Here is a 115,343-nt window from a genome sequence, read left to right as displayed (position 1 = left end):
CGCGGGCATCTGTGAGAAAAAAGTTTTTGATCCACCTCTTTTGTGTGACAATCTATTTCAGTTTGTCATTATCTCATTGAAAAATAAGTAAAAAATATCTTTTTCTTTTCTCTTGAAATTTCTAAACCCTACCCCATATAGGAGTTAGAAAGATTGTTTTGCCAGTTCTGGAAACGGGCAAAGCAGAAGGAAAGAAAACAATGAGACAAGATAAATTAACGACAAAATTCCAACAAGCTTTGGCTGACGCACAAACAATTGCGCTTGGCAACGACAACCAAATCATGGAAGACGTGCATCTTCTCGCAGCTTTCTTGCGTGACGAAGACGGATCCACGAAGTCGTTGCTACAGAGAGCCGGTGTATCGGTTCAAAGGCTTGTTCAAGAGGTTGAAGACACGGTTCGCCATTTGCCGAAGGTAAGCGGTACGGGGGGCGATATTCAGCCCGGCCGCGATCTGATCAATTGGTTGAACCTCACTGAAAAGGAAGCCATGGCTCACGGTGATGAATACATTTCCGTGGATATGGCACTCTTGGCTTTGACGCAAGCGCAAGGGGAAGCGTCTCGTATTGCCAAACGCTGCGGCTTAACCCGTAAGGCGCTTGAGGCTTCCATTGCAGAAGTGCGGGGCGGAGACTCGGCTGATAATCCGGATGCGGAAAATCAGCGCGAAGCCCTCAAAAAGTACACCATTGATTTAACCGCCAAGGCGCGTGAAGGCAAGCTTGACCCGGTTATCGGCCGTGATGATGAAATTCGTCGTGCCATGCAGATTCTGCAGCGCAGAACGAAAAATAACCCTGTGTTGATCGGTGAACCCGGTGTCGGTAAGACAGCCGTGGTGGAAGGCTTGGCCCAGCGTATTGTCAATGGCGAAGTGCCTGATACGTTGAAAAACAAACGGATTTTAAGTTTGGATATGGCAGGCTTGATTGCCGGAGCCAAGTACCGTGGTGAATTTGAGGAACGCTTAAAGAAGTTACTCAAAGAAGTCACGCGTGCCAACGGTCAGATCATTTTGTTTATCGATGAACTGCACACCGTGGTCGGAGCCGGTAAGACCGAGGGCTCGATGGATGCGGGCAATATGCTAAAGCCGGCTCTTGCCCGTGGAGAATTGCACGTAATCGGGGCGACCACGCTTGACGAGTACCGCAAGTACGTTGAAAAGGACGCCGCGCTTGAACGTCGTTTCCAAAAAGTGATGGTCGATGAACCAAGCGTTGAGGATACGATCGCTATTTTGCGTGGACTGCAGGAAAAGTACGAAGCTCACCACGGCGTTGAAATTACTGACCCGGCTATCGTGACTGCGGCTGAGTTGTCGCACCGTTACATCACCGACCGTTTCTTGCCCGATAAGGCAATTGACTTGATCGATGAAGCGGCGGCACGCGTGAAGATGGAAATCGACTCCAAGCCGGAAGCCCTTGATAAGCTTGATCGCCGAATCATTCAATTAAAGATTGAACGCGAGGCGATGAAGAAAGAAACCGATGATGCCAGTAAAAAACGGTTGGCCGCGATTGAAGACGAAATCACGGATCTGACCAAGCAGTACGGTGATTTGGAAGAGGTCTGGAAGAAAGAAAAGATCGAGGCGCTTGAAGCGAAGAAAGCGCGTGACGATATTGATAAGACCCGTCACCAAATGGAAGAGTACCGCCGCCAGGGACAATTCGAAAAGCTTGCCGAGTTGCAATACGGCGTGTTGCCTAAACTTGAGGAAAAGCTGAGAAAAGAAGAGTCTAAGAAAGGCGAGATGAAGCCCAAGCTCTTGCGTACAAGCGTCGGAGCAGAGGAAATCGCCGAGGTGGTTTCCCGTGCAACGGGTATTCCGGTTTCCAAGATGATGGAAGGCGAGCGTCAAAAGCTTCTTCACATGGGTGAAGCGCTCGAACGCCGTGTCGTGGGACAACCCGAAGCCGTCAAGGCCGTTGTTGAAACGATTTTGCGCTCAAGGGCCGGTCTATCAGATCCGAATCGCCCCTACGGTTCGTTCCTCTTCCTAGGACCGACAGGTGTCGGTAAGACGGAACTGACAAAGGCTTTAGCAGAGTTTCTCTTTGATACGGAAGACGCCATGATCCGTATCGATATGAGCGAATTCATGGAAAAGCACTCGGTGGCTCGTTTGATCGGTGCGCCTCCGGGATATGTGGGTTATGAAGAGGGCGGCTATTTGACCGAGGCCGTTCGCCGTAAACCCTATAGCGTCATTTTGCTCGATGAAGTGGAAAAGGCGCACCCGGATGTCTTTAACGTCTTGCTGCAGGTCTTGGATGACGGTCGTATGACCGATGGTCAAGGTCGGACGGTGGACTTTAAGAACACGGTCATCATCATGACAAGTAACTTGGGTTCTCATGAAATTCAGTCGCTTGTCGGAGCCGGCAAGGATGAAATCCGGACCGCTGTGATGGCGCAGGTGCGTGAGCACTTCCGTCCGGAATTCATCAACCGTATTGATGAGATTGTGGTCTTTAATGCTTTGGGTGAATCGGTGATTAAGGATATTGCCAAGATTCAACTGAAGAAATTGGCCGCCCGTGTCGAGGCTCAGGACATTAAGTTGGTTGTGACCGATGAAGCCTTAACGGAAATTGCCAAGGTTGGTTTTGATCCGCTTTACGGTGCTCGTCCATTGAAGCGCGCAATCCAAGATCATATCGAAAACGGTTTGTCTCGTCTGCTTTTGGCTGGCAACGTTAAACCGGGTGATACCGTGACGGTTGGTGCCAAAGGCGATGACTTCACCTTTGATGTGAAGTCAGTTGACGCATAAATTTAGAAACTTCTAATCTAAATTGCTTAAAAAAAGGCCCGAAATAAAAAAATCGGGCCTTTTTTGTTTTTTCTTTCTATTTACAAACGTTAATTTTTGGCGTTTAATTTAATCCAAAGTTGATAGAGGCGCGACGCGAAAGAGTATCAAGCCTGAGGGGACACCCGAAGACAGCTCGAGAAAGGTCAAGTCGCCGAAACGATGATTCCGGTAGGAATCACCAGTTGGGCATGGGAAGAATATTTCCATGACTCCCGCTTTCGACAGGAAGTGGAGGAGCTATCGATCGCAAACGGCTGTCATCGCCTTATTTGAATGACATAAGCAAGGTTGCATCGATGGATGCAACTTTTTTTTTGTAGCTTTTGTTTAATTCAATAACAATAAGGACTAGATGATGACGACAAGCTCTGTTGCCAATCAACTGCAAAGCGAAAAGACTGAAATGCGTCGTGATGTAACGCTTTTCGGTGGCATTTCCGTTTTGGCAGGTATCATGATCGGCTCCGGTATTTTCTACATCGGTGCCATCGTTCTCCAACGCGCGGGCATGAGTCCCGGTCTCTCCCTTTTGGTTTGGTTAATCGGCGGTCTGGTGACGCTTTTGAGCGGTATCTGCTTTGCTGAATTAGGTGCCATGATCCCGAAGGCGGGCGGCTACTACGTTTATTTGCGTGAAGCTTATGGCGAACGCATTGCCTTTATGTGCGGGTTTGGTAATTTCTGCCTGTCCAACCCGGGCTCCATCGCTGCATTGGCTGTCGCCTTTGCCGCGGCGCTCAATTCCATTTGGACAATTGACCCGATCAGTCAAAAGGTTATTGCCATTTCCACCGTTTTGCTCCTGACGCTCATTAATATCCGCGGGGTGGGTATCGGCAGCCGTTTGGGTAATGTCTTTATGGTTTTAAAGATGTTGCCGATTCTTTTGATTCTCTTTGCGGGTCTGCTTTTGGGCGAAGAATCCCCCGACCTCTTCATGTACCCGGGTGAAATGCCCTCCATCTCGACTTTGCTTTCGATGATCGGTTTCGCCGTTATCGCCACGTTGTGGGCCTATGAAGGATGGACCAACCTCAATAACATTGCAGAAGAAATCAAGAATCCGAAGAGAAACATTCCGCTTGCTTTGATTTTGGCTATCGTTGGCGTGGCGCTTTTGTACGTGCTCTTTAACTACGCCATTTTCCGTGTCGTGCCTTACGGCAAGATTGTTGAAATGGTTAATTCCGGCAACTACTACTTGGGTACGGAAGCCGCCAACATGCTCTTTGGCAGCGCCGGTCTCTACATCGTGGGCGCTGCCATGATTTTGGCAATCTTCAGTTCCTTAAACGGTTGCGTTCTTGCCTTTCCGCGTATGACTTACGCCATGGCTCGTGACGGTGCGTTCTTTAAGCCCTTTGCCAAGCTTCACCCGACGTATCGCACGCCGGTCAACGCCCAACTTGCCTCGGCTGTTCTCGCCATTGTTTTGATTCTGTCGAGAACCTTGGGTGAATTGACGAGTTTGGTTGCCTTGTGCGGTATGATTTTCCACGGTATGACTTTCTTTGCCGTGATTGTCTTGCGCCGCAAGTATCCAGATTTGGAACGCCCGTATCGCGTTTGGTTCTATCCGATCCCGATTTTGATCATCTGCGCTGTGATGATCGGTTTGATCATCAACACGATCAGCAACGATCCGATCACCGTTGTTTTAGGTTTCATTGTGCCGTTGCTTGGTTTGGTTATCTATGAAGTAATGTTCCGCAAGCAGCACGACGCTCAAGTGGCCGCTCAAGCTAAGGAAAATGGAGAGTAACACCATGTCGACATTGATTTATAACGCCAATATTTATGTCCAACGAGGCGTATTTGCCCAGGCCCTTTTAGTGGGTGATGATGGTAAGATCGCAGCGGTCGGTACAGAGGAAGAGGTGCGCGCTGCCTGCACGGGCAACGAAAATTTGTACGATGCTCAAGGCCGCACGATTGTTCCGGGTTTTAATGACTCGCACCAACACCTCTTTAACACGGGTATCGCGTTGGCTGCCGTTCGACTTCAAGGTGTTACTTCCATCGCAGAAGTGATTGAACGCGGTCGTCGCTATATTGAAGAAAATCAACCGCAGCCCGGTGAAGTGATTCACGGGATGGGGTGGAATCAGGACTACTTTACAGACGAGCATCGTCTTTTAACTCGTCACGACTTGGATAAGATTTCGACGGATTACCCGATCATTTTCGATCGCGCTTGCGGTCACATTCTGACTTGCAACACCAAGGCGCTTGAAATGGCCGGTGTCACGGTTGACACGGTTCCAAACGCAGGCGGCGCCATTGACCAAGAAAATGGAGAATTGACCGGTGTTGTGCGTGAAAACGCACGCGCTCAGGTTCGCTGCTTGATGAGTGAACGCTCTGTTGAAACGAAAAAGCGTTTAATCCGTACAGCCATGAAGCACGCCAATGAAACGGGGGTGACCTCTGTTCAAACGTGTGACGTGCGCATGGGAGACTGGGAATCGACGCTTGAAGCTTACAATCAAGTGTTGGCTGAAACGCCGACTGTCCGTGTCTACCACCAATTCAGCTTCATGGAGCCCAATGCTTTCCAAGAATTTTTGGATAAAGGCTATCGCACGGGTGTGGGTAACGACTTCAACCGCTTCGGTCCCTTGAAGCTCTTTGTTGACGGCAGCCTCGGCGCCCGTACGGCCTACATGCGTGAACCCTATGCTGATGATCCGTCCACTCGTGGTATTGCCACCTTAACGCCTGAAGAAATCGATACGTTGGTCGGCATGGCTGTTAAGAATAATTGTGGCGTGGCTGTGCACGCCATTGGGGACGCGGCGATTGAAAACGTTTTGAACGCCTATGACAAGGTTTGTGAAAATGGTGAAAATCCGTTGCGTTTGGGCATTATTCACGTTCAGATCACGGATCGTCCGTTGCTTGAACGCTTCACAAAGAATGACATCCTAGCTTTGGTTCAGCCGATCTTCCTGCACTACGACACGGCCATTGTGGAAGATCGTGTGGGTAAGGACTTGGCGGCAACAAGCTATGCCTTCAAGACCTTGATGGATTTGGGCGTTCACACGAGCTACGGTACGGATAGCCCCGTAGAAGATATGGATCCGATTGCCAACCTTTACTGTGCGGTGACTCGCAAGAATTTGCGTGGCGAACCTGCCGGCGGTTGGCATCCTGAGGAATGTGTGGATATTTATTCGGCCGTTGATGCCTACACCATTGAAAGCGCCTACGCTTCCTTTGATGAAAAGGTGAAGGGGCGTTTGATGAAGGGGTATCTCGCGGACCTTGTTGTTTTAAGCGACAACATCTTCACCATTAATCCTGACGACATCCTCAAGGTTAAGGTCGATGCCACGATGGTTAACGGTAATTTCGTTTTTCAACGCAACTAATTTAATCCATTAAATAAGAAACGGCTCTGTCAGCAAAAATACGCGACAGAGCCGTTCATTTATTGGTTAAGACAAAAGATCAATTGAGCTGATAAAGAGTCGGTGTCAGGTAAGAAATCTCTTCACGTAAGAATGGTTCATAGAGCTTACCGTCAAAGGCCGGGTAACGAACTTCCTCATCATCGTCTTCGAGCATAAACGTCCCTTCACTCACAAATCGCACTTGCTCATGCTCAAATTTGTGCAGCATTAAAGTGGCTTCGAGACTATCGAGAAGCTCGGCGGGATCATCAAAAAAGACAGGCCACCCCAATCCTTGATAAACCTTTGAATTCTCGCCCTTAAGACTGATGCCAAGACGAAATTCTGCCATCTTTGCCTCTCCGGGTCCCGCCGGTTCGTAAAAAGGAGCGACGGCAATTTGCAGATCTTTAATGGCGTAGCCGTCAGTTTGCTGAAGCTTGGCAAGTGCTTCTCTTAAAGAGAAATGGCGGAAGAGACGGCCGGCTTCCATCATGGAGGCAATGCACGGCAACATGAGACTTGTGTTGTAGTTCTTCGGATCATCGACTTTTTGCAAGTACGTCTGAAGCTCTTCAGAAGGATGCTGCAAAAATTCCATGTGCGTTGCCGGGTAATGCTCATCAAAAATGCGCTTGAGTGCGAAAACAAGATTTTTCTGCATTTTCTGCAAACTGACTTCCGGCACAAAAGTGGTGAGCGGAAGCTTTTTGATGGGGGTGCTGACAATGAAAGGAATTAAACGAATATCAGCAACAAGCTCGGTCATCTCCTCACGGGTCTCTTCAGAAGTGATAAAGCGCGAGATACCAGGTTTACTCGAGGCCACCCATTGTCTGACATGGCTTTGCATTTCAAAAGGCCGTAGGGCAAATGTATCAGTACTGACCATATCGCTATTGATGCGGATTTGATAGTCAGGTGTAAAGAGACCTTTTAAGAAAACCTCGATTTTCTTTAACGCTTCTTGCGGAATTTCTCCGAACGGCAAACCGTAGGCGCTTGAGGCCATAAACGGCATGACCATCAAGGCATGAGTGTATTTGTCATCTGTGATGTTGCACGATAAGCATTCAAAGAAAAATGTCCAGCGCATTAAATCGCTGTATTCGTAATTGTTTTCTTCTAGCTTTTGAATGACCGGTGTTATGAAGTCTGACTCTAATTTGGCGTACGCTGAAGCAGCGGCCAGCTGCAACTTGGTGTAGATCGGATATTTTTGATCAATATCGGTTGCTGCGTCGGCTTTCTTGATGAGTTTTACGAGTTCATCAATTGTCTTATTAAGAAGTTTGCTGTCAGTCACGATACTTTGTTTAGAAAAAGAGGAGGGCGAGCCATTTGGCTTCGCCCTCCGAGTCAGTAATCAGTAATATCAGAGGGTCTTTGTGTGAATCTGAATGAGCGGCGTGTCATCCAAAGGCGGCAAAACCTTTCTGGGGCGTCCCGGATAGATGACAGGTGAGTAATCAACTGGGTGGACCAATTCAGGATTGGTGTGCACAACGGTCAAACCACTCTTAGCCAAGGCTTCATCAAGACCGGCTGTCAAACGCGCCATGGCGTCTTCTGCTGTCGCAACTTCAGCGGTTTCAGAAACAGTTTCTTCAACTGCTAAAGTGGCTTCGGCAACAGGAACCTCCACCGTTACCTCGTTTTTTTGAACGTCTTCAACCTTTTCTTCGAGAGGTTGCTCTTCGGCGCGGGGACGCTGTGCCAACGGTTCGCGTTTTTGATTAGCGATTTGACTTTCAACGTTCACGTGACGCGGTTCAACCGTATTTCCCTTCACTTCGCTATGAAGCACGGATTCGTTCAAAGGTTCAGTGCGCACCGGGGCTTCCTCGATATATTCTTCAGGCAACACAATCGGAGCACGGTTCATTTCTTCGGCTTCGATTTCAGGCGGAATTCGATCACGGCGAACCATTAAATCGTCTGTTGTGCGACGACGACGGCGCGGGCGACGTTCAATATTCGGCGTTTCAGCCTGAGGTTGGGCTTCAACAGAAACTTCGACACGTTCTTCAGAAACCTTTGCTTCAGGAATGGTATCGGTAGCAAAGTTGAAGTCTTCGTCATTGGCAACCGTTTGAGGAGCCGGTGCGGCTTCTTCCACAACGGGTTTGGGCAAAGCAACCTTGGTTTCAGGCGCGGGTAGCAATTCCGGAGCGTCTTCACTCTTGACACGGCGGCGCGGACGGCGACGGGTTTGCGTATCACGAACCGCTTCCTTGTCTTGAGTCTTTACTCTTTCCGTTGTTTCCGGTTTATCAACCGTTGCACTCTTGTCTTCATCTTTTTCAACACGGGTGCGTTCTCTGCGTTGACGACGCGACGTAGAGTCCTTCTCGCGACGATCGCGGGGATTGCGGCGAGAGCGACGATCAGAGCGTCCCTTCTTCTCTTCGTCCTTCTTTTCTTCAGCCGGTTTTTGACCGGAACCAAAGAGGAAGTTAATCAGACGTCGGATAAGACTCGGCTCCTGGGCGGCTTGGGCACGCTTGGCCGCTTCTTCGCGGGCGGCCCGTTGCTCGGCCTTCTTATTGATTAAGCGGTCAGCTTCATTGTGTTCAGGAGCTACTTCGGGCATGAAGTTGCGAAGAACCGGTTCTTGGCGTTTGGCCGCCGGCTTTTCTTCCGGTTTCTTCACGCGATAAGGATCGATAGCCTCCTCATCGGGTTGAATTTCTTCAGCTCGCTTGTAGCTAGCCACTTCATCATCCAAGCGTTCATCGTCGTAACGCAGACGTTCGATATGGTAGTGCGGCGTTTCGAGGAACTTGTTAGGAATCAAAACGATAGGCAGACGGTGACGTTGTTCAATCTTGGCAATATCACGACGCTTTTCGTTCAAAAGGAAGCTTGCGACATCCACAGGCACTTGAGCGTGGACGGCTCCTGTGCCTTCCTTCATGGCTTCTTCTTCAAGAATTCTCAAAATCTGCAATGCGCAGCTTTCAGTATCACGAATGACGCCAACGCCGTTGCAACGCGGGCAGGTGATGTGATTGCCTTCGGCTAAGGCCGGACGCAGGCGCTGACGGGACAATTCCATCAAACCGAAGCGGCTGATTTTTGCCATTTGAACACGGGCTCGGTCATACTTGAGCGCGTCTTTGAGGCGTTGTTCAACTGCGCGTTGGTTCTTCGGATCGTTCATATCGATAAAGTCGATCACGATCAAACCGCCCAAGTCGCGAAGACGCATTTGGCGAGCTACTTCGTCGGCTGCTTCGCAGTTTGTTCTGAAGGCGGTTTCTTCAATATCAGAGCCTCTGGTTGCGCGTGCAGAGTTCACGTCAACGGCCACCAGGGCTTCCGTGTGGTCAATCACAATAGCGCCGCCGGAGGGCAGGGGGACCGTACGCGAGTAAGCGGTTTCAATTTGATGCTCAATTTGAAAGCGCGAGAAAAGCGGCGTTTCTTCACGGTAGCGCTTGACCCGGCCCACCATGTCAGGCATCACATGGGCCATGAACTGACGGGCTTGATCGTAAATTTCATCGGTATCAACGAGGATTTCACCGATTTCCGGTTGGAAGTAGTCGCGAATAGCGCGAATGACCAGGTTGCTTTCTTCAACGATCAAAAACGGTGCGGGGTTGGCTCGCTTAAGTGCCTCACCCTTGGGACCGACGGATTCCGTCACGTATTTGGTAACAACGCGGTTGCCTTCACGGCTTTGTAATTCGTATTGCGGTTGAGCGGCTTCGCAGATCGCTTCCCAAAGTTTGAGCAGGTAATTGAGGTCCCACTGGAATTCGTCAACCGTGCGGCCAATCCCAGCGGTGCGGGCAATGATGCTCATGCCGGCAGGCAACTTCAAACGATCCATCGTTTCGCGCAGTTCCTGACGCTCTTCACCTTCAATACGACGGGAAACACCGCCACCGCGAGGATTGTTAGGCATTAAGACCAAATAGCGGCCGGCAAGCGAAATAAAGGTGGTTAGTGCAGCACCCTTATTGCCGCGTTCTTCTTTTTCAACTTGAACAATCAGTTCCTGTCCTTCAACGAGGGCATCACGGATGGTCGCCGTGCGAACATCGACGCCTTCTTTGAAATATTGACGGGAAACTTCTTTAAAAGGGAGAAAACCGTGGCGATCTTCACCGTAATTGACGAAACAAGCTTCAAGGCTCGGTTCGATACGGGTAATGATGCCTTTGTAGATATTGGATTTACGTTGTTCACGGCCGGCTGTTTCGATATCAATATCGATGAGCTTTTGGCCATCAACAATACCGACGCGCGTCTCTTCGGCGTGCGTGGCGTTAAATAACATGCGTTTCATTGAACACTCCGGGCTGACAACCACTGTCGCAGGTCGTCAAAGTCTGGCGTGCCGTGTCAGAAACAAATCCGTGGCGCAAGCATAGCCGGGAAAAACATCCGGCCGCTTAATCTTTTCTCAAATAACCAGACCCCCGGTGAATAGCTCTAACCGAGGTCGTGCGAGAAAACAAATTGTTAGACATGTGTCGCGTCACTATCAAAGCCGCGGTAGGGAGAGCACCGAAACGAACGAATTCAAAATAGTGACCCTATTTTGCATCTATGAGCTCAATCCCTCACATGAGGTCTAATAAACATTATCGTCTTAATATTGACAAGTCTGATTCACCGAAAATGTTCAACGGTGATCCCAGTGGGGCTTGTCCAACCACAGATTTCTTCATCACGGCAATTAACAAACGCCTCTGATCAACCGATTGGGTCCGAAAAGAGGACTTAACAAATACCGTTTGCTGCTTTTCGTGTATTAAACACTTAGGCTTCACAGTCTGCAGACAAACTGCAGCTCCGCCACAACAACCTGAAAGGCAGCTCTTTCAGGCACACAAAAAACTTCGTTGGACACACGGTTCAACAAAGAGAAATTTTTAATCAAAACATGGCTAAAATGCACATGTTGATTTTCGATCAAAGTTGATCGCAACAAACTACATTTTTTGTTCCGATTCAACAAGTTCCCCATTATATAGAGTTATGGCAAATTTAGTTGGGAAAACCCCTATATTTATTCCATCATCGCAAGCGAGTGCTAAAGCTGATGCCGTTGTCTGGATTCGCATCGGCGCGGATGCGGATGGACAAAGGCTTGATAATTACTTATTTCGTATAGCTAAAGGCGTCCCCAAGAGCCATCTGTACCGAATTGTGCGAGGCGGGGAGGTCCGTGTTAATAAAAAAAGAGCGACGGTTGATACCCGCTTGCAGTTGGGCGATGAGTTGAGAGTGCCGCCTATTCGTGTATCGACGATCGCTAAAAAAGAATCAGCCCGTCCGATTGACGATATTGAATTGCCGATTTTGTACGAAGATGAGCACATTTTAGTGGTAGATAAGCCTGCGGGATTAGCTGCACACGGTGGTTCAGGCGTTAGTTTCGGTTTGATTGAACGGCTGCGAGCCACCCGCCCTAACCAACCTTACTTGGAACTTGTGCACCGGCTCGACCGTGACACAAGCGGCGTGATGATGTTGGCTAAAAGCAGAAAGGCTTTGGTCAGACTTCACGAGATGATCCGAAACGGTGAATTACATAAATCGTATAAAACCCTTGTTTTGGGTGACTGGGTCAATGACCGTCAGCACATTAAAGCCCCGCTTTATAAATTTGTAACGTCATCCGGTGAACGGCGTGTCTGTGTGGACGAAGAAAAGGGGTTGCCAAGTCATAGTATTTTTCAGCTCATTGAGCGTTTCGGGGCAGTTTCTTATCTCAATGTTGATTTGAAAACTGGACGCACTCACCAAATTCGAGTCCATGCTCAATGGGCGGGTCACCCTTTGGTCGGTGATGATAAATACGGTGATTTTGAAGAAAATAAGAAAATCGCTAAAGGCAGTCTCGGCATTCCCTTTAAGCGAATGTTTCTGCATGCTTATCGCTTAGAATTCAAGCACCCGATTTCCGGACAGTCAATGTCTGTGACCGCTCAATTGCCTAAAGATTGTGCAGAGTTAATTACTGCTTTAATGCAGAGAAAGGAACAATAACGATGTTGGTACCCAAATTTGATCTGTTTGTTTTTGATTGGGACGGTACGGTCATGGATACAACCGAACCGATCGCCGCGGGTATTTGCCATGCTTTTGTCGCCTTGGGTTATAAAGATCCCGGCATGCAGATCGCCAGAAGTGTGATTGGACTGGATTGGAGAAGTGCGATTTTAACCATTGAGCCTGAATTCCGTTTTGATCACTACGATCAGTTTGAACAAGCTTACCGTGAGTACTATCTCGTTAAAGAAAAGGAAATCGGAATCTTCCCCGGACTTGAAGATCTAATGCGCAAAATGAAAGCGGCCGGTCTGCGTCTTGCCGTTGCAACCGGAAAGAGTCGTCGGGGATTGGATCGGGTTTTTGCACAAACCGGGGTGGGTGATATTTTTGAAGCAACGGTTACGGCTGATGAAAGCGCCGGCAAACCCAATCCGCTGATGCTGCAAATGTTGGCTGAAGAGACTGGTGTGGACATTCATCAAATGGTGATGATCGGTGACACCGAGCACGATCTGTGGTTGGCGAAAAATGCCGGCTGCGCGGCTGTGGCTGTCAGCTACGGAGCATTTCCCAAGAGTGAATTGGTGAAGTGGAAGGTGCCTGTTGTGGACGATGTGCCCCAGTTAGCGAGCGCTCTGGGTGTTGACGAGTTGCTTTAATTTTCTAGTCGAAGTTTTAATGAAGGATATGGGCGGGAAAACCGCCCATGTCTTTTTAAGCTTGACGCCAAAAGCTGCCTTGCTTTTTACGTGCGAAATGCTTGAAGTCTTTCTTCACCTTCCGTTCATTGTTTTTTCGGCTTTTAACAGCCAGGATGGCGAAAATAGTTGGCAATTTCGGTAAATCAATATTCTCTTCAGACCACTCTAAGGCTGTTTTGGTTCTGATGAATTCAGCTTCCCCCGTGACATCGCAGGCAATCGTAATTTTTGTATCGGCTTGAAGTGTTTGACAGAGAAACTCTAAAAAAGCCTGATTGCGGTAGGGTGTTTCAATAAAAATTTGAGTTTCACCCTTGGCACTTTGATGTTCGGCATCGCGCAATGCCTGAGTTCTGCTCGGTTCCTTAATCGGAAGGTAGCCCAAAAAGCGGAAATGCTGACCGTCTAAACCGCTTGCCATTAAAGCGAGCAAAATAGAACTGGGGCCCACCAGAGGCTTAACCTTTAGTCCCTTTTCTTGAGCGCGGGCGACGATCGTTGCGCCTGGGTCCGCTACACCGGGGCAGCCTGATTCGCTGACAATTGCAATGTCATGGCCTTCCAAAAGCGGGGTAAGCCACTCATCAATTTTTTCACTCTGCGGTTCATGACCGATTTCCTCTATGTGAAGTTCGGCAATTGGTTGAGGATGGGAGGCGGCTTTTAAATAAGCGCGGGCGCTTTTGGCATTTTCAGCTAGAAAAAACTGAGTTCTTCGCAATACCTCAAGCGTGTAGGCAGGGATTGTTTCCTCTACCGGACGTTCGGCTATTCGATTGGGTAATAAATACAGCGTTGCAGTCATACTTAATTAGGCCTCACCAATTCCTTCAATAATTTCCAGGCCTGCTTTAGCTAAAAGGTTTACGGTTTCAATAAGAGGCAGCCCGATGAGCGCAGTAGGATCGGTTGAGCGGACTTCCTTCATTAAGGCGATACCCAACTTCTCGATCTTGGCAGAGCCAGCACAATTGAAAGGTTGTTCGCGATCGAGATAATTTTCAATAGTTTTGACGGAAAGTTTTTTCATCGTAACAATAGTCGGAACCATTGTTTCAAAGATTTCGCCTTTTTCACCAATGATGCAAAGGGCTGTCAGAAAATAAACTGTATGTCCTTGCATGCTGGAAAGCTGTTCAATCGCTCGTTCGCGAGTGTGGGGTTTGCCCAAAATTCTTTCTCCCAGAACGGCAACTTGATCGCTGCCGATCACAATTGCTTCGCCCACCATGGATTTGACTTTAAGGGCTTTTTCGCGAGCCAGTCTGACACAAAGGGCTTCAGGTGTTTCACCTTCGTGGCGGCTTTCATCAATATCGGCAGAAACACATTCAAACGGAACACCCAAACGTTCCAATAACTCTTTTCGATAGGGGGAACTTGACCCCAGAACCAATTTCTTCTGTAACATACGCCTCGTAACCTTTTTGGGAGTAAAGGATGTCGAAAAGCAATCAAAACTTTTCCACTGTCGACATTTTTTCAGTGGCAACAAATCGTCAGAAGATTAACACAACGGTGAACATTTCGGAGATGCCCGAACTCGCCAGCCTAATTATTAATAGTGAAACAGTAAAACCCTTTGCAATTGAAATTGAAGGAACGGAAGGCGTCCGCGGTTTGCCGGCGGCCATACTGACTATCGAGGGAAAAGTGCAAATGCGCTGTACCCGCTGCACTCAACCGATAGATATTGACATTGAGCGTGAAGTGCCGTTTCTTTTTGTTAAAAGCGAAGCAGAAGCCAATCGCATTCCTGTTGAAGAAGATGAGGAGTGGGAAGTGGTTGTCGGTTCAGAACATATGGATGTGGCGGCTTGGGTTCAGGAAGAAATCATTCTGTCACTGCCTAATTTCCCCCGTCATGATGATTGTGAAGCTCCGCTTAAACATAGCGACATAGCTTCCGAAGACGAAGAAGTGATCGAAAGACCGAAACCTTTTGCTAACTTACGAGACTTATTGAAGAAAAACTGATATAATCGCAAAACTTTTTTCCAAGCTTTAGGTAATGGCATTGGCAAGATGCGCATATCTAGGGTATAATCGCGTGTTTTCTTAAAGTGGGGTATTGCTATGGCAGTCCAACAAAATAAAAAATCGACCAACAAGCGCGGCAATCACCGTGCTCATGACTTCTTGACGAACCCGGCTACGGCTGTTGAACCGAAGACCGGTGAAGTTCACCTCCGTCACCACATCAGCCCGAACGGCTTCTACCGTGGTAAGAAGGTGATCGACGTTAAGGGTGAATAATTCACTGGATTGAGAAAAGCGCTCTGGAGCTAATCTCGACTTTAGCCTTCGCCGGCAACGCCGAAAACCCCACAGCCAATGTGCAAAACGTTGCGGTGGGAGACAAAACGGGAAAGCTTCATCAGTGATTTTCAATCTGTCGATTAAAAAAGGGAATCCGATATTTGGGTTCCCTTTTTCATTCAATGTGATTAGAATGCCTGCATGCTGAAAAGTTCATCAATTACAACCTACGAAATTTTTCTTCACTTCCGTTCCTTGCCCAGACAGGCAAGGCAATTCCTAGCCCCTTCCGTAACCGGTTGCCGTTTGCATTAGATACATCTTTTCAAGGTTATTTTGTTTGTATTCCTTGTTAGGTGTAAAGATGTCTGAAAAAATATTTGCTAGTGCATTTTTTATGGTGATTTTTTTGGCTGCATTGACAGCGTTCGGTCCCTTTGTAACCGATTTTTATTTGCCGGCCATGCCCGCTCAAGCAAAAGACCTGAACGCCTCAGCGGCTCTGACCCAAGCAGGTCTTTCCGCTTCTATGTGGGGGCTTGCTATGGGTCAACTTATTGTGGGGCCATTATCGGATCGAAAAGGCAGGAAAGTGCCTCTTTTGTGTTCATTGGCTGTTTTTTGTGCGGCGACCGTTGCTTGTGTTTTTTCGCCGACAATGGAATTTTTTGTAATAGCGCGTTTTGTACAAGGACTGGGCGGTGCGGGTGGTATTGTCCTGGCCAAGTCTATTGCAACTGATCTGTATAGCGGTCGGGATTTAGCCAAGTTTTTGTCTATTATCGGAGCAGTTCAGGGATTGGCGCCGGTGTTGGCACCGCTTTGCGGAGCGCTGGTGAACGAATACCTCAACTGGCGAGATATTTTTGTAGTTTTGTTCGTTATTGGTTTAGTGCTCTTGATATCTACTTTATTTTTTAAGGAAACTCTTAAGAGTTATCGTCCCAATACGGCTAAGTTTCCCTTTTTCAGTCTGTTTGCCTTATTAAAAAATGACAAAACTTTTGTCCTGCTTCTCGTGCAGCAGTGTGCGGGTTTTGGTTTGTTATTTGCTTATATCTCAGCCAGTCCCTTTATTTATCAAGAACTTTTCGGTTTGACACCTTTGACCTATTCGGTTGTATTCGGTTGCAACGCTATTGTTATCACCATTGGAACCTTTGTTTGTCAGAGGTTCAAATCTGCTCTGATTTCTCTGAAATTTGGCTCCATTGGAATGCTATTGGGAGCGAGCCTCATTGCAGCCTCATTGTATTGGCAAGCATCGGTTTGGATTCTTGAGGCATCGATCGCTTTTTCGTTGTTGAATTTAGGTCTCACCATTCCATCCGGAACGTCTTTGGCATTGGATCGGCAACGTGAGCGCGCAGGTAGTGCAGCGGCGCTTCTCGGAGCTTTGGGTTTTGTCGCCGGCGGTATCGTTGCTCCGTTATCAGGCTTGGGTACGGGCGGAGCCGGTTTTGCTGCTGTCACTGTGATTTCTACAGCAATTGGTATTGTTGCCGCCTTTTATGCGGCTCGCAGTCTTAGTTTTGAAGAGCAAACGGTTACGGGCGATTAGTTTCAATTTAAGCTAAAAATGCCAGGACTTTTTCTAAGAAAACTGACGGACACTCTTCTTCGGGACTGTGTCCGCAGTCTAATGCTTCGCCGCTGACTGTCACCGCTTTTTCTTTCCATGTACCAATAACATCATAGAGTTTGCCGACTGTGCCGCGGGCACCCCATAAAAGGTATAAAGGACACTGAATTTTTTTATCGGCATCCTCCTTATCGTCCTCAAGGTCAATGCTGGCAGCTGCACGGTAATCTTCGCAAATGGCGTGAATGGTTCTGGGATCTTTGTAGCAGCGAAGATATTCGTTAAAGGCTTTGTCTTCAACACAACCCTTAATTTTGATTTGCCCATTAATGTGATGATGCAGGAAATAGTCAGGATCAAAACCGATCAGTTTTTCAGGAAATGGTTCCGGTTGGATGAGAAAGAACCACCAAAAGTACTTTGTCGCAAATTCCTTGTTGGTTAATGCGTACATCGTTGCGGTCGGCGCAATATCGACAAAAACCGCCTTTGTAACGCTTTCCGGATAGGCAAGAGCCAATCGATGCCCCACTCGGGCGCCTCGGTCATGGCCTATGAAGGCAAAGGTTGGCATGCTTAACAGTCGCATTAACGAGATGAGGTCTTTGGCCATTTCTTTTTTGCTGTAAACGCGATGATCCGGTGTGCTCTCAGGCTTATCCGTGTCGCCGTAGCCTCGCAGATCGGGTAGGACCACCGTGTATTTTTGAGCCAGAAGCGGTGCAACTTTTCTCCAAATAATATGAGTATGGGGATGCCCATGAACCAGCAGGAGAGCGGGGCCTGCGCCACCGATTGCAAAGCGCATCTGGATTCCAGTCTCGAGGTTTGCATCCATCAGGTTGAAGCCATCAATAAACCCGCTAGGACCAATATTAGCTAAAGAACTTTCGGTTTTAATCATCGTTGACCTCAAAAAAGCGAATTGTTTTCTTTCAGCGCATCAGCTCTTTTTTGATGTTTTCTGCTTTTTCACTGTATTCGTCTGTTTTTTCGCCAATAAAAGATTTAGCGGCTTCGTAGTGATCCATTAAAATATCGCCGGCTTCTTTTACTTGTTTTTCAATATCATCGTAGCCAGCTGCAATACAGCTTTGTGCGAGTGCCTGAGCTTTTTCCAGTCCTTCTTTTTGTGCCACTTCATTGATATAACCGACCGTACAGGTAACATCCGTAATGTCCATGTCGCTGCTCGCGGCCGAGAATTGAGCGGCTAATGCGAAGGGAAGGGCAAGCAATAAATGGTGCAGACGCATGGCAGAGACCTTTTAAATTCAATTGTTGTGAGTCCAAGATTAACATGAGTCTGTTTCAAACTCTGTCAAATTTTGTTTCAAATCTTGATTTTTGGCCTTCATAAACGGCCAGGCATTGGCTTTACAATTAGAGCAATTTTTTTGAGAAAGGCTTTTGTTCATGCCTCAGATTTATTCGAAAATCACAGGGACGGGTTCGGCGTTGCCGGAGCGTTCCACCTCCAATCAGGCTCTGGCCGATGAATTGGCTCTGCGCAATATCGAAACGAGTGACGAGTGGATCCGCACACGTACCGGAATTGAGAAGCGCTATTTGGCCGAAAGGGGATTGACAACTACGCAGTTGGCTGAACGCGCAGCTAAATCGGCTCTTTGGGATGCCGGTGTTGATCCTTCTGAAATCGATTTGATCATTGTCGCAACAACGACACCCGATATGGTGTTTCCGAGCACCGCTTGCCAATTGCAAAAGCTTTTGGGCTGTGCCAAAGGGGCGGCATTTGATTTACAAGCTGTCTGCGCCGGTTTCATTTATGCATTAACCAACGCGGATGCGCTCATTCGTACCGGAGTTTATAAAAAAGCGATTGTAGTCGGCGTAGATATCATGAGTCGCATTGTGGACTGGGATGATCGTTCGACTTGTGTGCTCTTTGGTGACGGTGCGGGCGCCGTTGTGTTGGAAGCGTCTGATGAGCCAGGGATTCTAGCCGCAAGGTTAAGCGCGGACGGCACGCTTGATGAAAAAGTGTTGGGTTGCAACGCTTTTGTTAACGGCGGCGAAATTCATGGTGATCCTTTTGTCCGCATGGACGGTCAGCAGGTGTTCCGTATGGCAGTGGGTTCCATGAGTGAGAGCGCTCAGGCAGTTTTAAAAGATGCCGGTCTTACTGTTGACGATATCAATCGATATGTTCCGCATCAGGCAAATTTGCGCATCATGCAAAAGGTAGCCCAAAAGATTGGCATATCGGAAGACAAAATGGTCGTGACGGTTAATCGCCACGGCAATACCTCCGCGGCCTCTGTTCCGTTGGCATTGGATAACGCCGCGCGTCATAATGACATTCAAAAAGGTGATGTGGTTTTAATGCAAGCTGTCGGTGCAGGCATGGCTTGGGGCAGCGTTTTAGTCAAATGGACTAAGGAGAATATTTCATGAAATTAGCTTTTGTATTCCCGGGTCAAGGCAGTCAGACTGTCGGCATGTTGGATAGTTTCGCAGATAACGCTGTTGTGCAGGCTGCTTTAAAGACTGCTAACGATGCATTGGGAGAGAATTTAGCCGAAATGATTCACAGTGGTCCGGCTGAAAGCCTGAATATGACGGTCAACACTCAGCCTGCCATGCTCACCTCAAGCGTTGCCCTTTATCAGGCTTGGCTGGCTTTGGGCGGTAAAAAGCCTGAAGTGATGGCTGGACACAGCTTGGGGGAATATTCAGCGTTGACGGCTGCCGGTGTATTTGATTTGGCTGATGCGGTGCGTCTTGTTCGCTTCCGCGCTAAGGCCATGCAGGAAGCTGTTCCTGTGGGGCAAGGAGGAATGGCAGCCATTATCGGTTTAAGTGATGAAGTGGTGGCCCAAGTCTGCCAGGAAGCTTCTGCTCAAGGCGTGGTTGAAGCAGTAAATTTCAACTCGCCCGGTCAGGTTGTGATCGCTGGCGAAAAGGCTGCTGTTGAAAAGGCTTGTGAATTGGCTAAGGCCCAGGGCGCCAAGCGCGCACTCGTTTTGCCGGTGTCGGCTCCTTTCCATTCTTCTTTGATGAAGCCTGCAAGCGTTGCCCTTCGCGCCAAGCTTGAAGAAACTCCGATGAAGGCTCCAGAAATTGACGTTGTCGCCAACGTGGATGTGAAGGTCCATAAGGATAAGGAAGCGATCATTGAGGCATTGGCCTCTCAGGCAGCGGGCGCCGTTCAATGGGTAAAGACTATTCAAGCTTTTAAAGAAATGGGGGTTACGCATATCGTTGAATGTGGTCCGGGGCGTGTGTTAGCCGGACTTATTAAACGTATCGACAGCTCCATTGTTGTCAAAAATATTAATTCTCAAGACTCGCTTGTGGCCGTGCTTGAAGAAATTAACGCTGCTCAATAACTTAAGCAATAGGAAATAAAAATGACGAATGTGTTTACTGCTGACGCATTGAAAGATCAAGTGGTATTTGTGACCGGTGCTTCGCGCGGAATCGGGGCGGGGATTTTGGATGCTTGCCTGGCTGCCGGCGCAACGGTTATCGGCACAGCCACGAGCGAATCCGGCGCAGCCCGCATTACCGAAAAGATTTCTCAGGCTGGCGGCAAGGGTGAAGGCGTTGTTCTCAATGTCACCGATGCCGAACAAAGCGAAAAAGTATTGGCTGATGTAGCGGCTAAGTACGGTGCCGTGACGGTGTTGGTAAATAATGCCGGCATCACGCGTGATGGTTTGGCCATGCGTATGAAGGATGAACAATGGCAAGAGGTGATTGACACGAACCTGACGCCTGCCTTCCGTTTAAGCCGTATTGTCATGCGCGGCATGATGAAAGCTCGCAGTGGTCGCATCATCAATATCGTGAGTGTTGTGGGTTCCATGGGTAATGCGGGCCAAGCCAATTACGCAGCTGCCAAGGCCGGGGTTGCCGGTTTGACACGCGCTTTGGCTCGTGAATTGGCCTCACGCAATATCACGGTCAATGCTGTGGCTCCCGGCTTTATTGAAACAGACATGACCCGCGCGTTGCCTGAAGATCACCGCCAAGCCCTTTTGGCTCAAATTCCGCTTGCGCGCTTGGGTCAAACGGATGATATCGCCAATGCGGTGCTTTTCTTGGCTTCGCCTGCCGCTTCCTACATTACCGGTGTGACGCTTCACGTCAACGGTGGCATGTATATGGTATAGTCCGAAAGGATGAGGGTTTTCACTCTCATCTTTTTTATTTGCTCTGATAAAATACTAAGAAGTTAATTTTTCGGCGCACCTAATGGCTGCGTCGGTTTGAATTGTCATCAAGGAGACTTATCAAATGAACGACATCGAACAACGTGTCAAGAAGGTTATCGCCGAACAATTGAGCATTAATGAAGCAGACATCAAGAATGAATCTGCTTTCATCGAAGACCTCGGCGCTGATTCTTTGGATACGGTCGAATTGGTTATGGCTTTGGAAGACGCTTTCAAGATTGAAATCCCGGACGATCAACAAGAAAAGTTGCGTACGGTTCAACAAGCGATTGACTACATCCAAGCCAACGCTAAGTAATATTTGCCATCTCTAAGATGGATGCCCCGCCTTAAACACCAAGTAATTGGTTAAGTTTGGGCGGGGTTTTGTTAATGAATTGAATATTTAAGGGAGAATGTCCATGCGTCGTGTAGTTGTAACCGGGCTTGGCATGGTTTGTCCGATCGGCAATGATGTAAAGACAAGTTGGGAAAATGCTTTGGCGGGGAAAAACGGTATTGGTCCGATTACCCGTTTTGATGCGAGCGGCATGGGCTGCCAAATCGCCGGTGAAGTCAAGGACTTCAATGTTGAAGAGTATTTGCCTGCTAAAGAAGCCCGTCGTTATGACCGCTATGTGCATTATGGCGTTGCCGCAGGTACGCAAGCTATTCGTGACGCAGGTCTTGATTTAGAAAAAGAAGATCTCACGCGTATCGGCTGCTCTATCGGTTCCGGTATCGGCGGTTTAGGCATGATTTGCGACAACTACCTCGCTCTTCATGAACGCGGAGCCCGTCGTGTTTCTCCCTTCATGATTCCCGGCACAATCATCAACATGATTTCCGGTCAATTGTCAATCATGTTTGGCTTAAAAGGTCCGAATATCGCTCATGTGACGGCTTGCACAACCGGTCTTCACGGAATCGGTGAAGCCAGTTGGATCATTCGCCGCGGTGATGCCGACGTGATGGTGGCTGGTGGCGCTGATGCGAGCATCTGCCCGGTTGGTGTGGCAGGTTTTGACAACATGCATGCCTTGAGTCGTCGCAACGATGACCCGGCTCATGCCTCACGTCCTTTTGATAAAGACCGTGATGGTTTTGTGATGGGTGAAGGCGCCGGTGTGGTGGTGATTGAAGAACTTGAACACGCCTTGGCTCGCGGCGCTCACATTTATGCTGAAATCGTGGGTTACGGTTTAACGAGTGACGCAGGCCACATCACGACTCCGAACACGGATGGTCCGAGACGCTGCATGGAAATGGCTATGGCTCGCGCCGGTATCAAACCGGAAGATATTGACTACCTAAATGCCCATGGAACTTCGACGAGCGTCGGTGATATCAATGAAACCAAGGCGATCAAGGAAGCTTTTGTTGAAGCCGCGAAGAAACTTGTGGTCAACTCCACGAAGTCCATGACTGGTCACTTGTTAGGTGGTGCCGGCGGCATTGAATCCGTCTTCACAATCTTGGCGGTGAAGAATCAAGTTTCTCCTCCGACGATTAATATCGTTGAACAAGACCCGGAATGCGATTTGGACTACTGCGCCAATGCCGCTCGCCCGATGAAGATTCGTTACGCCATGAAGAATTCTTTCGGTTTCGGCGGCACGAACGGTACATTGATCTTTAAGCACTGGGAAGAATAATTTCTAGCTTGTGATTAATATATGGCCCGAAGAATCTAAATTAGGCTCTTCGGGCTTTGTTCTTTCTGTTTAGGAGTAATGATGGATATTCAAAAAGACAATCAGATGTATATGCAAGTGGCTATGCTTGCCGCGCAAAGAAGCTATGCTAAGCGCCTTAAAGTCGGTTGTGTGATTGTGAAAAACAATTCCATCATTTCAATCGGTTGGAACGGTATGCCGACAGGCTACGACAATTGCTGTGAGATGGAAGTGGACGGTAAGTTAGTCACGCGGCCCGAGGTGCAGCATGCGGAACTTAATGCCATTGCGAAGTTGGCGTATAACGGTTACTGCAGTAAAGATGCAGCGATTTTTATTACGCATAGTCCCTGCATTCACTGTTCACTGTTAATTCAGAAGTGCGGCATTTCCCATGTTTACTATCACGAGATGTATCGTGATGATGCCGGTATTAAATTTTTGAAAAGTGCGGGAATTGTCGTAGAACAGCTTTAGTTGAAGATAATTGTTGTTGCATCGAGCCCACGTTTTGTGGGCTTTTTTGTTGCCTGTTGATATGTATCAAGATGATTTTCTGGGGGGGGGCAGAATGAAGTTGATTTTTTATCTTTACAAAGGATTTGAATATGCAAAACCTTGGAAACTTAACACGTACTGCCTGCGCAACTGCAGTTATGGCTTGTTGGTTGTCGCCCGTATTTGCTTCGGCTCCTTCATATCAATGGACGAGTGGTGATATTCCAGAATTTCAAGAAACAAAAGTCAACACGTACCAAGATCAATTACCAAGCAAGTACTACACATATTTGATTGCTAAAGGATCTGCTTCAGGGGTTTTAGAAAATTTTCGAAGTGATATCGTAGTTAACAAAACATCTGATACATCTTCAGAACCACAACTTTCAGTTATTGATATTACTGGAAACGCTAATATTGATTTAGGTGGTTCTACTTTAGATTTGTCAATTGAGACAGACATGCTTGGTGGCGGCAATAACATGATTGACGCCATTTATGTTAATAATGGTTCTGGTGTAGCTACTATTTCAGCAGACAAAACTACTATTGACGTTAAGTCTACGAATAAAAATGGTAAGAGTGTTTACGGTATAGCTGTAAGCGGAGGTTCTCTACATCTGACAGGATCTGAAGTTAATATAAATTTGGAGACCAACACAGACAGAGACAACACTAACTACAGCGAAGCTTTGGGTCTTGATGTGGCAGGCGGCGAGACTTATGGTTCATCTCAAACGACTTTAAATATCGTCATCAACTCTACAGGTGAAACTGAAACTGGAAAGTTTGAAGATACAGGTAAAAGTGGATTTGATGGTAACTGGTGGGGAGCCTCTCCCGCTACAGCTGTTAAACTGGAGGGAGGTAATTTAAATTTTGAAGGTATTATCAATGCAGACATCACAACTAATGCGGCTAATGCAACAGGTGTTTCTGTTTTGAATTATTTTGCGAACACGAGTCATGGAGAAGTTTGGAATGATGCTGCCGGTGAAATCAATGAATTAAATGTAAAGGTTAAGAGTCAATCAGGTCGTGCTGCTGGCATTAGTGTTGAAAATGTTCCTGATGAAAGTTCCGAGAGAACGGATGTGATTTTGTCAATTAATGGCGAGTCAAATATTACAGCTGAAACAGATAGTGGTAATGCTTACGGGATACTCATCGATGGTAAAACCACTGTAAATATTAATGAAAATACTCAGATAGTAGCCACAAGTAATACTGATGGGAAAGCTTATTCGGCGTCAGTAACCGAAGGATCATTGAGTTTTAAGGGGAGCAATAATTCATTTTTAGGGGATTTTCTTTTAACAAATGAGGCAGATGTAACCTTTGCAGATGGAGTTTCAGAAATTGATGGCAATATTTCATCAGAAGGTGGATCGAAAATTAATTTATTTAACAGTACGATTAATTTAGTTGGTAGTCATACCATTACAGCTGAAAACGTAAATAGTAATAATGGTTCCATTATTTTGAATACTGTAGGTGTTGATACTGTTAGCATTAATTCTCTAGTGGGTGATCAATTGAATGTAATTGCTTCTGCAGGATTAGGTAATAATTTTTCCTCTGTAGAAGAAGCTGCAGAAGCATTACAGAATAGTTTGAATATTGGAAATTCTGATCAAACTGAGACTGAACTTAGTTTCAGTGGTGAAGAAAGTGATGTTCTTGGAGCTTGGTCTGTTGATAAAGATGGCAAAGTTATAGCTAAAGAGAACACTAAATTAGCCTCTATGAAGGGACTAAATGCTGCAGCACTCGTTGCTTGGCGTGACGAAGTGGCCTACACCAACCAACGTATGGAATTCCTGCGTGATAATAGATATGCTTACGGTGCTTGGGCTCAAGTCTATGGTGGCGAAAGCAAGTATGAAGATAAGGCTGAACTCACGACAACAACTGTTCAAGTTGGCGCTGATATGACAATCGGTGATTGGGTTGCCGGTGCCGCTTTCTCTTATATGACTGGTGAAGCGGACTTGTTGCGCGGTGATGCTGATACGGATGCTTACACTTTGTCCTTGTATGCTGAACGTAACTTTGACTCCGGTCTCTTCGTTAACGGTTTAGCACGTTATGGTCGTTTGTCTACTGATGCGACCGCCGGCAATATGGATGCGTCTTATGACAACAATGCGTTCAGCTTAGGCGGTAATGTTGGTTATCGTTTCACTTTTGCCGAACAAGCTTTTGTTGAACCGAACTTCGGGCTTCAATACGCCTATGTGATGGGCGATGACTACAAGGCAAGCAACGGTGTTAAGGTCGAACAAGATGACTTTGACGCTTTGATTGCAAGCTTAGGCGCTCGCGTTGGTTTCAACTTCCCGAATAATGCCGGTAAGCTCTTTGCCCGCGCATCCGTCAATCATGATTTCTTAGGTGAAATCGATGGTACGGCAGGCAATGGTAAGGCTGTTCAAGACATGTATGTCGACCTTGGTGGTACTTGGGTAACCTACGGTGTTGGCACCCAATTTAACATTACGGATAACTTGTCTGTTTGGGGTAATGTTGATCGCACGACCGGTGGTGAAGTTTCTACCAATTACATGATGAATGCCGGTTTGAGATACGTTTTCTAAGATCTCGTAAAACTTGATTTCATTTCTTCAAATGTGTCAGGAATATGAATTTTTCCTGGCACATTTTGTTTTATTGATAAGAATCAAAACGAATTTCTGGGGGGGGGGCAGAATAGCTTTGTCACAACATGGAGAATATTATGTCATTCAAACTCTCTTCCCTATCTTTAGCAATATTATCGTCTATAAGTCTATTCCAGTTGGCATATGCATCAACTATTCGAGCTAATAAAGAAGATATCACGATTGAAGATGGGCTGATTGATCATCCTAAGGACTCAATTGCTGTTTTAGCTCGTGATGGGTACAAACTTACTGTTGATGATAGTGAAATTCAAATAAATGCTAAATATCAAGGTTCTCAAGCAACTGCTAATGGTTTCATTTTTATTGGTTCCAGCGATACAGAAATAGTGACAATATCAACTTCTAATACAACTAGAAATTCGCCGAATATAACAAGAGCAACAGTTTATAGTGACAAGGGTGGTTCATCGATAATTAATGGGAAACAAATTTTTTTAAATGCCTTAGCCTCTTCTGAATTAGCGGCAAATGGTGCTTTTGCCCAAGGTGGTAGCATACAACTCGGTAGTGATTCGTTTACAGAAACAGTCTATATCAATAACCAAGGCAATTCTGAGCCTGACGATGGAGGAGGATTCGAATCTTCTGGTTTGATTGCATACAACAAAGGAAGCTCTATTACAGTGCACACAAAGAACTTGGTAATAGACTCAAGTGGAGTGGGTTTGTTTGTACTTAGTGGAACGCAAGAAACTCAGCCACCGAGCAACAGTGCAAGTATTCAAATAAATGCTGACCATACAGAAATTAATGCGCAAGACACTGGAATAAGAGCTTTTTCAAATGGTCAAATCAGTATTACTGGGGGTGTAACAATCAATGCCCCAACCGCATTCGATGTTAGAGGTAATTCGACAGTAAAAATCAACACGAGTCAAGAAGGCACTGTTCAAATTAATGGAGACATTGCTTTTGAAACGCCTGGACCAGCTGGAAATAGTGGTGACATTATAGATGCGAATGTTGATATTTATTTAACTGGGAGCGATTCTTATTGGAATGGTAACGCGTATCAGCATTATGCTAGAGACATTGAAGATGATGAAGAAAATCCAAAGGTCACGGGACTGCATGTAACTTTAGCTGACAGCGCTCAATGGACTCCGACAATCATTACTGATAGTACTGAAGGTGACACAATATTGAAGGGGCAGGCCCTTAATGATCTGACTTTGAATGGTGGTGTTATTAATTTAACCCAAGGTTCGGATCAAAAGGTTCTTATTGAAGAAACAAGGGGGACAGGTGGCACGGTTAACTTGTCGACAACAACTGCTCCAGATGGTACCTTGACTGCAGCAATTATCGATTTCGGCGATATTGAGGGTACGCCTGCTTTAGCTGTAAATTACACTGGCATTACTGCGGACGATGTCAAGAGCGGAAATCTTGCTGATATAAAGGGAGGAATTAAATCTACAGAAGGTTCTTCTTTTACTCAAACTAAATTTGTTGAACAAGGTGCCGTCAAGGGCGCAATTACTGAGACTTACAATGAAAAGGGTGAATTTGTTTCTCGTACCGTGGCCGAAAACACTCGCCTAGACGCATACGGATCTGTTGCCGCTTTGAGCATCATGCAGTGGCGCCATGAAATGAACGATCTCACTAAACGTATGGGTGATTTGCGCACAAGTCCTCAAGGCGTTGGTTCTTGGGCTCGTATCTATGGTTCTGAACAAGAATACGGTTCTCAAAACCTTACGGCTAAGAATACGTCCGTTCAAATTGGTGCGGATACCGATATTGGTAACGGTTGGAAAGTGGGTGCTGCTTTCACGTATACCGATGGTTCCGCGGATTATGACTTAGGTGACGCCGACAACAAAGCTTATGGTTTAGGTGTCTACGGTACTTGGATGGCTGACAATGGTCAGTTTGTGGATTTGATTGCTAAATACAGTCGTTTAGATACAGACTTCAAGCTTGAGGGCATGAACGGCAGTTCTGACAACAATGCCTTTAGTGTCAGCGCCGAATACGGTTGGCACTTAAGACTTGGTGAATTCGGATTCTTTGAGCCGCAAGCTGAAGTGACTTATGGCTATATCCAAGGTGATAAATTCCACACGAGTAATGGTGTTGAAATTGATCAAGACGATTTTGAATCGCTGATCGGTCGCATCGGTTTCAGAACCGGCTTCCACTTCCCGAAAGACAAAGGTTTAATCTACGCCCGTGTCTCTGGTTTGCATGATTTCAAAGGAGACTTTGACTCAACGGCCACATTGATGTCTGATCGCAGTATTTACGACAACATCGGTGAAGATTTGGGTGATATGTGGGTTGAATTCGGTATCGGAGCCAACTTTAATTGGACACCGAACACATACACCTATGTCGACCTTGAACGCACCAATGGCGGAGACGTCAAGGAAAACTGGCGTTGGAACATCGGTCTTCGCCACGTCTTTTAATTAGACGTTAAGTTTTAATTTCAAATGTGCCAGGAATGCGAAATATTTCTGGCACTTTTTTTAAATACTGAAAAATAGCTCAAGCATTGATTAGATCAGCAATAAAAACTTTTAGAGTCTATTCCTTTAAAACATCATTTAACGATATCTGGATAAAAATGACTTACAGATAAAAAACATTGAGAATAACAAAGACTTCTATGTCTCTCAGATCAAATTTGTGGTGCTCATCAAGAGTATTTTTCATTTGTTTTAAATGATTAGTGTAGCATGAACGATAACGTTATTTGTCAGTTAAATAGGAGGGTGCGATGACGATGAAAGAATTTGATCAAGACTTGGTTGAGACCATTCAGAAGTTAAAGACCGAGCCGGATGTGATCAAGGCGCTCACTCTTGTAAAAGAGCAATTGCCAGAAATGATAGAGTTGCAAAAAGAACTCGTTTTAATTGAAGCTCCTTCTTTCCACGAAAAGAAGAAAGCTGACCGTTACGCAGAACTCTTAAAAGAAGCCGGATTAGAAAATGTCACCATTGATGATCATTTCAATGTGATAGGGCGTATCTCAGGTATTGGGCACACAGGAAAGTCCGTCTTGTTAGAAGGGCACTTGGATACGGTTTTCTCGTTTGGTGATGTAAAAGGAGTTACCGTGGATGAGCAGGGCCGTATTCATTGCCCAGGTATCTGTGACGACACACGAGCGCTCGTGGCAAACCTTTCTGTTTTAAAGGCTCTTAAGTCAGTCGGCATTTGTCCCTACCATGACATCATTATCGCAGGGACTGTTTGTGAAGAAGGTTTAGGCGGTATGTTGGGAATGCGCACGGTCCTGGATTCCCTTGAAAAGAAAACGGAGATCCTCGCCTCGATTTCTATTGATGGAGCAACGAATGACCGCTTCTATGCCAATGCGACAGGCATGGTGGATTGGTCTGTGACGTTTACAGGCCCCGGTGGTCACGCGTGGACTGCTTTTGGTATTCCAAGTGCGGTGCATGCGGCTAGTAGGGCGGCCACATTGGTGGCGGATATTGAATTGCCTACGAACCCCAAAACAATCACGACAGTGAGTTTGATTGAAGGGGGACAAGCCATACATGGTATCGCTCAAAAATGCACCTTTAAGATTAATGCGAGGTCTGATTCTCAGGAGGCTCTGGAAGAACTTAATTGCCAGATGATTAAAGCTTTTGAGTTGGGAGCCAAGTTGGAAAATGAACGCTGGGGTAAAGCGGATGTTGTCAAAGTGACGTACGAAAAACTCTTAAACATCCCGGCGGGTAATCAGGATGATAACTGTCGCATTATTCAGGCCGCTAAACTGGTGACCGAAGCTATTGGCATCAAACCGACTTTTATGCCTGGCGGAAGCACCAATGCAAACATAGCGATTGGCAAAGGAATTCCGGCGGTCTGTTTCGGACGCGGAGGAGAGGAATACGGTCAACACACTTTGGATGAGTGGTTTAATCCTGAAGGAGTGGAAGCCTGTGAGCAAAAATCCATTTTGATGCTGCTGACACTGGCAGGGCTTGATGAGCGAATCAAACCGTTGGCAGAGACGCTTAAGTAGGTAATTTCTCGCTTGCTTTTGTAAGATCAGTGTAAGAATCTTTTCAGCGCATAAAAATGCCGAAAGTTCTAAGAATTCTCGGCATTTTCATCATTAAAAGAACATGTTGGCGTGTTACAATGGCCTCGTTTCGGAATAAAGGGAAAGGCAGTTTTTCTAGCCGGTTTTCCCATTGGTCCGAATACGTGTTTTTAACGTTATTAAATTCGACTGATGCAAAATATTCGCAATTTTTCCATTATTGCCCACATCGACCATGGTAAATCCACACTCGCTGACCGTTTGATTCAGCGTTGCGGCGGGTTGTCTGACCGCGAGATGGAATCTCAGGTATTGGACTCCATGGACCTTGAAAAAGAGCGCGGCATTACGATTAAAGCGCAGACCGCGGCTTTGAAGTACAAAGCTAAAGACGGACAAGTCTATGAACTTAACCTTATTGACACGCCGGGGCACGTGGACTTTTCTTACGAAGTCTCCCGATCACTGAGCGCTTGCGAAGGGGCGCTTTTGGTGGTTGATGCCACGCAAGGTGTAGAGGCTCAAACGGTTGCCAACTGCTATACGGCCATTGATTTGGGTGTGGAAGTGATTCCGGTACTCAATAAGATGGACCTTAACTCCGCTAATCCCGATGAAGCTAAAGAAGAAATTGAAGATGTGATCGGAATTGACGCGACGGATGCGATTCCATGCTCGGCCAAAACGGGAATGGGGGTTGAAGATATCCTTGAGCGCATCGTTCGCGATGTGCCGGCTCCGAAGGGAAGCGACACGGAGCCGTTGCAAGCGTTAATTATTGACAGCTGGTTTGATAACTACGTAGGCGTTGTGATGCTTGTGCGCGTTGTCAATGGCACGATTAAGCCTAAAGACAAGATTTACTTGATGGCCACAGGCGCCACCCACTTAGTTGAACAGGTAGGTAAATTCACGCCGAAATCTACTCAGTGTGAAAAACTTTCCGCCGGAGAAGTGGGTTTTGTCATTGCGGGTGTCAAAGAACTTCGGGATGCCAAGGTCGGTGATACGATTACGTTGGCCAATAAGATGGCCAAAGAGCCGTTGCCCGGCTTCAAACAAGTTAAGCCTCAGGTCTTTGCCGGACTTTATCCGGTTGAATCGAACCAATACGAAGCCCTTAGAGATGCTTTAACGAAGTTGCAGTTAAACGACGCGGCTTTGCAATTTGAGCCTGAAGTTTCGCAAGCGTTGGGCTTTGGTTTCCGCGCGGGCTTTTTAGGTCTTTTGCATATGGACATTGTGCAGGAGCGCCTGGAGCGCGAATTCAACATGGACCTGATTACCACGGCTCCCTCGGTTGTCTATGAAGTGCTCAAGACAGACGGTGAAGTGATCCAGGTTGAAAATCCTTCCAAGCTGCCCACGCCTGACAAAATTGCTGAGATTCGTGAGCCGATTGACACGGTGACAATCTTCGTTCCTAGTGATTATGTCGGCCCCGTGATGAAGCTTTGTAATGAAAAACGCGGTGTTCAGACCAACTTGGCCTATCATGGCCGTCAGGTGCACTTGACGTACGATTTGCCGTTGGCAGAAATTGTGCTCGACTTCTTTGATCGCTTAAAGTCATTGACTCGTGGCTACGCGTCTATGGACTACGAATTCAAAGAGTACCGTGCGGCTGACGTCGTAAAGGTTGACATGCTTATTAACGGCGATCGCGTGGATGCGCTTTCATCCATTATCCATCGCGCCAATTCTGTCGCCCGCGGCCGTGAAATCGTTACGCGTCTTCGCTCGCTCATCCCGCGCCAGATGTATGACGTTGCCATTCAGGCAGCCATCGGCGCCAACATTATTGCCCGTGAAAACGTGAAGGCGCTCAGAAAGAATGTGCTCGCCAAGTGTTATGGCGGCGACATTACTCGTAAGAGAAAGCTTTTGGAAAAACAAAAGGCGGGTAAGAAGCGCATGAAACAAGTGGGTACGGTTGAAATTCCTCAGGAAGCATTCCTTGCCATTTTGCAAGTGGATGACAAATAATCGGGGGCTGAAATGAATTTTTCTTTAATTTTGATGTTATTGACGGTGGGCACCGGCATTATTTGGTGTTTGGACCGTTTCTTGTGGCGCCCGAAACGTTTGCTTCGTGCCAAGGAAGAGGCTGACCGCTTCTCTGAGCTGAATCGCCAAGCCATTGATCAAGGTGAGATGAGCGTTATCGGTGAGGCTCAGAGCATTTATCAAAAACTCAGCGCCCAACCCAAATGGATTGAATATACGGGCGGTTTTTTCCCGGTTATTCTGTTTGTTTTTATTTTGCGCTCTTTCCTTGCGGAACCTTTCCGTATTCCTTCCGGATCAATGCTGCCGACTTTGCACGCGGGGGACTTTATTCTCGTCAACAAGTACGAGTACGGTTTACGCTTCCCGGTCTTCAATTTTGCCATTACCGAAGGCACGGCTCCCAAGCGCGGTGACATTGTTGTCTTTAAATATCCGTTGGATAAAAACGTTGACTTTATTAAGCGCGTAATCGGTTTGCCCGGTGATGAAATCCGTTATGTTGACAAGCAGCTTTATATCAACGGAGAACTTCAGCAAATCACGCCTGACGGCACTTTCTTTGATAAAGAGACCTATACGGATTTAGACCAATTTGACGAAAACTTGGATGGTGTCAAACACAAGATCCTTGAAAATGACAAAGTGCCATCCATGGCTCGCCCGGTCCAAGGCCACAATGGTTTGAATCAATGCCTCTACAACATGGGGGATGTGGTTTGCAAAGTCCCCGAAGGTCATTACTTCATGATGGGTGACAATCGAGACAATTCCGCTGATAGCCGCTTCTGGGGTTTTGTGCCGCGTGAAGATATTGTTGGTCGAGCCTTTTTCATTTGGTTAAATATCAGTGACATGGGCCGCATCGGCTCCATTCAATAGGAGATCGGAGATGTTGCCCTTAGAAAGCCTTGAAGAAAAAATTGGTTACCGCTTCACAAACCGCAAACTTCTGCAGCGTGCCGTCACACATCGCTCATTCGGCGCAGAAAATAACGAGAGACTCGAATTTTTAGGCGATTCTGTTTTAAATTGCGTGATTGGTCAAGCTCTCTTTTTACGCGATGCCCACTTTAATGAGGGGTCTCTTTCACGCGTTCGCGCGAACTTGGTATGCCAGGATGCTTTGGCTGAAATTGCCAATCGTTTGGTTTTATCCGATTATCTTCGCCTAGGTGAAGGTGAAATGAAGACGGGCGGAGCCCACCGCCCGTCCATTCAGTCAGATGCGATGGAAGCCATTTTCGGCGCTATCATGACTGAAAGCGGTTTTGATACGGCTAAAGCCGTGATTCTGAAACTTTATGAGCCGGTTTTAAGTAAGCTCACGCCGGAGCGCATGGGTAAAGACGCTAAAACGCTATTGCAGGAATTCTTGCAGGCTCACCATTTAGGATTGCCCGAATACACTGTGGTTGATATCCGCGGTGCCGCGCATGATCAAACATTTGATTGTCAGTGTGAAGTCAAAAAGTTGGATATTTGTGTGAAGGGGACTGGCAAGAGTCGCCGCTCAGCCGAGCAGGCGGCAGCCAAAATCGCCTACGAATTGGCTGAACAGCATTTCCATAACAAGAAAAAGGGGGATCACTAAGATGCCTCAAGTACCGGAAAATTTCCGTTGCGGCTACATTGCCGTTGTGGGCCGCCCGAATGTTGGCAAAAGCACGCTTATCAATACCATCATCGGCGAGAAGGTGAGTATTACGTCCAAAAAGCCACAAACAACGCGCAACCGTGTTTTGGGCGTCGTGACGAATGAGCGGGCACAGTTCGTTTTTGTGGATACGCCGGGCTTTCAGACCAAGTACGGCAATGCCCTTATTCGCGGTATGAATCGCTCTGTCAGAAGCACCTTGGGTGAAACCGATGCCGTGGTGCTTGTGATTGAAAGCGGCGGCTGGAAACCAGCGGATGAGAAGGTCTTGGAACTGATTAATCCTGAAGCTAAAAACGTCATTTTGGCTATCAATAAAGTGGATTTGATGAAGGAGCGCGATGCGCTCTTACCTTTGATGGCCCAATCAATGCAAAAGTTCCCCTTTGCTGCGATTGTTCCAGTTTGTGCTGAAAAAGGAAAACAGGTTTCTGAACTAATGGCAGAGATTGAAAAGCTTTTGCCTGAAAATCCGCCTTTCTTTGATCCGGATATTTATACCGATAAATCACCGCGCTTTTTAGCCGCGGAAATCATTCGTGAGAAAGCCTTCCGACTTTTAGGCGATGAGTTGCCTTATGGAATCGCGGTAACGATTGATAAGTGGGTTGAAGACGACAAGCGGGCAGAAATTATTGCAACGCTTATCGTTGAGCGCGAAGCTCATAAGGGAATTGTGATCGGAGCGCAGGGTGAAAAATTGCGTGAGATCTCGCGCCTGGCTCGCGCGGATATCGGTGATATGCTCGGTAAAAACGTTTACCTTGAAGTCTGGGTCCGCGTGAGAAAGGGTTGGAATGATGATGCCCGGGCACTTAAGAGCTTGGGATACGAGTAATGTCTGAAGTACCATCCAAGGAAAACAAAGAGCGCCGCGTCAACAGTGATGACGCGGCCTTTGTGCTTCAGAGCTGGAATTGGAAGGAGACAAGCCTACTTGTCGAATTTTTCACTTTGCATCATGGCAAAGTGGTGGCCGTTGCTCGCGGGGCCAAACGACCGGGCAGTCACTTCCGAGGGCTTCTTACCCCCTTTTCCCCGTTGAAAATTGGCTTTTCCGGGCAAAATGAAGTCAAAAATCTGCTAAGGGCCCAGTGGTTGGGTGGCTTTTTTCCGATTGAGGGCGATGCCCTTTTCTCAGCTTTTTATGTCAATGAGCTACTTGTGAGACTTTTGGCCAGAGAAGATGAGATGAGCGAATTATTCGGCTCTTATGTGCGAGTCTTGGAAAAGTTGGCCGATGCCGATTGCAATCATGAAGTCGCTCTCAGAACTTTTGAGTTGGAACTGATGGAGAGTTTAGGCTACGGTCTACCCGTAACCGGCGAGCCTTGGTATTGGGACGGAGAGGAATTAAAGCCTTGGAATGAAGAAGTGATTGAAACGAATCGTCATCTTGTCATCCCCTCTGAGATGATTCGCAAACTTCATGACCGGGACTTTCGTTCCAAGGAAACACTAACTTTTGCCAAACAACTCATGAGACGGATGATTACCCATTACGCGGGTGATAAGCCCCTTAATACCCGTCGGATATTTGAAGAATTAAAAAGGCTCTAAAGGAAATAACGTGATTAGAGGAATCGGTTGTGATGTGGTAGAAGTAAGCCGTGTGGCCGATGTGTTAAGTAAGCACGGTGAGCGCTTTGTTGAGCGGCTTCTTACCGAAAATGAACGTCCGCTATACAGAAAACGTAAAGCGCTCAGTGACTCGCATGCCTTGGCTTTTGTTGCTTCCCGTTGGGCAGTAAAGGAAGCGGTTTCAAAGGCGCTCGGAACCGGTATTGCCGAAGATGTGACCTTTCAGTCCATGGAAGTCATGCATAACGCTAAGGGGGCGCCTCTTATGCTCTTTAAGGATCCGCTTAAGGAGCGTTTGATGCAGGAAGGCCTTTTTGTTCACGTTTCAATTACCGATGAAAAAAGTGTCGTGGCAGCTTTTGCCGTGGCTGAGCAGAGATCTTAGAGGAGTTCGTGATGGGACCGCTTGTATTGGATATCGAAGGAACAGCACTTACAAAAGATGATGTTCGAAGGATTGCAGATCCTTTGGTCGGAATGGTGATTTTGTTTACAAGAAACTACCGAGATCGTGATCAGCTCACAGAACTCTGCTCGGCTATTCATGCGGTAAAGCCTGGGTTGCTGATTGCCGTTGATCATGAAGGCGGGCGTGTGCAGCGCTTCCAAGAGGGGTTTACCAAAATTCCTGCCATGGCGAAATTGGGCGAAAAGTGGATTGATGAACCGGAAAACACGTTGTTGTCAGCGATGGCCTGCGGTTATGTGATGGCTGCAGAACTTCGTGCCTGCGGAGTGGATTTCACCTTTGCTCCTTGCTTGGATATTAATTTTGGTCGTTCACAGATTATCGGTGAACGCGCCTTTTCAAATAATCCCAATGTTGTGACGCAATTGGCTCTGGCAGTTATTCAAGGCTTGCGTTTAGCCGGTATGAGCAATTGCGGTAAACATTTCCCGGGTCACGGTTGGGTGATTGCAGACAGTCACCTGGAATTGCCCGTTGATGACCGACCGTATGACCGACTACTTTTTGCTGATCTTAAGCCTTATCGGTGGATGGGACAGGCATTGGACTCTGTGATGGCAGCTCACGTGCTCTATCCGAAGGTTGATTCAAACCCTGCCGGTTTTTCTGAACATTGGCTCAAAAAGGTTTTAAGGGAAGAGTTGCACTTTACCGGTGTGGTCTTTTCTGATGATCTTTCCATGAAAGGAGCTGTGGGCGTGGGTGACGTAACGCAAAGAGCCCAGGCGGCGCTTCAAGCTGGCTGTGACATGCTGATTCAATGCAATGACTTTGAAGCCTCTGATCAGCTCTTGGGCTCGCTTAAGTTTGAAGACACGGCAGAAAGAGCGGAAAGAGTTAAGCGATTGTCTCCGAAGGGGGAGGCTCCTACTTGGAAAGAACTCGTAGAAACGTCTTTATATAAACGCTCAAAGGACCTGATTCCTGCGGTGTAATAGAGGTGCAGGGTTGTCTAAAAGAAAAAATTTTCAAAAAAGTGACAAAAAGACTTGCATTTCGAAAAAGGTTCATTAAAATACTCAACCTGTCGCGGGAATAGCTCAGTTGGTAGAGCGCAACCTTGCCAAGGTTGAGGTCGCGAGTTCGAGACTCGTTTCCCGCTCCAAGTTTCTTAAAGTAGCCTAGGTTGATGCCTAGGCTATTTTGCTATTTGGAATCGATTTTGCCAAAGAGGAATGGCTTGATTGTAAAAATCAGTCGGATTCTTGGCTGAAATCGGTGCAAAGCCAAGATGATGCCAGGCATGGTTGAGTTCTTCTAATAGATTTTCGCTAAGGGGCCGCGCTCCACCTTGTTTACTGAGTTTTTCGTGACGATCATTCAGAACCAAAGGAATGTGCATATATGTTGGCTCTTCCCAGCCCAAAGCGCGGTAAATCGCTAATTGACGCGGAGTATTGTCAATGAGATCAGCTCCGCGCACGATATCGGTGACACCGCTGTCGTGGTCATCAATAACAACGGCTAATTGGTAAGCAAATAAACCGTCAGCTCTTTTTACCACAAAGTCGCCCACCGCTTTTTCAACATTTTGACTGTAGTGGCCGCTCCAGCGATCGGTAAAGGTGATGGGGGTGTCATTGGTTAAAAATCGCCATGAGCGAATCGCTCCGTGAGGGCCTTGGCGACAGGTTCCCGGATAGTGATTAAGGGGGGCGCCTAAACGCACGTTCTCTTTTTCAATCGTGTGACGGGTACAGGAGCAGCCATAGACTTTTTTCTGAGCAATCAGCTGATCAATGACTTCCAAATAGCGATCAGTTCTTTGACTTTGCCACAGAATGGGGCCGTCGCTTTTCATTTCAAGTCGATCGAGGACTGACAAAATGCCCTCTGCCCATTCTTTTTTGCAACGTGTTTGATCAACGTCTTCAATACGGATGAGCCATTTTCCATAATGGGCTTTAGCGTCAATGAAACTTGCGAGAGCCGCAACAAGGCTGCCCGCATGCAATAAGCCGGTAGGGGAAGGCGCAAAGCGTCCGATATAGTTTTCAGTCATAGAAGCCGAATTTTAAAGCAAAACAAAACCCCGATCATTTCTGACCGGGGTTAATCGAAGCTACTCGAAACTCTTAGAGAGTTTCAACCGTCGATCTTAGTACTTGTCGAAGTATTCTTGAATCTTCTTCGGATCGCTGGTCTTCGTCAAAGCCAATTGCAACAACACGCGAGCCTTTTGCGGGTTGAGGTATTGACCGGCAACGAAACCGTACTTAGCGTCGTTGATTTCAGCATCCTTCGTGGCAGAGCCTGTCGGGACACGAGAAGAACGAACGACGACTACGCCGTCCTTAGCAGCCTTTTCAAGGATCGGGAACAAGTTCTTGTGGATGTTACCGTTACCGACACCAGCGGTCACGATACCCTTGTAGCCGGCCTTCAACAAAGCTTGAAGCGGTTCAGCAGGAACGTTGGAGTAGTTGTAAACGATACCAACCTTCGGCAAAGACGTCAGCTTGGAAACGTCAAACGGGGTCTTCGTGGTATGGGGCGTTGCGGGCGTATTGCCGAAATGCACCTTGGAGTTGAAGACATAGCCCATCGTACCGAAGTTAGCGCCCTGGAAGGTTTCCACAGCGGTCGTGTTGGTCTTGATCACGTCGCGAGCACCGATGATCTTGTCGTCCATGGCAACCATGGCACCGCGGTTAGCGGCTTCCTTGGAAGCGGCAACCACAACGGCGTTGTACAAGTTCTTCGGACCGTCAGCAGACAAACCGGTGGAGGGCAACATGGCGCCGACGAAAACGATCGGCTTCGTGCACTTGGCAGTCAAGTGAACAAAATAGGCCGTTTCTTCCATCGTGTCCGTACCGTGCGTGACAACGAAACCATCAACCTTGTTGCAGTCTTCATTGATCGTCTTCACGAGCTTGAGCCACACATCATCGGTCATATCTTGAGAACCGATTTGAACGACTTGCTTCGGAATGACATTTGCCACTTCAGCCAAAGCGGGGACTGCAGCGACCAAATGGTTCACGGAGACTTTACCGGCGGTATAAGCCGTACCCGTGGCCGATTGGCCGGCACCAGCGATCGTACCGCCCGTAGCCAAAACTTCAACGTTCGGCAAAGCCATGGCGGTGGCGCTGGCAGCCACTAAGGCAGTGGCCAACAAAGTATGTTTCAATTGCATATACAACTCCTCATATGTAAAACGATTGCTTCCCATGTGTCCTTACAGACAACACACAAGCAGGGGGAGCATTTGCTCTCAGCCTTCTATCATAGGTGAAATTGACTAGATGGGCGCATATTTTTTAATCAGCTTTTGCCATTACACAATATTTTGTTATTTTTTAATAGATAACCTCTTAACTAGTTGATTTTAAAAGAGACTTTTGGTTTGATAAATTTAGAATCTTCTAATTTATTGATTATTTTGGAAATTTTATCCTTTAGTAGTATTATCCCCATATTGATTTTTTCAAATTATTGATTAAAATACACCCCCTCAAGTGCGCCGGTAGCTCAGTTGGATAGAGTACCTGGCTACGAACCAGGGGGTCGCGGGTTCGAATCCTACCCGGCGCACCAAGTTTTCTGCAGGGAACCTTCGGGTTCCTTTTTTGTTGCCTTTTTTCCTTCCTCCTAGTCTATTTTCTATGACATTCATAGAATGTTGATTTATTGTCAAGAAAAAAATATCTAAACCCTTTACTATTGGTTCAGGAACAAAAAGTCCTCTTTTCATTAAGGAGAAAGAAATGGATTTAAAAGGCACCAAGACCGAAAAGAATTTGATGGAAGCTTTTGCCGGTGAATCTCAAGCCCGCAATAAGTACACGTACTACGCAAGCCAAGCTAAGAAAGACGGCTATGTTCAAATCGCTCAGATTTTTGAAGAAACCGCTAAGAACGAACAAGAACACGCCAAGCTTTGGTTTAAGCTCTTGCACGGTGGTGCAGTCCCCACAACAGAAGTGAACCTTCAAGATGCCGCTAACGGTGAAAACTTCGAATGGACCGATATGTATGACCGTATGGCCCGCGAAGCTCGTGAAGAAGGTTTCGAAGAAATCGCCTTCTTGTTTGAAGGGGTCGGTGCCATCGAAAAAGAACACGAAGCTCGCTATTTGAAGCTTCTTGAACGTGTTAAGGGTGGTATGGTCTTCTCGTCTGAAGGCGATACGATGTGGCAATGCTCTAACTGCGGTCACATTGTGATCGGCAAGCAAGCACCTGAAGTTTGCCCGGTCTGCGCTCACGCTAAAGCTTACTTCCAACGTAAGGCTGAAAACTACTAATCTCTGGCTTATAGCCCAATGAGAAAACCCGCTGTTTATGGTTTTGTACCAACAGCGGGTTTAATTTTGAAAAGACAAAGTTCTATTACTTTTGAGCGCAGCAGTATGTCGGCATTGACGCATCAAAGCCGATGTCTTCAATGGCTTCTTTAACCTTTTCGATCTCCACACCCATTTCTTCCCAAGTGACTTCTCCTTTTTCAAGGCTCACTTGAACGCCTTTGGCGCCGGGCAGGGCACTGACCGCTTCTGTGACGGCTTTTACACAGTTTTGGCAATGCATCCCATCAACTTTTAACTTGTTCATCATTCGACTCCTTTAGAAGTGTTACCATAATGAGAGATGTTCTCATTATAGGGTCTATTGATATCTTGCACCCTATAGTAGCTATAGGGTATAGAGTGTGACCATCTGATTTGGAGAAATTATGTCTAAGATCAAATTTGAATTGGCGATAACGGGTATGCACTGTGCTGCCTGCTCGTCAAGAATCGAACGGGTGGTCTCAAAAATGGCAGAAGTTGACTCGGTGAGTGTCAGTTTGCCGACTAACCGCGCGCAAGTCGTTTTAAAGGATGGTATCGGTAAAACTGAAGGAGTAAAGGCCGTTATTGCCAGAATTGAAAAAATTAATTTTGGAGCCAAGCTCACTGAAGGGGAGGACTTGGTTCAAGAATGGCAAAAAGAAAATGAGCTATCTGCTCAGAGTCTGCGTAATCAGTTCAAATCTCTTCCCCCGATGATTATCTTGGCACTTTTGCTCTTGTATGTCTCGATGGGCCACATGATCGGTTTGCCTTTGCCGACTTTTTTGACTCCTGAAGTTTCTCCCATCGCTTTTGCCATTATTCAGCTCCTATTGGTTATGCCCATTATGTATTTGGGCAAGCATTTCTATAAAGATGGTTTCAGTAATCTCATCCAAGGTGCCCCCAATATGGATAGCTTAGTTGCGGTGGGCACCGGTGCTGCTTTTGTTTACTCGTTGTTTTCTTTCATCATGATTTTGGTCGGAGACTCGACCTATGCGATGAACCTTTACTTTGAGTCGTGCGGCGTGCTCATTGCCATGATTTCAATCGGTCAATACATGGAGGCCAAGTCAAAGCGTAAAGCGGGTGACGCGATCGGTTCTTTGATGAAGCTTGTTCCACAGACGGCAAGAAAGTACGAAAACGGAGACTCCAGAGTCGTCAAACTCTCTGAACTTGAAATTGGTGACAAAGTATTGGTTCAACCCGGAGAAAGAATCCCAGTTGATGGCGTTGTCATTGAAGGCACAAGTGAGGTTGATCAATCGCTTCTCACAGGAGAATCTATCCCTGTTGCGGTGAAAGAGAAGTCTGAAGTTATTGCTGGCAGTCTTAATGGAACGCATCCACTCGTAATCGAAATCACCCATTTGGGTAATGATACGACGTTGGCTCAAATTATTCGATTAGTTAGAAGCGCGCAAAGTTCAAAAGCGCCTGTTGCCGCCTTAGCCGATCGGGTCAGTTTTTATTTTGTCCCCACAGTCATGGTTTTATCGGTGCTGACTTTTTGCGCCTGGGCAATTTTTTCTGATGAACCGATCTCGCTTGCGATCAAAGCCATGATATCGGTATTGGTGATTGCTTGCCCCTGTGCCATGGGCCTTGCGACTCCGACCTCAATTATGGTTGCCACAGCCAGAGGCGCTCAATTAGGTGTGCTGATTAAAAATGCTGTCGCATTAGAGTTGGCCGGAAAAGTCGATGTCATTGCTTTTGATAAAACAGGAACACTTACCTTAGGGCAACCGAAGGTCGTGGATACGATTACGTTTGATGGGTACGAGAAAGAACAGGTTTTAGCGTTGGCAGCCAATTTAGAAGCCAGATCTGAACATCCTATTGCCAAGGCCATAATGGCTGCCAATCATTCGGACATCATGGCGATTCAGCCTGTGGTCCTGCCGGGTTTAGGCTTGACAGGAAACATTAATGGGAAAAACGTTGCGTTGGGTAATGCCAGTTTGATGCTTCAGCAATCCGTTGATATCACGGTGGCAAAAGAGGCGTTGGCACGTATGAGCTCGCTTGCGAGGACACCGCTGCTTTTGTCCGTTGATGGAAAACTTGCTGCTGTAATCGGTGTGGCTGACACCGTGAGACCAGAATCAAACAAAGTTCTTAAGGCTTTGAGACAGTTAGGTGTTCGGACATTGATGATTAGCGGCGACAATAAAAGGACTGCTCGCAAAATCGCCGATGAATTGGGAATTGATGAGGTCTATGGTGAGGCTCTTCCTCAGGATAAGGCGAGGATTATCCGTGAATTACAGGATAAGGGGCTTAAAGTGGCGATGGTCGGAGACGGTTTAAATGATGCCCCTGCATTGGCTCAAGCTGATGTCGGTTTTGCTGTAGCCGATGGGGTAGATGTAAGTGCTCAGGCGGGTGATGTCATTTTGATGCGCCATGGATTGCAATCGGTGCTGACAGCTTTGCGCCTATCAAAGGCGGCTTTGAGAAATATTTATCAGAATTTAGGCTGGGCCTTTGGGTACAACATCCTTGGAATCCCGGTGGCGATGGGGGTACTTCACGCATTGTGGGGTGGCCCGATGCTCTCGCCGATGATTGGCGGTACAGCAATGGCACTTTCTTCAACGTCAGTCGTTTTAAATGCTCTGAGGTTGCGTTTTTTCCGCTAGTCAGTGCAGCAAAGGCTCAATGAATCGGTAGATGAAATAACAAGTAACACCGATAGCTAAGGCTCTGAGCAAAAGCATCATCATGGCCAGCATTCGGCCGATGCCTTCTGCAAAAGACATCGGCTCTTTTGTTTCGGGTTCTTTTTTATCGTTCTTTTCGGTCATGAGTGTTTAATTGAAGGACTGCGGGTAGCGTGCCAACAAATAAGTGAACCTGTCACGACCAATGCTACACCTTGCCAGAAGGCTGCTGTCAATTCGGCACCAATCCAAACGGAAGCGAAAAGGCAGGAAAGGACCGGCGTGAAATACGATGCGATGGCTAAAACAGTGATGTTGCCGTAACTCATCCCATGAGTCCAAGAGGCATAGGCAACTCCCATCGCTAATCCTCCCAAAATGACGCTTAAGATACCGAACCCGGTGATGACCGGACTGCCGCCAACGCCCATCGCCCAGAATGCACCGAAGATAATAATGTCAAAAATAAAAATCACGGTACTCATGTTTTCTCCCTTTGACCAGGCGCGAGTCATGGAAGAAAAACCGGCCCATGTTACGGCAGCCATTAGGGCGAGAAAATAGCTGATAGGGTTGATTTTGATGTGTTCGATAAAGGCGTCAACAGCGATATGACCGTTGCCTAAAATCCAGTAAATGCCGCAAAAGCTCAAAAGCGCCCCCGGTGCAATCCACCATCGGGCTTTTTGTCCGTTAAAAAGGATAGCAAACACGATGGTGAGCGTTGGCCAAAGGTAATTGACCATGCCAACTTCCATCGTTTGTGTGCCGCCGTTGGAAAAATAAAGCGATAAGCAAAAAGTGATGCTTGAGAGGTTAGCGGTTGCTAAGCCAATTGTTTTGTATTGCCAAGGAATACGGTCAAATTTGGGGAAACCGATGAGAAAGAATAGGGCAGTGGCGGCCACAATATATAACAGGCACTGACCTTGAGCAATGCCGAAATTTTCTGCGATGGTTCTTACAAGTGATACGCTTGCTCCCCACATGAATGGGGCAATAAGGCCGATGAGAGTCGCGCCGGTAACGGATTTAGGGCTGATCATTTTAACCTCAGTTTTTCATTCAGCTCTTTTGTGCAAATGCTAAGGTGAGGCCATCTTATACTTTGCTAAGAGGGGATTCAAGCGAAAAATGAAGAGAAGTAAGCAGCAGATAGCAAAAATCCCAAACTACCGAAGTCTGGGATCTGTACAACTGGCGGAAGGGGAGGGATTCGAACCCTCGGTACGGATAACCGTACGCCGCCTTTCCAGGGCGGTACATTCAACCACTCTGCCACCCTTCCGTGGTGATGTGTCGTAAGCCCGAAATTATACTGTGACTTCTGTAAATTTCAAGCCCCGACACTAAAAAATTTTTAAGCTTTGCAACGTTCAATAAATTTCTTCAATTCACTCGGCGTCTGAACTTCTACAATACGGTCCACTTCTGTTCCGTTTTTGTAGAAGATCATTGTCGGAATATGACCGACACCGTATTGGCCGCGAAGCTGTTCTCGCAGTTCTCCATCACGATCACCGACATCAACATGAGTGAAATAGACATCAGTGAATTCTTCAGAGAATTTTTTATAAAAAGGTGCTGCACGCCGGCAATCAATACACCAAGGGGCTCCGAAATTCACAATACAGAAATCGTGAGATTGGATGATTTCTTGGACTTGATCATGAGTGATTTCGTTGACCATTTTTCTCTCCATTCAAATAACAGGACAATATTAATGATTTTCTCATCTAAGGGGGCATCTGAATGTTATTTCTCTTGTTTCAAAACGCAATTTTCTATACAATAGCGCTCTCACCTCTTGGAAGGGTGGCAGAGTGGTTGAATGCAGCAGTCTTGAAAACTGCCGACGCGCAAGCGTTCGTGGGTTCGAATCCCACCCCTTCCGCCAATCACATCGAACCAAACGTTTTTGCGTTTGGCTTTTTTTTATCTTTTTTTATTTCTTCTCGGTAATACTCCTTAGTATTTCTATAGAGTTGCCAAAAAGTCAAGTAAGTTTTGTTTTATTTGCCTTTATTTCCTTATTTCTAATTCTGATAATCCCTAATGCTGGCTTTTAATTGAAATGTTCTTATTAGAAGAAATTAAATTAATCAATTAATTTGGTCATTTGTTGAAAATTCATCAAATTAAATACCTCAGAGGTTAAATAAATGGCACGTATGGATGTCTCCACTAAGCGTTGGATCATTTTGATTCTGATTTGTTGTATCAACTTGTGTGCGGGTTCGATTTATGCATGGAGTGTTCTTTCTGCGGCAGCGGCTCAGGAGCTCACTGTCATCACAGGTCATTTGATTTCCGCAGCTGATTTAGCGATAGCTTTTGGTGTGGCCAACAGTGTCGGTCCTATCCCTATGATTCTGGGCGGAGCTTTTAATGATCGTTATGGACCTCGATTGGTCATCATTACCGGCGGACTTTTGATTGGTTTAGGGCTGTGTTTTTGCGGTTGGGCAACGTCGGTGACACAGATTGTTATCGGATACGGCTTGTTATTCGGTTTAGGGCTCGGACTGGCCTACGGGGCAGGAATTAGCACAGCCATCAAATATTTCCCTGATAAGCGGGGATTTGCCGGTGGTTTAGTAACGGCTGTTTATGGATTTAGCTCTGTGATTGTTCCACCGATTGCCCAAGTTTTGACCCAACACTACGGCATTATGAATACGTTTGTCATATTAGGGACGGTTTTTGCCTTAGTGATTATGTTCTGCGGTTACTTTTGTGAACGTTGCCCAGAGGATTTCAATCCGCTCAAAAAACATGGTGATGAGAAAACGTGTATTGCTGTAACCGGGTTGACGTGGCGACAGATGTTGGCCAGCCCGATTTTCTGGCCGATGATTGCATTATTAATGTGCGGGGCCGTCAGTGCGATGATGATTTTGTCGCAAGCAGCCAGTATTGCTCAAAACGAAATCGGCATGAATGCGACAAGCGCGGCGGCAGCTGTCTCAACCATCGCTTTTTTCAATATGGCTGGACGCTTGGTTGCCGGAACTTTGTCCGACAAATTGGGGCGAATCGGCGTGTTAATGTTTGGACTTATTTTTGCTGCACTGGGTTTAATCGTTTTAATGAACTCGGGACAAGGAGACTACATCTTATTTTATTGCGGCTGTATATTGATTGGCATTTCGTTTGGCACTTTTATGTCCATCTATCCGGGTTTTACCGCTGACCGTTTCGGTGCCAAGCACGCCGGTGTTAACTATGGGATTATGTTTAGCGGCTTTTCCGTCGCTGGTCTTATGGGGCCCATTATCATGCAACAAATGATTGCTAATGGCATGGACTTTGCCGCTTGTTGTCAGGTTGGCATTACCTTTTGCGTTCTAGGTTTCGTCTTTGCTCTGGTCTATAAAAGTATGATTGAACATAAGAAAGTCCAGTAGAGCAATTCTGACGTTTTTTCTGTACCATCAGCTTGTTGACAGGAAACGAGGTTATTCAATGAGTACCCACAAAAAATTTAAAAGTCGATTGTTGATGCTGACAGCCAGCGTCGCCATTGCGACCTCTATTTCTGGTTGTGTCTCCTTTGAGCCTCGTGCAGATCGCGATGTGATGCCCTTAGGACAACAGTCCTTTAATCAGTATGTGCAGGAAACGACTCACTGGATGAGTACCCATAGGCGTTATGTAACCGATCAACATGAAGTCGAACTTTCCCATCAATTGCCGTTTGAAATTAGACCCGCTAAGCCCAACGGTAAAGGCGTGTTGATGATTCATGGGTTTACGGACTCTCCTTACAACTTTGTCGATATTGCCCATTACTTAGCCGATAAAGGCTTTTTGGTGAGAGCTCTTGTCTTACCGGGGCATGGTACGAAGCCAGAAGACATGCTTGAGGTAACTTTTGATGACTGGAATCGCTTAATTGATGAGCAAACCCGCATCATGAGCCGAGATGTCAAGGAGGTTTATCTGGCAGGCTTTTCAACCGGTGCCAACTTAGCCATTCATGAGGCTTACGAAAACCCCAATGTTGATGGCTTGGTACTGATTTCTCCGGCTTTAAGCGTCAGAACGAATTTGGTTAATTTTGTTCCCTTCGTCAGTCTCTTTATTGATTGGCTGAAGACTCCCGAAGAAGCCGCTGGTGGTGTGACTCCATTTCGTTATCGTACAGTCCCGATGCAGGCTTTAAATACTTTTAAAGCGTCTATGGACTCGGCCATGGGCCGTGTTTCAGGCTATCCCTACGATAAACCGGTTTTGGTTTTCATGGCCCAAAACGATAGCATCGTTAATACACAGGAACTGTTGCCGTTGATGCAAAAACAGTTCACGAACTCTCGTTCTCAGTTTGTTTGGTACGGTGATAATTTGCCCGATGGAACGATTGCGAGCGACAAGCGCTTAACGGTATTAACAGACTTTTTACCTAAATATAAAATCAGAAGTTTTTCTCACCTGGGACTGGTTTATTCTCCAAAGAACCCGTACTACGGGATTAACGGCAAGGAGCGCTTCTGCCTGCGGGGCCAGGACGAAAAGTTGCTTCAATACTGTCACGAAGGCAAATATGTTTGGTATGGTTCATGGACTGAAAACCGTGATGCTCATCCTTATGCTCGCCTGACTTTTAATCCATATTTTGACCAACAGGTTCAGATGATTGTTGAAACATTCGGAACATCTGATCGATAACTTCAAATCCTGAAGTTAAGATCGTTATACTAGGGCTCATTGTTAACAGTGAGCCTTTTTAACATGCAAGCCATTATTCAGTCAATGTCACAATCTCCCCTCGGTTTTTGGGGGTGTGTTTTCGCCATATTGAGTGTTTTTCTCTTGGTTCTTCTATGGATCTCCCTTTCGGGAAAAAAACAGGATAAAGAAATATTGGAAGTGATTGCCAAGAGACTTGAAGAAAATAGTGAAGAAGATCAGCTCAGGATACTTCAATCCGTCAATGACTCGATTCAGAAATCAAATGCCCAGCTTCGTATGGAAGTAAACGATTCACTAAGTCGGCTTACGCAAACACAAAACCAAAATATGGTTGGCTTCACTGACCTCATTCAAAAGATGAATCAGGGTAACGCATCGGTTCAGCTGCAAGCCAGGGAGGCATTAAAAACGCAGGTTAGCCAGTTGTCTTCAGGAATTAATCAAGAACTGTCGGCCATTCGGGATACATTAAATCGACAGCTTCAAACCTTGCAGAACAACAATGATTCTAAATTGGAGATGATGCGTCAAACCGTTGAAACAAAACTGCAAACGACATTGGAATCAAGGTTGTCCGAGAGTTTTAAACAAGTGGCGGCCCATCTGAAAGACGTGGAGACTGGTTTAGGAGAAATGCGTTCCATAGCCGGACAGGTAGGTGAACTCAAACGAGTTCTCACAAATGTTAAAACTCGAGGAACCTTCGGAGAAGTCCAACTGGGTGCAATTCTTGCCAATGTTATTCCGAATCATTACGAAGAGAACGTCGTGACACGTCCCAAGAGCAATGATCGGGTGGAGTTCGCGATAAAAATGCCTGGAGCTAATGACGGGGAATTTGTATGGCTGCCGATTGACTCCAAATTTCCGATTGAGGACTATCAGAAAATCGAAGATGCACGTGAAATTGGTGATGCGGAGGCTGCTGAAAAGCATGCTAAAGCTTTTGAGGCAAGAATTAAGTCAGAAGCTAAAAAAATCCACGATAAATACGTTGAAGTTCCCTTTACAACGGAATTTGCTCTGATGTTTTTACCCAGTGAATCACTTTATGCAGAATGTCTGAGACGCCCGGGCATGATTGAAGATTTGCAGAATAATTATCGCGTAACAGTTGCCGGTCCTACGGTTTTGAGTGCTTTGCTCAACAGCCTTCAGATGGGATTTAGAACGTTGGCGATTCAAAAGCGAAGCGCCGAAGTCTGGACGGTTTTAGGACAAGTTAAAACCGAATTTATGAAGTTTGCCGATGCCCTCGATACGATGGAAAAGCGAGTCGATGGTGTTAAGAGCGCCATTGCAGGCGTGAGAACCAGAACGAATGTGATGGGGCGCAAATTGCGTGATGTGGAAGAGTTGCCCGGCGATAAAAAAATCGATACAGTATTGCCTTCAAACGAAAGCGAGGACTAAATGTTCAAACGCATAATGCAAATCGGAATCGCTCTGGCCGTCGTTGTGATGGTGGCTTGCGTAGCCGTTCAATTTTTAGGTGCTTTAGCAAAGCTATAGCTCACAGACGAAACGCCGCTTAATGCGGCGTTTCAATTATCAAAGTTCCTTAATTACTTTTTCAAGGCGAGCTGCAATATCAAGCGCCTTTCTGTCTTCAAGCCTTCTGCAGCCTACAGTGATGCCGATCATCGCGTGATTGTGCCGCTGTGCAAGCGGCAAGGCAACATAGGGCGCCCTGGCCACGGCCCACCAAGGGACAAAGCCGACAGCAATGATGGCTTGAGCATTCGTTTCCTTGAGGGTTTCATCAATAGCTCGTGTTGTATTACCGATACCGCGCTGCAAAGCGTTTCGATAAGTCGGATTATTCAAATCGCTCGAAAACTTAAGCGCATCCGTTAGCCGATCCATGCCATAGGGGTGGTGTTGAGCACGCATTTCATACATCTTGACGAGATCTTTGAACGTGCCGGGCGTTTTGCCATTGCCGTATTTTTGCAGATAACGATCAAAATCGCCTTGAATTTCGGTCGATGAAATAACCTTGTAATACGTTTCAACGTCTTTCGTTTGAATTTCAGTGATAACAATATTTTGTTTTTTAGCGGCTTGAATCAATTGAGTGAGAATACTTTTTTCTTCCGCATCAAATGCTCTGTGAGCTGGCACTAAAAGGGCTACGCGAATAAGACTCTTATCTTCACCGAGATCGGTTTGAAAGTCTATTTTTTCCGGGCAATCTTCAGTCGCTACATCATTGGGATCCGTGCCACAAATAGCCTCAAGGAGTTTAGCGGCTTGAGAAACGCTTTGAGCGATGGCTCCTGGTGTGTCCAAGGAGTGCGAGATAGGAATGACACCATCACGGGAAACCAAGCCGACGCTGGGTTTGATTCCGACAACTCCACACGCAATAGCCGGCATCACAATACTGCCGTGAGTTTCTGTACCAATGGCTGCGTGGCAAAAACCGGCAGCAACCGATATGCACGAACCCGAACTTGAGCCGCCCGGTGTAAGAGAAGGATCGATGGGATTGATCCCTTGGCCGCCTAACTCTGAATAGCCAGGTGGCATCTTTGTACTTAGGAAACCGGCCAACTCTGACATTGAAGTTTTGCCGAACGGAAGCCCACCGTGCTCACGAAGCTTTTTAATGCAAAAGGCGTCTTCGGCTTTAAGTTCCTTTAATGCGTAGCTGCCCGCTGTTGCTCGAAGGCCGGAAACATCGATATTGTCTTTGACCAAGATCGGCCACTGGGTATCCAAAGGAGGTTCGCGCCATTGGCTCACGCCGTGGATGATGTGATTGAACTGGCGGATTCGTTCGTTGATTACAGCAGGATTAGGCAACTTGTCGCGATATAAAAACTCCATGGCCAACTCCCAACGTTTAAGTTTCATAGACAGTTTGGCACGAAGAGGAGAGGCTCGCAATAGAGAAAAGACCTAGAGATTTAAATTTTCAGGCTTGATGACGATGCAGCCGAATCGTTTTGCTTTGCCTTTGGCTTTTAGCACCTTTTTGTCTTTAGAAATCAAGTACCGAGCTGAGCATAAACGAGCCAAATTGAAAAACTTATCATCATCGTGATCTTTGCAATAACCTTCAGTTGGCAAGGGCTCATTAATAAGCCAATGCAGCTTAATCCACGCATGAAGTTTTTCTTTAATTTGACTTTCTGTTAGCTTAAATTGAGAGCGGGAAATGACATCGGCAAACTCATAAAGGGTATCGTAATGACCGAGTGCAAGAAGTTGGCCTGAAGCGAGTAACTGTTGGATTGACTCCGCATTTTTATCAGCAAAGAGCAATATGTCTAGGACGACATTGGTGTCCAAAACGCAGCTCGGAACACTTAAAGGGCGCTCGATAAAACGGGCGCCCTCCAAATAATTGATCAGATCAATTTTTTGCGGTGACATTTAAGGAAGTAAATCGGCCACAGCATTAGCCTCAGCCAAAAGTTCATCACGGGTTATATCCAAGCGATGACGAACTTCTTGAGTGATCGGCATATTGCTGATGATCTGATAACGACCTTCGCCGGGACACAGGCAGGGGAAGCCAAAAACCAGACCTTCCGGAATGCCGTAACTGCCGTCAGAGGGAACGGCCATTGTGCAACACTTGCCTTGGCTGCCCAAAATCCAGTCACGCATATGATCTAAAGCGGCGCTTGCGGCAGACGCAGCAGAGGATGCACCGCGAGCTTTGATAATTTGTCCGCCACGGGTTGCTACGTTTTTAATAAATTCTTCTTGCCATTGCGCATCGAATTGATCGGCCAAGCGGTGTCCTTTATAACGCAAGAAACGGATGTCCGGATACATCGTGTTGCTGTGGTTGCCCCAAACAAAAACTTGCTCAACACCGGAAACAGGTGCCTGAAGCTTTTCGGCAACGCGGGCCATTGCGCGGTTTTGGTCCAAACGCATCATGGCTGAGAAGCATTCGCGTTTAAGATCCGGTGCATTGCGCATGGCAATATAAGCATTCGTATTACAGGGGTTGCCGACGACCAAAACGCGCACATCACGAGAGGCTCGTTCGTTTAAGGCTTGGCCCTGGCGTTTGAAAATTTCCCCATTGGCTCGAAGAAGATCGGAGCGGTCCATACCGTCTTTACGAGGCTGCGCGCCGATTAAGAAGACGCATTGAGCACCGTCGAAAAGTTCCTTTTCGTCCGTATGAGCGCTCATTTCAGCTAAAAGCGGAAAGGCACAGTCGGACAGTTCCATCATCGTGCCCTTCAGACGAGCCTGACTTTCAGGCGTATTGCGAGCGAGAAGTCTTAATTCAACGGGTTGTTGATGACCGAAGAGGTCACCGGATGCAATACGAAACAAAATGGAGTAACCGATGGAGCCGCAGGGGCCCGTCACTGCAATACGGATAGGACGCGTCATTTTTTCTTCCTGATAGGCAATACAAACGGGAATATTATAAAAAAATGAGGGCCGATCGTTAAAAATTTGATCGGCCTATCTAATTATTGAGGCTTAGATTATTTATTTCTTTTCAGGCTTTTTGCCGAACCATTTTTCGTAAATCTTGTCGTATTCACCATTTTCTTTGATGGTCTTTAACCCCGTATTGATGATTTTATGCATCTTTTCATTGCCCTTAGCCATGGCAAAACCATTTTGCTTATGGGTATAGAGGTGGGGGACCAAAACGATATCTTTTTCAGCTTTATGAGCGAGATAAAATTCCGTGACGATCTTATCGACTAAGACGGCTTCACAGCCGCCCATTTTCAATTCCATAAAGGCTTCGCCTGTTTGGTCAAAGGCAACGAGCTTTGCATCTTTGATTTCCTTTGCGAGCAAGGCGCCGGTGGAACCGATTTGAGCACATACGCGTTTACCTTCCAGGTCATTCATGTGCTTATATTTATCAACATTTTTGGCATGAACCGCCATAATCAGACCGCCGACATCATAGTAAGGGTCTGAGAAGGTGACTTGTTTTTGACGTTCAGGGGTTATTGTCATGCCGGCTGCCGCCACATCAATCATGTTGCTTTGCAAGGCGGGGATAATGCCTGCAAATTGCATATTTTGAATCTTGGCTTCATTGCCGGTTGCTTTGGCGATGGCTTTGATCAAATCAATATCAAAACCCACAATTTCGTTAGTCTGTGGGTCTTTGTATTCATAGGGTGCGTAGCCCGCATCGGTTCCTACCAAAATAGTGGCAGCGTTAACACTGGTGGCCGCTAAGGCAGTCATGGCAATGGCTGCGAGAAACTTTTTCATCATTTTTCCTTAAATGGTTCAATCGATTTCTCGCAGTTTACGCAAAGCCAGTTTAATCTTTAATCATGTCTAAAAAAACGATCTGAAAACAAAGGTCGACAAAATTAAAATCCAATGCGAGATAGAAAAAGATGCGATAAATCAATAAATTATCCTTCTAAGTAAAAATTATTAGATATAAATAGAAGAAATTAGTGGTTTTAAAATTGAAATTCATGGCGAAAATTTGGGATAGATTAACCCATTTCTTGAATAGATCTATAAATCAAGTAGTTAGTAAATATCACATTATTTTTGTCGACATTATTAACAACAAAATCAACAATCTTTAAATTTGATGAATGTCAAATTAAACAAATCTATTTCATGATTTTCAAAAAGTGTTTTTGGTGAGCATCTGTTCAAATTAAAGAAAATCCAATTAGTCTTGATTAAAATTTCTGCGATAACGGTAGATAGGTATTTTTATGCGTAAAAAAATTACAGTCGGGTTAGTCATGATGGCCTTGGCGACTTCTGTTTTCGCAGCCGCCAATGAGGATGCGGAATTCGTAACCCCCGAAGAGCTCGGTTGGGAAGCCGGTGTTGTAGCACCTAGTCCTCTGGATCCGGATTATGTTGATCCGGAATTTAAAACCCTAGAGGAAGCAGAAAAGGCAAAGGCGATCGGTGAAGCGGAACTCAAGCGCATTCAAAGACTTCGCGAGGGACATACCTATCTTTGTCAGAAAAAGGTCTTTGTCAACGATTGCATAGAACGGGCTGAAAGTGTCCTTTATAAACGTACACGTATTGCCAATCAATTGATTCGTAAGGCAGATCATCAAATTCGGATTTTCAAGTCCAAGGAGCGTCGTTCTCAGGCCGCTCAGGAACCTTCCATGCCGGCACAACGGGGAAGCGTTAAAAGTAACGATGAAAAAATTGCCAAGCAATCGGCTCGTCAGCAACAAGAGCAGGCCAATGTGGCAGCTTATGAGGCAAAACTTAAAGCACAGGATGAACGCATAGCGCAGTTGCAAAAGGAAGCGGCTGAACGAAAGGCCAAGCGTGAAGCACGAAAGGCCGCTTATGAAGCTGAACGTCAAAAACGCGAACAAGCTCAGAAGCTTCAGAAAGAAAACAGTCAAAAAGAGGGCCTCTTTTAGTTCATGGATTCCCGCTTAGAAAAAGCCATTGTCGAAGCGTTTGATGCCAACGGTCCATTGTGTCGCCAAATTGAGGGATTCAAGCGCCGTGACAGCCAATTGCAATTTGCTCAAGCAGTGGGGCAAGCTATTCAAACGCAGGGTGTTGCTGTCGTGGAAGCCGGCACCGGCACAGGGAAAACATTTGCTTATTTAGTGCCCGCGATTCTTTCTCGCTCTAAAACGATTGTCTCCACGGCCAGTAAAACACTTCAGGATCAGTTATTCGAAAAAGATGTCGGTCGAATTTGTTCAGCGCTTGCCGTCGATGCCGATGTGGCTGTGCTTAAAGGCCGGGGAAACTATATCTGCAAAGAACGTTTAGAAAGGCTTGTGGATCGAGGTCTTTTGCCTGAAGCAGACAGTTATAAGCGTTTGAAAAAAATCATTGACTTTGCCAGGCGGGACGCAACCGGTGATAAAAACGATATTCCCGGGATACCGGAAAAAGATCCGCTGTGGCCCTGGGTGACGAGTACAAAAGACAATTGTTTGGGTAAATCAAAGTGTCCGCACTATGACGATTGTTTTGTCAATCGTGCCCGAGCTCGCGCTCATGAAGCCGATATTGTCATTGTCAATCATCATCTCTTCATGGCCGATCTCAGTCTCAAAGATGACACCATGGCCGAGTTATTACCCGACGCCGACTTGGTGATTCTTGATGAAGCGCACAAGCTGCCCGATATTGGAATCGATTATTTTTCAGACATCTTCTCGCTTTGGGAATTACAGGATTTTTCTGAGGAAGGCCGCTTGATCGGAAAAGCTCATGCGGCAGGCGTTGTCCGATGGGATGATGTCTTTCTTGATGTAAAAAAAGCTGCCCTTAATCTTCACCAGATTATTCACCGGGGTCTGGGGGTGGAAATTGATACAGAAATTGAAATCAATTCCATCGAAGGTTTCGCCCAGAGTATTAAAGAGCCTTTTGAAAAACTGATTGAGTCCGTTCTCACCATTGCCAAGACTTTTAAATCTCTTGAAGGCTCAAACGAGGAGTGCGATCTTTTTTCAGACAGAGTTGCTGATCTTTTAAAACGGATGCAGGACTGGCAAGTCACGCTCACGAATCCTTCGGCGGTTAAGACGGTCGGTGGAATCCCCTCCGTACTTTGGCTTCGTTTAACAGAGCAAAATGTCTTTTTCTCCAATACGCCGCTCTCGCTTGCACAACCTTTTGCGAAAGCCCGCGAGAAAATGCATAACGCTTGGATATTAACAAGCGCCACCATTTCAACTCGAAAAGATGACGGCAGTGTTGATTTTTCCTATTTCTTAGGCGAATTGGGTCTTTCAAAAAAAACCCAGACCTACACGTGGGACAGTCCCTTTAATTTTGCCTATCAGGCTCGTTTTTATCTGCCTAAAAATTTACCGGGAGTTTTTGAAGACAATTTTGCGCATGAATTGGTTGAAGCAACCTGGCCTTTATTGCAGAAGACGCAAGGCAGAGCTTTTTTCCTTTGCACGAGTTTCCGTTCAATGGAAGCCATTGCCAATGAATTGCGCTTGAGGATGGGAGCAAACTTCACTTTATGTGTTCAGGGCGAAGCGCCGAAGTCGGAATTGCTCGATCGCTTTAAGTCCATGCCCAATGCGGTGTTGGTGGGTTCAATGAGTTTTTGGGAAGGCGTTGATATGAAGGGTGACGCGCTTCAGCTTGTCGTGATTGATAAGATGCCTTTCGCTCAGTTTGATACCCCGGTGGCTCGAGCAAAGAAAGATTGGTTTGCCGATCAGGGCAAAAATCCTTTCATGAGCTATCAGTTACCGGAAATGATTACGACTTTGCGTCAGGGTGTTGGTCGTCTTATTCGCAGTGAAAATGATTTCGGTGTCATTGTTTTCGGCGATAATCGCCTGCTGCAAAAGCGTTATGGGCGTGTCGTTCTTGAAAGCCTGCCGGCCATGATTCGAACGCAGGAATTTGCTCGGGTTTATTCATTTTTAGATAACCCGGATGAGGCATATTGATGGCTCGTCGTGAACAATATGGATTGACTTGGTGGGGAAAGGAGTGGTTAAAAGCGCTCTTAGCCTGTGACCACGACAATCGCTTGCCCCGTGGCAAGACCTATTGCAATAAGGGAAACGTCCTTCAAGTTGATATTAATCCCGAAACTTTTGCCATTGAAGCCGTTGTTCAGGGCAGCGTTATGGCTTATGAGGTTCGTATCCAGCTTGAACGCTTCAGTTCCGACAAAGTGGAAAAACTCATAGACAGTCTGCGAACTCGAAGCGATCTTGTTGCTAGGCTTCTCGATAATGAACTTCCCAGCCAATTGGCAAGTATTTGCAGTGACTTAGGACTAAAACTTTTTCCTTCTACTAGTCATGATCTTCAATGTTCGTGCAGCTGTCCCGATTCGGCAAGACTTTGTAAACACATCGCCGCGGTTATTTATTGGCTCTCACGAGCCATCGACTCGGATCCATTTTTAATTTTCACCCTTCACGGTGTTCAACTCGTGGAGAAACTCAAGCAGGCCGGACTGAATGCGTCCGAGGCGGTTGAAGATCGAGCGGTAACGCTTCAAGAGGTTGCCTCATTTGTTGATGATTTGGAATTCACACGCAGGCCATCGCCTTTCAATTTACGCAACTTTCCCTTGAAGTCCCTTGAGTATACGGGTGAGAAAATATTTCCCCTTTTGCCGTCGGTTTTCACTTTAGGCAATTCAAAAAATTTTCCTCAAGATCTCATGGAGGCTCTTCGCTTCAATGCCAATAAGTCACGGGCACTTTTAGTGTTCGATAACGAAGACTCACTCTCTTCTCGTTACCAGGCTCAACTTCAAAAAGACTTGCAAAGGTATTTACGGCATCACTACCGTATCGCTCTGGATCGATCCAACGGTCGTGATATACGGTTGGTCGATGAAAAAGGCAGGGGAATTGATAACGATGAAGTTTTGCGGTTAATCAGTACTCTTTTGTCGTTGCCGGAAACTTTATGCAGTCAGACACTTTCTGAGCCCCTGTATGCATTGAGAGTTTTATTTCGTCTGGTTGACCGCATTTATGAATCGGCCGCGCTTATTCCGGTTGTGGTCGTTTCAGGTGACAAAGAGGATTGTTGGCCCCAAATTTATTGGATGCCAGCGGTCCGTTACTCTTATGTGGGATCGGTTTTTGCTGATTTCTTGCAAACTTTCGTATCGTACTTTGATTCGCTTTTCGATTTCGCAGATTTAGAGTGCCGATCCGTTAAGCAAAAGGCCTACTTGGGATTAACCTTTGCGATCACGCTTTGGCATCGAGTTTTATCTTCAGATTTTAAACTCAGTGCGGGTGGTCTGTTTTTTGCTTCGCCTTCGAGCACCGATGTTTATTTTGATTGCAACAGCGCGCTTTCTCACACACTCGCGCAATATCTCAGAGTGCTGAATCTGAGTTTTAATTTCCCATGGCATCCGATTTTTGTACTGACTCGATCAAGAGACAAAACGATCAATCTTCACTACCGCATTAAGGCTAAAGAAGGAAAATCGAAAGCTATTGATTTAAAAACGCTCATGCGCGGCAAAGAGTACGAGCAGGTACGATTTGCGGCCTTTAATGTCCTAACAACCCTCAAAGGGCATTACCCTTTGTTGGGGGAATTGCTCGAAGCAAAAAATAATACAGTTAAGTTAGATCCCGAAACACTAAAAGCGTTTCTTTTTGAGATTGCGCCAAGTCTGACTTTACTGGGAATATCGCTCTCGATGCCGCAGTCGCTCAAAAATCTTCTTAAGCCAAAGATCACGGCTTCGGTTTCAAGCGCAAGCACAGGTAAGAGTTTTTTCTCCAAAGATGCGCTTACAGACTTCAATTACCATTTGGCAATTGGCGAGCATGTTCTGACCGAAGAAGAATTTGCCGACTTGGTGGCTCACGTCGGAGAGGTGGTTGAGTGGGCAGACGAATACATTTATGTCGATCCAGAAGAGATAGAAAAATATCGACAGAAAATTCAAAAAGCTGAGGAGATTTCTCCGCTTGAGAAGTTGCGCGCGGCTCTGATCGGAGAAATCGACGGCGTGCCGGTTTCGCTGGATAAAAATCTTAAAGAGCAAATTAACGCTATTCATCAAGTTCCAACCATAAATCTGCCGAAGCATTTAAGAGCCAAGCTTCGTCCCTACCAAAAGCGCGGCTATGAATGGCTTATGAAGAACATTCATTTAGGTTTAGGGTCCCTGATTGCCGACGATATGGGGCTTGGAAAAACGCTTCAGGTGATTGCTGTTCTTACCGCTCTCAAAGAAGCCGGGCAATTTTCGACTAAAAAAGCGCTTATTGTGGTTCCCACGACACTTTTGACGAATTGGGAGCGAGAGATCAGTAAATTTTCACCCCATTTAAAGGCTGTTATTTACCATGGGGATAAACGTAAGCTTCCTGACCAAGATGACTATGACGTACTTCTGACGACTTACGGCGTTATTCGTCGGGATGTTGAAATTTTGAGGACACTGCCCCTCAGACTTTTAGTTATTGATGAGGCGCAAGCTGTCAAAAATCATTTGACTACGCTGGCACAGTCACTTTCGTTATTAAACGCTCAAAGCGTGATCGCTATGAGTGGGACACCGGTTGAAAACCACTTAAGTGAGTACTGGTCGATTTTTTCGCTTGTGCAGCCCGGTCTATTGGGAACGCAAAAAGATTTCAAACGTACCTTTGCCAAACCGATTGAAAGTGATCGGGATCCGCAGGCCTTAGACGCTTTTAAATCTCTGACAGCGCCTTTTATGCTCAGACGCTTAAAAACTGATAAAGCGATCATCAGTGACTTGCCGGATCGGTTGGTTAATGACCGGTTTGCAACATTGACCGTCGAGCAAGCCGCTCTTTACCAAAAGACACTGACAGAGATGATGCAAAGGCTAATAACCCTTGAATCCAAAGCCAAGGAAGAGGGAATTGATGCTAAAGCAATCAGACGGGCTCTTGTACTAAAGCTCATCACCTCATTAAAACAGATTTGCAATTCACCGTCTCAGTACCTGAAGACAGAAACAGATGTTCCGGATTCCGGTAAAGGCACAATGCTTTTGGATTTATTGAGTCAAAATTTTGAAGTGTCACGCAAAGTTTTGATCTTCACACAGTACCGTGAAATGGGAAAACGGCTGCAAGGTTGGATCGATAACTGCCTTAACGAGAAAGCACTCTTTTTACATGGAGCGGTCAGCGTTAAAGAACGCATGAAAATGGTTGATCGTTTCCAAAATGATCCGACCGCTCGGGTGATGATCCTGTCACTTAAAGCCGGTGGAACGGGGTTGAATTTGACAGCCGCCTCAAGCGTGATTCATTATGATCTGTGGTGGAATCCCGCCGCTGAGTCTCAAGCGACTGACAGAGCCTATCGAATCGGTCAGAAGCGAGATGTTTTAGTCTACCGTTTTGTGACGGCAGGCACCTTTGAGGAAAAGATCAACGAGATGTTGGCGAGTAAAAAGGAACTCGCGGATTTAACCGTTAATGTTGGAGAGAAGTGGATTGGAGATTTGTCCTCGGAAGAACTCGACCGTGTATTAAAGTTGTCTGTCTGATACAACCGGATGAAAAAGCAGAGAAAAATTAAGGGGTGATTAGTCGACTTGACGAATCACCCCTGATAATCAGAAGGTCGGATAAATTAACGTTCGCGATTTTGGTTGAGTTCAATAACGCGGTTGACGTCAGACTCTAAATCCTTAACCCCGAGTTGTTCATAGCAATCACGGATGAGCTTTAAAGCGTCATCGGAATAGGGCGTTTGTTGGAAAGTGCGCACGACATTTTGAGCGCGTTCAATGGCGGCCACGTAGGCGTGACGGTCGTAGTAGAACTTGGCAATGTTGTATTCAGAGTGGGCCTGAGACAGAACCAGTTCGTGCATACGGCGACGAGCTTCGTGAGCGTAGCGAGATTGCGGGAAGCGTTCCACCAATTCCTTAAACGTATCAAAAGCTGTACGAGCGGCATCAGAATCGCGCTCATAAATATCCTGCGTGAGCAGCGCCGTAAAGATCGTGTCACGTTGGTTAAGCGTTGCCAACGCCTTCAGATAGAGTACATAGTCACTATTGGCGTGGTTGGGATATTGACGCAGGAATCGGTCACAGGCTTGGACGCATTGAGCGGCGTCACCGTCACGCCAATAGGCGTAAGCACTTTCAATTTGTGCCTGTTGGGCGTAGCGGCCAAACGGATAACGGCTTTCCAATTTTGTGTAATAATCTTGCGCCCGAGTCCAGTCGCTGTCTTCAGCGGCTGCGCGAGCTTCTTCGTAGAGACGGTCAGCGTCCCAGCCTTGGGTAACGTCGGTTTCGATTTGCGAGCAGCCGGCGCTCATAGCGGCGATTGCGGCGGCCAATGCAAAAGTTGCCGCACGCTTGCGCAATTGATGTAAAGTTAATGCCATTGATGTGACTCTGATAAATGCGGTCAATTGATTCACGGATTATAGCGATCAGACCGCCTTTGGCTCAAGTAAATAATAAGGATATATATGTCGGCCTCATCCGAAGAAGCTCTGTATTTTGTTGTCGGTGATGAATATTCCGGTGACCGTTTAGATAAAGTGCTCGCACAGCTGATGCCTTCTGTGTCGCGCGCACGACTTCAGACCTGGATTGAACAGGGGGCGGTTACCGTCAACGGTGAGGTTACGGAGAAAATCCGCACTAAAGTGGCCGCCGGCGATGAAATTGAGGTTTTGGAGCAGCCAAGCCCCGAAGAGCTGGCTTTCAAACCGGTTCAAATGCCGCTTGATGTTATTTATGAAGATGACGATATTCTTGTTGTCAATAAACCTGCGGGTTTGGTTGTTCATCCGGCTGCAGGCCATTGGGATGACACGCTTTTAAATGGTCTTCTTGCCAGAAATCCTGAATTAAAGACTTTGCCCAGAGCCGGTATCGTTCACCGGTTGGATCGTGATACAACCGGTTTAATGGTTGTCGCCAAGACGCTTGAGGCGCAAACCGATCTTATTCGACAGCTCCAGGCTCGAACGGTTAAGCGTGAATACTGGGCCATTGTTCATGGTCAGGCTCCGCAAGCCGGTTTTATTGATGAGCCGATTATGCGGGATCCGCGTTCACCGATTCGTTTCTGCGTGGGACAAGGTCCAAGAGCTAAAGAAGCTAAAACCCATGTACGGTTGGTCGATTTTGCTTATGTTCCCGGAGTCGGTCAGACACCATTGTCGGTTTCGTGGGTAGCCTGCCGTTTGGATACAGGACGCACGCATCAGATTCGCGTACATATGCAGTGGGCAGGATTTCCGCTGGTGGGCGATCCGCTCTATAAAGGTAAAATGAGCAAGTTGCCGGAAGGTTGTCCGCTTTCACTCATAAAACGGCAGGCCCTTCATGCCTCTCGTTTGGGGCTTGAGCACCCGAGAACAAAGGAGCTTATGCAATGGTTTGTACCCGCTCCCGACGATTTAGCTCAATTGATGACAGAAATCGGTTTTGCTCCGACTGATGAACCGGTCAGTGTTTTTGAAAATAGGTGAAAAATGATTGACGATACGACAAAACCTGCATTAGCCATTTTGCAGCCGGATTGGGATTCTATTCGGCCGGCCAATGTGGATGCTTTGATGACGCTTCGCGCAGGCGGTGTTTCTTCTGGTCCTTTTGGTGACAAGGACGGTATCGGTGGTTTTAATGTCGGTATTTACACAGGCGATGTGCCGGTATGCGTCAATATGAATCGTAATTTGGCCGCACAACTGGTGCCCACGGATCCCAAGTGGCTCAAGCAGGTTCATGGAGATCGCGTGGTCGATGCCGAGACAGCTGCACCGGAAGAAGAAGCCGATGCAAGCACAAGCATTACGCCCAATGTTGTCTGCGTGGTCCAAGTGGCTGACTGCTTGCCTGTTTTGATTGCAGAGAAAAACGGCAAGGGGGTTGCGGCTGTACATTGCGGTTGGCGCAGTCTGGCGGCGGGAATTCTTCAAAAAACCATTGAGCGGCTTCGCGAGCGAATCGGCGATCCCGATGCCCAATTTATCGCATGGTTGGGTCCCAGAATCGGTGATGATGATTTTGAGACGGGCAGTGATGTCCTTGAAGCCATGCAAACAAGTATTGACGGGGCAGAGGTTGCCTTTAAGGCCAACGAAGATGGCAAATACCTTTGCTCATTGACGACTTTAGCGCGAATGGCTTTACTGCAAGTCAAGGTCGAAGAGGTCGTTGAAGCCCGTCACAGCACTTATGCCAATCCCGAACTCTTTTATAGCTTCCGCCGTGACGGTAAAACGGGACGTCATGCGGCGATGATTTGGATTAAAGGCTAAACATGCAAAGAATTCCTCGAATCGGCGTTGTTTCCATGGGCTGTCCTAAAGCGCTCGTGGATTCCGAAAGGATCATGACCCAGCTTCGTGCCGAAGGATATGACATTGTCGGCTCCTACACGGATGCGGATTTGGTGATCGTCAATACCTGTGGCTTTTTAAATGAAGCCGTTGCAGAAAGTGTCGATGCCATCAATGAAGCAATGCACGAAAATGGACGAGTTATTGTCACGGGGTGCTTGGGGGCTAAAAAGCATTTGGACGGTACGCCCTATTTGGATGATGTCTGTCCTGATGTTTTGGGAGTGACCGGTCCGGGCGAATTCGATAAGGTCTATGAGTTGGTGCACAGGCATTTGCCTCAGCCGCATAGTCCCTACTGGGATTTGGTTCCGAAAGCCGGTTTAAAGCTAACGCCATCGCACTACGCGTACTTGAAGATTAGCGAAGGCTGTAATCACCGGTGCGCTTTTTGCATCATTCCGCAGTTAAGAGGAAAACTCGTCAGCCGACCGATAGGTGAAGTGTTGCGTGAAGCTGAATTACTGCGCGAAGCGGGCGTTAAAGAGCTGATGGTGATCAGTCAGGATACGTCTGCATATGGAGCCGATTGCCGTTATCGGATTGATTTTAATGATCAAGGGAAGGCGCTTCAGACAAAACTCTACGATCTAGCCCGAGAGTTAGGGGATATGGGCATGTGGATTCGTCTGCACTATGTTTATCCTTACCCGGCAGTTGATCAAGTGGTCGAATTGATGGCCGATGGAAAGATTCTTCCTTATCTGGACATCCCGTTTCAACATGCTCATCCCCGTGTGCTCAAGGCAATGAAGCGGCCCGCTGCAACGGAAAAAACATTGGAACGCATCCAAGCCTGGCGCAAGATTTGTCCGGATTTGACGATTCGATCAACATTCATTGCCGGTTTCCCCGGGGAAACGGAAGAAGAATTCCAATACTTGCTGGATTTCCTTCAGGAAGCACAATTGGATCGCGTGGGTTGCTTTGCTTATTCACCGATTGAAGGGGCGGCTGCCAATGAATTGCCCGGTGCTTTGCCCGATGAAGTCCGTGAAGAGCGTCGGGATCGCTTCATGCAGGTGCAATCAAAGATTTCAGAAGAAAGAATGGCCCGAAAGATCGGTTCTATTCAAAAGGTCATTATTGATGAACCTGAAGATGAAGATGGTGTGGCAATCGGACGTACAACGGCTGATGCCCCTGAAATTGACGGCATTATCTATGTGACGACCGATGCTCACCTCAATCCCGGCGATATTGTTGACGTGAAGGTGACGGCTAACCAAGAATACGACCTTATCGGCCGTCATATTCCGTAGGTTGCAGGCATTTGGCAATGCGTATCAGAAAACTTTTGAAATCGCTCTTTTTGGCAATCCTTGCGATTGTTCTTGTTATTGAGGGCTATTACATCGCACAAGTCCTCTGGTACAGCATTGCCCCTGTAGAGACCTCCGCTTATATTGAAAGCGAAAAGGAACGTCTGGGACGCGTTCAATTTAAGCCTGTTTTATTGAGAAATGTCGCCAATGACATGGTTCGCGCCACGGTGGCGGCTGAGGATGCAAGGTTTACCGAGCATTTCGGCATCGAATGGGAAGCGACAGGCGAAGCTTTTGTCAGTAACGTGATTGAGGGCGACCGTGCTCCGGGCGGCTCCACAATTACACAGCAAACGGTTAAAAATCTTTTCCTCACTCATGAAAAGAGTTACTTGAGAAAAGTTCAAGAAATGATTTTGGCCTTGGTTATGGAAGCGACTTGGTCAAAAGGCAGAATTCTTCAGACCTATTTGAATATTGCCGAATTTGGAGAAGGAATTTTCGGTGTCGAGGCTGCTTCGCGCCATTATTACGGTATCAGCGCCAGACGATTGTCTCATTGGCAAAGCGTTTGGCTTGCGGCCATTCTCTCAAACCCCAGGTATTACGAAACGCATGGTTCGACGGACTGGCTTCGTCATCGAATTGATGTGATTGAGGGGTCAATGAAAGAGCCCCAATTTGCGAAAATCAACAACAGGATGCCTTAGCGTGGCGTTCGGCGACGCGTTTGATTAAAAGCAGATAGGCTAGCGCTGAATAAATAATCCCTTGCGCTAAGCTCACACTTAATAAAGAAGCGATTTCAGAAAGTCCAGCGCCTTCTTGACTGGCCAAAACAATTGCCTGACAACCGGGTGTTGTCGGAATGATCCAAGCAAAAGGCAGCGCCCAAGCGGCGAAATTTTCCATCGGAAAAACAAGACCGGATAAAAACACGCTGGGAGCAGAAGCTAATACAAGTCCAGCTGCGTATCGATTAGTATTCATCCAAAGCGTCAGAAATACAGCCAAGCTTGTCAAAGAGAACGTAAAAGCCAAAACAGCTGCAATTGTTGAGAGAGGATTGACGAGTGTTGGCATTGTCAACAGATGCAGCCCCATTGATTCAATAAAGAAGGCCCAGAAAAGAGAGATAACCCAAAAACCTAAAAAGACCGGGAAAAAGGTACGCGTCTTTTGCATCGCCTCAGAGAAAAAGGCAGGAGGTTGCGCCGAAGAAAGCCAGCCGCCCAAAGCGATGCCGACACCAAAGAGCATAACGGCTTGGACAATAACGATAGCAACCATGGGTACGGTGTAGTAACCGTAACCGGCCACGTTGTTAAAAAGGTCTTGCGAAGTAAATGGAGCAGGAGTCATAGCCATTTGCTTAACAAGAATGGGGTTGAGACCTTGGCCAACTAAGCGTGTTGCCGCTTGTGTGATATTTTCGTCTGTCACAATCGTCAATACCGAAGCACTGACAGCTCGCCCCTTGACAGGCAGTGCGCCGTTACTGAAAACCGTAACGACCGTTTGATCTCCACGCTGTATGTCTCTAGCGTAATTTTCAGCAATAACGACAATCACATCAGCCTTGGATTGTGAGAAAGCTTTTTTTGCCTGCTCGAAATCCGCAGTCTGCAAAACTGTGTTGATGGACGGAGCCGATTGGAGTTTCTCAACTAATTCGTGAGAAGCGCGGCTTTGATCCATGTCGACAATCGCGGTGGGAATTTTCACAATGATTTGATTGTCGTAGGGCATCCCGTAAAAGACCAGGTAAAAAAGCGAAGCGATGGCAAAAACCATGAAGCTTTCGCTGGACAAAACGGCCGTACGGATTGTTTCAATGAAAATACGCCAGGCACTCATGATCGCACCTCGCTTTCAGCGGCAACTTCATGAGCAATGCGCTTTTTAAATAATGCGAATCCAACCCCGAACCAGAGTAGGGCAAAGATCGCTAATTTCCCCAATGTGTAAAGCGAACTCGTCAATGGTGCATTGAGAATCCATTCTTGGCCCTGAAAATGGAAATAATGTGTAAGGGGGAAAGTCATGGCTAACCATTGAACCGGTTCGGCCATCGAGTCCAAAGGGTAAGAAAAGCCCGTGTAGGGGAAAATCGGAGCGATATAACCGACTGTGCAGCTTAAAACAATAACCCAACCCAACGGCATGAATACCCCAATCAGGAATAAGGGCAAAAGCGTCATTACCGCCATGAAAAAGGCAAGTCCAATGAGCCACAAGAGGAGGCTGCCCTGTACCCACCAACCGAGATAACCGGTCATGACGGCGATGTAGACAAAGCCATAGAATGTGTAAAGAATCCACCAGGGAATGGCTTTCCCAAGAAAAGCAATGAGTGGACTGCCTTTGGCAACATCAAGCCAAAGTTTAACTTTTTTGTCGTGCCACTCGGCAAGCAATCGGCTCGCCAATGCCAAGGCAAGCCCTAAATGCAAAATCCCAGGAATTAACGTGGGCAGAATATAAGCTTGGAAGTTAAAGGCGATGTTGCCCAAAGTAATCGAATGCACACTGATCAACTCGGTTGCTCTTTTGGCTTGCTTTTCGTTTAACCCTGCCGTTTGAGCCAACTTCACTAAATTTTCTTTTTGAAAAGCAAGCAGCGCCTGTTTGATATCCAACTCTAGAGTTGTGGCTATTGCATAAAGAGATTTGGGGAAATAAAGCTCAAGCGAGGAAGCATCAGGCTTACCGCTTCGATCGAGCCACCGGTCAGGAATAGTGAGGTAGGCGTAGATATCAGAACGCCTCAAGGCTTTTTGCGCTTCAAGCGGGGAATCGTAGGAGACTAATTTAACCGAAGGAAGCGCATCCAGTTTCGCCTCTAATTCGATGGATTCGGGTTGATGGTCAAGATTGACCACGCCGACCGGTACATCACGGATCATCCCTTGGCCAAAGAGCCCTGCAATTAAAAGACACCAGATGACAGGCATAACGATAAACATCGCTATGTCCCACGGACTTCTGAGAACAGTCCGCACTTCTCGACAGATGCTTTCAATCAGCGCAACTCTGACACTCATGGTCATTGCCGTTTTTTAGCGGTTGACGATTACGCTCATGCCGGGACGTAAATCGGATACGGGCTGAACAGGCCGTGCGCGAACTTCAAAAGTTCTTAAGTCATAGCCGCTGGATTGTCGGGTTGCACGCCAGGTTGCGTAATCGCCTCTTGGGTTAATAAAGTAAACCTTAAATTGGACGTTTTTGGCATTTAACGCGGGAATCTCAGCTGACAGCACTGCCCCCTTAGTGATTTTCGGCAAGTCGTCTTCACGGATGTTAAAGACCGCCCATTGATCTGAAAGGTCAACAAGGGTAGCCAATGGCAGCCCTGCAGCAGCGACCTCACCGATTTCCACATAGATTCGAGAGATTTCACTGGCAATGGGGGAGGTTACATTTTTTTCTTTAACTAAACTTTCCACCTGTTCAACACCGCCTGTGGCTTGTGCCGTTAAAGCGGTGGCTGCCTGCTTTTCCTGCGTTCTTGCTCCGGTAAGGGCAATGTCATACTGCTCTTTAGCAGCGGCAAGCAATTCGTCAGCGCTTTTCTTCTGTGCAAGCGCCTCGTCGTGCTTTTGTTTAGAAATTAAGCCTTCGCGATAAAGAGCATGAACACGATTAAATGTTTTTTGTGCCAATTCCTGACCGGCTTGAGCCCTTTGCATTTGGGCTTTGGCGGCACGAATTTCCTGAGGTCTTGCACCTTCATCCACGAGACTTTGTCGGGCGGTTGCCGCAGACTTTAAGGCTTCAACTTCTTTGAGTTTAGCCTCAACTTCGGGAATATCCAGCGTCATAAGCAGTTGGCCGGCGCTTACCGTGTCACCTTCATGGACGGGAAGAGTTTCAACACGGCCTGTCACTTTGGCTGCTACATCAACGGTTTTAGCCTGCATGACGCCGTACAAAGGTTCTTCGGACGGATGAGTTCCCATCCAGAAACCAACCCCCAAGACAAGCAAGCAGGCCACTGCTGCCGCGCTCAGTAATACCGGTTTATTTACTTTTTTCGTGTTCGATTCTGTCATTGTTCTACAACCGTTATATCGGGACGCTTAAAGGTGTCCATGAAATCCAACATCGTACCGCTTGCTGCGTGCAACAAACTATAGGCTACAACGAATCGGTAGGCTGCTACGCGTTGAGCAACCTGAGCGGCAATCAATTTATTGCGAGCATCATTGACATCATCAATGGTTGATAACCCTTCTTTAAATGATCGTTCGCGAAGTTTTACATTTTCTTTAGCCAGATCAATGGAACTCGTGCTCAAACGATATTGTTCCAAAGCTTGGTTGCTCTTAAGCCAAGCGACTTCAACCACTTTGTTGATCTCATTTCTGGCTTGACTTTGAGCTGCTTGAGCTTTATTGACCAGCGCCTGAGCGCTGCCGACGCGTGCCGAGCGGTCGCGGTTGTCCCAAAGAGTAAAACTGATGCCGATTCCGGCAATCCAATCCGGTTCGGGCAAAGTCAGGTAATGCTTGATCATGTTGTAATGACCGAAGAGGTATACCTGCGGGTGATAGCTGCCTTTGGCGGCTTGTACACCCATGCGTGCCTGTTCATGCTGCGCTTCAAGTGCTTTGAGCGTCGGGTTGTTGGCGAGAGCCAGGTCTTGCCAGTAAGAAAGTGTTTTAAGGTTTTTCGTGACAAACATCGGCGTATCGAGCTTACCGATGGTCTCTTCACGGAGTAAATCCGCAAGTTCTGTTTCGGCCACTTTTCGATCCGTTTGAGAACCGATAAAGTCTCTTTCGGCCGCATCACGGTTGACTTGAGCGCTCATGCGTTCAATTTTGGCAATCATGCCGGCTTTCTCAAAGCGTTTGGCGCGGTTCAAGTCACGTTCTTGCTGCTTGAGTAAATCGGCACGAAGTTTTTCAACACTGCGGGCCAACTGCACACCAAAATACTTCTGAACCAAAAGCGAATCGAGTTCATCCTTGGTTTTATCGTGACCGGCTCGGGCCTGTCTTAATGCAGCCTGCGTTGCATTTTGTTTTGCACTGATAGCGCCGCCCGTGTAAATCGGCCAAATCATGTCAACGGAAGCTCGTGGGCCGGAAATATCTTCTTCAAAATCAATCTTGAATTTATTTTGACCGAGAACATTTGAAATGGAACCCATTCCTGGGAGAGCAGCCAATCCTCCAAGTTGCCCTGCAAATGGATTATCAAAAGACATATTGATGTCTTTTCGTCCCTCAACCTGCTGAGCGTTCAAACTGATTTTGGGCCCGCTTAAAGAACGGGATTCCTTGACTTGCTGTTGCCTTTGCTCAATGTCTGCCTGACTCATTTTGAGCATATCGGCTCTTTCTTGCATGAGAGCCCGTGCATGCTCAAAGCTCACTCCCGCGCCATAGGCGGGAAATGCACTGACCAGAGTGCAAATTGTGGCTGCCAAAAAAAGTTTTTTCATAAATTAATAAGACCTTATTTGGCTTCATTGTAGCCGCAAATATCAGTAATTTTCATTACCATTTCGGGTATGATCGAGCGCTTTGACAAAACCTCTTAGATAAGCCAGGCGTGACTCAATGGTCGGCGTCGATGTTTCAATTTTGAGTTTTGTTGCGCCCATCATGCGCATATTTTTGCTCTTTTGCATGAGTTCAATTAAACGCATGGGCTCAAAATGCGGTTTAGCAATGAAAGTGACAATAATGACCGATTCCGTCGCTTCGATACGTTCGATTCCCAGGTGTTGACAATACAGGCGCAAACGATGGGTTTCAATGAGCGTATTGGCTTCGGTGGGCAGTTTCCCGTACCGATCACCAAGTGCCTCTCGTACGGTTTCAATAGCGTTAAAGCTTTCACAGCTAGCTAATTCTTTGTAGAAAGATAAGCGTTGATGGACGTCTTCAACATAGTCTGAGGGTAAAAGCGCCGGTGCATGAAGGTTGATTTCCGCCATGGCTTGAAACGGCGCGTCCAGGTCAAAAGACTCATTGTTGCGCATGCTCTTAACCGCGCGTCTGAGCATTTGGTTATAGAGATCGTAACCAACAGCGGCAATTTCACCTGACTGATGTTCACCGAGTACTTCACCGGCGCCGCGAATTTCCAAGTCATGCATCGACAGATAAAAACCGCTACCCAAGTCTTGCAGATTTTGTATGGCTTCCAAACGCTTTTGAGCATTTTGCGTCATCGCCTCTTTACCAGGTGTGAGTAAATAGGCATAGGCCTGATGGTGACTTCTACCGACACGACCACGCAGTTGGTGCAATTGGGCCAAACCGAATTTGTCGGCACGGTGCATGATAATCGTGTTTGCAGTCGGAACATCAATACCGGTTTCGATAATCGTTGTGCATAACAGCACGTTGTAGCGCTGTTGGTAGAAATCACGCATGACCGATTCAAGTTCTCGCTCATTCATCTGCCCGTGACCGACAACGATGCGGGCTTCGGGAATGAGCTGTGTGAGCTGCTCTCGTCTGTTTTCAATCGTTGAGACGTCGTTATGAAGAAAATAAACTTGTCCGCCACGCTTTAATTCACGCATGACAGCCTCACGAATGACTTCCGGTGTCTCCTTTCTGACAATGGTTTTAATGGCCAAGCGCTTTTCGGGTGCCGTAGCGATAACAGAGAAAGATCGGATACCTTCCAGGCTCATGGCAAGTGTGCGCGGAATCGGGGTGGCGGTCAGTGTCAAAACATCGACTTCAGCACGAAGTTTTTTAAGTACTTCTTTTTGTCTGACGCCGAAACGGTGTTCTTCATCAATGACAACCAATCCTAAGCGGGCAAAATTTACTTTTTCGGATAAAAGCTTGTGTGTCCCGACAACAATATCAATCGTGCCGTTCTCAAGGCCCTCAAGAACTTGTGTGCTTTGTTTAGCGCTTCTAAAGCGCGAGAGTTCAGCTACGCGAACGGGCCAGGCTGAGAATCGGTCTTTAAAGGTATGAGCGTGCTGCTCGGCCAATAGAGTGGTTGGGCAGAGAATAGCAACTTGCTTTCCGCCCATGACCGCGGCAAATGCAGCCCGAAGAGCCACTTCTGTTTTGCCGAACCCGACGTCCCCGCAGACAAGCCTATCCATTGGCTTATCCGCCTTCATGTCATCGAGCACCGCTTCAATGGCAGCTTGCTGATCGGCCGTTTCTTCAAAGGGGAAACTTTCAGCAAAAGCCTCATAATCGGCTCGGGAAAAGCGGAAAGCGTGTCCCTGACTTTTTTCACGCATTGCGTAAAGATTTAAAAGTTCCGCTGCCGTATCGCGAACCTTTTCCGCCGCTTTTTTCTTAGCTTTTTCCCAATCATTCTTTCCCAAATGGTGAAGGGGAGCATGTTCGGCGTCACTGCCGCTGTAACGGGAAATAAGCTGAAGCTGCGCAACCGGAACGAAAAGCTTTGCATCATTGGCATAGTCAAGCCGTAGAAACTCTTCCTTTCCATTGGCCGTGTCAATCGTTTGAAGCCCCGCGTAGCGACCGATACCATGTGTGATATGAACAACAGGATCGCCGATTTTTAATTCTGCGAGATCGCGAATCATCATATCGACGTTGGTGGTGTGAGCCTGACGTCTTAAAGTGCGACGGGGCGCTGTGGCGTAAAGTTCCGTTTCTGTAAGAAGCGTTATGCCTTCAGTACTTAGTCCTTGATATAAAGGTCCTACTGTCAGCATCACCGGTTCAGTGTCGCTTACGAACTCGTTAAAACTATCAGCGTAAGGAACTTTGAGACCGTTTCGGTCAAAAAGCTGACTGATTGTTTCGCGGCGACCGACACTGGGGGCCATGATTAAAACGCGATGCTTCCGAGTTTTTTCTTCATCAATGAGTCTTTCCAGATTTTCAAGAGGCCTATCGGCTTTTCGGTCAACGAGAACGCGTGTGCTGATTGGGCTGTCTTCCGTTTTACCTTGAAAGCGAACAAAGCGCTTGAGCTCCGTGAAAAAGCCCTCGCTTGTCTCATAGAGCATTTCAACGGGTAAAACCGGTCTTTCCGGATCTGCTTTTAAAAATTTGTACCGGCCTTGAGTCTCTTCGATAAAACGGTTAAGTGCGGTTTCCACATCGCCCAGCATTCCGATTAACGTGCACTCTTCATTGAGATACGAGAAAAACGTTGCCTTTTCTTCGAAAAATAGGGGGAGGTAGTACTCAATGCCGGCGTTGATAATGCCGTGAGTGAGGTCTTTATAAAGAATGGCCTTAGAGGGGTCGCCAGTGAAAAATTCCCGCCATTTTGCTCGGAAATCAACTAACGCTTGAGCATCGGTGGGAAATTCTCTACCCGGCAACACTCGGATTTCATCCACCGTTTCCAGCGATCGTTGTGAATCCGGATCAAAGGAGCGAATAGAATCAATTTCCGTGTCAAAAAGGTCTAAACGAAATGGTGTTTTAGCTCCCATGGGGAAAATATCAATCAAACTTCCGCGAACACTGAATTCACCGGGAGCGACGACTTGACTGACATTTTGGTAGCCGGCGCTCACCAGTCTTTCCCGAAGAGTAGCCGCATTAATTTCTTCGCCTTTTTTAAAGAAAAAGACTCGTCCGGATAGATAAGCGGGGGGCGCGATGGTTTGCGCCGCAGTGGTCCCCGTCAGTAAAACAACATCAATTTGAGAACGCGATTCATTGGGATTGGCTAGTTTGTAGAGAATTTCCAATCGCTCGCTGACCAAATCCTGATGAGGACTAACCAAATCGTAAGGTAGGGTTTCCCAATCCGGAAAATAAACAACATTGAGTTGCGGGGCAAAGTAGCTGATTTCATCTTTGAGTCGAAGACACTGAGAGGCATTATCGGCAATAAGAACAAAGAGTTTCCCCTCTTCCTGCGTCTGCAGTGCAGCCTGAGACAACCAAAGTGAATCGGCACCGCTTGCACCTAATGTGAGTGTTCTTTTAGCTTTATTGCTAAGGTGGGAGATGTCCCTTCTGATTCTGTCGCGAAGATTATCAAACATGTTTGCCCCTTATTTATTCAGAGCGTAATTATGGCTACTTTTTTCTTTTTTCGTTTGTTGGCTTCTGTAGTGTTCGATTCTTTGAATCTTCTATACAATCGGTGCCCATAAGGAGAGTTTCCATGGCTTTAAGTGGCGACGCAAAACTTTGGCGTGGCATTGTTTGTACACTCGTTGGTGGTATCGGCTGGGGTTTTTCAGGCGCCTGCGGACAATACTTGTTTACTCATCAAGATGTTCGTCCCGATTGGTTGACTGTTGTTCGAATGGTGATCGCGGGCATCTTGCTTTGCGTGGCTTTTATTCCAACGCATTATCGAGCGATGCGTCCGATTTTTAAACTGGGTTTACACTGGCTATGGTTATTGATTTATGCCTTAGGCGGTTTAATGATCAGCCAGTTTGGTTACTTAACAGCGGTTGAGTACACCAATTCCGGCACAGCTACGATGCTGGTTTATTTCAATCCGGTTTTCATTTTGGCTGCCGTATGTTTGATCCAGTCCAGGCTTCCGATGCCTCGTGAGATTTTAGCGATCATTTGTGCCTTAGTGGGAACCTTTTTTGTGGCTACTCACGGTGACCTTAGCCATTTAGCTATTTCTGCTGAAGGTTTGTTTTGGGGGCTAACCAGTGCATTTGGTATCGCAGTCTATACGATTTTACCGGCCCGCTTTCTTTCAAAATACCCCACTCAGGCTCTAATGGGTATAGGGATGTTGGTAGGTGGACTGATTACTGGTTTCATTATCGATTTCCCTTCAATCAGTTTTCAATTGGATACATACGGCATTGTTGCTCTGATTCTGATTATTCTGTTAGGGACAATTGTCGCTTTTATGCTTTATATGCAAGGTGTATCGGATTTAGGCAGCGTCAAAGCGAGCATGATCGCCTGTGTTGAGCCTATATCCGCAGCTGTCTTTTCAGTCGTCTTTTTCGGTACGCATTTTGCAACGATGGATTACTTGGGCTTTGCCTGCATCCTTGCTACCATATTCATTCTTGGCAGGCGCTAGAAAGGTTTATCGGTATGTCCAAACGTATTTTGTTGATCCCGGCCGCAGGGGTTGGGGAACGGATGAAAATCGGTTATCCGAAGCAATATTATCCCTTGCTTGATAACACATCCATGCTTGAAGTGACCGTGAATCGGCTACAGGATATGCATCTTTTTGATCAGATTGCGGTAGTGGTGTCCAAGAACGATTCCTACATTGAACAGTGTCATTTTCACGGAGATGTTTGTATTTTCCCCTGTGGGGGAGAAACTCGGGCGGAATCTGTTTTAAATGGTTTGGTGGCATTAAATCCGACAGATGATGATTGGGTCTTTGTACACGATGCAGCTCGTCCTTGTCTGGATCGTGAATCTGTTGAAAGACTGATGGAGGCGATTGAGTCGGAAGCGATTGACGGAGCAATTTTGGCTATGCCCGTTACCGATACGATTAAGTGGGTCGGCTCTTGCGGTCTCATCGAAAAAACCATCGACCGCTCGCATTGCTATCGGGCGCAAACTCCTCAGGTATTTCAAGCGGGCGCTTTACGCGCCGCATTAGTTGAGGCAAAAGGGGCTGTAACGGATGAAGCAAGCGCGATGGAAGCGCAAAATGCAAAAATCCGAATTGTGGAGGGCTCCGCTTTTAATATTAAGGTCACTTATCCTGACGATATAGAAATTGTCAGAAACTATTTGTTGAATTCAGAACAGAAGAAGGATTGAAAATGAGTTTTCGTATTGGACAAGGCTATGATATTCACCGCCTGGTTGAGGGCCGTCCTTTGATTTTGGGCGGTATTACGATTGATTACGAAAAAGGACTTTTGGGTCATTCTGATGCCGATGCGCTTTTGCATGCTATCACCGATGCTCTGTTAGGCGCAGCCGGATTGGGGGATATCGGTCGCCATTTTCCGGATACTGATCCTGCTTACAAGGATGCGGACAGCAAAATTTTATTGTCCGATGCGGTCGGTCTTGTGGTTAAAGCCGGTTGGGCAATCGTCAATGTGGATGCTACGGTCATTGCACAAGCGCCTAAACTTGCTCCCCATATGGAAGCCATTCGAGAATCCGTTGCCAAGGCAATCGGCATTGATCTTCAACGCGTGAACATTAAGGCCAAGACCAAGGAAGGGTGCGATGCCGTCGGCCAAAAAGAAGCCATTGAAGTTCACGCCATCGCACTGCTTGAAGCTTTTTAGTATTCAGGCGTGATGATTATTTATTTCTAGGCAAAAGCGTATCGGTTGGTGCTGTTTGTTCTTCGAGAACCGGTTTTTCGTTTCGTTTATTGGCAAGCGGCATCACCAATTCAACGATTAAGCCGTGCGGGTGGTTCGAAGACAGCTTGATGTGACCGCCTGAACGTTTAACCACACGAACAACGATGGCGAGCCCCAGACCGGCCCCTTTCGCACCGCCGCGAGCCGTGTCTCCGCGTTCAAACGGACGGACAATTCGAGCCATTTCTTCAGCAGGAACTCCAACACCTTTATCACAGATGCGAAGCATTGCTTCATCGCCTTGACGCAGAACCTGAATGTTCAATTCCAAAAGTCCTGACTCAGGCGTTCTGCCGTAGCGGTCAGCATTGACGAGCAGATTTTGGATCGCACGGACAAGTTCAGTCGGATGAGCCATCACGAAGAGGTTACCCATTAGGCTCGTTTCAATCTTCACATCGTCTTTGGTGCGCAGGCGCATGTCACCAATCGTTTCATACACCATTGCCCCAAGGTCAACCCGTTCAAGCGGTTGCTTACTGCGTTTGGCATAGGCCATGAATTGGTTGACGATGCTTTCCATTTGCTCAAGGTCGCTCACCATCGCGTCGCGAGAATCGTCCGGCAAATCAGCTAATTCGATTTCAAGGCGCATGCGGGTTAAGGGCGTGCGTAAGTCATGGGAGACACCGGCTAATAGCAGTTCTCGGTCATCTTCCATGCGCTCGAGTTCTCGCACCATATGGTTAAAGCTGTGATTGACGGCTTCAATTTCGGCAGTTCGAGTGTTTTCCGGCAGGAGATCGGGTTTTTCCCCTCGTCCTAATTTTTTAGCCGCTTCACTTAATTGAGCCAACGGTTTAACTGTGCGTTGTGTGAGAACCGTCGCACCAAGGGTGCCAACTAAAAAGGCCACAAATGCCCAGAAAACCCAAGTCGTGCCGAACGGGGGATCCAATAGGTCGTTACGGATCAATAGCCAATAGTCATCGCCTTCAATAACCATGGATACCCAAACGCCTGTTTCGCCGTTGACTTCACCGGCGACGATCGTGCTGTTGCCTAAGACCTCTTTTGTTTGACTGTCAATGAGTTCAGCGATATTGCCTTGAGCATGTAAGGGTTTCCAAGTATCGGAACTTTCTTTCGGGATAATTCGCACGCCCTCACGATAAGCGAGCACATGCAGCAAATCGGGACGCGCATTGGGATCAGAAGAAATCAAGGCGTAACGCGTCAGATTAACGGTTGAAATAATCTGCTGCGATACACCTTTCGAAAAAGGAACCTCGGATAAAACACGAAAGCTTTGAAGCCACGCGAGAGCGGTGATGATCAATAAGAGCATCAAAAGGGTAAAGGTCCGCCAAAATAAACTCGGTGACTTCAAAGGCATATTGAGTTCCTATTATTGTTGATTCGATTGTCCACCGTCTGGGATGAACACGTAACCGACACCCCAAACCGTTTGCAGGAATCTGGGTTTAGAAGGATCGGGTTCAATCATTTTACGCAGACGAGACACCTGCACGTCAAGCGAGCGGTCAAAAGCTTCATATTCGCGGCCGCGGGCAATCTCCATCAATTTGTCGCGAGACAAAGGTTGTTTGGGATGGCGAGCAAACGCTTTTAAGACAGCAAATTCACCGGTTGTAAGGGGAACGGGTTCGCCGTTTTTACGCAAAACGCGCGTGCCGAGATCCAATTCAAATTCGCCGAATTTAACCACTTCGTCGGTCATCGAAGGTGCACCCGGAGCATCCGCAGCCGGACGACGGCGAAGTACGGCATGAATACGGGCCAAAAGTTCTCTCGGGTTAAAGGGCTTCGGAATGTAGTCATCGGCCCCCATTTCCAAACCAACGATACGATCAACGTCTTCACCGCGGGCGGTGAGCATAATGATTGGGGTCGTGTCTTTTTGTTCGCGCAGACGACGCAGAATCTGCAATCCGTCTTCGCCGGGCATCATGAGGTCCAAAATCAAAGCATCAAAGCGTTCACGAAGCCACAAACGGTTCATCGTCACACCGTTATCGGCCACAAACACTTGGAATCCGTTTTCGCCTAAGTAGCGGCGTAAAAGATCACGGAGACGGGGATCGTCGTCAACGACTAATAATTTGGGTGTACGTTCTGACATGATATTTGTAACTCACTTTAAAATGTAATTGAAGAAAAAATCGTTTTTGTTACATTTATATTTTGATCAAATTTTTGAGTTTGTAAAGGGGGTAAATGGCTTTTTTACACTCAATTACACAAAAGAAATGACATTAAAAATTCGTTTCACCTTTTTGAGTTATTTATCCTTACTATCTGCCTTGTATAGAAGATCGGCCTTTGGGCAAAGGAAATTTTGATGCAAAGACCCTGTCATTTGAAAATGATTACGTTCGCATTGTGTGCAGGTGTTTTTACCTGTGCTTCTGCGCACCCATTTTTGACTCCGATAGCCGAACATCATAATTCCTCAACCCCTTATTATGCGGGTGAACCCATTGATCAGATGCTCTTTTCAATGCCGCAATCCGATGGCAATCCCAAGCTCTGGACGGAGATGAGTGCTAAGGAAAGAGCGGAGATATGGCCGTTTCTTTCTCCAAAGATGCAGCGTTACTATTGGCGAAGCATGACAGAACCCGAACGTCGTGCGATGCGTGCTGAATTTAGCCCCTCTATTAATGAAAAGTTCCGCAAACGTTACGTTTCGCCGTCCGAGTGCGATGGGCACGTTGTCCGACACCGCCTTTCACCTGAAGAAAGAGCACAAATGCGTCGGCAAATTCGGGAAATGCATATTGAATACTATCGATTCCGTCATCAAAGAGCACCGATGCCGGGCGCTGAATCTCAATCAGCACAATCAACTCAACCGGCCACTCCGGCTGAGTAAATCAACCTTCTGAGACTTCTCGTGCTAAGATAGCCCATCATTTTTATATTAGTGTGAAGATGGGTAAACCAGTCTTATTGGCTTTTGATACAGCCACCGAATATTGCTCTGTTGCCTTAGCTTATAAAGCGCAGGTTTATTGTCGTACCGAAAAACTCGGTAATTCTCATTCTGAATGCCTGTTACCTTGGATCGACGAGCTGATTAAAAATGCCGGTATTTCTTTAAAGGACCTTGACGGTATCCTATTTAGTAGCGGTCCCGGTTCCTTTACCGGTTTGCGTATCGCCTGTGGTGTTGCTCAGGGATTAGCGTATGGTCTGGATAAAAAATTGTTGCCGACCTCAACACTCACCGCTCTGGGTTATCACTATCGTGATCGTGGCAAACGTATTGCCGTCCTAAATGATGCTCGGATGAACGAGTGTTATGCCGCTATTTATGAAAATAGCGACGGTCGCTTTAAGGTTCTTCAACCTGAACGATTGGTAAAACCGGAAGAAGTGCAACTGTGGCTCGAGCAAAATGAAGTAACCTTTGTGGTTGGAACCGCTATTGGCGTCTATGACATGAATCTCAAAGTCGAGCATCTTTATGCCCACCCCGATGCCTCTTATATGATTGAGTGGTTTAATGGTTGCCGAGATACAGCCGATCAACTTTGGGTAGATCCTGATAAGGCAGCTCCCATGTATATTCGTGATCATGTCGCGCTCACTATTAACGAACGATTGCAAGGAGCAAAACTTTGACGTTGCGTTTTTGCTCGGCTGCTGAGACAGATTTGGAAGCCATCAGTCAATTAGATGCCAGTGCTTTCGAGTTTCCCTGGAGTTTCGCTGATTTTGAAGGTTCTTTAAAAGCCGGACATCAATTTTTGTTATTAAAAGACGATGACAGGCTTTTGGGTTTTGCTGTTTACATGCAGATTTTTGAGCAATCGGAGCTTTTGACCATCGCCGTTACGCCGTCTGAACAGGGAATGGGGTACGGTAAATTGATCTTAAATGAGGTTCTTGCTCGCTTAGCGGCCAATCAAGCGGAGAGCTTATTTTTAGAAGTTCGTGTCAGCAACACGCGTGCTCGCGCTTTGTACCATTCGGTCGGTTTTCAAGAAATTTCTTCTCGAAAAGGTTACTATCCGAGTCGTGACGGTCGGGAAGATGCGATTGTCATGCAAAAATTATTGGGGAACTAATGGCTGGCTATTCAAAAGAGACTGCGCGCCTATGGATGGCGATGGACATCGGACCGCTGTGGATCGGACGGGACGAGGATGACCCATTGTCTCCGCAGTCTATTGCAAAAGACAGCACCGCAAAAGAAATTACTACTGCCCCAAAGTCGGTTGCGGAACAAAATTCCACCCATTCAGACGCCTTTAAACCCGCTTCAACAGTTAATAAGACGCCGCCTCACGAGCACTCAGTGCTGACGAGTCCGGAATCGCATAAACCAAAGACATATGAACTCAAACCGATTCGTCGAAGTTCCGCTGAGCCTGGCATTGTAGAAGTTGATTCCGAATTGTTGACTCGGGCACAAAACGCTGACTGGAAGACGCTGCAGACGTTGGTTTCTCAGTGTACAGCCTGTAAAGCCTTGAGTCAGAGCCGGCTTTCAACGGTTTTTGGAACGGCAGAAAAGACTGCCAAGATGGTGATTGTCGGGGAAGCTCCTGGGCGCGATGAAGATCTCCAGGGCAAACCGTTTGTTGGTAAAAGCGGTGAATTGCTCGAAAACATCCTTCGCTCTTTGGGCTTAAGGCGTGGAGCTGATGTGGCTATTATTAATGTCTTAAAGTGCCGTCCGCCCAATAATCGTGATCCTCATGACAATGAGATCGCCGCTTGCGCGACATTTTTAACTCGTCAATTGGAATTGTTGGATCCGAAAGTGATCGTTTTGTCAGGCAGAATTGCTTCCCATGCTTTGCTGAAGACGGAAATGTCTACCGGCAGACTTCGCGGTCAAACCCATCATATTGAAGTTAATGGTAAACCGATCCCAACGGTTGTCACCTACCATCCGTCCTATTTATTGCGTTCGCCTACAGAGAAAATTTGCGCTTGGCGTGACTTCAATCTCGCAAAAAAGCTTCTGCTTGAGCTTTCCTGAATAGAAACTGATTTTTAGTGACGTTTTTCTTCACCGATCAGGTGAGTGGAGTCGTATTCGCGTTGATTACGGAAGTGTTTATAGATAACCAAAAGCATGGAAATCAGAACAAATAGTCCGAACGTTACCATGGTGGCCGGTGCGCTCATGCCGAAATGAATCAAAAGTGAATAGATCCCAAGCATGATGAGAATCGAGAGGTTTTCATTGAAGTTTTGCACTGCAATGGATTTACCGGCACTCATCAGAACATACCCACGATGTTGCAGTAAAGCATTCATCGGGACAACGAAAAAGCCCGCGCAGATACCGACAGCAATCATGATGCAAACCGCAACCGACACAGCCCAGGTTACGTGAACGCCAAAACAGTCAAAGCCACCGACCGGAACCATTGATTGGTTGAAATAGGCTGAGCACGTAACGAGTGCCCCCATGATGACACCCATCCACAGAACCTTGAGAGAATTTTTCAGACTGATCAGTTGGGCCGCGAGAACCGCGCCAATGGCGATGCCGATACTAACAACAGCCTGAAGAATAGCGCCTTCGGATAAATTCATGCCGAGGGCATATTCGGCCCACTTTAAAACAAGGAACTGTAATACGGCGCCTGCGCCCCAAAAGAGGGTTGTGACGGAAAGCGAAATTTGTCCCAGACGGTCTTTCCACAAAATGGCGCAGCTTTTATAGAAATTCTTAAGAGTTTCGATCGGTGTAAAGTCAGCTTTGGGATAACGGGCTCCGGTATCTGGAATTAATAAGTTGACGGCAGCGGCAGCTAAATAGATTAGAACAATAATAGAAATGGCCGCTTGTGCCGGGGTGGCGATACCTAAAGCCACAAAAGGAAAGCCCGAGTGCAAAATGGCGTAGCTCACAGCGTCATTAATCAAAACGCCGCCCATTACAACCCCTAAAATAATCGAGGCAACGGTCAGACCTTCGATCCAACTGTTAGCTAACACTAATTTAACCGGAGGGAGAAGTTCGGTAAGAATGCCGTACTTGGCAGGGGAGTAGGCTGCCGCACCAATACCGACGACAGCGTAAGCCAAAAGCGGATGCGAGCCAAAAAGCATCAACAGACAGCCGCCGACTTTGAGCATGTTGGTCAGAAACATCACTCGGCCTTTTGGCATTGAGTCGGCAAAAATTCCGACATAGGCCGCCAAACAAATGTAACTGACAACAAAAAAGAGTTTCAGAAGCGGGGTCATCCAGTCAGGCGCATTCATTTGCGTCAGGAGCGCAATGGCGGCAATCAGCAGGGCATTGTCGGCCAGGCTCGAGAGAAACTGAGCGCACATAATGGAATAAAAACCGCGATTCATGAATAATCCCAAATTTCTTAAGCTGAACGATTCTAGCAGATCAACGAAAGAGTGTAGCTGATTGGGTATTAGGGAGAAGTCCCATTGAATTCAAGAAAAAGTTGAATTAAGCAGAAAAAATTAGGCCCGCTGCGCTAAGATTAGACGAATCTTTTTGTGAAGCTTTTAGATATTAGAGAAGAGTTATGCCACGTCCTATTGCAGCCACCATTCACATGGGGGCACTCAGACACAATCTCCAACGCATGCGTGAGGCAGCCAACGGTCGCACACTTTGGGCAGTTGTCAAAGCAAACGCCTATGGTCACGGTTTATTGCGGGCAGCCCGTGCTTTCGAGGCCGCTGACGGCTTGGCCATGATTGATCTTTGCGATGCTCAAAAGGTTAGGGAACAGGGGTGGAAAAAACGGATTTTGCTTTTGGAAGGTTTTTTTGACGCCACGGATATCCCTTTATTGGAAAAATGTGACATTGAAACCATCGTTCATAATCGTCATATGATTGAGCTTTTAAAGGCTCAGGCTCCTTATGCGTCTTTAAAAGTTCATATCAAAATTAATTCCGGTATGAACCGCTTGGGGTTCCTGCCTCAAGAGGAAGAAGAAATTCGGGCGCAACTTCAAACAGTTGAAGGCGTTCAAGTGATGGGCGTTGTTACCCACTTTGCCAATGCTGAACCTACCTACGGTCATGAACGACCGGCGACTGTTTCGATTCAATTAAATCGGATGGACAAAATTCAACCGATGCCGAAGAACCTGTGTATGGCTAATTCTGCCGCTACGCTTTGGCAATCCGATGTAAAGGGTGATGCTGTTCGTGCCGGGGTGGCACTTTATGGTGTAAGCCCCGACAGCCACTACAGTTCTGCTGATCTTAATATCCGACCGGCGATGACCTTATCGGCCAAGATTTTGGCTATTCAAAATGTTCCGGCGGGCGAAGCAATCGGTTACGGTTCTCGTTTCGTTACCCATCGTGATTCGCGTATAGCCGTTGTTGCTTGCGGTTATGCTGACGGCTATCCTCGTTCAACCCCTGATGGCACGCCTACCTTTGTTGAAGGCAAAATTGCTCCGATTGCGGGAGCTATTTCCATGGATATGCTCACGATTGATGTTACGGATATTCCCGAAGCTCAATTAGGTAGCGAAGTGGAACTTTGGGGAGCGAATATCTCGGTTAATGATGTCGCAAAGCGGTGCGGTACGATCGGCTACGAACTCATGTGTGCGATAGCCCTGCGTGTTCCGATGCTCGAAGATGAAAATTAGTCCATATGGCAACAAAAAAGAAAAAAATTGAATGGGTTTGTTCCGAGTGCGGCGGAACCACGGTCAAGTGGGCTGGTCGCTGTCCCCATTGCGGTGAATGGAACACGTTAAAAGAATTTGTTGTTGAAACAGGGGCTGCCGCGCGATTTGGTGATTCGCGTCATAAAGGTTTGGTCAGCGCTTCAGAAGTGTTGGACTTGAACGATGTTCAGGCTCAAGAGGTTCCCCGTATTGTTACGGGCTTTCAAGAGTTTGATCGAGTTATGGGCGGCGGTCTTGTTTGTGGAGGCGTCTCCCTTATCGGCGGAGATCCCGGGATCGGTAAGTCCACTCTTTTACTTCAGGTGATGCATCGGCTTGTTCATCAGGATGTGCGTTGCTTGTATGTGAGCGGAGAAGAAAGCCCGGGGCAGATTGCTTTACGTGCTAAACGTTTAGGTCTTGAGCCTCAAGGTTTGAGGTTGATGAGCGAAATTCAGTTGGAAAAGATTGAGGCGACACTTTTGGAAGAAAAACCCCAATTTGTCGTTATTGACTCTATTCAAACGCTCTTTTCAGATCAGCTTGAATCTGCGCCCGGTTCCGTGACGCAGGTCCGTGAATGTTCAGCAAGACTGACTCGTATAGCTAAGAGTTCAGGCATTACTTTAATCTTTGTCGGTCACGTGACAAAAGACGGCTCTTTGGCCGGTCCCCGTGTTTTAGAGCATATTGTCGATACGGTTCTTTATTTTGAAGGGGATACCCATTCCAATTTCAGATTGATCCGCGCTTTTAAAAATCGCTTTGGTGCGGTCAACGAATTAGGCGTTTTTGCCATGACCGATAGGGGACTGAAAGGCGTCAATAATCCGAGCGCTATCTTTTTGTCAGAACACAAGGCCAATGTTCCCGGTTCTGTCGTTATGGTTACGCAGGAAGGAACCCGCCCATTGCTCGTAGAAGTGCAGGCGTTGGTGGACACAACCCATCTTCCCTCACCTAAACGTTTGTCTGTTGGTATAGATCAACAGCGCCTTTCGATGCTATTGGCTGTACTTCACCGGCATGCAGGATTGGCCTGCTTTGACCAGGATGTATTTGTCAATGCAGTCGGCGGGGTTAAAATTACCGAACCTGCTGCCGACTTGGCGGTATTAATGGCGATATATTCTTCACTGAGAAATCGTTCTTTGCCTGAAGGATTGGTTGTGTTTGGCGAAGTGGGGTTGGCAGGAGAAATCCGACCGGCGCCCAGAGGCCAAGAGCGTCTGAAAGAGGCGGCTAAATTAGGTTTTTCCCGGGCCATTATTCCTCGAGCAAACGCTCCGAAACAGCCGATTGAAGGACTTGAAATTATTGCGGTTGATCGATTGAGTAACGCAATAGATGCCATTCGTTAAGATTTTTAAGCGAGAAGAAAATGAAAATTACGAAAATTTTGGCTTCTGAGGCAACCCCGGCAAAAGCCATTTTAAATCGTGCTCAGCATGTGGCTTTAACTAGCCTCGAACGTGATAATCTGCCCGCTCAGGTTATTGTGAACGGGGTGACTGTAGAAACAGAAGTAAGCGACAAGCGTCCTTTGGAAGTTGGTGATGTTCTCTTGGACGATGCCGGTCATTTCTATGTTGTTGATGCTGCTCCCGAATCCGTTCTGATGATCAAGGGCGATGAAGAATTCGCCGCGGAAGCTGCCGTGGCTCTCCTAAACCGAGGCATTCGTGTCGCTCAGGTTGAAAATGGTTTTGCGATTGCTAAAGACGAAGCCTTGCAGCAATTGTTGACTGATGCAGGCTTGGAATTTGAAGAAGTGATGATGCCTTTTGACCCGATTAAGTTGCCCAAACGTCATCATGGAGGTGGTTGTTGCTGTGGCGGGCACCACCATCATGAGCACGGTGAAGGCTGTGGTTGCCATGGCGGACATCACCACCACGATGAGGGTGAGGGATGCTGCTGCGGTCATCATGATCACGAACACTCTGAAGGCTGCGCCTGCGGTGGGGAGCATCATCACCATCATCATGAAGACGGTGAGTGCTGCTGTGGCCGCCATGATCATGAAGAGGGAAGTGAGTGCGGCGGCGAACATCATCACCATCATGAGGATGGATGCTGTTGTGGTCATCATCATGACCATGATGAGGAACATCACCATCATTCTCATCAACGTCATTACCATCACGAAGAAAAGAATAAAGCCGAATAACAATGAAGATCAGGGCGTGAAGTTAAAGCTTCTCGCCCTTTTTTGCTATGAGTATTGAAAACGTAAAAGCCTATCTGAACGAAAAAGGAATCGGAGACTCTTATATTGAATTTCCGGGTTCAAGTGCTACCGTCACCTTAGCGGCGGAACAATTGGGATGTGAGCCTGATCGAATTGCGAAGTCCCTGGCTATCAAATTAAAAAGCGGACGGCTGCTCGTTATTGTTGTCTCCGGTGAATCGAAATTAGACAATTCAAAATTCAAAAAGCTTTTTAAAGAAACTTCACACTTTTGTCCTGCTGAACTTCTTCCTGAGCTTTTCGGTCATCCGATGGGAGGAGTTTGTCCCTTTGCACTTAAGGACAATGTTGAAATCTTTTTGGATGAAAGCTTAAAAAAATACGATATTGTCTATCCGGCCGCAGGAGCCCCTAACAACGCTGTAAAAATTACGCCTGAACGATTGGCTGAGATTTTATCGGCAGGTTGGGTGGCCGTTACGAAGTGATTTCAAATTTTTGAGGGCGCGTTTCTGCCAGCAGTGTTTCCGCTAGCCTTACAAGTTAACAGGCTTTCATGTACAATCTTAGCCTCGTGTGCGGGGATGGCGAAATTGGTAGACGCACCAGGTTTAGGTCCTGACGCCATTTAAACGGCGTGTCGGTTCGAGTCCGATTCCCCGCACCATTACTTCTCTATACCTTCTTAAGTGACTTTCCTTGATAGAATTCTCCTGTTTTATCAAGGAACACATCATGTTTAATTTCGTTTTTCAAAATACGACTAAGTTAGTTTTTGGTCGTGGTCAAATCGCACAACTGTCCTCTTTGATTCCGACGGATAAAAAGGTACTGATTACTTTTGGCGGCGGCAGTGTAAAAAGAAACGGTGTGTATGATCAGGTCAAGAAAGCTTTGGCCGGCCACAATGTTGTTGAATTTTGGGGCATTGAACCCAATCCGGCCGTAGAAACTTTGCGTAAGGCGGTTAAGCTTGGGTTAGAAGAAAAAGTTGACATGCTTTTGGCCGTTGGCGGTGGTTCGGTTTTAGATGGTACAAAGCTTATCGCGGCCGCCATTGCCCAACCTAATTTAGATGCTTGGGATATCGTTAAATCGGGCAGCGCTATCAAGCAAATTCCTTTTGCCAGTGTGATGACTCTTCCTGCAACGGGATCTGAAATGAACAACGGAGCAGTGATTTCCTGTCATGAAACGAAGGAAAAATTCTCATTTAGGGGTGATTATCCAGAGTTTTCCATTTTAGATCCAGAAACCACTTATTCGTTGCCTGCGCATCAGATCGCCTGCAGTCTCGCTGACATTGTTGTTCATTGCTTTGAACAATATATGACAACAACAGGGCAAAGTCGTGTTCTTGACCGCTGGGCTGAAGGCGTTATCGCGACGGCTATGGAGATTGCTCCGAAGATTCAGGCTGACCAACATAATTATGACCTCATGTGTGATTACATGTATAGCGCCACCATGGCCTTAAATAACTTTATTCGCATGGGAGTCACTCAAGATTGGAGCACGCACCAAATCGGTCATGAATTGACGGCACTTTGCGGAGTGACCCATGGTGAAAGTTTGGCTATTGTTTATCCGGGAACGATTGATGTGCTTCGTGAGCAAAAGAAAGGCAAACTCCTTCAATTTGGTTCACGCGTCTTAGGTATTAACGAAGGCACAGAAGAAGAACGTATTGATAAGGTTATCGAAAAAATTGAAGCCTTCTTCAAGTCTCTTGGCTTAGCAACGAGATTATCTGAAAAGAAGATTGGGGTTGATGTTGTTGAAGAAATCACCAGACGATTCAACGAACGCAATGTTCACTTGGGTGAAGCACAGAACGTGACGGGAGATGTTGCTCGAGAAATTTTAATGAAGAGGCTTTAATTCTTTTTTCACTTTAAAATATTTCACAACCAATTGATATTTAAAGTGAAAATAAGATCTTTTAAAGTTTCACATTAAAAGAGGATTGAGTCAAAATAATTAAAAATAAGTGGCTTACAAGTGAAGAGTTCACCAAATTAATGGTTGGTAATCACAATTTTGTTGCTACTGTGGCTATAATCAAGCGTTTTTGTGCGAAAAGTAAGATACTTCGTACTGATGACAAATTTTTAATTGGGCGGGGACTAGGTTCCCTGACTATTGAACCGTTCGATGTGACTTTGTTCATGCCGAACACTTTAATTAGTAATAGAAAATGACTGAAAAAGAAACCACGAAGAGTTCTTTGGAACGTACCCTTGATTTGACGATTTCGGCTCAACAATTGCAAGCCGACACCGAAACGATCCTTAAGCGTCGTGCTAAGACGGCTAAGGCTCACGGTTTCCGCCCGGGTAAGGTTCCGATGAAGATGGTCCGCGAAATGTACGGTGCTCAAGCCTACATGGACGCTATGAATCACTTGATCGGCCAAGCTTATGAAAAGGCTGTTGAGGAAGCCGGTTTGAAGGTTGCTGGTGCTCCTGAAATCACCCCGAAGGGCGAAATCAAGGACGGTGAAGATCCGAAATTTACGGCTACGGTTGAAGTTTTCCCGGAAGTTGAAGTGCCGGATTTGAAGGACGTGGAACTCAAGCGTTTCGTCTGTGAAGTCACTGACACCGAAGTTGAAAAGACGCTCGAAATCATGCGTAAGCAACGTGCAACCTATGAAGTGGAAGAAAACGGTGTTGCCGCTGAAGAAAAGCGCGTGACGATTAACTTTGTCGGTAAACTCGACGGCACGCCTTTTGAAGGCGGTACGGCCAACGGTTTCGCTTTTGTGATCGGCGCCGGTCAAATGCTCCCTGACTTTGAAAAGGGTGTGACCGGAATGAAGACCGGTGAAAAGAAGACCTTTGAAATGACGTTCCCGGCTGACTATGTTGAAAAGCTTGCCGGTAAGACCGTTGAATTCGAAGTCGAACTTACCAAGGTTGAAGTAGCCAAGTTGCCTGAAATTGACGATGAATTCGCCAAGAAACTTGGCATCAATGACGGTGTTGCCAAGATGCGCGAAGAAATCGCCGCTAACTTGAAGCGCGAAGTCAAGGCTCGTATCACCCAACAAACCAAAGACGGTGTTATGAATGCTTTGAATGACGCTTGCCACTTTGACCTCCCGAAGGCTTTGGTTGCTGAAGAACAACAAGCCTTGGCCCGTGGCTTTGAACAAAATATGACCGCTCGCGGTATGGATCCGAAGCAACACAAGATCCCGCTTGAAATGTTCAAGGAACAAGCTGAACGTCGCGTTCGTTTGGGCTTGTTGGTGAACGCCTTGGTTGAAAAAGAAAAGTTGACGCCGACCAAGGAAGAAGTGGAAGCTCACGTTGCCGATTTGGCCGCCAGCTACGAAGATCCGGAAGAAGTCAAGAAGTGGTTCACGAGCGACGCTCGCCGCATGTCCGATGCACAAGCCTATGTCTTGGAAAACAAGATCACCGAATGGGCTTTGAGCAAGGGCAAGACCACTGAAGAAAAGGTCGAATTCGACAAGTTGATGGGTGGTCTCTAATCAGATCTCCGATAAAAGGATGAATGCTATGGCGATGACTTATGCAGACATGAATCTCGTGCCCACTGTTGTTGAACAAAGTGGACGTGGGGAACGTGCTTTTGACATTTTTTCCCGTTTGTTGCGCGACCGTGTGGTGTTTCTTACCGGTCCGGTGACAACCGAGAGTGCCAATTTAGTCATCGCTCAGCTTTTATTCTTAGAAAGTGAAGATCCGGAAAAAGATATTTCGCTTTACATCAACAGTCCCGGTGGCAGTGTCTACGCCGGTATGGGTATTTACGACACAATGCAATTCATCAAACCTGATGTGAGCACGATTTGTGTCGGGATGGCGGCCAGTATGGGAGCGTTCCTCTTGGCTGCCGGTGCCAAAGGCAAGCGTTTTGCTTTGCCCAATTCCCGTATCATGATTCACCAACCTTCCGGCGGTTCTCAGGGTATGGCCAGTGATATTGAAATTCAAGCCAAAGAAATTTTGGATTTGAAACTCACCCTCAATACCATTTTGGCTGAACGCACCGGTCAGTCTATTGAGACCATTGCTCGAGACACTGATCGTGATAATTACATGAATCCGATTCAAGCCAAACAATACGGTATCATTGATGAGATTTATGTCAAACGCGGACAAATGTTGAAGTAAACGAAACTTCGTACCGTTTCAACAGGGGAGGCGTTGTCCTCCCTTTTCTTAATTAGGGATATCAATGTCGGACAAACAAAATCGTTGCGCTTTTTGTGGTCGTGGTGAAAGTGAAGTCGAACACATGGTAACTGCCAATGGCGTTAGCATTTGTTCGGATTGTGCTCGTATGGCGCTCGAGTCGATGACGGGAGAGACAGCCTCTGCCGTTGCCGCTTCAGACACGGAGCCGCAAGAAAGTTTTCTCAATAAACCGCTGCCTAAGCCCAAGGAAATTTTTGATCGTTTAGACCAATACGTTATTGGACAAGATCGTGCTAAACGAATTCTTTCTGTCGCGGTTTATAACCACTACAAACGATTGAGACACTTGAGCGATAAAACAACGGACGTTGAATTAGCCAAGAGTAATATCTTGCTCATTGGTCCGACCGGCTCCGGTAAAACGCTTTTTGCGCAAACCCTCGCAAAAATGCTTGATGTCCCCTTTGCTATTGCCGATGCAACAACTTTGACAGAAGCCGGTTATGTCGGCGAAGACGTCGAAAATGTTGTACTTAAGCTTCTTCAGGCAGCTGACGGAGATATTGAAAAAGCCCAACGAGGCATTATTTATCTCGATGAATTGGATAAGATTGCCCGTAAAAGTGAAAATCCTTCAATTACCCGTGATGTTTCCGGTGAAGGTGTTCAGCAGGCTTTATTGAAACTCATTGAAGGCACTCAAGCCAATCTGCCTCAGCAAGGTGGCAGAAAGAACCCCGGCAAAGCCATGGTGACCGTGGATACGACTAATATCCTTTTCATTTGCGGTGGTGCTTTTGACGGACTCGATAAGATTATTCAACGTCGAGGTGAACGTGCCGGAATTGGCTTTGCCGCTCAATTAAAGAGCAAGAACGAAAAGTCGCTCACTGAGCTTTTTGCTCAAGTCGAGCCGACGGATTTGGTCAAGTATGGTCTGATTCCGGAACTGGTGGGCCGTTTGCCAGTGATTGCTTCTTTAGAGGAACTCACGGAAGAAGCTTTGATCAGCATTCTCGTTAAACCCAAGAATGCGCTGATCAAGCAATTTGAAGCGTTATTTGCAATGGAAGGCGTCAAGCTTACTGTAACGGAAGAAGCTCTTGTAGCCATTGCTAAGAAAGCAATCAAACGTAAAACAGGCGCTCGCGGCTTAAGAAGCATTGTCGAAGGTGTCCTCACGGATGTGATGTATGAAGTCCCGAGTTTAGGGGATGTCAAAGAAGTGGTCGTTGATGAGCGCGTGATCAATGAATCTGCTAAACCGACTTATATCCGCTGATGACAGAACTTTTATACCTTTTTGAAGATTCAACAGAATGTACGGCAAGTGTTTTGTCCTGTCTGCCGACCGGTGATGGTCTGTATGCTGTAGCACTTGACCGTACAATTTTTCATCCACAAGGTGGCGGTCAGCCTTCCGATATCGGAACAATTAATAACGTTTCAGTTGTTAAAGTTGTGCACACACCTGAAGCTGTTTTGCATATAACTGACCGTGAAGTTGCCGGAGAAGTTGTTCTCAAAGTTAATTCAGAGAAACGCCATTTGCACTCAAGATTGCATTCAGCAGGGCATATTGTCGGCCTGGTCGGCGATCAATTAGGTTGGCACGCAACCCGCGGCAATCATTTCCCGGGTGAAGCTCGGGTGATATTCGAACCGCACGTCCCGGCATCCGTGGAATTGGTTGATTGTGTTCAGTTTCAGGCACAGGTTAATCAAATTATCACTCAAGCCTTTGTGAGAGTTTTAAACGAAAATAACGGAATCCGCACTGTGACTTGGGGCGATCTGCCTGCCTATCCCTGTGGTGGAACCCATGTCAAAACTTTAAACGAAATTGGTCAAGTTGAAATCAAGAAAATTAAGTTGAAAAAAGGTCAAATCACGGTTTCGTATGCGTTAATCTGAAAATATTGCTCAAACGAACCTAATTTGTATCTGTTTGTCTTTGTCTGATTACAAACCTAATTAAAACTGTTACTCTCGCTTTTATAAATAATGTTGTACAGGGCCGTCTGGGGTTGAAATTTTGATTTTCGTCCCCATATACGCCCTGTAATAGTCTCTATGGTATAGAAATCGATGACAACTAAATCTAAAAAGAAACAAGCAGTTTTGCCTGTTCTTCCTCTGCGCGATATGGTGATTTTCCCCGGATGCATCCAACCGGTTTATGCCGGTCGTGCAATGAGTCTGGCGGCCATTCAAGCCATGGGTGAAGGGGATCAGATTGTTATTTTGACTCAGAAAAAGCCCGACGTGAATGAGCCGAAAGCGGAGGATCTGTTTGATGTGGGTGTGGTTGCTCGTGTTTTGCAACGCATCACGCTTCAAGACGGTTCCGTAAAGCTTTTGATTAATGCGTTATATCGTGTGAAGGTTCAATGGCTTGATTTTTCACAAGCCTACATTAGCGCCATGGTCGAACCGATGGTCACTGTTCGTCCAGAGCAGCCTCTTGAAGAGGAAGCCTGGCTGAAGGCGTTGATGACGGCCTTTACTAACTTTACGCAGGTCAATACGGCTTTACCCAAAGATCTGATTAATCTTCTGAAGAATAAGAACTCTTTGGAAGAAACGCTTGATGTTGCCAGCCATTATTTGGATATTTCTGCTTCGCAACGTCAGGAATTGCTTGAAGAGCCAGACTTGATTCATCGTGTTGAAAAGGTTTTGGCTCGTGTGAGCGAACTCATTGACAAAGTACAGATTGAAGAGAAGATTCAACGTCAAGTCAAGCGTCAAATGGATCGCAATCAACGTGAGTATTACCTCAACGAACAGATGAAAGCGATTCAGAAAGAATTGGGTCGCGGCGAAGAAGATATGGTCGATATCGACCAATATGCAGAAAAAATCGCTAAAAGCGGCATGAGTGATGAAGCTCGGGAAAAATGCGAAAGTGAGTTAAAGAAACTTCGTATGATGCCGGCCATGTCCGCAGAAGCTACGGTTGTTCGTGGTTATTTGGATACGCTTTTGGCCTTGCCTTGGACCAAAAAGAGTCGCGTCAGCAAGAATATCAAGGAAGCTAGTGATATTCTCGAGGCTGATCACTATGGTTTAGAGAAAGTCAAAGAGCGCATTCTTGAGTATCTGGCTGTTCAGTCTCGAGTTGATAAGGTCAAAGCGCCTATTCTTTGCTTAGTCGGTGCTCCCGGTGTTGGTAAAACCAGTTTAGGTCAGTCCATCGCTAGGGCAACGAATCGTAAGTTCGTCCGTATGGCTTTGGGCGGTGTTCGTGATGAAGCTGAAATTCGTGGTCATAGACGCACTTATATCGGCTCTATGCCCGGGAAAATTATTCAAAGCATCACGAAAGCCGGTGTTCGCAATCCGCTCTTTTTGCTCGATGAAGTAGACAAAATGGGGATGGATAGCCGTGGGGATCCCGCCAGTGCTCTGTTGGAGGTTTTGGATCCTGAACAAAACAATACCTTCCAGGATCACTATGTCGAGGTTGATTACGATCTTTCCGATGTAATGTTTGTCGCAACGAGCAACTCGCTCAATATTCCTCAAGCGTTGCTCGATCGTATGGAAGTGATTTACCTGTCCGGCTACACGGAAGATGAAAAACTCAACATTGCCAAGCGTCATCTGATACCAAAACAGATGAAGTTAAATGGTCTGAAAGATAAAGAACTTCAGATTGAAGATGAGGCGATTTTAGACATTATCCGTTATTACACGCGTGAAGCGGGGGTACGTGGTCTTGAACGTGAAATCAGCAAGATTTGTCGTAAGACGGTTAAAAATGCATTGATTGCACAGGCAGCTACGCCCAAAAAACGTGGAGCGAAGAAAAAGACAATCGATACGGTGGTCGTTAATTCTTCGAATATCGGCGACTATCTGGGTGTTAAACGCTTCAGTATCGGTTTGGCTCAGAAAGAGCCGCAGATTGGTCAGGTTAACGGGTTGGCTTGGACTGAAGTCGGAGGGGACTTGCTTCAAATTGAAGCGGCTGTGTTCCCCGGTAAGGGGCAGGTGCAACGTACGGGCAGCCTTGGTGATGTCATGAAAGAGTCAGTTGAAGCTGCGCGCAGTGTGGTGCGAGCCCGTGCCGATAGTCTTGGACTTGATTCGGACATTTTCGGCAAGACCGATTGGCATTTACACTTCCCGGAAGGTGCAACACCGAAGGATGGACCGAGTGCCGGTGGGGCAATTACGACAGCCATGGTTTCTGCCTTGACTAAGATTCCGGTGCGTCCCGACGTGGCCATGACCGGTGAAATCACGCTTCATGGTGAGATTTTGGAAATCGGCGGCTTGAAAGAAAAGCTTTTGGCAGCGCTCAGAGCCGGTGTAAAGACCGTTTTGATTCCTAAAGACAATGTGAAGGATCTGCAAGAGATTCCAGATAATGTCAAGAACGGTCTGGAAATTATTCCGGTGAAGTGGATTGATGAGATTTTGCCGATTGCGTTGGTGAAAAATCCGATGAAACGCTTTGATGAATTAACCAGCGAAGTGAAAACGGATGTCATCAAACACTCTGTTTTAGGTAGTCAAACGGGATCTGCCGCATCATAACGGAAGCTAGTTTGGTTGGGTGCAAAAGGAGTTCAAATCGGACTCCTTTTGTATCTTTGGCCTGTATATGTGAAAAAAGTTTGTTTGGCCCTTGAATTAAGGACTTTTGTAGTGTAATATGCGGGTTTCTGTTTGAGAGTTGTGGGTGCTTAGCTCAGCTGGTAGAGCGGCGCCCTTACAAGGCGTAGGTCAGGAGTTCGAACCTCTTAGCACCCACCACAACTTCAAGCGATTGTAGGTCGACGGAGTGGTAGTTCAGTTGGTTAGAATATCGGCCTGTCACGCCGAGGGTCGCGGGTTCGAGTCCCGTCCACTCCGCCAAGCTTTCTGAAAGCGAGTAGACTTCTCAATTGCACGAAATCAAACAGGTGGAACAATCCGTCCGATAGTGGAGTGGTAGTTCAGTTGGTTAGAATATCGGCCTGTCACGCCGAGGGTCGCGGGTTCGAGTCCCGTCCACTCCGCCAACGCTGATTGTTCATTGATGCCTCTTCGGTTTTGGAGTGGTAGTTCAGTTGGTTAGAATATCGGCCTGTCACGCCGAGGGTCGCGGGTTCGAGTCCCGTCCACTCCGCCAACGATCACCGAAGTTCGCATCGAGCCTCTACGGTTCGGAGTGGTAGTTCAGTTGGTTAGAATATCGGCCTGTCACGCCGAGGGTCGCGGGTTCGAGTCCCGTCCACTCCGCCAGTCTTCTTTCTCTTACCCACATCCTTCTTTCCTGCTGTTTTTCGTAAACTTTTGTTCTTTCTTCGAGCGGTTGCGCCTTGTAATTGCTAGAATTAACGCATTTTTGCGATTCTGTGATCGCATTCCAATTTTTATTTCATTTAGGGATTGAGAAATGCTTCAGGCTTTTCGTACACACAAGCGCTGGATGATGTTTATCGCCATGATTTTCATTATTCCTTCGTTCGTTGTCACGGGTATTTATAGTTATAACCGTATGTCAGATTCTGAAAACGATTTGGCAACCGTTGGTGACACTTCTATCACGATGATGGATTTTGATAACGCCAAACGTCAGTATTTGGATAATTTCCGTCGTCAAATGGGGCAAAGTTTCAAGCCCAATATGCTTGATACGGCTGAGGCACGTGCTTCTATCTTGGCCGCCTTGATCAGCGATCGAGCGATCTCTCTTGAAATCGCCAGTGAATATATGAATGTTGGCGAAGCCGATGCCATTAATTTGGTTAAACAGGCTCCCGCCTTCCAACGCGACGGTAAATTCTCCACCGAAGCCTATCAACAATTTTTAAACAGCATGGGTAAGTCCGATGAACAGTTCGTGCTTGAGCTTCGTCGCGACCTCACGCGTCAAATGCTCTTGTCAGCTGTTTCCCAGACAACTCAGGCAAGCAATACGGTTGCTCAACGCATTCATGATCTTTTAACAGAAGAACGAACCATCCGTACTTTTGAAATTAAGCCGACCGCTTTCTTAAAGAGTGTTTCGGTAACCGATGCTGAAGCACAGAGCTACTACGATCAGAATAAGTCACTCTTTGCTGTTCCTGAAAGTGTGGATATCGAATACGTTGTCTTGTCTCCGGAGAGCTATAAAAACATTAAAGCCAGTGAAGATGACATCAAAACGTTCTACGAACAAAATCTTCAACGCTTCTCGACCCCCGAAGAGCGTCGTGCCAGCCATATCTTAATTGCTGTCAATAACGAAAAAACGGATGCTGACGCCAAAAAAGAAGCCGATGAAATCTATAAGCAATTGCAAGCCGATCCTTCCAAATTTGCTCAACTTGCCAAGTCCAAGTCGGCTGACCCCGGCAGCGCTCGTCAAGGCGGTGATTTAGGCTTTTTCCAAAAAGGCATGATGGTTCCCGAATTTGATAATGCCGTCTTTAGCGGCAAGAAGGGGGATTTGGTTGCTCCGGTTAAGACCCAATTTGGCTATCACATCATCAAGATTGTCGATGTCAAGCCTGCTCAAGCGAAGCCTTTGAAGGAAGTTCGTGGTGAAATTGAAGCACTCTATCAGCAACAGGCTGCTATTCGCGCCTTTGCTGAAGACGCTGAAAACTTCTCCAATATGGTCTATGAACAAAGTGAATCGCTTCAACCTGTGGCAGAACGTTTTGGTTTAAAGATTCAAACGGTTAAGAATGTCACGCGAGATTTTGAAGACCAACTCATCAACCCGAATGTCATTGAAGCCCTTTACGGCTTTGATGTGTTGGAAGATAAACGCAATTCAAATGCTATTGAAGTGGCTTCCAATACCTTATTGTCTGCACGCGTGACGGCGCATCACAAGCAGACCGTGAAGACTTTTGATGAAGTCAAGGGTGACATTGTCGCCACGTTGAAGAATCAGAAGGCAACGGAAGCCGCTCGTGCTCAAGGATCGGCTGATATTGCAAAGCTTTTGGATAAAAAGTCCGCCAGCGGCAAGTTTGGCGACAAGACGGTTATCTCTCGTGAGCGTCCGGGTGCTTACGCTTATGAAGTGGTGACAGCGGCCTTGCGACCTGATGCCAATAAGCTTCCGACCTACACCGGCGTTCAAACGCAGGACGGTTCTTACTTCGTCATCGAAGTTCAAAGCTCTAAGAAGATTGAGGCTTCTCCTGAACAATTGGCAATGCGTAAAGCTGAATTGGCTCAGCTTTACAGTAACCCTGAACAGGCTGCCTTTATCAGCGGCTTAGAAACGAAGTTCGGTACACAAATCCTTAAGGACGAATATAAGCCCGGTTATCAACCCACGGATGAAGATGTCGCTCCTTAACTTTTAATGGTCAGTCTGCCTTAGGCGGCAGACTGACAAATAAGGTAAAAATAATCCCCAAATCCTTTTAGGAAATGGGGATTTTTAATGGGTTTTAAATTGCTTTATTAAGCTTCTTCTGAACCCATCGTGCGGGCGATGGCTTCACCCGGGCCGTCTTCATCTAAGATGAACTCACTTTCGTCGTAAGGATCAACCAGATCATCCGGATTGCCGCCCCAACGCAGAATTTCAAGAGCGCGTGCAGCGCGATCACAAATATCCATCGCAACAATACCGGTATTTCTTGCTCGAACGGCTTCGCCATGTAACCAAACGGCACCTAAAGTGGCACTGACCAAATCAAACTTTTGAGCAAAGAAAGAACCGATCATGCCGGCCAATACATCGCCGGAACCGGCCGTGGCAAGGCAGGCGTTGCCGGTCGGATTGATCCACGAGCGCGAACTTCTGAGTGTTACCACCGTGCCGGTTCCCTTCAGAACGGTAATCGCTCCGGTTTGTAACGATAATTCTCGAGCGCTCGTTACGCGATCGGCTTGAATGCTCTTAACATCACGATGCAGCATTCGGGCCGCTTCACCCGGGTGAGGCGTGATGACAGTGTGTGCCTTTCGAGCAAGCACTTCATCTTCAAGTGACTGATCTTCAGAGATCATCGTAAGAGCGTCGGCGTCAATGATTAAAGGAACATTAGAGCGAACGGCAGCAATTAAACGATCTTTGGCTTTTTGACTGAATCCCATTCCACAGCCGACAACAATGGCGTCGGCATTGGAAAAATCGACGGGTTCATCGGTGATCATTAATTCCGGTTGCATCGGATCGTAAAGCGGTGCGTTAGGTGCCATTAATTCGACGGTAACGCTGCCTGCGCCAAGCTTCAAGGCTGAACGAGCGGCTAAAAGTGCGGCGCCGACTTTACCTTTGTCTCCGCCGATTACCACACAGTGACCGTATGTTCCCTTATGAGAGTGATATTTACGTAACTCCAGAATGTGTTTGAAGTCATCCGTATCGATCAGACTTAAAGAAGAAAGGGGAACGGATACATCCAATTCGGATAACGTGACCATGCCGCTTGCGTCTTTACCGTCATTCATAAAGCAACCAGCTTTGGCACTGATCAGATTAAGGGTCATATCGGCCACACATCCTTTGATGCCCCCGACCCAATTGCCTTTTTCTGCATCAATGCCAGTTGGAACGTCAATGGCCATATGAAGCGCTTGTCTTTCATTAAACCAAAGCGCAGCATCAATGTAGTCACCCGAAATTGCCTTGGTGATACCGACACCCAACATAGCATCGACCACTACGTCAGCCTTGGGAGCCATATAAGGATCATCAATGACTTCGCCGCCTTTTTCTAACCAATGGTTATAGGCTCGTAAGGCATCTTGGGTTTTTGGCTTCTTGCCGCCGACAGCGACACAAATGACATGATGGCCGCGGCTCTTTAAATGTACTGCTGCCGTGTAACCGTCACCGCCGTTGTTGCCTTGACCGCAAAGAATAACAATGGTGCTTGCTGCATCGCATTGATCATCAATCCAGTTGGCAGCCACGAATCCGGCGCGATCCATCAAAGTGCCTTCCGGCAACACATGACTTAAACGGGTTTCTAATTCACCCAATTCTTCTAAATTTAAAAGCGTGGTCGACATTGTCTGAGCCGCTCCCTATTTTCCACCAAATAAACGATGACATTTTAATCAATAGAGGGGAAAATTTTCGAAGATTAACCGCGTTGTGACAAGCAATTTGATAATTAGCTTTCAGTAAAGTTAAAAAAGTCAGGCGAAATGCTCGGTAAGCGTTAATTTAATTGGGTTGATTCTTATAATAATTCGATTAAGTCTTTTTTCCTTTTCTTCATCAAGAAGATTTTTCAGGGGATTTTATTCGCCATGTCTAACACCGCATCGATGTTTACTTTGATGGCCAGCAGTGCGCTGTCTGATTTTCGTGCCGCACGACTTTTGAAGCGAATTCGTGAAGTCGCTCCGGCTGCTCAAGGTGTATCAGCCCGTTTTGTACACTTTGTGCATGCACAAAAAGCATTATCAGAAGATGAAAGCGCCCGTTTACAGGCGCTTTTGCATTATGGGTTTGATAGCGAGGATGTCAAAGCGGATGCGACCTTCATGGTTATCCCACGCTTGGGTACGATCAGTCCCTGGGCCAGTAAAGCTACCGATATCGCCCACAATTGCGGTTTAGATGTCATTGCGCGCATCGAACGCGGTACGCTCTATAACATTGACTTCAACGGTCAAATCCCTGAAGAGTCTATTTTGGCTCAAGTCGCAGGTGTCTTACACGACCGCATGACCGAAAGTGTGGTTCAGGCCGATTTTGATGCATCCAAACTCTTTTTGGAATTACCCGGCAAACCGATGGTGACGGTCGACCTGTTAAAAGAAGGCAGACAGGCCCTTGCCGACGCCAACCTTTCCATGGGTTTGGCGATGAGTGAAGATGAAATTGATTACCTGACCGAAGCATTTACGAAAGCCAAACGCAATCCCACGGATGTGGAATTGATGATGTTTGCCCAGGCCAATTCAGAACACTGCCGCCATAAGATTTTTAACGCGAAGTGGACAATTGACGGAAAGGATCAAGACACCACCTTGTTTGGCATGATTCGCGAAACGCACAAGGCGCATCCCCAAGGAACCATTGTGGCGTATTCAGACAATGCCGCTATTTTTGAAGGCGCCAAAGTGCCGCGTCTCTACCCGAGAACACCGGAAGGTGAAGCTTTCGGTCGTGTGTTTACTGAAGAAGAGGAACTGACTCATACGGTCTTTAAGGTTGAAACCCACAACCACCCGACAGCTATTTCTCCGTTCCCTGGAGCCTCTACCGGTTCCGGCGGTGAAATCCGTGACGAAGGTGCAACCGGTCGCGGTGCTCGTCCCAAAGCCGGTCTTTGCGGTTTTACCGTTTCTTCTTTGCAGTTACCTGAAGCTCCTCAAGGTTGGGAAAACGACAAGGACGTGACAAATGCAGCCGATCATACGGACAAAAAGTATGGTAAACCGGGTCGCATCGCCAGTCCGTTGTCGATTATGATCGATGGGCCATTGGGTGGAGCTGCTTTTAATAACGAATTCGGTCGCCCCAATGTTTTAGGCTACTTCCGTGTTTTTGAAAATAACACAGGAGGAACACGCTACGGTTACCACAAGCCCATCATGTTAGCGGGTGGCATCGGCAACATCCGCAATGACCAAACACATAAAACAAGTTTGCCCCCGGGAACGCTTTTGATCAGTCTCGGCGGTCCGGGCATGCGAATTGGTTTGGGCGGCGGCGCTGCGAGTTCCATGACCACCGGTTCTAACTCTGAAGCCTTGGATTTTGACAGCGTTCAGCGCGGCAACCCCGAAATGGAACGTCGTGCTCAGGAAGTTATTGACCGTTGTTGGGCTAGTGGTGATAAGAATCCGATTTTGGCCATTCACGATGTGGGCGCAGGCGGTCTTTCCAATGCCATGCCCGAATTGGCTGATTTGTCTGGCCATGGTGCCAAGCTTGACTTGACCAAGGTACCCGTTGAGGAAAGCGGTATGAGTCCGCTTGAAATCTGGTGTAACGAAAGTCAGGAACGTTATTCCATCGCGATTGCTCCTGAATCGCTTGAAGTCTTTGATGCAATTTGTAAGCGTGAGCGCTGCCCGTATGCGGTATTGGGTGCCATCAGTGAAGACAACACCTTGGTTGTCGCCCGTGGTGAAACGGAGACACCGGCAGTTGATATGCCGATGGAAGTGCTCTTAGGTAAAGCTCCCCGAATGCATCGCACGGTTGAACACGTTGAACAACACTTGCCTGAGTTTGAAGCCAAAGGTATTGATTTGGCAACTGCCGTTAAGGATGTTTTGCGTCATCCGACTGTCGGTAGCAAGAGTTTCCTGATCACAATTGGTGACCGTACGGTTGGCGGTCTCGTTCATCGTGACCAAATGGTTGGACCATGGCAGGTTCCGGTTGCTGACGCGGCCGTAACAAACATCAGTTTTGTCGGTCATCGCGGCGAGGCGATGAGTATGGGTGAAAGAACCCCGTTGGCCATTGCTGATGCCGCGGCAGCAAGCCGTATGGCTATTGGTGAAGCGGTCACTAACATTGCCAGTGCCGATATTGAATTAGGGTTGGTGAAGCTTTCTGCCAACTGGATGGCTGCCTGTGGCACGAAGGGCGAAGATGCCAAGCTCTTTGATGCAGTTCGTGCGGCCAGTGTCGTTTGCCAAGAAATGGGATTGGCTATTCCTGTGGGTAAAGACAGCCTTTCCATGAAAACAACATGGGAAGATGACGGTGAAAAGAAGACGGTTACTTCACCGGTTTCTTTAATTGTCTCTGCAGCAGCACCTGTTCGTGATGTTCGCTTGAGTTTGACGCCACAGCTTCGTACTGATATCGGTTCTGTTTTAGTGGCCATTGATTTGGGCTGTGGTAAGAACCGCATGGCCGGCTCCATTTTGTCTCAGGTTACTCAGCAATTCGGTTCACAGACGCCTGACTTAGATGATCCGAAGAAGCTGCAAGCCTTTGTGAAGCTGGTTCGTAAGTTAACGCTGGCCGGTTGTGTATTGGCTTATCACGATCGTGCTGACGGTGGTTTGCTGGCTACGGTTGCTGAAATGATGTTTGCCGGTCATACGGGTGTTCGACTTGATCTGACCTCGATGGCTAAGACTTCTCAGGTTGAAGACATTATTCCTGCGCTCTTTAATGAAGAATTGGGAGCGGTGCTTCAGATCCGTGCTGACCGCATCGATGAGGTTCATGCGGCGGTTAAAGATGCAGACTTGGCAGACTGCACGCACTTTGTTGGTGAAGTGACGGATGGAGATGCCCTGGAAATCCATGCCCACGGAGAAAAACTCTTTGAAGAGTCTCGTGGCGAATTGCAAAAAGCATGGACGGAAGTGTCGTGGCAAATTGCCCGCATGCGTGACAATCCTGCCTGCGCGGATCAGGAATACGCCCGCTGCACGATGGAAGATGATACGGGACTTTTTGTACGCACAACATTTGATACCGAAGAAGATGTTGCGGCTCCGTTCATTGCCTCCGGTGCTCGTCCGCGTATTGCGATTTTGCGTGAACAGGGAGTCAACAGTCAGACGGAAATGGCCGCTGCATTTACAAGAGCAGGTTTTGAAGCCATCGATGTTCATATGACCGATCTTTTGTCCGGAAGAAGTGATCTGAAGGATTTTGCCGGTTTGGCCGCTTGCGGCGGATTCTCCTACGGTGATGTTTTAGGCGCCGGTGGCGGTTGGGCAACGACCATTTTGCGTAATCCCAAGATGGTAGAAATGTTCTCAACCTTCTTTAACCGTCCTGATACATTTGCCTTAGGTATTTGTAACGGTTGTCAGATGATGAGTCATCTGCGTAACATTATTCCTGGCGCGAACCATTGGCCGCGGTTTGTTCGCAATGTCAGCGAGCAATTTGAGGCTCGTTTGGTTGAGGTTGAAATCATGAAGAGCCCGTCTATTTTCTTTGACGGAATGGCGGGCAGTATGATGCCGATCGTTAACTCTCACGGTGAAGGTCACGTTCAATGGCTATCGGCTGAGGATGCTAAATTGGCTACTTTGGCTGCTCGCTACGTGGATCCGGCTGGTCGTCCGACGGAACTTTATCCGTTTAATCCAAACGGTTCGCCTGACGGTATTACCGGTGTTACGACACCCGATGGCCGCTTTACGATCATGATGCCGCACCCTGAGCGTACGCACCGTACGGTTCAAATGAGTTGGGCTCCTGATACATTGGGTGAATTCAGTCCGTGGATGAGAATGTTCAGAAACGCAAGAAAGTTTGTCGGTTAAAGTCCGATAACTTCTTAGAGCTTTTCTGAGATCAAGCCTCCGCAACCTCATGGAAACGGAGGCTTTAGTTTTTGAAAGGGTGAAAATGCCATTTGATTTGTGGGTCAGTTTTACAATCGCCGCCGCGGTTTTAGCGGTTGCTCCCGGTCCGGATAATTTATTTGTTTTACTTCAATCGGCCATGTACGGTTCGCGTGCCGGCATTTTTGTCACACTGGGGCTTTGTGTAGGGGTATTTATTCAAACTTTATTGGCAGCTTTCGGAGTTGCTGCCGTTGTGGCCGCTTCGCCCACGCTTTTGATGATTATTCAATTTGCGGGTGCAGCGTATCTGCTTTATCTTGCCTGGGGCGCTTGGAATGCACCGGTTGGCGGTGAAAGCGGAGAGTCCAGTAAAAAATATCCTCGTCTGACCAGTTTCCAGCTTTGGCGTCGTGGTATTTTGATGAATATCACCAATCCTAAGGTGCTGATCTTTTTCTTAGCGTTTTTCCCGCAGTTCATTATTAAAGGATCAACGGAATCTCAAGTAATGGTTCAGATGCTGATTATGGGAATGACATTTTTAGTTTGTACTTTGGTTGTGTTTAGCGCCATTGCCTGGTGCGCCGGAACGTTAGCGGATCGCTTGCGCAGCCCAAAGGTTCAGACTATCCTTAACAAGGTCAGTGCGGTCATTTTTACTGTATTGGCTATCTCGACACTTCTTTGGAAAGCTAATTAAGAGAGGTGAGTCCTATGAACGAAGCCCGAAAGCAAGACTTTATCCTGATCACGCTTTTGGGCGTGGCGCATGGGTTGTCTCACTATTTTCATTTAATCATTCCGCCGCTTTTCCCGTGGATCATGCCTGAATTTGGCACGAGCTTTGCCCAGATGGGGGCGGTGATGACCGTCTTTTTCATCTGCAGTTCGTTGGGGCAGGCCACAAGCGGAGTTCTTGTCGATAAATTCGGCGCTAAAGTGTGTCTGTACGGCGGTGTCACCTTATTGATGATTGCCGGTTTTCTTTTCAGCATCGCTCAAAGCTATTGGTGGTTTTATCCAGTGGCTGCCTGCGCGGGTCTTGGCAATAGTGTTTTCCATCCGACGGATTACTCCATCATGAACCGTTGCATTACCAATGAGCGTTTGCCGTTTGCCTTTTCAATTCACTCCGTTGTTGGCAACATTGGTTGGGCATTGGCGCCGATATTTATGGTGGCGGTCGCAACCTATACGGGAAGTTGGCGTTTAGCCGCGGCGACTGCCGGCATTATGGCTTTGGTTGTGTTGGTGGTTCTTCTTTTTCATAATGCTCTTTTTGACCGGGCATTGGCTCAAGGCAATGGCTTAACACAGGAAGAAAAGCAAAATGATGCCAAAGGGGATGCGGGATTTGCTTTTCTTAAACTTCTGGTTGTTTGGCTCTGCTTTCTCTTCTTTTTCTGCAATTCGTTTGCTCTGGGTATTTTGCAGAATTTCGCTCCGTCCATTTTCAACGCCACCTATCATGTGGGGCTTGAGATCGCGACAGGAGGTTTGACAGCGTACATGATCGGTTCAATCATTGGGGTACTGTCCGGCGCTTACATAGCCAAGGCTTTTAAACGAAGCGATCATGTCATTGCAGCAAGCATGTCGGTTTCGGCTGTGATGGCTATTTTGCTTGCTTGGCAAGGTTTAGGTCCCTGGTGCGTTTTACCCTTAATGGGAATCATGGGCTTAGGGGTCGGTGTTGCCACTCCGTCACGAGACTTGTTGATCCGTGGCGCCTGCATGAAGTTTTTAGGCAGCCACAGTTTTGGTCGCGTTTACGGTTTCACGTATTGCGGAATGGATGTGGGGCAGACACTGGCTCCGCTTGTTGCCGGGCCTTTGCTTGATGCCGGATTTTTCTCGTTGGCGCTTGTGCTTGTGGGCCTATTCCAAACGGGTGCGCTTTTAACGGCACTGGGCGTGGGACAGCAAAAAGAGAAACCCGCCTAAAAAGTGCTGACACAAAAAATGCCCCGAGAAAACGGGGCATTTTTCTGAGAAGTGTTGTCGATTACTTACCGACCTTAATGTTGGCCTTTTGGAACAACTCTTGAATGTTTTGTTGAACCTTCGTTTGAACCAACATGTTCTTGTAGTGATCCTTGCTCTTGCTGTATTCAGGGAAGAGCTGAGCCTTACGAGAATCATCCACACGGATAATGTAATAGCCGCCGTTGGCACGGATAGGCACTTCGGTATAGTCACCGTCATCGAGTGAACGGATCGCCAAACCGATCATTTGCGGGAAATTGGCAGAAGACGTCCAGTTGTCGATCTTGCCACCCTTATCCTTGGTGCTCTTATCCATGGAATACTTCTTAGCCACATCGGCAAACTTATCACCGTCCTTCAAAGCTTCCGTTACCTTCTTGGCGTCTGCTTCGGTCTTAACCGTAATGACGCTGACCTTGTATTCCTTGTCGCCGTATGCCTTCTTTTGTTCTTCGTAGAACTTCTTCACATCAGCGTCTTTAACCGGATTCTTCTTGGCGAAATCCGCGATAAGAGCGTTAATGAGCACGCTGTCACGGGCGTTATTGATTGCATCACGAACTTCGGCACGGTTGGCGAGCTTCTTGCGGTTGGCTTCCTGCAAAAGAACTTCCTTTTGGATGAGCTGGTTGCGAACTTGCATTTCCAATTCAGGCGTTCTCTTTTGACCATTTTTAACGATTTGTTGAATGATCTTTTCTTGAGCTTGAGCAGAAATCGTCTTGCCGTTGACGGTAACAGCGGTCGGTGCCGCCAAAGCCATTGTGGAGGCCAGGGCCAAGGACAAACCGATGACTAAAGCTTTGTGTTGCATAAATATCCTCAATAACAAAAAGAATAATTAATTATGATGGCCTGTATTTTGCGCTTCTTCAGCGTATTTGGCGACATAAAATCCAAGCCCAATTGTAAAAAGAAGTGTCAGACCCAAAAGGCCGAAGAGCTTGAAGTCCACCCAAATATCCATACTGAAAGTATAAGCAACAAAAATATTAATAAAACCGATGGCAATTAAAAAGATGAGGCAAAAGTTCTCAACTTTCTTCCATGCGTGGTCGGGCATGGAAATGCCGGTGAATACTTTTTTAATGTAATCCTTTTTTCCGAAGCGGCCGAAAAGCAGTATGGCAGCAAAAAGCCAATAAAGTAAAGTGGGTTTCCATTGAATAAAGGCCGGATCCTGAAAAGCGATTGTCATTCCGCCAAAAAGCACAACCAAAAGGGTGGAGAAAATAGCCATTTTGGAGGGTTTTTGACCCTTCATATAAATAAAGCCCATCTGAAGAATGCTTGCCACAATGATGACAGCGGTGGCTGTCACAATGGGAATAAGGTCGGCAGCAACCGGAACAATCGGAGCCAGTTCAGATGTATAAGAGCCAGCTACTTTGAAGGTAATGAAAAAGCAGATGACGGGTAGGAGATCAAAAAAGGCCTTCACAATAAATCTTCGGCGTGATTATTAGACCTCAGCACTATACCTCAAACGGCTATAGCTGTCTAAGGCGGCAATATTCCGATACACTTAGGAACTTTCGTACCAAATGTTGTGGATCAAATTGATTACACTAACGTCGATCCTGTTTGAAAGCGAAGGACGACTCCATGAATAAAAAACAAAAATGGCTTGCCGCAGCTGGCATCGTTGTTGTGTGTGCGGTGGGCTTTACATTTTGGCAAAAGGACACGAGTACCCCTATGAATGACGCATCATCCGTTGTACAGAATACAGAAACCGCTCAGAAAGTAGTGACCGTGGAAGGTGTTACGGAATACCGTTTAGCCAATGGTTTGCAGGTTTTGCTTTTTCCGGATTTCAGCAAACCGACCATTACAGTCAATATGACCTATTTGGTGGGCTCACGCCATGAAGGTTATGGCGAAACGGGCATGGCTCACTTACTTGAACACTTGATGTTTAAGGGGTCAAAGAATTATCCGGAACCGACAAAGGAATTTACGCGCCGTGGTTTTAAGATGAACGGTTCCACTTGGCTTGATCGAACCAATTATTTTGTTTCTTTCAATGCCGTTGATGACAATCTTGATTGGGCTCTCGGCTGGAGTGCTGACGCCATGACCAATTCCTTTATCGCTCAAAAGGATTTGGACACGGAAATGACGGTTGTTCGAAACGAATTTGAAATGGGTGAAAATAACCCGGTGAGTGTGCTTTTAAAGCGCATGCAGTCGGTTCTTTTCGATTGGCACAACTATGGCAACAGCACGATTGGAGCCAGAAGCGATATTGAAAATGTGAAAATCGAAAATCTGCAAGCTTTCTATCGCAAATATTATCAACCCGACAATGCCGTGCTGATGGTTTCCGGTAAGTTTGATGAAGCCGATACGCTCAAGAAAATCGAACGCATTTTCGGTGCTATTCCCAAACCCACTCGCATCTTAGAGCCGGAGTGGACAGAAGAACCCATTGCAGACGGTCCTCGCACTTTTGAAATTCGTCGCGCTGGCGAAATGAAAGTTGTTGCTGTCGGCTACAGGATTCCTGCCGCATTGCATCCTGACGCCCAGCTTATTAATTTAGGTGCTGATGTTTTGGGCGATACGCCGCGCGGCCGTTTACATAAAGCGCTAGTCGAAACCGGCCTGGCCACACAAGTCTTTGCTTGGCCGATGCCGGCTCATGATCCGGGTCTGGCGATGTTTGGCGCCATGCTGCCTAAAGACGGTGATGTGGAAAAAGCTCAAAAGATTCTCATCGAAACGGTTGAGTCAACTTTTGATAAAGAACCCTTGCAGGCTGAAGATCTCTCCTTGATGGCTCGAGAAGAAAAAACGCTCTACGAAAGAACTTTTGCCGATCCTGAAACGTTCGGCGTGGATATTTCGGACTTTATTGCTTTGGGGGACTGGCGGCTTTTCTTTATTCATCGTGACAGTTGGGAAAAGATGAAGCCTGAAGATGTGATGCAGGCTTGGAAGCGCTATTTTGTGCGTGATAACCGCGTAGTTGGTACGTTTATTCCTGACAATAAGCCCGAGCGCGCGCAAATGACTCCGGCTCCGACTTTGGATCAAGTTCTCTCTGAGCATAAATTCAAGGAACAGGGCCAGGAAGCTGAAGTCTTTGATTCCAGCCCTGCTAATCTTAACGCACGCACAGAGCGCTTTGCCATCGGAGACGTTAATGTCGCCCTTTTACCGAAAAAGACGCGCGGTGAAACCGTTGTAGTCAGAGCGCAATTCCGTTATGGCAACTACGATTCCCGCAAAGATAAGCGAGCCGTGGCGGCTTTGATGAGTGCCATGCTTGAGCGCGGAACAAAAACCATGAGCCGCGAGGAAATCAATGATGCTTTCACAAAACTTCAGATTGAAGGAGATATCGGACAATTTACGACCACTCGTGAACATTTGGCCGATGCCTTGAAACTGATGGGAGAACTTTGGACGCAATCGTCCATGCCGCAAAAGGATTTTGATGAATTAAAGGCCGAGTTTGCCAATGACGTTCAATCCCGAATGGACGATCCGCGCATTCAAGCCCGTGATGCAATCACCGAGCACTTCAATCACTATCCTAAAGATGATCCGCGTTATCGTCTGACAAGCAAGGAGTTGAAGGAAGCGATTGAGAAGACATCACTTGAAGATGTGAAAAACTACTACGACAAACAGTTCGGAATCGAACGCGGGGAAATCTCTATTGTCGGTGATTTCGATGCCCAAGCTGTCCGCGCTCAACTTGAAGGTTTGTTAAATCAAAAAGCTTCTCAGGTTCCATATGAACGAATCGTTCGTGAGCATTTTGATACGCCTGCCACGCGCATCATTATCGACACACCTGATAAGGAAAATGCAACGATTGTCGCTCGGTTTGATTTCGCTCAGAATAAAAACGACCCGGAGACCGACGCGATGTTGCTTGCCAACTGGATTTTTGGCGGCAGCTCCGGTCTTTCCAATCGCCTAATGCTTCGTCTTCGTCAAAAGGACGGTTTAAGTTACGGCGCCGGCAGCAGTGTTAATATTCCTGCTTTTGGCAATGATGCGAGTTGGACCATGCAGGCTATTTTGGCTCCTCAAAATTTGAGAAAAGCTGAAATTGCCCTGTATGAAGAAATTGACCGCGTTTTGAAGGAAGGCTTTACACAAGAGGAATTGGATGAAGCGAAAAAAGGCTTTATCGAATACCGTGCGGTCAATCGCAGTCAGGATAACCTTATTGCCTATCATTGGGTTCAAATGATGAATGAGGGAGTGGACTGGACAGAAGCCCAGGATCGAGACGAAACGGTGCGCAACTTGACTCTTGAAGAAGTCAACAATGCCTTCCGTAAAATGGTCGATCGCAATGGGTTGACGGTTGTTTTGGCCGGTGACCAGAAAAAGGCAATGACTCAAGAATAAGCCACTTTCCCGGATGCAAAAAAAAAAGGCCTCGGTTGTCATTTTGTGACCGAGGCTTTTTTGTCAGTAATTTAAAGGCTGTATGGAAGTGCTGACATTGAGAAAGAAACACCATTGATTTGATAGGTGCCGCCTTCCATACTCTTTAATGTGACTTCGGCTAAGACAACGGTTTCAGCGCTTGAATTCACGCTCATTACGACGTTACCGACTGCTTGATTGGCTTGGAAAATGTCCGTGTTAGCTAAGACAGTAACAGAATCGTTGCTCTTTAACACGATCATTCGGCGAGGCGTTGAGCCGATGTGTTGAACGCGCGAGATGATTTCTTGGCCAGGATAGCAGCCCTTATCAAAAACTAGGCCGCCAATTTTGTCCAGATTAATCCATTGAGGTATGAAGGCTTCTTTAGTCTTTTCAAAAACCCACGGTGTGCCTGATTCAATTTCACTCTTAAACCAAAGAGCGGCATCATCGGTTACGCCTGTAAAACGTTCACTGAGGGTTTGAGCATCGCCAACAACCATAACTCTGGCTTTATTGTTCCAATCACTGACGCGACAGATCAAATAACCATCGGTTAAAACGGCATGGTCAATCTCGGGCGGAGCGATATCCGGGTCAATGAGACCGTAAACGGATAATTCTTGAGCTTCTCGGATGGTTACCTTACTTCTCAAGATAAACATGGAAAGACGTTTAACGAATCCTGCGACAAGATCGGTGGGCAAAATGAGCAAGTAGGCATCGTTATATTTAACGACACGCATGAGGGCGAGTATTCTGCCTTGCGGCTGACAGTAAGCCGCTAAACGAAAGGATTCGCCAAGATTTTTAATGTGGTTGGTGAATTGACCGTGCAGAAAAACTTCTGCATCTTCTCCCTTAACTTCAAGAATAGAAAATTCTTTAAGCAAAGAAACAAACGGTTTTACTTCGTATTTGTCTAATGTCCAAGAGCCAGAGATGTGATTTTCCATGTCAAGCGACTCCAAAATTCAATGCAGGCTGATATTATGGAGGCTTCAAAAAAATTGTGCGAATTTGCCTTCAATGTTTAAATTCAATACGGACACTATTGAGAAACTTAAAGCGGTAGATAAACGATATTGGGCCATGGGACTGGCTGCCGGTGTTGTGGCTGTCGGCCTCTTTTTCGTTTGCGCCAATCAAATTACTTTGACTGACGAAGCCTTATCTAAAAAAGAAATCACATTCAATGTACCGCCCGGAACGCCTGCAGCTCGAATTCCTGCCATCCTTGAAAAAGAGGGGGTTGAGGTAAACGATTTTTACTTCAAGCTTTCACTTCGTCTGACCGGTGCTCATAAAAATCTTCACGCGGGTTTTTATCGTGTGTATCCGGATGATACGGTTGGTAGCATTACCGAACGCCTTTCAAAAGGCGAGGCTTATCTTTTTTCCTGGCGCATTCCTGATGGCTCTACCTATTGGGAAGTTCGTAAAAGTTTAAATGCCCTGGACGGCATAAAGCACGACTCTCGTGACATGACCGCTGAGGCACTATTGTTTGCTATCGGCGCGAAGGAAACTCATCTGGAAGGACTCTTTGCACCGGATACGTATAACTTTCATGCCAACGTCTCTGACCTTTTGATTTTAAAAAAGGCCTATGAACAGCAACAAGCAATTCTCACAGAAGAATGGACCAACAGAGGGGCGGATTGTCAGGTTGATACACCGTACGAAGCGTTGATTCTCGCCAGTATCGTGGAGCGCGAGGTCGCCAGAAGTGAAGATCGGGCAATCGTCGCCGGAATTTTCTCCAATCGTTTAAGAATTAAGATGCCTCTGCAAACCGACCCAAGTGTGATTTATGGTGAGGGGGAATCTTTTGGCGGGGATATCAAACGCAAACACCTGAGCAAAAAGACACCTTACAATACGTACCGTTTCGTCGGTTTGCCGCCCACTCCGATCGGCAATCCGACCCGAGAAAGCATTCACGCGGTTTTACACCCGGCTAAGACGGACTATCTCTATTTTATTAATAAGGCAAATGGGGATTTAGTTCCATCGAAAACCTTAGCCGAACACAATCGTGCGGTACGACGTTACATTTTGAATAAAGGACAATAGGCTCATGCGAGGACGTTTCATTACTTTTGAAGGCATTGATGGCGCCGGTAAAAGCACCCAGATTGACGTCATTGAGGAAACGCTCAGAGCGCGAGGTCTCGAAGTTATTCGCACACGTGAGCCGGGTGGTACGCCCCTAGGTGAAGTTATCCGCAAAGAACTTTTATCCGTTTCAATGGATCCGTCAACTGAGACGCTTTTATTTTTTGCTTCCAGAGCCGAGCATATCGCAAAAGTGATCCGTCCGGCCATTGAGCGCGGAGCTTGGGTCTTAAGCGATCGCTTCACCGATGCGACTTACGCCTATCAGGTTGGTGGCAGAGGTTTCCCGGCTCATAAAGTGGAAGAACTTGAGCGATGGACCCAAGGGGATTTACAACCCGATCGCACGGTGCTCTTTGATATTGAGCCAGAGGTCGCTGCCGAACGAGTCGCGCGAGCCCGCAATCTTGATCGATTTGAAAAAGAAAATTTAGACTTTTTCAAACGAGTCCGACAGGCGTATTTGACGAGAGCCAATCAGTCGCCCAATCGTTTCCTGATTGTCAACAGCATGCAGGATAAAAATACAGTGAGCGCTATCCTTCGCAAGGAGTTCTCAACATGGGCTTAGCGGTTTATCCCTGGCAAGAGGAACTCGCCCGCGAGCTTGTCAGTTTCAAAGATAATCTCCCCAACGGTCTTCTGGTATACGGTCCACGCGGGATCGGCACGATCGACTTGGTCATCGCTTACGCCAAGAGTCTATTTTGCGAGCATCCGCACAAAGACGGCACGCCGTGTGGAGAGTGTAAGGGTTGCAAAATGGCCAACGCCTTTACGCATCCGGACTTGCGTTACGTTGTGAGCGAAGCAGAATCGATCCCTCGGGGTATCCCTTTTGAACCGCCCTCCAATGCGACAAAAGACAGAAAAATTTACCGGGAAATTCTCATTCACCAGCCCCGGGAGCTCACGGACTTTTTAAATTTGGCGCCTCACGTTGATAAAGGACGTCGGATCATTGTGGTCTACCCGGCCGATGCCATTCGAGCCGATGCGGCAGCCACATTCCTGAAAAGTCTAGAAGAGCCGCCGGAGAGAACAACTTTCTTGTTGGTTGCTGATGATATTGACCGCGTGCTGCCTACCATCCGTTCACGCTGCCGATTGTTAAGGGCAAAGGCGCCGACTCACGAAGAATCATTGAATTGGCTCAAAAGTGTGGGGGTTGATGACGCGGAAGAGGCTTTAGCGCGTGCCGCCGAACGTCCGTGCCTTGTAACCGATGAGCGCTCCATTCGTAATAACACGGATATCGACGCCAAAGTCCGTGATCAGCTTTTGACGCTAACAACAATGGCTCCGGCTATTCGAATGGCGCTTTTAAAGACTTTGGCTCAAGGAGCCTTTATTGAATTAACCAATATTGCGGTTAAAGAAGGACGATCTGCCTTGCCGGTGTCTGCCGTATTGCCGGTTTTGGAGCGTTGGAGTTATGACCTCTTGGCTGTTAAGCAAGGACTTGAACCTCATTATTTCCCAGCCTATTCTCCTCAGATGAAAAGGTTGGTCAGCTCAGTGGACGCTGAGAAGCTATTTAAATACAGTGATTCACTCAAAGCAATGAGGCGTGTTGTCACGCATCCGTTAAATGCTCAACTGATTCTCGAACAGGCCATTCTTCGCTACCGCAAAACAATGGCCAATCAGGATTTCGACTAAGTTAGAAGGCTTTTAGTTTTCTCATAGCTCGTGCAACTTCACTTTCTTCAGGCGTGAGGTAGCGGCTGGTTGTCCCGACGCTTGCATGCCCCATTGCGTTTTGCACGACATTAACCGGCATCTCTTTTAAGGCAGTCGTTGCAAAGGTATGCCTTAGCCAGTGTGTGGAACTGGCCCTGAATTTGGCAGCGTCCAATGGATGCTCCGCTTCAACGTGCGAAGCGACCTCTTCAAGAAATTCTTCAAGTGCCCGATAAAGTCCCGAGCGGCTCAGTGCCGTTCGCTTAGCTTGACCGATTCGCTGCTCGGTTTTCTTGCCTCGGCCCAACGAACTCAATAGCGGCGTATCCGGATCAATCAAGCCCAAATGAGCCAGTCCTCGCATTGTCAGATAATGATTAATGAGAGCTACCTGTTCATCTTGGAGGGGAAGGCGTCTGACTTTATCGCCCTTACCGACAACTTCAATAACGGTAATGGTGTCATTGTCTATTCGACGTTCGACAATCCAAGAGGCTCTTGCCTGAAGCATTTCACTTGCGCGCAATCCCAGTCCCTTGCCAAACATCAAAATAACAGCCATTCGAGCGTGACGTTCATTGTCATCCTGAGACTCGAAGAAGTCGTAAATGCTCTGCCATTGCTCCTCGCTGAAGGAGCGGTCGGCAAAAGCCTTCGGGGCGCCTTCACCGTCCAGATAGGGAACTTTTGAGGAAATCTGATCAAAGGGGTTGTAGATGATATAGCCTGTTTTCTTTAAAAAATTAAAAAGCTGACGCACCACCGTCACCGACATTTTTCTCGAAGTATGCGAGAGGGCGCTGTTAAACGGACGCCAGTTTTCATTGTCTCGTGGTGTATTTTTTGCGCCAATCCAGTTGTGTTGGGGATTTTTCCAACGTTTAGCCCAATCTTTCTCATTTAATCGTCCGAGTTCTTCAAGCCATCGCAAATAGTCTGCGGCTTCTTGCACACCAACTGAACTCATGGCGATGTCTTTTTCAACTGTGCACCAGAGTAAAAAGCGTTCAGCCTCTTTTCGATACACGCCTTGCGTATTGACATTTCCGGCTCGGGCAGAAAGCCAAGCCTTAACTGCTGACAGATCATCAGAGGCTTCGAGACTTTTCTTTGAATCATCACCTCTGTTTGTGCCGCTTCGTCCATCAAGACCAATGTCAAGATGTATTTTTTCTAAAGGCACAATTCTGGGATTGGGAGGAAAGTCAGGAATTGAAAAATTTCCTTTATCTTTCTTTTTTGTTTGAGTATTTCGGATCAATCCATTCGTAGATAACCACAGCGTTAAAGCTTTTCGATCTTCTTCTGAAGCAATGACCTTACCTAAATCATTTTTTTTGATTAATTTGACAAGATCAGAGACGGTGAGACAGTTTTTTTCAAAAGCTTTAAAAGCCACCTCCGTTATGAAAATATCCTTGAGTCGTGTTTTAGAGGTCACTTTTTCAGGTAATGGATCCAGAAATAAAACAGGCATTTTTTAAACTTATGTTGAATAACGGTGTAATTTTAGCCAGTATTCACTAAGATTAGCCTTTTGGTTGACAAGATATTTTCATCATGCGGCGTTTTCTGATTACCTGTGTTGCCATCTTAGTGGTGCTCTTTTCCGCCATGGGGGTGGAATCCCTCATTATGGGTGATCATAATTCGATTCTGAGGCAAACCCTGACAAGTCCTGTTAAACAATTTATTGACGGCTCCAGAATCAATTCAAATCAGGTGGTCGTCGCCGTCGATGCGCAAATAGACCCTTATATGCAAAGGACCTATTTCAAAGCGACCATTGATGCCATTGATAAAACTGTTCGAAACGCTGACAAATTCTTAGTTCTGAAGTTTTTGGATCGTGAGACGATTTCTGCCATGTTGGCCGACGGCGAAATCGATTTCCTGATCAGCGAATCCGATTTCTATGCAAGCCTGGCTTTTGAAGACAAGATTAAGGCTATTGCCATGCTTTGGCGGGCTCAAGCCAAGTCTCCAAGTTATTCAGCGGCTTCGACTATCGTTGTTAACGCTGAAAACGAAAAAATTTACACTTTGACTGACATCGCAACCGGCTCGTATCGTGTGGCAGCCACTTCGAGTGATTCGTTCGCTGGCTTTACGATAGCCAAGGAGCCTTTCGCAGAGAAGAATTTGTCGTGGCAGGCGGCTTTCAAAAATATTGTCTTCACCTCCAATCGAAATCCTTTGGAAGTTTTAAACGCGGTTAAAACAGGTAACGCCGATGTGGGCATTGTTCCGGCCTGCTTTATTGAACAGGTCATGATTCGCAATCAAGCTCACTTGAGTGATTATCGCGTCATCAATCCTCAGCCGGTCACTGAGATGGCTTGTCAGCACTCAACCAATGCTTATCCGAGTCTCATGGTCTCTTATCGAAACGGAGTGGACAGTAACTACATCCTTGATATGACCAACACTTTGTTGGGACTCAAACTTCCCTTCGGTACAACTTGGAGCATGCCTGAAAACACCCGTGAGCTATACGATCTTATGTATCACTTGCGAATCGGTCCTTACAATAATGTTACCTATTCGGCCATTTATCGGACTTTCAGTGAAAATCGTACGATCTTTATTACTGCGATTTTCTTAATCGTTGCGGGTTTTTTCTATAACTTGATTATTTCAGTGGAAGTGGCTTCGCGCACGAAGGCCTTGAAACGGGCTCTGGCGGAAAAAGACCGAATTTCAAAGCAACAGGAGCAAACCAATGAATACATCTCACGTTTGGAACGAACCGGCATTGTCGGTCAGATGTCGAGCATGATTGCTCATGAGTTAAAGCAACCTTTAGCAACAGTTTCCAATTATTCAAGAGGATTGCTGCGACGCATTGAAAGGGGATCGGCCGATAAAGACACGATCGTCAAAGTTCTTAAAGAAATTGAGTACCATACCGAGCGCGCCAATGACATCGTCGATCACGTTAGAAGTTACGCCAAACCCCATGAGGTAAAGCGTGAAGAACATGATTTGCGTGATATCGTTGCCAAGACCGTGGCTACTTTTGAAAAGTCCGGCCGTACAACGGTTCCCGTCATTGTTGAAGGGGAGCGTCATGCACTGGTCGAAGCCGACGATTGGGAAATCGAATTGGCTCTTTTGAATCTATTGAAAAATTCCGCGGATGCTTTCACGGAGATTCATCCTGCGATGCGTGATGAAGACGAAGACGTCATTCGCATCCGTATTGAGGATCATGAGGATACGTGGTGGATTCGCGTCATCGATAACGCCAAGCTGGTGGATGAAAGCTTTACAGAGCAATTCTTCCAAAAACTTGAGACGACAAAATCTCATGGCTTAGGACTGGGGCTATCAATTGTAAGCTCATTGGCCGAACGTCACGCCGGGCGCGTTTGGGCCGAGCCCAATCCGGGGCGCGGCGTTATAGTGACGATTGAATTGCCGAAATACCAGCCTATCGAAGAAAAAATCTGATCACAAACGGGACCTCAACAAGGTCCCTATCGCTTAACTGAACGTAATATCGTATTGTTCAGGACTGTAACAGCTTTCCACCTGAAGCGACACCGGAGAG

Annotated in this window: 94 protein-coding genes, 10 tRNA genes and 1 riboswitch (2 of these 105 running past the window's edge); of the genes, 72 read left to right on the top strand and 32 right to left on the bottom strand. The window is 46.9% G+C overall.

Features of this window, described 5'->3' with window-relative positions:
* The 4 genes from NW199_RS00800 to NW199_RS00785 form a co-directional block, all read left to right on the top strand.
* Positions 1-15 carry the 3' end of a CrcB family protein gene (locus tag NW199_RS00800; RefSeq protein ID WP_249091786.1) on the top strand. It extends 387 nt beyond the left edge of the window, so 15 of the gene's 402 nt are visible here — the last part of the coding sequence; its start codon lies off the left edge, out of view; it ends in the stop codon at positions 13-15.
* Positions 16-200: 185 nt separating this feature from the next.
* Entirely contained in the window at positions 201-2,789 is a 2,589-nt protein-coding gene (clpB, locus tag NW199_RS00795) for an ATP-dependent chaperone ClpB (RefSeq protein WP_258333305.1), read from the top strand.
* A 115-nt stretch (positions 2,790-2,904) separates the two neighbouring features.
* Positions 2,905-3,079: riboswitch (Lysine riboswitch) on the top strand.
* Positions 3,080-3,186: 107 nt separating this feature from the next.
* Complete coding sequence (locus NW199_RS00790) at positions 3,187-4,593, top strand: APC family permease (protein ID WP_258333304.1); 1,407 nt, start codon at positions 3,187-3,189, stop codon at positions 4,591-4,593.
* A 4-nt stretch (positions 4,594-4,597) separates the two neighbouring features.
* Entirely contained in the window at positions 4,598-6,205 is a 1,608-nt protein-coding gene (locus NW199_RS00785) for an amidohydrolase (RefSeq protein WP_258333303.1), read from the top strand.
* Between the two features lie 79 nt (positions 6,206-6,284).
* Here the strand turns inward: NW199_RS00785 and NW199_RS00780 are convergent, their stop codons facing one another.
* Both NW199_RS00780 and NW199_RS00775 read right to left on the bottom strand, forming a co-directional pair.
* The gene (locus NW199_RS00780) at positions 6,285-7,532 is read right to left on the bottom strand and encodes a DUF2863 family protein (RefSeq protein ID WP_022472841.1); all 1,248 of its coding nucleotides are present in this window, start codon (positions 7,530-7,532) and stop codon (positions 6,285-6,287) included.
* Between the two features lie 69 nt (positions 7,533-7,601).
* Positions 7,602-10,523: an Rne/Rng family ribonuclease gene (locus NW199_RS00775; protein WP_258333302.1), complete on the bottom strand. Its 2,922-nt coding sequence runs from the start codon at positions 10,521-10,523 to the stop codon at positions 7,602-7,604.
* Positions 10,524-11,218: 695 nt separating this feature from the next.
* Between NW199_RS00775 and NW199_RS00770 the strand changes: the two genes are divergently transcribed.
* Both NW199_RS00770 and NW199_RS00765 read left to right on the top strand, forming a co-directional pair.
* A complete protein-coding gene (locus tag NW199_RS00770) occupies positions 11,219-12,232 on the top strand; it encodes an RluA family pseudouridine synthase (RefSeq protein WP_258333301.1) in 1,014 nt (337 codons plus the stop codon).
* 2 nt (positions 12,233-12,234) lie between these two features.
* On the top strand, positions 12,235-12,897 hold the full coding sequence (locus tag NW199_RS00765; protein WP_022472299.1) for an HAD-IA family hydrolase: 663 nt from the start codon (positions 12,235-12,237) through the stop codon (positions 12,895-12,897).
* 55 nt (positions 12,898-12,952) lie between these two features.
* On the opposite strand, the gene NW199_RS00760 is transcribed toward NW199_RS00765, so the two are convergent.
* A complete protein-coding gene (locus tag NW199_RS00760) occupies positions 12,953-13,744 on the bottom strand; it encodes an SAM-dependent methyltransferase (RefSeq protein ID WP_258333300.1) in 792 nt (263 codons plus the stop codon).
* Positions 13,745-13,750: 6 nt separating this feature from the next.
* Entirely contained in the window at positions 13,751-14,350 is a 600-nt protein-coding gene (locus tag NW199_RS00755; protein ID WP_258333299.1) for a Maf family protein, read from the bottom strand.
* A gap of 29 nt (positions 14,351-14,379) precedes the next feature.
* Here NW199_RS00755 and NW199_RS00750 point away from each other — a divergent pair, with 29 nt between their 5' ends.
* From NW199_RS00750 to NW199_RS00740, 3 genes are all read left to right on the top strand, one after another.
* Positions 14,380-14,916 (top strand): YceD family protein, encoded by a 537-nt coding sequence (locus tag NW199_RS00750; RefSeq protein ID WP_249092716.1) that lies wholly within the window; start codon positions 14,380-14,382, stop codon positions 14,914-14,916.
* 99 nt (positions 14,917-15,015) lie between these two features.
* A complete protein-coding gene (rpmF, locus tag NW199_RS00745; protein WP_022472295.1) occupies positions 15,016-15,195 on the top strand; it encodes a 50S ribosomal protein L32 in 180 nt (59 codons plus the stop codon).
* 367 nt (positions 15,196-15,562) lie between these two features.
* Positions 15,563-16,759, top strand: coding sequence for a multidrug effflux MFS transporter (locus NW199_RS00740; protein WP_258333298.1), 1,197 nt, complete (start codon positions 15,563-15,565; stop codon positions 16,757-16,759).
* A gap of 7 nt (positions 16,760-16,766) precedes the next feature.
* Here NW199_RS00740 and NW199_RS00735 read toward each other — a convergent pair whose 3' ends face one another.
* Together NW199_RS00735 and NW199_RS00730 are read right to left on the bottom strand one after the other, a co-directional pair.
* Positions 16,767-17,684: an alpha/beta fold hydrolase gene (locus NW199_RS00735; RefSeq protein ID WP_258333297.1), complete on the bottom strand. Its 918-nt coding sequence runs from the start codon at positions 17,682-17,684 to the stop codon at positions 16,767-16,769.
* A gap of 31 nt (positions 17,685-17,715) precedes the next feature.
* Positions 17,716-18,036, bottom strand: a complete 321-nt coding sequence (locus NW199_RS00730) for a hypothetical protein (RefSeq protein ID WP_258333296.1) — start codon at positions 18,034-18,036, stop codon at positions 17,716-17,718.
* 160 nt (positions 18,037-18,196) lie between these two features.
* On the opposite strand from NW199_RS00730, the gene NW199_RS00725 reads away from it, so the two are divergent.
* From NW199_RS00725 to NW199_RS00645, 17 genes are all read left to right on the top strand, one after another.
* Positions 18,197-19,198, top strand: a complete 1,002-nt coding sequence (locus NW199_RS00725; protein ID WP_258333295.1) for a beta-ketoacyl-ACP synthase III — start codon at positions 18,197-18,199, stop codon at positions 19,196-19,198.
* Positions 19,195-20,133 (top strand): ACP S-malonyltransferase, encoded by a 939-nt coding sequence (gene fabD / locus NW199_RS00720; protein ID WP_258333294.1) that lies wholly within the window; start codon positions 19,195-19,197, stop codon positions 20,131-20,133. Before NW199_RS00725 ends, fabD begins: the two co-directional genes overlap by 4 nt.
* A gap of 21 nt (positions 20,134-20,154) precedes the next feature.
* Positions 20,155-20,919, top strand: a complete 765-nt coding sequence (gene fabG / locus NW199_RS00715) for a 3-oxoacyl-ACP reductase FabG (protein WP_258333293.1) — start codon at positions 20,155-20,157, stop codon at positions 20,917-20,919.
* Positions 20,920-21,043: 124 nt separating this feature from the next.
* Entirely contained in the window at positions 21,044-21,280 is a 237-nt protein-coding gene (gene acpP, locus NW199_RS00710; RefSeq protein WP_022473006.1) for an acyl carrier protein, read from the top strand.
* A gap of 97 nt (positions 21,281-21,377) precedes the next feature.
* Positions 21,378-22,616 carry a beta-ketoacyl-ACP synthase II gene (gene fabF, locus NW199_RS00705; RefSeq protein WP_258333292.1) on the top strand — a complete coding sequence of 413 codons (1,239 nt, stop codon included), beginning with the start codon at positions 21,378-21,380 and terminating at the stop codon, positions 22,614-22,616.
* An 81-nt stretch (positions 22,617-22,697) separates the two neighbouring features.
* On the top strand, positions 22,698-23,114 hold the full coding sequence (locus NW199_RS00700; RefSeq protein ID WP_022473004.1) for a deoxycytidylate deaminase: 417 nt from the start codon (positions 22,698-22,700) through the stop codon (positions 23,112-23,114).
* A 131-nt stretch (positions 23,115-23,245) separates the two neighbouring features.
* The gene (locus tag NW199_RS00695) at positions 23,246-25,732 is read left to right on the top strand and encodes an autotransporter outer membrane beta-barrel domain-containing protein (protein ID WP_258333291.1); all 2,487 of its coding nucleotides are present in this window, start codon (positions 23,246-23,248) and stop codon (positions 25,730-25,732) included.
* A gap of 140 nt (positions 25,733-25,872) precedes the next feature.
* Positions 25,873-28,236 carry an autotransporter outer membrane beta-barrel domain-containing protein gene (locus NW199_RS00690; protein ID WP_258333290.1) on the top strand — a complete coding sequence of 788 codons (2,364 nt, stop codon included), beginning with the start codon at positions 25,873-25,875 and terminating at the stop codon, positions 28,234-28,236.
* Between the two features lie 311 nt (positions 28,237-28,547).
* Positions 28,548-29,813, top strand: coding sequence for a M20/M25/M40 family metallo-hydrolase (locus tag NW199_RS00685; RefSeq protein WP_258333289.1), 1,266 nt, complete (start codon positions 28,548-28,550; stop codon positions 29,811-29,813).
* A gap of 213 nt (positions 29,814-30,026) precedes the next feature.
* Positions 30,027-31,820, top strand: a complete 1,794-nt coding sequence (lepA, locus tag NW199_RS00680; protein ID WP_258333288.1) for a translation elongation factor 4 — start codon at positions 30,027-30,029, stop codon at positions 31,818-31,820.
* 12 nt (positions 31,821-31,832) lie between these two features.
* Entirely contained in the window at positions 31,833-32,723 is an 891-nt protein-coding gene (gene lepB, locus NW199_RS00675) for a signal peptidase I (protein ID WP_258333287.1), read from the top strand.
* A gap of 10 nt (positions 32,724-32,733) precedes the next feature.
* Positions 32,734-33,435 (top strand): ribonuclease III, encoded by a 702-nt coding sequence (gene rnc, locus NW199_RS00670; protein WP_258333286.1) that lies wholly within the window; start codon positions 32,734-32,736, stop codon positions 33,433-33,435.
* Between the two features lies 1 nt (position 33,436).
* Entirely contained in the window at positions 33,437-34,336 is a 900-nt protein-coding gene (gene era, locus NW199_RS00665) for a GTPase Era (protein WP_258333285.1), read from the top strand.
* Positions 34,336-35,058 (top strand): DNA repair protein RecO, encoded by a 723-nt coding sequence (gene recO, locus NW199_RS00660; RefSeq protein WP_258333284.1) that lies wholly within the window; start codon positions 34,336-34,338, stop codon positions 35,056-35,058. The genes era and recO overlap by 1 nt, the downstream gene beginning before the upstream one ends.
* A 10-nt stretch (positions 35,059-35,068) precedes the next feature.
* Positions 35,069-35,464, top strand: coding sequence for a holo-ACP synthase (gene acpS / locus NW199_RS00655; protein ID WP_258333283.1), 396 nt, complete (start codon positions 35,069-35,071; stop codon positions 35,462-35,464).
* Between the two features lie 11 nt (positions 35,465-35,475).
* The gene (nagZ, locus tag NW199_RS00650; RefSeq protein ID WP_258333282.1) at positions 35,476-36,483 is read left to right on the top strand and encodes a beta-N-acetylhexosaminidase; all 1,008 of its coding nucleotides are present in this window, start codon (positions 35,476-35,478) and stop codon (positions 36,481-36,483) included.
* 94 nt (positions 36,484-36,577) lie between these two features.
* Positions 36,578-36,653 (top strand) — tRNA-Gly (locus NW199_RS00645).
* 33 nt (positions 36,654-36,686) lie between these two features.
* Here NW199_RS00645 and gluQRS read toward each other — a convergent pair.
* Both gluQRS and ansB read right to left on the bottom strand, forming a co-directional pair.
* A complete protein-coding gene (gluQRS, locus tag NW199_RS00640) occupies positions 36,687-37,550 on the bottom strand; it encodes a tRNA glutamyl-Q(34) synthetase GluQRS (RefSeq protein WP_258333281.1) in 864 nt (287 codons plus the stop codon).
* 96 nt (positions 37,551-37,646) lie between these two features.
* Positions 37,647-38,690, bottom strand: coding sequence for an L-asparaginase 2 (gene ansB, locus NW199_RS00635; protein WP_249092731.1), 1,044 nt, complete (start codon positions 38,688-38,690; stop codon positions 37,647-37,649).
* Positions 38,691-39,014: 324 nt separating this feature from the next.
* Here ansB and NW199_RS00630 point away from each other — a divergent pair.
* Together NW199_RS00630 and rbr are read left to right on the top strand one after the other, a co-directional pair.
* Positions 39,015-39,091 (top strand) — tRNA-Arg (locus NW199_RS00630).
* Between the two features lie 170 nt (positions 39,092-39,261).
* Positions 39,262-39,801: a rubrerythrin gene (gene rbr / locus NW199_RS00625; RefSeq protein WP_258333280.1), complete on the top strand. Its 540-nt coding sequence runs from the start codon at positions 39,262-39,264 to the stop codon at positions 39,799-39,801.
* An 85-nt stretch (positions 39,802-39,886) separates the two neighbouring features.
* Here the strand turns inward: rbr and NW199_RS00620 are convergent, their stop codons facing one another.
* Positions 39,887-40,108 carry a heavy-metal-associated domain-containing protein gene (locus NW199_RS00620; RefSeq protein ID WP_258333279.1) on the bottom strand — a complete coding sequence of 74 codons (222 nt, stop codon included), beginning with the start codon at positions 40,106-40,108 and terminating at the stop codon, positions 39,887-39,889.
* Positions 40,109-40,229: 121 nt separating this feature from the next.
* On the opposite strand from NW199_RS00620, the gene NW199_RS00615 reads away from it, so the two are divergent.
* On the top strand, positions 40,230-42,479 hold the full coding sequence (locus NW199_RS00615; protein ID WP_258333278.1) for a heavy metal translocating P-type ATPase: 2,250 nt from the start codon (positions 40,230-40,232) through the stop codon (positions 42,477-42,479).
* Here NW199_RS00615 and NW199_RS00610 read toward each other — a convergent pair whose 3' ends face one another.
* The 4 genes from NW199_RS00610 to NW199_RS00595 all read right to left on the bottom strand — a co-directional run bounded on the left by NW199_RS00610 (position 42,480) and on the right by NW199_RS00595 (position 44,190).
* Positions 42,480-42,644 (bottom strand): hypothetical protein, encoded by a 165-nt coding sequence (locus NW199_RS00610; RefSeq protein ID WP_258333277.1) that lies wholly within the window; start codon positions 42,642-42,644, stop codon positions 42,480-42,482. It lies immediately after the preceding gene.
* Positions 42,641-43,546, bottom strand: a complete 906-nt coding sequence (gene yddG / locus NW199_RS00605) for an aromatic amino acid DMT transporter YddG (RefSeq protein ID WP_258333276.1) — start codon at positions 43,544-43,546, stop codon at positions 42,641-42,643. Before yddG ends, NW199_RS00610 begins: the two co-directional genes overlap by 4 nt.
* Before the next feature lie 152 nt (positions 43,547-43,698).
* Positions 43,699-43,788, bottom strand: a tRNA-Ser gene (locus NW199_RS00600).
* Positions 43,789-43,860: 72 nt separating this feature from the next.
* Positions 43,861-44,190 carry a thioredoxin family protein gene (locus tag NW199_RS00595; RefSeq protein ID WP_258333275.1) on the bottom strand — a complete coding sequence of 110 codons (330 nt, stop codon included), beginning with the start codon at positions 44,188-44,190 and terminating at the stop codon, positions 43,861-43,863.
* A gap of 119 nt (positions 44,191-44,309) precedes the next feature.
* Here NW199_RS00595 and NW199_RS00590 point away from each other — a divergent pair.
* The 4 genes from NW199_RS00590 to NW199_RS00575 all read left to right on the top strand — a co-directional run bounded on the left by NW199_RS00590 (position 44,310) and on the right by NW199_RS00575 (position 48,605).
* A tRNA-Ser gene (locus NW199_RS00590) sits at positions 44,310-44,397 on the top strand.
* Positions 44,398-44,662: 265 nt separating this feature from the next.
* On the top strand, positions 44,663-45,907 hold the full coding sequence (locus NW199_RS00585; RefSeq protein WP_258333274.1) for an L-lactate MFS transporter: 1,245 nt from the start codon (positions 44,663-44,665) through the stop codon (positions 45,905-45,907).
* Positions 45,908-45,965: 58 nt separating this feature from the next.
* Positions 45,966-47,168 carry an alpha/beta hydrolase gene (locus NW199_RS00580; protein WP_258333273.1) on the top strand — a complete coding sequence of 401 codons (1,203 nt, stop codon included), beginning with the start codon at positions 45,966-45,968 and terminating at the stop codon, positions 47,166-47,168.
* 201 nt (positions 47,169-47,369) lie between these two features.
* Complete coding sequence (locus NW199_RS00575) at positions 47,370-48,605, top strand: DNA recombination protein RmuC (RefSeq protein ID WP_258333272.1); 1,236 nt, start codon at positions 47,370-47,372, stop codon at positions 48,603-48,605.
* A 138-nt stretch (positions 48,606-48,743) separates the two neighbouring features.
* Here the strand turns inward: NW199_RS00575 and NW199_RS00570 are convergent, their stop codons facing one another.
* The 4 genes from NW199_RS00570 to NW199_RS00555 all read right to left on the bottom strand — a co-directional run bounded on the left by NW199_RS00570 (position 48,744) and on the right by NW199_RS00555 (position 52,409).
* The gene (locus NW199_RS00570) at positions 48,744-50,024 is read right to left on the bottom strand and encodes an amidase family protein (protein ID WP_258333271.1); all 1,281 of its coding nucleotides are present in this window, start codon (positions 50,022-50,024) and stop codon (positions 48,744-48,746) included.
* A 72-nt stretch (positions 50,025-50,096) separates the two neighbouring features.
* Positions 50,097-50,573: a putative toxin-antitoxin system toxin component, PIN family gene (locus tag NW199_RS00565; protein ID WP_258333270.1), complete on the bottom strand. Its 477-nt coding sequence runs from the start codon at positions 50,571-50,573 to the stop codon at positions 50,097-50,099.
* Entirely contained in the window at positions 50,574-51,557 is a 984-nt protein-coding gene (locus NW199_RS00560) for a malate dehydrogenase (protein WP_258333269.1), read from the bottom strand.
* 102 nt (positions 51,558-51,659) lie between these two features.
* Positions 51,660-52,409: a basic amino acid ABC transporter substrate-binding protein gene (locus tag NW199_RS00555; RefSeq protein ID WP_022473528.1), complete on the bottom strand. Its 750-nt coding sequence runs from the start codon at positions 52,407-52,409 to the stop codon at positions 51,660-51,662.
* A gap of 467 nt (positions 52,410-52,876) precedes the next feature.
* Between NW199_RS00555 and NW199_RS00550 the strand changes: the two genes are divergently transcribed.
* From NW199_RS00550 to NW199_RS00540, 3 genes are read left to right on the top strand one after another with little or no spacing between them, the layout of a single operon-like run.
* Positions 52,877-53,557, top strand: a complete 681-nt coding sequence (locus NW199_RS00550) for a hypothetical protein (protein WP_258333268.1) — start codon at positions 52,877-52,879, stop codon at positions 53,555-53,557.
* Positions 53,558-53,560: 3 nt separating this feature from the next.
* A complete protein-coding gene (yoaA, locus tag NW199_RS00545; RefSeq protein ID WP_258333267.1) occupies positions 53,561-55,573 on the top strand; it encodes a DNA repair helicase YoaA in 2,013 nt (670 codons plus the stop codon).
* Complete coding sequence (locus NW199_RS00540; protein ID WP_258333266.1) at positions 55,573-59,142, top strand: SNF2-related protein; 3,570 nt, start codon at positions 55,573-55,575, stop codon at positions 59,140-59,142. The genes yoaA and NW199_RS00540 overlap by 1 nt, the downstream gene beginning before the upstream one ends.
* An 86-nt stretch (positions 59,143-59,228) precedes the next feature.
* Here the strand turns inward: NW199_RS00540 and NW199_RS00535 are convergent, their stop codons facing one another.
* Positions 59,229-59,996: an outer membrane protein assembly factor BamD gene (locus NW199_RS00535; RefSeq protein WP_022473533.1), complete on the bottom strand. Its 768-nt coding sequence runs from the start codon at positions 59,994-59,996 to the stop codon at positions 59,229-59,231.
* An 87-nt stretch (positions 59,997-60,083) separates the two neighbouring features.
* Here NW199_RS00535 and NW199_RS00530 point away from each other — a divergent pair, with 87 nt between their 5' ends.
* From NW199_RS00530 to mtgA, 4 genes are read left to right on the top strand one after another with little or no spacing between them, the layout of a single operon-like run.
* A complete protein-coding gene (locus tag NW199_RS00530; RefSeq protein WP_258333265.1) occupies positions 60,084-61,094 on the top strand; it encodes an RluA family pseudouridine synthase in 1,011 nt (336 codons plus the stop codon).
* A gap of 3 nt (positions 61,095-61,097) precedes the next feature.
* Complete coding sequence (gene pgeF, locus NW199_RS00525; protein ID WP_022473535.1) at positions 61,098-61,886, top strand: peptidoglycan editing factor PgeF; 789 nt, start codon at positions 61,098-61,100, stop codon at positions 61,884-61,886.
* A gap of 2 nt (positions 61,887-61,888) precedes the next feature.
* On the top strand, positions 61,889-63,229 hold the full coding sequence (gene rimO / locus NW199_RS00520; protein ID WP_258333264.1) for a 30S ribosomal protein S12 methylthiotransferase RimO: 1,341 nt from the start codon (positions 61,889-61,891) through the stop codon (positions 63,227-63,229).
* Between the two features lie 17 nt (positions 63,230-63,246).
* Entirely contained in the window at positions 63,247-63,942 is a 696-nt protein-coding gene (gene mtgA / locus NW199_RS00515) for a monofunctional biosynthetic peptidoglycan transglycosylase (RefSeq protein WP_249092277.1), read from the top strand.
* Here the strand turns inward: mtgA and NW199_RS00510 are convergent.
* Genes NW199_RS00510 through mfd form a run of 5 tightly spaced genes read right to left on the bottom strand, consistent with a single transcriptional unit; the run spans position 63,923 to position 72,200 of the window.
* Positions 63,923-65,089: an ABC transporter permease gene (locus tag NW199_RS00510; RefSeq protein ID WP_258333263.1), complete on the bottom strand. Its 1,167-nt coding sequence runs from the start codon at positions 65,087-65,089 to the stop codon at positions 63,923-63,925. The two genes, mtgA and NW199_RS00510, sit on opposite strands and share 20 nt — an antisense overlap.
* Positions 65,086-66,276, bottom strand: coding sequence for an ABC transporter permease (locus NW199_RS00505; protein WP_258333262.1), 1,191 nt, complete (start codon positions 66,274-66,276; stop codon positions 65,086-65,088). Before NW199_RS00505 ends, NW199_RS00510 begins: the two co-directional genes overlap by 4 nt.
* A 15-nt stretch (positions 66,277-66,291) precedes the next feature.
* A complete protein-coding gene (locus tag NW199_RS00500) occupies positions 66,292-67,287 on the bottom strand; it encodes an HlyD family secretion protein (RefSeq protein ID WP_258333261.1) in 996 nt (331 codons plus the stop codon).
* Positions 67,284-68,684 carry a TolC family protein gene (locus NW199_RS00495; protein WP_258333260.1) on the bottom strand — a complete coding sequence of 467 codons (1,401 nt, stop codon included), beginning with the start codon at positions 68,682-68,684 and terminating at the stop codon, positions 67,284-67,286. Before NW199_RS00495 ends, NW199_RS00500 begins: the two co-directional genes overlap by 4 nt.
* Positions 68,685-68,726: 42 nt before the next feature.
* Complete coding sequence (gene mfd / locus NW199_RS00490) at positions 68,727-72,200, bottom strand: transcription-repair coupling factor (RefSeq protein WP_258333259.1); 3,474 nt, start codon at positions 72,198-72,200, stop codon at positions 68,727-68,729.
* A gap of 122 nt (positions 72,201-72,322) precedes the next feature.
* Between mfd and NW199_RS00485 the strand changes: the two genes are divergently transcribed.
* Genes NW199_RS00485 through ispF form a run of 3 tightly spaced genes read left to right on the top strand, consistent with a single transcriptional unit; the run spans position 72,323 to position 74,408 of the window.
* The gene (locus NW199_RS00485; RefSeq protein ID WP_258333258.1) at positions 72,323-73,219 is read left to right on the top strand and encodes a DMT family transporter; all 897 of its coding nucleotides are present in this window, start codon (positions 72,323-72,325) and stop codon (positions 73,217-73,219) included.
* 14 nt (positions 73,220-73,233) lie between these two features.
* Positions 73,234-73,926 carry a 2-C-methyl-D-erythritol 4-phosphate cytidylyltransferase gene (gene ispD, locus NW199_RS00480; RefSeq protein ID WP_258333257.1) on the top strand — a complete coding sequence of 231 codons (693 nt, stop codon included), beginning with the start codon at positions 73,234-73,236 and terminating at the stop codon, positions 73,924-73,926.
* Between the two features lie 2 nt (positions 73,927-73,928).
* Entirely contained in the window at positions 73,929-74,408 is a 480-nt protein-coding gene (gene ispF / locus NW199_RS00475; RefSeq protein WP_022473544.1) for a 2-C-methyl-D-erythritol 2,4-cyclodiphosphate synthase, read from the top strand.
* 16 nt (positions 74,409-74,424) lie between these two features.
* Here ispF and NW199_RS00470 read toward each other — a convergent pair whose 3' ends face one another.
* Both NW199_RS00470 and ompR read right to left on the bottom strand, forming a co-directional pair.
* Entirely contained in the window at positions 74,425-75,825 is a 1,401-nt protein-coding gene (locus NW199_RS00470) for an ATP-binding protein (RefSeq protein WP_022473545.1), read from the bottom strand.
* Between the two features lie 12 nt (positions 75,826-75,837).
* Entirely contained in the window at positions 75,838-76,572 is a 735-nt protein-coding gene (ompR, locus tag NW199_RS00465) for an osmolarity response regulator transcription factor OmpR (RefSeq protein WP_022473546.1), read from the bottom strand.
* 219 nt (positions 76,573-76,791) lie between these two features.
* On the opposite strand from ompR, the gene NW199_RS00460 reads away from it, so the two are divergent.
* The 4 genes from NW199_RS00460 to NW199_RS00445 are packed head-to-tail and all read left to right on the top strand — an operon-like array spanning position 76,792 to position 79,443.
* Positions 76,792-77,325 carry a hypothetical protein gene (locus NW199_RS00460; RefSeq protein ID WP_258333256.1) on the top strand — a complete coding sequence of 178 codons (534 nt, stop codon included), beginning with the start codon at positions 76,792-76,794 and terminating at the stop codon, positions 77,323-77,325.
* A gap of 59 nt (positions 77,326-77,384) precedes the next feature.
* Positions 77,385-78,077, top strand: coding sequence for a tRNA (adenosine(37)-N6)-threonylcarbamoyltransferase complex dimerization subunit type 1 TsaB (gene tsaB, locus NW199_RS00455; protein ID WP_258333255.1), 693 nt, complete (start codon positions 77,385-77,387; stop codon positions 78,075-78,077).
* The gene (rimI, locus tag NW199_RS00450) at positions 78,074-78,523 is read left to right on the top strand and encodes a ribosomal protein S18-alanine N-acetyltransferase (protein ID WP_258333254.1); all 450 of its coding nucleotides are present in this window, start codon (positions 78,074-78,076) and stop codon (positions 78,521-78,523) included. The genes tsaB and rimI overlap by 4 nt, the downstream gene beginning before the upstream one ends.
* Positions 78,523-79,443, top strand: coding sequence for a uracil-DNA glycosylase (locus tag NW199_RS00445; RefSeq protein ID WP_258333253.1), 921 nt, complete (start codon positions 78,523-78,525; stop codon positions 79,441-79,443). Before rimI ends, NW199_RS00445 begins: the two co-directional genes overlap by 1 nt.
* Positions 79,444-79,457: 14 nt before the next feature.
* Here the strand turns inward: NW199_RS00445 and lplT are convergent, their stop codons facing one another.
* A complete protein-coding gene (gene lplT / locus NW199_RS00440; RefSeq protein WP_022473551.1) occupies positions 79,458-80,777 on the bottom strand; it encodes a lysophospholipid transporter LplT in 1,320 nt (439 codons plus the stop codon).
* A 185-nt stretch (positions 80,778-80,962) separates the two neighbouring features.
* Between lplT and alr the strand changes: the two genes are divergently transcribed.
* From alr to NW199_RS00355, 17 genes are all read left to right on the top strand, one after another.
* Positions 80,963-82,051 (top strand): alanine racemase, encoded by a 1,089-nt coding sequence (gene alr, locus NW199_RS00435; RefSeq protein ID WP_258333252.1) that lies wholly within the window; start codon positions 80,963-80,965, stop codon positions 82,049-82,051.
* Positions 82,052-82,056: 5 nt separating this feature from the next.
* The gene (radA, locus tag NW199_RS00430; protein WP_249092291.1) at positions 82,057-83,433 is read left to right on the top strand and encodes a DNA repair protein RadA; all 1,377 of its coding nucleotides are present in this window, start codon (positions 82,057-82,059) and stop codon (positions 83,431-83,433) included.
* Positions 83,434-83,453: 20 nt separating this feature from the next.
* A complete protein-coding gene (locus tag NW199_RS00425) occupies positions 83,454-84,242 on the top strand; it encodes an urease accessory protein UreE (protein WP_258333251.1) in 789 nt (262 codons plus the stop codon).
* A 47-nt stretch (positions 84,243-84,289) separates the two neighbouring features.
* A complete protein-coding gene (locus NW199_RS00420; RefSeq protein ID WP_258333250.1) occupies positions 84,290-84,751 on the top strand; it encodes a YbaK/EbsC family protein in 462 nt (153 codons plus the stop codon).
* Between the two features lie 90 nt (positions 84,752-84,841).
* A tRNA-Leu gene (locus NW199_RS00415) sits at positions 84,842-84,930 on the top strand.
* 68 nt (positions 84,931-84,998) lie between these two features.
* Positions 84,999-86,144: an iron-containing alcohol dehydrogenase gene (locus NW199_RS00410; RefSeq protein ID WP_022473555.1), complete on the top strand. Its 1,146-nt coding sequence runs from the start codon at positions 84,999-85,001 to the stop codon at positions 86,142-86,144.
* A 316-nt stretch (positions 86,145-86,460) separates the two neighbouring features.
* Positions 86,461-87,762, top strand: coding sequence for a trigger factor (tig, locus tag NW199_RS00405; protein WP_022473556.1), 1,302 nt, complete (start codon positions 86,461-86,463; stop codon positions 87,760-87,762).
* 19 nt (positions 87,763-87,781) lie between these two features.
* On the top strand, positions 87,782-88,408 hold the full coding sequence (clpP, locus tag NW199_RS00400) for an ATP-dependent Clp endopeptidase proteolytic subunit ClpP (protein WP_283162560.1): 627 nt from the start codon (positions 87,782-87,784) through the stop codon (positions 88,406-88,408).
* Positions 88,409-88,472: 64 nt separating this feature from the next.
* Entirely contained in the window at positions 88,473-89,714 is a 1,242-nt protein-coding gene (clpX, locus tag NW199_RS00395; protein WP_258333249.1) for an ATP-dependent Clp protease ATP-binding subunit ClpX, read from the top strand.
* A complete protein-coding gene (locus NW199_RS00390; protein ID WP_258333248.1) occupies positions 89,714-90,346 on the top strand; it encodes an alanyl-tRNA editing protein in 633 nt (210 codons plus the stop codon). The genes clpX and NW199_RS00390 overlap by 1 nt, the downstream gene beginning before the upstream one ends.
* A gap of 174 nt (positions 90,347-90,520) precedes the next feature.
* The gene (lon, locus tag NW199_RS00385; RefSeq protein WP_258333247.1) at positions 90,521-92,977 is read left to right on the top strand and encodes an endopeptidase La; all 2,457 of its coding nucleotides are present in this window, start codon (positions 90,521-90,523) and stop codon (positions 92,975-92,977) included.
* A gap of 143 nt (positions 92,978-93,120) precedes the next feature.
* Positions 93,121-93,196 (top strand) — tRNA-Val (locus NW199_RS00380).
* A 25-nt stretch (positions 93,197-93,221) separates the two neighbouring features.
* Positions 93,222-93,298: transfer RNA gene (locus NW199_RS00375), tRNA-Asp, on the top strand.
* Between the two features lie 69 nt (positions 93,299-93,367).
* Positions 93,368-93,444: transfer RNA gene (locus NW199_RS00370), tRNA-Asp, on the top strand.
* 33 nt (positions 93,445-93,477) lie between these two features.
* Positions 93,478-93,554: transfer RNA gene (locus tag NW199_RS00365), tRNA-Asp, on the top strand.
* 36 nt (positions 93,555-93,590) lie between these two features.
* A tRNA-Asp gene (locus tag NW199_RS00360) sits at positions 93,591-93,667 on the top strand.
* Positions 93,668-93,821: 154 nt separating this feature from the next.
* Complete coding sequence (locus NW199_RS00355) at positions 93,822-95,726, top strand: SurA N-terminal domain-containing protein (protein WP_258333246.1); 1,905 nt, start codon at positions 93,822-93,824, stop codon at positions 95,724-95,726.
* Between the two features lie 107 nt (positions 95,727-95,833).
* On the opposite strand, the gene NW199_RS00350 is transcribed toward NW199_RS00355, so the two are convergent.
* Complete coding sequence (locus NW199_RS00350) at positions 95,834-97,393, bottom strand: NAD(P)H-hydrate dehydratase (protein ID WP_258333245.1); 1,560 nt, start codon at positions 97,391-97,393, stop codon at positions 95,834-95,836.
* A 243-nt stretch (positions 97,394-97,636) separates the two neighbouring features.
* On the opposite strand from NW199_RS00350, the gene purL reads away from it, so the two are divergent.
* The 3 genes from purL (at position 97,637) to NW199_RS00335 (ending at position 103,552) form a co-directional block, all read left to right on the top strand.
* Complete coding sequence (gene purL, locus NW199_RS00345) at positions 97,637-101,584, top strand: phosphoribosylformylglycinamidine synthase (protein WP_258333244.1); 3,948 nt, start codon at positions 97,637-97,639, stop codon at positions 101,582-101,584.
* Positions 101,585-101,669: 85 nt separating this feature from the next.
* Positions 101,670-102,308 carry a LysE family translocator gene (locus tag NW199_RS00340; RefSeq protein WP_258333243.1) on the top strand — a complete coding sequence of 213 codons (639 nt, stop codon included), beginning with the start codon at positions 101,670-101,672 and terminating at the stop codon, positions 102,306-102,308.
* 14 nt (positions 102,309-102,322) lie between these two features.
* Positions 102,323-103,552 carry an MFS transporter gene (locus NW199_RS00335; protein WP_249092301.1) on the top strand — a complete coding sequence of 410 codons (1,230 nt, stop codon included), beginning with the start codon at positions 102,323-102,325 and terminating at the stop codon, positions 103,550-103,552.
* Between the two features lie 61 nt (positions 103,553-103,613).
* Here NW199_RS00335 and NW199_RS00330 read toward each other — a convergent pair whose 3' ends face one another.
* Positions 103,614-104,408, bottom strand: a complete 795-nt coding sequence (locus NW199_RS00330; protein ID WP_022472734.1) for a peptidylprolyl isomerase — start codon at positions 104,406-104,408, stop codon at positions 103,614-103,616.
* 27 nt (positions 104,409-104,435) lie between these two features.
* Complete coding sequence (locus NW199_RS00325) at positions 104,436-105,035, bottom strand: septation protein A (protein ID WP_258333242.1); 600 nt, start codon at positions 105,033-105,035, stop codon at positions 104,436-104,438.
* A gap of 257 nt (positions 105,036-105,292) precedes the next feature.
* On the opposite strand from NW199_RS00325, the gene NW199_RS00320 reads away from it, so the two are divergent.
* Positions 105,293-107,965: a M16 family metallopeptidase gene (locus tag NW199_RS00320; RefSeq protein ID WP_444964436.1), complete on the top strand. Its 2,673-nt coding sequence runs from the start codon at positions 105,293-105,295 to the stop codon at positions 107,963-107,965.
* 71 nt (positions 107,966-108,036) lie between these two features.
* On the opposite strand, the gene ygfZ is transcribed toward NW199_RS00320, so the two are convergent.
* Positions 108,037-108,945 (bottom strand): CAF17-like 4Fe-4S cluster assembly/insertion protein YgfZ, encoded by a 909-nt coding sequence (gene ygfZ, locus NW199_RS00315; protein ID WP_258333240.1) that lies wholly within the window; start codon positions 108,943-108,945, stop codon positions 108,037-108,039.
* 73 nt (positions 108,946-109,018) lie between these two features.
* Between ygfZ and mltG the strand changes: the two genes are divergently transcribed.
* Genes mltG through NW199_RS00300 form a run of 3 tightly spaced genes read left to right on the top strand, consistent with a single transcriptional unit; the run spans position 109,019 to position 111,769 of the window.
* Complete coding sequence (gene mltG, locus NW199_RS00310; RefSeq protein ID WP_258333239.1) at positions 109,019-110,065, top strand: endolytic transglycosylase MltG; 1,047 nt, start codon at positions 109,019-109,021, stop codon at positions 110,063-110,065.
* A gap of 4 nt (positions 110,066-110,069) precedes the next feature.
* Entirely contained in the window at positions 110,070-110,678 is a 609-nt protein-coding gene (tmk, locus tag NW199_RS00305) for a dTMP kinase (protein WP_258333238.1), read from the top strand.
* Entirely contained in the window at positions 110,669-111,769 is a 1,101-nt protein-coding gene (locus tag NW199_RS00300) for a DNA polymerase III delta subunit-related protein (RefSeq protein WP_258333237.1), read from the top strand. Before tmk ends, NW199_RS00300 begins: the two co-directional genes overlap by 10 nt.
* A gap of 1 nt (position 111,770) precedes the next feature.
* On the opposite strand, the gene NW199_RS00295 is transcribed toward NW199_RS00300, so the two are convergent.
* Positions 111,771-113,267 carry a tyrosine-type recombinase/integrase gene (locus NW199_RS00295; RefSeq protein WP_258333236.1) on the bottom strand — a complete coding sequence of 499 codons (1,497 nt, stop codon included), beginning with the start codon at positions 113,265-113,267 and terminating at the stop codon, positions 111,771-111,773.
* A gap of 83 nt (positions 113,268-113,350) precedes the next feature.
* Between NW199_RS00295 and NW199_RS00290 the strand changes: the two genes are divergently transcribed.
* Positions 113,351-115,243 (top strand): sensor histidine kinase, encoded by a 1,893-nt coding sequence (locus tag NW199_RS00290; RefSeq protein ID WP_258333235.1) that lies wholly within the window; start codon positions 113,351-113,353, stop codon positions 115,241-115,243.
* Positions 115,244-115,276: 33 nt separating this feature from the next.
* Here the strand turns inward: NW199_RS00290 and rng are convergent, their stop codons facing one another.
* Positions 115,277-115,343, bottom strand: the 3' portion of a protein-coding gene (rng, locus tag NW199_RS00285; protein WP_258333234.1) for a ribonuclease G. It continues 1,394 nt past the right edge of the window; only the last 67 of its 1,461 coding nucleotides appear in the window; its start codon lies beyond the right edge, outside the window — the gene reads right to left on this strand; it ends in the stop codon at positions 115,277-115,279.

This window comes from Parasutterella secunda, assembly GCF_024733725.1.
GTDB lineage: Bacteria > Pseudomonadota > Gammaproteobacteria > Burkholderiales > Burkholderiaceae_F > Aphodousia > Aphodousia faecalis.
The sequence above is the reverse complement of the archived record's forward strand: the minus strand, read 5'-3'. Positions and strand labels throughout refer to the sequence as shown.

What these genes read in the sequence shown, in the direction of transcription:
- clpB (WP_258333305.1), top strand. Translation starts at nt 201, where the DNA reads ATGAGACAAGATAAATTAACGACAAAATTCCAACAAGCTTTGGCTGAC.
- NW199_RS00790 (WP_258333304.1), top strand. Translation starts at nt 3,187, where the DNA reads ATGACGACAAGCTCTGTTGCCAATCAACTGCAAAGCGAAAAGACTGAA.
- NW199_RS00785 (WP_258333303.1), top strand. Translation starts at nt 4,598, where the DNA reads ATGTCGACATTGATTTATAACGCCAATATTTATGTCCAACGAGGCGTA.
- NW199_RS00775 (WP_258333302.1), bottom strand. Translation starts at nt 10,523, where the DNA reads ATGAAACGCATGTTATTTAACGCCACGCACGCCGAAGAGACGCGCGTC.
- NW199_RS00770 (WP_258333301.1), top strand. Translation starts at nt 11,219, where the DNA reads ATGGCAAATTTAGTTGGGAAAACCCCTATATTTATTCCATCATCGCAA.
- NW199_RS00765 (WP_022472299.1), top strand. Translation starts at nt 12,235, where the DNA reads ATGTTGGTACCCAAATTTGATCTGTTTGTTTTTGATTGGGACGGTACG.
- NW199_RS00760 (WP_258333300.1), bottom strand. Translation starts at nt 13,744, where the DNA reads ATGACTGCAACGCTGTATTTATTACCCAATCGAATAGCCGAACGTCCG.
- NW199_RS00755 (WP_258333299.1), bottom strand. Translation starts at nt 14,350, where the DNA reads ATGTTACAGAAGAAATTGGTTCTGGGGTCAAGTTCCCCCTATCGAAAA.
- NW199_RS00750 (WP_249092716.1), top strand. Translation starts at nt 14,380, where the DNA reads ATGTCGAAAAGCAATCAAAACTTTTCCACTGTCGACATTTTTTCAGTG.
- rpmF (WP_022472295.1), top strand. Translation starts at nt 15,016, where the DNA reads ATGGCAGTCCAACAAAATAAAAAATCGACCAACAAGCGCGGCAATCAC.
- NW199_RS00740 (WP_258333298.1), top strand. Translation starts at nt 15,563, where the DNA reads ATGTCTGAAAAAATATTTGCTAGTGCATTTTTTATGGTGATTTTTTTG.
- NW199_RS00735 (WP_258333297.1), bottom strand. Translation starts at nt 17,684, where the DNA reads ATGATTAAAACCGAAAGTTCTTTAGCTAATATTGGTCCTAGCGGGTTT.
- NW199_RS00730 (WP_258333296.1), bottom strand. Translation starts at nt 18,036, where the DNA reads ATGCGTCTGCACCATTTATTGCTTGCCCTTCCCTTCGCATTAGCCGCT.
- NW199_RS00725 (WP_258333295.1), top strand. Translation starts at nt 18,197, where the DNA reads ATGCCTCAGATTTATTCGAAAATCACAGGGACGGGTTCGGCGTTGCCG.
- fabD (WP_258333294.1), top strand. Translation starts at nt 19,195, where the DNA reads ATGAAATTAGCTTTTGTATTCCCGGGTCAAGGCAGTCAGACTGTCGGC.
- fabG (WP_258333293.1), top strand. Translation starts at nt 20,155, where the DNA reads ATGACGAATGTGTTTACTGCTGACGCATTGAAAGATCAAGTGGTATTT.
- acpP (WP_022473006.1), top strand. Translation starts at nt 21,044, where the DNA reads ATGAACGACATCGAACAACGTGTCAAGAAGGTTATCGCCGAACAATTG.
- fabF (WP_258333292.1), top strand. Translation starts at nt 21,378, where the DNA reads ATGTCCATGCGTCGTGTAGTTGTAACCGGGCTTGGCATGGTTTGTCCG.
- NW199_RS00700 (WP_022473004.1), top strand. Translation starts at nt 22,698, where the DNA reads ATGGATATTCAAAAAGACAATCAGATGTATATGCAAGTGGCTATGCTT.
- NW199_RS00695 (WP_258333291.1), top strand. Translation starts at nt 23,246, where the DNA reads ATGCAAAACCTTGGAAACTTAACACGTACTGCCTGCGCAACTGCAGTT.
- NW199_RS00690 (WP_258333290.1), top strand. Translation starts at nt 25,873, where the DNA reads ATGTCATTCAAACTCTCTTCCCTATCTTTAGCAATATTATCGTCTATA.
- NW199_RS00685 (WP_258333289.1), top strand. Translation starts at nt 28,548, where the DNA reads ATGACGATGAAAGAATTTGATCAAGACTTGGTTGAGACCATTCAGAAG.
- lepA (WP_258333288.1), top strand. Translation starts at nt 30,027, where the DNA reads ATGCAAAATATTCGCAATTTTTCCATTATTGCCCACATCGACCATGGT.
- lepB (WP_258333287.1), top strand. Translation starts at nt 31,833, where the DNA reads ATGAATTTTTCTTTAATTTTGATGTTATTGACGGTGGGCACCGGCATT.
- rnc (WP_258333286.1), top strand. Translation starts at nt 32,734, where the DNA reads ATGTTGCCCTTAGAAAGCCTTGAAGAAAAAATTGGTTACCGCTTCACA.
- era (WP_258333285.1), top strand. Translation starts at nt 33,437, where the DNA reads ATGCCTCAAGTACCGGAAAATTTCCGTTGCGGCTACATTGCCGTTGTG.
- recO (WP_258333284.1), top strand. Translation starts at nt 34,336, where the DNA reads ATGTCTGAAGTACCATCCAAGGAAAACAAAGAGCGCCGCGTCAACAGT.
- nagZ (WP_258333282.1), top strand. Translation starts at nt 35,476, where the DNA reads ATGGGACCGCTTGTATTGGATATCGAAGGAACAGCACTTACAAAAGAT.
- gluQRS (WP_258333281.1), bottom strand. Translation starts at nt 37,550, where the DNA reads ATGACTGAAAACTATATCGGACGCTTTGCGCCTTCCCCTACCGGCTTA.
- ansB (WP_249092731.1), bottom strand. Translation starts at nt 38,690, where the DNA reads ATGCAATTGAAACATACTTTGTTGGCCACTGCCTTAGTGGCTGCCAGC.
- rbr (WP_258333280.1), top strand. Translation starts at nt 39,262, where the DNA reads ATGGATTTAAAAGGCACCAAGACCGAAAAGAATTTGATGGAAGCTTTT.
- NW199_RS00620 (WP_258333279.1), bottom strand. Translation starts at nt 40,108, where the DNA reads ATGAACAAGTTAAAAGTTGATGGGATGCATTGCCAAAACTGTGTAAAA.
- NW199_RS00615 (WP_258333278.1), top strand. Translation starts at nt 40,230, where the DNA reads ATGTCTAAGATCAAATTTGAATTGGCGATAACGGGTATGCACTGTGCT.
- NW199_RS00610 (WP_258333277.1), bottom strand. Translation starts at nt 42,644, where the DNA reads ATGACCGAAAAGAACGATAAAAAAGAACCCGAAACAAAAGAGCCGATG.
- yddG (WP_258333276.1), bottom strand. Translation starts at nt 43,546, where the DNA reads ATGATCAGCCCTAAATCCGTTACCGGCGCGACTCTCATCGGCCTTATT.
- NW199_RS00595 (WP_258333275.1), bottom strand. Translation starts at nt 44,190, where the DNA reads ATGGTCAACGAAATCACTCATGATCAAGTCCAAGAAATCATCCAATCT.
- NW199_RS00585 (WP_258333274.1), top strand. Translation starts at nt 44,663, where the DNA reads ATGGCACGTATGGATGTCTCCACTAAGCGTTGGATCATTTTGATTCTG.
- NW199_RS00580 (WP_258333273.1), top strand. Translation starts at nt 45,966, where the DNA reads ATGAGTACCCACAAAAAATTTAAAAGTCGATTGTTGATGCTGACAGCC.
- NW199_RS00570 (WP_258333271.1), bottom strand. Translation starts at nt 50,024, where the DNA reads ATGGAGTTTTTATATCGCGACAAGTTGCCTAATCCTGCTGTAATCAAC.
- NW199_RS00565 (WP_258333270.1), bottom strand. Translation starts at nt 50,573, where the DNA reads ATGTCACCGCAAAAAATTGATCTGATCAATTATTTGGAGGGCGCCCGT.
- NW199_RS00560 (WP_258333269.1), bottom strand. Translation starts at nt 51,557, where the DNA reads ATGACGCGTCCTATCCGTATTGCAGTGACGGGCCCCTGCGGCTCCATC.
- NW199_RS00555 (WP_022473528.1), bottom strand. Translation starts at nt 52,409, where the DNA reads ATGAAAAAGTTTCTCGCAGCCATTGCCATGACTGCCTTAGCGGCCACC.
- NW199_RS00550 (WP_258333268.1), top strand. Translation starts at nt 52,877, where the DNA reads ATGCGTAAAAAAATTACAGTCGGGTTAGTCATGATGGCCTTGGCGACT.
- yoaA (WP_258333267.1), top strand. Translation starts at nt 53,561, where the DNA reads ATGGATTCCCGCTTAGAAAAAGCCATTGTCGAAGCGTTTGATGCCAAC.
- NW199_RS00540 (WP_258333266.1), top strand. Translation starts at nt 55,573, where the DNA reads ATGGCTCGTCGTGAACAATATGGATTGACTTGGTGGGGAAAGGAGTGG.
- NW199_RS00535 (WP_022473533.1), bottom strand. Translation starts at nt 59,996, where the DNA reads ATGGCATTAACTTTACATCAATTGCGCAAGCGTGCGGCAACTTTTGCA.
- NW199_RS00530 (WP_258333265.1), top strand. Translation starts at nt 60,084, where the DNA reads ATGTCGGCCTCATCCGAAGAAGCTCTGTATTTTGTTGTCGGTGATGAA.
- pgeF (WP_022473535.1), top strand. Translation starts at nt 61,098, where the DNA reads ATGATTGACGATACGACAAAACCTGCATTAGCCATTTTGCAGCCGGAT.
- rimO (WP_258333264.1), top strand. Translation starts at nt 61,889, where the DNA reads ATGCAAAGAATTCCTCGAATCGGCGTTGTTTCCATGGGCTGTCCTAAA.
- mtgA (WP_249092277.1), top strand. Translation starts at nt 63,247, where the DNA reads ATGCGTATCAGAAAACTTTTGAAATCGCTCTTTTTGGCAATCCTTGCG.
- NW199_RS00510 (WP_258333263.1), bottom strand. Translation starts at nt 65,089, where the DNA reads ATGAGTGCCTGGCGTATTTTCATTGAAACAATCCGTACGGCCGTTTTG.
- NW199_RS00505 (WP_258333262.1), bottom strand. Translation starts at nt 66,276, where the DNA reads ATGAGTGTCAGAGTTGCGCTGATTGAAAGCATCTGTCGAGAAGTGCGG.
- NW199_RS00500 (WP_258333261.1), bottom strand. Translation starts at nt 67,287, where the DNA reads ATGACAGAATCGAACACGAAAAAAGTAAATAAACCGGTATTACTGAGC.
- NW199_RS00495 (WP_258333260.1), bottom strand. Translation starts at nt 68,684, where the DNA reads ATGAAAAAACTTTTTTTGGCAGCCACAATTTGCACTCTGGTCAGTGCA.
- mfd (WP_258333259.1), bottom strand. Translation starts at nt 72,200, where the DNA reads ATGTTTGATAATCTTCGCGACAGAATCAGAAGGGACATCTCCCACCTT.
- NW199_RS00485 (WP_258333258.1), top strand. Translation starts at nt 72,323, where the DNA reads ATGGCTTTAAGTGGCGACGCAAAACTTTGGCGTGGCATTGTTTGTACA.
- ispD (WP_258333257.1), top strand. Translation starts at nt 73,234, where the DNA reads ATGTCCAAACGTATTTTGTTGATCCCGGCCGCAGGGGTTGGGGAACGG.
- ispF (WP_022473544.1), top strand. Translation starts at nt 73,929, where the DNA reads ATGAGTTTTCGTATTGGACAAGGCTATGATATTCACCGCCTGGTTGAG.
- NW199_RS00470 (WP_022473545.1), bottom strand. Translation starts at nt 75,825, where the DNA reads ATGCCTTTGAAGTCACCGAGTTTATTTTGGCGGACCTTTACCCTTTTG.
- ompR (WP_022473546.1), bottom strand. Translation starts at nt 76,572, where the DNA reads ATGTCAGAACGTACACCCAAATTATTAGTCGTTGACGACGATCCCCGT.
- NW199_RS00460 (WP_258333256.1), top strand. Translation starts at nt 76,792, where the DNA reads ATGCAAAGACCCTGTCATTTGAAAATGATTACGTTCGCATTGTGTGCA.
- tsaB (WP_258333255.1), top strand. Translation starts at nt 77,385, where the DNA reads ATGGGTAAACCAGTCTTATTGGCTTTTGATACAGCCACCGAATATTGC.
- NW199_RS00445 (WP_258333253.1), top strand. Translation starts at nt 78,523, where the DNA reads ATGGCTGGCTATTCAAAAGAGACTGCGCGCCTATGGATGGCGATGGAC.
- lplT (WP_022473551.1), bottom strand. Translation starts at nt 80,777, where the DNA reads ATGAATCGCGGTTTTTATTCCATTATGTGCGCTCAGTTTCTCTCGAGC.
- alr (WP_258333252.1), top strand. Translation starts at nt 80,963, where the DNA reads ATGCCACGTCCTATTGCAGCCACCATTCACATGGGGGCACTCAGACAC.
- radA (WP_249092291.1), top strand. Translation starts at nt 82,057, where the DNA reads ATGGCAACAAAAAAGAAAAAAATTGAATGGGTTTGTTCCGAGTGCGGC.
- NW199_RS00425 (WP_258333251.1), top strand. Translation starts at nt 83,454, where the DNA reads ATGAAAATTACGAAAATTTTGGCTTCTGAGGCAACCCCGGCAAAAGCC.
- NW199_RS00420 (WP_258333250.1), top strand. Translation starts at nt 84,290, where the DNA reads ATGAGTATTGAAAACGTAAAAGCCTATCTGAACGAAAAAGGAATCGGA.
- NW199_RS00410 (WP_022473555.1), top strand. Translation starts at nt 84,999, where the DNA reads ATGTTTAATTTCGTTTTTCAAAATACGACTAAGTTAGTTTTTGGTCGT.
- tig (WP_022473556.1), top strand. Translation starts at nt 86,461, where the DNA reads ATGACTGAAAAAGAAACCACGAAGAGTTCTTTGGAACGTACCCTTGAT.
- clpP (WP_283162560.1), top strand. Translation starts at nt 87,782, where the DNA reads ATGAATGCTATGGCGATGACTTATGCAGACATGAATCTCGTGCCCACT.
- clpX (WP_258333249.1), top strand. Translation starts at nt 88,473, where the DNA reads ATGTCGGACAAACAAAATCGTTGCGCTTTTTGTGGTCGTGGTGAAAGT.
- NW199_RS00390 (WP_258333248.1), top strand. Translation starts at nt 89,714, where the DNA reads ATGACAGAACTTTTATACCTTTTTGAAGATTCAACAGAATGTACGGCA.
- lon (WP_258333247.1), top strand. Translation starts at nt 90,521, where the DNA reads ATGACAACTAAATCTAAAAAGAAACAAGCAGTTTTGCCTGTTCTTCCT.
- NW199_RS00355 (WP_258333246.1), top strand. Translation starts at nt 93,822, where the DNA reads ATGCTTCAGGCTTTTCGTACACACAAGCGCTGGATGATGTTTATCGCC.
- NW199_RS00350 (WP_258333245.1), bottom strand. Translation starts at nt 97,393, where the DNA reads ATGTCGACCACGCTTTTAAATTTAGAAGAATTGGGTGAATTAGAAACC.
- purL (WP_258333244.1), top strand. Translation starts at nt 97,637, where the DNA reads ATGTCTAACACCGCATCGATGTTTACTTTGATGGCCAGCAGTGCGCTG.
- NW199_RS00340 (WP_258333243.1), top strand. Translation starts at nt 101,670, where the DNA reads ATGCCATTTGATTTGTGGGTCAGTTTTACAATCGCCGCCGCGGTTTTA.
- NW199_RS00335 (WP_249092301.1), top strand. Translation starts at nt 102,323, where the DNA reads ATGAACGAAGCCCGAAAGCAAGACTTTATCCTGATCACGCTTTTGGGC.
- NW199_RS00330 (WP_022472734.1), bottom strand. Translation starts at nt 104,408, where the DNA reads ATGCAACACAAAGCTTTAGTCATCGGTTTGTCCTTGGCCCTGGCCTCC.
- NW199_RS00320 (WP_444964436.1), top strand. Translation starts at nt 105,293, where the DNA reads ATGAATGACGCATCATCCGTTGTACAGAATACAGAAACCGCTCAGAAA.
- ygfZ (WP_258333240.1), bottom strand. Translation starts at nt 108,945, where the DNA reads ATGGAAAATCACATCTCTGGCTCTTGGACATTAGACAAATACGAAGTA.
- mltG (WP_258333239.1), top strand. Translation starts at nt 109,019, where the DNA reads ATGTTTAAATTCAATACGGACACTATTGAGAAACTTAAAGCGGTAGAT.
- tmk (WP_258333238.1), top strand. Translation starts at nt 110,070, where the DNA reads ATGCGAGGACGTTTCATTACTTTTGAAGGCATTGATGGCGCCGGTAAA.
- NW199_RS00300 (WP_258333237.1), top strand. Translation starts at nt 110,669, where the DNA reads ATGGGCTTAGCGGTTTATCCCTGGCAAGAGGAACTCGCCCGCGAGCTT.
- NW199_RS00295 (WP_258333236.1), bottom strand. Translation starts at nt 113,267, where the DNA reads ATGCCTGTTTTATTTCTGGATCCATTACCTGAAAAAGTGACCTCTAAA.
- NW199_RS00290 (WP_258333235.1), top strand. Translation starts at nt 113,351, where the DNA reads ATGCGGCGTTTTCTGATTACCTGTGTTGCCATCTTAGTGGTGCTCTTT.